Annotated in this window: 102 protein-coding genes and 1 pseudogene (1 of these 103 cut by a window edge); 37 read left to right on the forward strand and 66 right to left on the reverse strand. The window is 68.6% G+C overall.

Going from position 1 to position 113,816, the window contains the following annotated elements; genetic code table 11:
* Positions 1-301 precede the first annotated feature (301 nt).
* On the forward strand, positions 302-1,249 hold the full coding sequence (locus J3367_RS06770) for a D-alanyl-D-alanine carboxypeptidase family protein (RefSeq protein WP_035694612.1): 948 nt from the start codon (positions 302-304) through the stop codon (positions 1,247-1,249).
* Here J3367_RS06770 and J3367_RS06775 read toward each other — a convergent pair.
* Positions 1,246-2,508 (reverse strand): FAD-dependent oxidoreductase, encoded by a 1,263-nt coding sequence (locus J3367_RS06775; RefSeq protein ID WP_024349348.1) that lies wholly within the window; start codon positions 2,506-2,508, stop codon positions 1,246-1,248. The two genes, J3367_RS06770 and J3367_RS06775, sit on opposite strands and share 4 nt — an antisense overlap.
* Before the next feature lie 230 nt (positions 2,509-2,738).
* Between J3367_RS06775 and ltnD the strand changes: the two genes are divergently transcribed.
* On the forward strand, positions 2,739-3,632 hold the full coding sequence (ltnD, locus tag J3367_RS06780; RefSeq protein WP_024349349.1) for an L-threonate dehydrogenase: 894 nt from the start codon (positions 2,739-2,741) through the stop codon (positions 3,630-3,632).
* 49 nt (positions 3,633-3,681) lie between these two features.
* On the opposite strand, the gene J3367_RS06785 is transcribed toward ltnD, so the two are convergent.
* From J3367_RS06785 to J3367_RS06815, 7 genes are all read right to left on the reverse strand, one after another.
* On the reverse strand, positions 3,682-4,800 hold the full coding sequence (locus J3367_RS06785; RefSeq protein ID WP_024349350.1) for an ATP-binding protein: 1,119 nt from the start codon (positions 4,798-4,800) through the stop codon (positions 3,682-3,684).
* Complete coding sequence (locus tag J3367_RS06790) at positions 4,797-5,798, reverse strand: ATP-binding protein (protein ID WP_244495368.1); 1,002 nt, start codon at positions 5,796-5,798, stop codon at positions 4,797-4,799. The genes J3367_RS06785 and J3367_RS06790 overlap by 4 nt, the downstream gene beginning before the upstream one ends.
* Positions 5,795-6,199 (reverse strand): ATP-binding protein, encoded by a 405-nt coding sequence (locus J3367_RS06795; RefSeq protein WP_024349352.1) that lies wholly within the window; start codon positions 6,197-6,199, stop codon positions 5,795-5,797. The genes J3367_RS06790 and J3367_RS06795 overlap by 4 nt, the downstream gene beginning before the upstream one ends.
* Before the next feature lie 10 nt (positions 6,200-6,209).
* The gene (locus J3367_RS06800; RefSeq protein WP_029702749.1) at positions 6,210-6,578 is read right to left on the reverse strand and encodes an STAS domain-containing protein; all 369 of its coding nucleotides are present in this window, start codon (positions 6,576-6,578) and stop codon (positions 6,210-6,212) included.
* Positions 6,579-6,581: 3 nt separating this feature from the next.
* A complete protein-coding gene (locus tag J3367_RS06805; RefSeq protein ID WP_029702750.1) occupies positions 6,582-7,445 on the reverse strand; it encodes an STAS domain-containing protein in 864 nt (287 codons plus the stop codon).
* Between the two features lie 214 nt (positions 7,446-7,659).
* Positions 7,660-8,448 (reverse strand): SDR family oxidoreductase, encoded by a 789-nt coding sequence (locus tag J3367_RS06810; protein ID WP_024349353.1) that lies wholly within the window; start codon positions 8,446-8,448, stop codon positions 7,660-7,662.
* Positions 8,438-9,373, reverse strand: a complete 936-nt coding sequence (locus J3367_RS06815) for a dihydrodipicolinate synthase family protein (protein ID WP_421460819.1) — start codon at positions 9,371-9,373, stop codon at positions 8,438-8,440. The genes J3367_RS06810 and J3367_RS06815 overlap by 11 nt, the downstream gene beginning before the upstream one ends.
* A gap of 294 nt (positions 9,374-9,667) precedes the next feature.
* Here J3367_RS06815 and J3367_RS06820 point away from each other — a divergent pair, with 294 nt between their 5' ends.
* The gene (locus tag J3367_RS06820) at positions 9,668-11,260 is read left to right on the forward strand and encodes a gamma-glutamyltransferase family protein (RefSeq protein WP_024349355.1); all 1,593 of its coding nucleotides are present in this window, start codon (positions 9,668-9,670) and stop codon (positions 11,258-11,260) included.
* Positions 11,261-11,284: 24 nt separating this feature from the next.
* On the opposite strand, the gene J3367_RS06825 is transcribed toward J3367_RS06820, so the two are convergent.
* Entirely contained in the window at positions 11,285-11,755 is a 471-nt protein-coding gene (locus J3367_RS06825; RefSeq protein WP_421460553.1) for an Lrp/AsnC family transcriptional regulator, read from the reverse strand.
* A 166-nt stretch (positions 11,756-11,921) separates the two neighbouring features.
* Here J3367_RS06825 and J3367_RS06830 point away from each other — a divergent pair, with 166 nt between their 5' ends.
* Positions 11,922-14,306 (forward strand): transketolase, encoded by a 2,385-nt coding sequence (locus J3367_RS06830; RefSeq protein WP_024349356.1) that lies wholly within the window; start codon positions 11,922-11,924, stop codon positions 14,304-14,306.
* Positions 14,307-14,344: 38 nt separating this feature from the next.
* Here J3367_RS06830 and trhA read toward each other — a convergent pair whose 3' ends face one another.
* Positions 14,345-14,998 carry a PAQR family membrane homeostasis protein TrhA gene (trhA, locus tag J3367_RS06835; protein ID WP_024349357.1) on the reverse strand — a complete coding sequence of 218 codons (654 nt, stop codon included), beginning with the start codon at positions 14,996-14,998 and terminating at the stop codon, positions 14,345-14,347.
* Positions 14,999-15,226: 228 nt separating this feature from the next.
* Between trhA and J3367_RS06840 the strand changes: the two genes are divergently transcribed.
* Positions 15,227-17,068: an acyl-CoA thioesterase gene (locus tag J3367_RS06840; protein ID WP_024349358.1), complete on the forward strand. Its 1,842-nt coding sequence runs from the start codon at positions 15,227-15,229 to the stop codon at positions 17,066-17,068.
* 31 nt (positions 17,069-17,099) lie between these two features.
* Here J3367_RS06840 and J3367_RS06845 read toward each other — a convergent pair whose 3' ends face one another.
* The 4 genes from J3367_RS06845 to J3367_RS06860 form a co-directional block, all read right to left on the reverse strand.
* Complete coding sequence (locus J3367_RS06845; RefSeq protein WP_024349359.1) at positions 17,100-19,433, reverse strand: putative bifunctional diguanylate cyclase/phosphodiesterase; 2,334 nt, start codon at positions 19,431-19,433, stop codon at positions 17,100-17,102.
* A gap of 303 nt (positions 19,434-19,736) precedes the next feature.
* Positions 19,737-20,402, reverse strand: coding sequence for an OmpA family protein (locus J3367_RS06850; protein ID WP_024349360.1), 666 nt, complete (start codon positions 20,400-20,402; stop codon positions 19,737-19,739).
* A gap of 245 nt (positions 20,403-20,647) precedes the next feature.
* Positions 20,648-21,679, reverse strand: a complete 1,032-nt coding sequence (locus tag J3367_RS06855; protein ID WP_024349361.1) for an aspartate-semialdehyde dehydrogenase — start codon at positions 21,677-21,679, stop codon at positions 20,648-20,650.
* Between the two features lie 249 nt (positions 21,680-21,928).
* Positions 21,929-22,882, reverse strand: coding sequence for a mechanosensitive ion channel family protein (locus J3367_RS06860; RefSeq protein ID WP_029702753.1), 954 nt, complete (start codon positions 22,880-22,882; stop codon positions 21,929-21,931).
* A gap of 208 nt (positions 22,883-23,090) precedes the next feature.
* Between J3367_RS06860 and leuB the strand changes: the two genes are divergently transcribed.
* Positions 23,091-24,212, forward strand: coding sequence for a 3-isopropylmalate dehydrogenase (gene leuB, locus J3367_RS06865; protein WP_024349363.1), 1,122 nt, complete (start codon positions 23,091-23,093; stop codon positions 24,210-24,212).
* 311 nt (positions 24,213-24,523) lie between these two features.
* Here leuB and J3367_RS06870 read toward each other — a convergent pair whose 3' ends face one another.
* Together J3367_RS06870 and leuD are read right to left on the reverse strand one after the other, a co-directional pair.
* Positions 24,524-25,138, reverse strand: a complete 615-nt coding sequence (locus J3367_RS06870) for a hypothetical protein (RefSeq protein WP_024349364.1) — start codon at positions 25,136-25,138, stop codon at positions 24,524-24,526.
* A 181-nt stretch (positions 25,139-25,319) separates the two neighbouring features.
* Complete coding sequence (gene leuD / locus J3367_RS06875) at positions 25,320-25,925, reverse strand: 3-isopropylmalate dehydratase small subunit (RefSeq protein ID WP_024349365.1); 606 nt, start codon at positions 25,923-25,925, stop codon at positions 25,320-25,322.
* Positions 25,926-26,072: 147 nt separating this feature from the next.
* Here leuD and J3367_RS06880 point away from each other — a divergent pair, with 147 nt between their 5' ends.
* The 3 genes from J3367_RS06880 to J3367_RS06890 are packed head-to-tail and all read left to right on the forward strand — an operon-like array spanning position 26,073 to position 27,463.
* Entirely contained in the window at positions 26,073-26,957 is an 885-nt protein-coding gene (locus J3367_RS06880) for an HpcH/HpaI aldolase/citrate lyase family protein (protein WP_035694673.1), read from the forward strand.
* Positions 26,954-27,160, forward strand: a complete 207-nt coding sequence (locus tag J3367_RS06885) for a DUF1737 domain-containing protein (RefSeq protein WP_009211183.1) — start codon at positions 26,954-26,956, stop codon at positions 27,158-27,160. The genes J3367_RS06880 and J3367_RS06885 overlap by 4 nt, the downstream gene beginning before the upstream one ends.
* Positions 27,161-27,214: 54 nt before the next feature.
* Positions 27,215-27,463, forward strand: a complete 249-nt coding sequence (locus J3367_RS06890) for a phage holin family protein (protein ID WP_024349367.1) — start codon at positions 27,215-27,217, stop codon at positions 27,461-27,463.
* Here J3367_RS06890 and J3367_RS06895 read toward each other — a convergent pair.
* The 17 genes from J3367_RS06895 to J3367_RS06975 form a co-directional block, all read right to left on the reverse strand.
* Positions 27,409-27,828: a metallopeptidase family protein gene (locus tag J3367_RS06895; RefSeq protein ID WP_024349368.1), complete on the reverse strand. Its 420-nt coding sequence runs from the start codon at positions 27,826-27,828 to the stop codon at positions 27,409-27,411. The genes J3367_RS06890 and J3367_RS06895 overlap by 55 nt on opposite strands.
* Complete coding sequence (locus J3367_RS06900; RefSeq protein ID WP_024349369.1) at positions 27,825-29,117, reverse strand: c-type cytochrome; 1,293 nt, start codon at positions 29,115-29,117, stop codon at positions 27,825-27,827. The genes J3367_RS06895 and J3367_RS06900 overlap by 4 nt, the downstream gene beginning before the upstream one ends.
* Entirely contained in the window at positions 29,117-29,494 is a 378-nt protein-coding gene (locus tag J3367_RS06905; RefSeq protein WP_009211180.1) for a hypothetical protein, read from the reverse strand. The genes J3367_RS06900 and J3367_RS06905 overlap by 1 nt, the downstream gene beginning before the upstream one ends.
* A gap of 9 nt (positions 29,495-29,503) precedes the next feature.
* On the reverse strand, positions 29,504-32,065 hold the full coding sequence (ctaD, locus tag J3367_RS06910) for a cytochrome c oxidase subunit I (RefSeq protein WP_024349370.1): 2,562 nt from the start codon (positions 32,063-32,065) through the stop codon (positions 29,504-29,506).
* On the reverse strand, positions 32,062-33,075 hold the full coding sequence (gene coxB, locus J3367_RS06915; RefSeq protein ID WP_306302712.1) for a cytochrome c oxidase subunit II: 1,014 nt from the start codon (positions 33,073-33,075) through the stop codon (positions 32,062-32,064). Before coxB ends, ctaD begins: the two co-directional genes overlap by 4 nt.
* Positions 33,076-33,260: 185 nt before the next feature.
* Positions 33,261-36,776, reverse strand: a complete 3,516-nt coding sequence (locus J3367_RS06920) for an error-prone DNA polymerase (RefSeq protein WP_024349372.1) — start codon at positions 36,774-36,776, stop codon at positions 33,261-33,263.
* Positions 36,773-38,329, reverse strand: a complete 1,557-nt coding sequence (locus J3367_RS06925; RefSeq protein WP_024349373.1) for a Y-family DNA polymerase — start codon at positions 38,327-38,329, stop codon at positions 36,773-36,775. Before J3367_RS06925 ends, J3367_RS06920 begins: the two co-directional genes overlap by 4 nt.
* Positions 38,295-39,269 carry an ImuA family protein gene (locus J3367_RS06930; protein WP_024349374.1) on the reverse strand — a complete coding sequence of 325 codons (975 nt, stop codon included), beginning with the start codon at positions 39,267-39,269 and terminating at the stop codon, positions 38,295-38,297. Before J3367_RS06930 ends, J3367_RS06925 begins: the two co-directional genes overlap by 35 nt.
* Positions 39,270-39,511: 242 nt before the next feature.
* Positions 39,512-40,732, reverse strand: coding sequence for a YeeE/YedE family protein (locus tag J3367_RS06935; protein ID WP_024349375.1), 1,221 nt, complete (start codon positions 40,730-40,732; stop codon positions 39,512-39,514).
* Between the two features lie 170 nt (positions 40,733-40,902).
* Positions 40,903-41,715, reverse strand: coding sequence for a metallophosphoesterase family protein (locus J3367_RS06940; RefSeq protein WP_024349376.1), 813 nt, complete (start codon positions 41,713-41,715; stop codon positions 40,903-40,905).
* Positions 41,712-42,503 carry a 4'-phosphopantetheinyl transferase family protein gene (locus J3367_RS06945; protein ID WP_051141512.1) on the reverse strand — a complete coding sequence of 264 codons (792 nt, stop codon included), beginning with the start codon at positions 42,501-42,503 and terminating at the stop codon, positions 41,712-41,714. The genes J3367_RS06940 and J3367_RS06945 overlap by 4 nt, the downstream gene beginning before the upstream one ends.
* A 101-nt stretch (positions 42,504-42,604) precedes the next feature.
* Positions 42,605-43,192: an SH3 domain-containing protein gene (locus J3367_RS06950; protein ID WP_024349378.1), complete on the reverse strand. Its 588-nt coding sequence runs from the start codon at positions 43,190-43,192 to the stop codon at positions 42,605-42,607.
* Between the two features lie 122 nt (positions 43,193-43,314).
* Complete coding sequence (gshB, locus tag J3367_RS06955; protein WP_024349379.1) at positions 43,315-44,253, reverse strand: glutathione synthase; 939 nt, start codon at positions 44,251-44,253, stop codon at positions 43,315-43,317.
* 116 nt (positions 44,254-44,369) lie between these two features.
* Positions 44,370-45,395, reverse strand: a complete 1,026-nt coding sequence (locus tag J3367_RS06960) for a glucokinase (protein ID WP_024349380.1) — start codon at positions 45,393-45,395, stop codon at positions 44,370-44,372.
* A 141-nt stretch (positions 45,396-45,536) separates the two neighbouring features.
* Positions 45,537-46,535 (reverse strand): penicillin-insensitive murein endopeptidase, encoded by a 999-nt coding sequence (mepA, locus tag J3367_RS06965; protein WP_024349381.1) that lies wholly within the window; start codon positions 46,533-46,535, stop codon positions 45,537-45,539.
* A gap of 146 nt (positions 46,536-46,681) precedes the next feature.
* A complete protein-coding gene (locus J3367_RS06970; protein ID WP_024349382.1) occupies positions 46,682-47,674 on the reverse strand; it encodes a Gfo/Idh/MocA family protein in 993 nt (330 codons plus the stop codon).
* Between the two features lie 85 nt (positions 47,675-47,759).
* Complete coding sequence (locus J3367_RS06975; RefSeq protein ID WP_024349383.1) at positions 47,760-48,761, reverse strand: adenosine kinase; 1,002 nt, start codon at positions 48,759-48,761, stop codon at positions 47,760-47,762.
* Between the two features lie 130 nt (positions 48,762-48,891).
* Between J3367_RS06975 and J3367_RS06980 the strand changes: the two genes are divergently transcribed.
* Positions 48,892-49,671, forward strand: a complete 780-nt coding sequence (locus J3367_RS06980) for a sulfate transporter family protein (protein ID WP_024349384.1) — start codon at positions 48,892-48,894, stop codon at positions 49,669-49,671.
* On the opposite strand, the gene nth is transcribed toward J3367_RS06980, so the two are convergent.
* Complete coding sequence (gene nth / locus J3367_RS06985; RefSeq protein ID WP_024349385.1) at positions 49,628-50,428, reverse strand: endonuclease III; 801 nt, start codon at positions 50,426-50,428, stop codon at positions 49,628-49,630. The genes J3367_RS06980 and nth overlap by 44 nt on opposite strands.
* Before the next feature lie 25 nt (positions 50,429-50,453).
* Here nth and J3367_RS06990 point away from each other — a divergent pair, with 25 nt between their 5' ends.
* From J3367_RS06990 to J3367_RS07000, 3 genes are all read left to right on the forward strand, one after another.
* A complete protein-coding gene (locus tag J3367_RS06990) occupies positions 50,454-50,963 on the forward strand; it encodes a DUF2244 domain-containing protein (protein ID WP_024349386.1) in 510 nt (169 codons plus the stop codon).
* 91 nt (positions 50,964-51,054) lie between these two features.
* Positions 51,055-51,975 (forward strand): bifunctional helix-turn-helix domain-containing protein/methylated-DNA--[protein]-cysteine S-methyltransferase, encoded by a 921-nt coding sequence (locus tag J3367_RS06995; protein WP_024349387.1) that lies wholly within the window; start codon positions 51,055-51,057, stop codon positions 51,973-51,975.
* A 123-nt stretch (positions 51,976-52,098) separates the two neighbouring features.
* Positions 52,099-52,767, forward strand: a complete 669-nt coding sequence (locus J3367_RS07000) for an endonuclease III domain-containing protein (protein ID WP_029702759.1) — start codon at positions 52,099-52,101, stop codon at positions 52,765-52,767.
* A 21-nt stretch (positions 52,768-52,788) separates the two neighbouring features.
* Here J3367_RS07000 and J3367_RS07005 read toward each other — a convergent pair whose 3' ends face one another.
* The 11 genes from J3367_RS07005 to rph all read right to left on the reverse strand — a co-directional run bounded on the left by J3367_RS07005 (position 52,789) and on the right by rph (position 61,396).
* Positions 52,789-53,337 (reverse strand): formaldehyde-activating enzyme, encoded by a 549-nt coding sequence (locus J3367_RS07005; protein WP_024349389.1) that lies wholly within the window; start codon positions 53,335-53,337, stop codon positions 52,789-52,791.
* Between the two features lie 109 nt (positions 53,338-53,446).
* Positions 53,447-54,067, reverse strand: a complete 621-nt coding sequence (locus tag J3367_RS07010; protein WP_024349390.1) for a 2,3-bisphosphoglycerate-dependent phosphoglycerate mutase — start codon at positions 54,065-54,067, stop codon at positions 53,447-53,449.
* 58 nt (positions 54,068-54,125) lie between these two features.
* On the reverse strand, positions 54,126-54,935 hold the full coding sequence (gene dapB, locus J3367_RS07015; RefSeq protein ID WP_024349391.1) for a 4-hydroxy-tetrahydrodipicolinate reductase: 810 nt from the start codon (positions 54,933-54,935) through the stop codon (positions 54,126-54,128).
* A 32-nt stretch (positions 54,936-54,967) separates the two neighbouring features.
* On the reverse strand, positions 54,968-56,839 hold the full coding sequence (locus J3367_RS07020) for an ABC transporter ATP-binding protein (protein ID WP_155898395.1): 1,872 nt from the start codon (positions 56,837-56,839) through the stop codon (positions 54,968-54,970).
* A 111-nt stretch (positions 56,840-56,950) separates the two neighbouring features.
* Entirely contained in the window at positions 56,951-57,334 is a 384-nt protein-coding gene (locus tag J3367_RS07025) for a YraN family protein (protein WP_024349393.1), read from the reverse strand.
* Positions 57,331-58,251: a 16S rRNA (cytidine(1402)-2'-O)-methyltransferase gene (rsmI, locus tag J3367_RS07030; protein ID WP_024349394.1), complete on the reverse strand. Its 921-nt coding sequence runs from the start codon at positions 58,249-58,251 to the stop codon at positions 57,331-57,333. Before rsmI ends, J3367_RS07025 begins: the two co-directional genes overlap by 4 nt.
* Positions 58,251-58,523: a BrnA antitoxin family protein gene (locus J3367_RS07035; RefSeq protein WP_024349395.1), complete on the reverse strand. Its 273-nt coding sequence runs from the start codon at positions 58,521-58,523 to the stop codon at positions 58,251-58,253. Before J3367_RS07035 ends, rsmI begins: the two co-directional genes overlap by 1 nt.
* On the reverse strand, positions 58,510-58,764 hold the full coding sequence (locus J3367_RS07040) for a BrnT family toxin (protein WP_024349396.1): 255 nt from the start codon (positions 58,762-58,764) through the stop codon (positions 58,510-58,512). Before J3367_RS07040 ends, J3367_RS07035 begins: the two co-directional genes overlap by 14 nt.
* 72 nt (positions 58,765-58,836) lie before the next feature.
* Positions 58,837-60,033, reverse strand: a complete 1,197-nt coding sequence (hemW, locus tag J3367_RS07045; RefSeq protein ID WP_024349397.1) for a radical SAM family heme chaperone HemW — start codon at positions 60,031-60,033, stop codon at positions 58,837-58,839.
* A complete protein-coding gene (rdgB, locus tag J3367_RS07050) occupies positions 60,030-60,674 on the reverse strand; it encodes an RdgB/HAM1 family non-canonical purine NTP pyrophosphatase (RefSeq protein WP_024349398.1) in 645 nt (214 codons plus the stop codon). The genes hemW and rdgB overlap by 4 nt, the downstream gene beginning before the upstream one ends.
* Positions 60,671-61,396, reverse strand: coding sequence for a ribonuclease PH (rph, locus tag J3367_RS07055; protein WP_421460565.1), 726 nt, complete (start codon positions 61,394-61,396; stop codon positions 60,671-60,673). Before rph ends, rdgB begins: the two co-directional genes overlap by 4 nt.
* Before the next feature lie 238 nt (positions 61,397-61,634).
* On the opposite strand from rph, the gene hrcA reads away from it, so the two are divergent.
* The 3 genes from hrcA to J3367_RS07070 all read left to right on the forward strand — a co-directional run bounded on the left by hrcA (position 61,635) and on the right by J3367_RS07070 (position 64,133).
* Positions 61,635-62,744 carry a heat-inducible transcriptional repressor HrcA gene (gene hrcA, locus J3367_RS07060; RefSeq protein ID WP_024349400.1) on the forward strand — a complete coding sequence of 370 codons (1,110 nt, stop codon included), beginning with the start codon at positions 61,635-61,637 and terminating at the stop codon, positions 62,742-62,744.
* A 121-nt stretch (positions 62,745-62,865) separates the two neighbouring features.
* A complete protein-coding gene (grpE, locus tag J3367_RS07065) occupies positions 62,866-63,594 on the forward strand; it encodes a nucleotide exchange factor GrpE (RefSeq protein ID WP_024349401.1) in 729 nt (242 codons plus the stop codon).
* A gap of 80 nt (positions 63,595-63,674) precedes the next feature.
* Positions 63,675-64,133: a DUF411 domain-containing protein gene (locus J3367_RS07070; protein WP_024349402.1), complete on the forward strand. Its 459-nt coding sequence runs from the start codon at positions 63,675-63,677 to the stop codon at positions 64,131-64,133.
* Between the two features lie 55 nt (positions 64,134-64,188).
* Here J3367_RS07070 and folD read toward each other — a convergent pair whose 3' ends face one another.
* From folD to J3367_RS07095, 5 genes are all read right to left on the reverse strand, one after another.
* A complete protein-coding gene (gene folD, locus J3367_RS07075; RefSeq protein WP_024349403.1) occupies positions 64,189-65,109 on the reverse strand; it encodes a bifunctional methylenetetrahydrofolate dehydrogenase/methenyltetrahydrofolate cyclohydrolase FolD in 921 nt (306 codons plus the stop codon).
* 180 nt (positions 65,110-65,289) lie between these two features.
* On the reverse strand, positions 65,290-65,850 hold the full coding sequence (locus tag J3367_RS07080; RefSeq protein ID WP_024349404.1) for a winged helix DNA-binding protein: 561 nt from the start codon (positions 65,848-65,850) through the stop codon (positions 65,290-65,292).
* Between the two features lie 2 nt (positions 65,851-65,852).
* Complete coding sequence (locus J3367_RS07085; RefSeq protein ID WP_024349405.1) at positions 65,853-67,160, reverse strand: TRAP transporter large permease; 1,308 nt, start codon at positions 67,158-67,160, stop codon at positions 65,853-65,855.
* Positions 67,160-67,696 carry a TRAP transporter small permease gene (locus tag J3367_RS07090; protein ID WP_024349406.1) on the reverse strand — a complete coding sequence of 179 codons (537 nt, stop codon included), beginning with the start codon at positions 67,694-67,696 and terminating at the stop codon, positions 67,160-67,162. Before J3367_RS07090 ends, J3367_RS07085 begins: the two co-directional genes overlap by 1 nt.
* Positions 67,697-67,778: 82 nt before the next feature.
* Positions 67,779-68,759, reverse strand: coding sequence for a TRAP transporter substrate-binding protein (locus J3367_RS07095; protein ID WP_051141514.1), 981 nt, complete (start codon positions 68,757-68,759; stop codon positions 67,779-67,781).
* A gap of 108 nt (positions 68,760-68,867) precedes the next feature.
* Here J3367_RS07095 and J3367_RS07100 point away from each other — a divergent pair, with 108 nt between their 5' ends.
* From J3367_RS07100 to J3367_RS07140, 9 genes and pseudogenes are all read left to right on the forward strand, one after another.
* Entirely contained in the window at positions 68,868-72,527 is a 3,660-nt protein-coding gene (locus tag J3367_RS07100) for a hydantoinase B/oxoprolinase family protein (RefSeq protein ID WP_029702765.1), read from the forward strand.
* Positions 72,528-72,725: 198 nt separating this feature from the next.
* The gene (locus J3367_RS07105; protein WP_051141515.1) at positions 72,726-74,645 is read left to right on the forward strand and encodes a methyl-accepting chemotaxis protein; all 1,920 of its coding nucleotides are present in this window, start codon (positions 72,726-72,728) and stop codon (positions 74,643-74,645) included.
* Positions 74,646-75,106: 461 nt separating this feature from the next.
* On the forward strand, positions 75,107-76,978 hold the full coding sequence (locus tag J3367_RS07110) for a methyl-accepting chemotaxis protein (RefSeq protein WP_024349410.1): 1,872 nt from the start codon (positions 75,107-75,109) through the stop codon (positions 76,976-76,978).
* Positions 76,979-77,250: 272 nt separating this feature from the next.
* The gene (locus J3367_RS07115; RefSeq protein WP_155898396.1) at positions 77,251-77,571 is read left to right on the forward strand and encodes a hypothetical protein; all 321 of its coding nucleotides are present in this window, start codon (positions 77,251-77,253) and stop codon (positions 77,569-77,571) included.
* Between the two features lie 512 nt (positions 77,572-78,083).
* Positions 78,084-79,214 (forward strand): annotated as a pseudogene (locus J3367_RS07120) (methyl-accepting chemotaxis protein); the annotation flags it as partial.
* A gap of 196 nt (positions 79,215-79,410) precedes the next feature.
* Positions 79,411-80,190, forward strand: coding sequence for a 3-hydroxybutyrate dehydrogenase (locus J3367_RS07125; RefSeq protein WP_024349411.1), 780 nt, complete (start codon positions 79,411-79,413; stop codon positions 80,188-80,190).
* 56 nt (positions 80,191-80,246) lie between these two features.
* On the forward strand, positions 80,247-80,402 hold the full coding sequence (locus J3367_RS07130; protein ID WP_081651826.1) for a DUF3096 domain-containing protein: 156 nt from the start codon (positions 80,247-80,249) through the stop codon (positions 80,400-80,402).
* 1 nt (position 80,403) lies between these two features.
* The gene (locus J3367_RS07135) at positions 80,404-81,690 is read left to right on the forward strand and encodes an NAD(P)/FAD-dependent oxidoreductase (protein ID WP_024349412.1); all 1,287 of its coding nucleotides are present in this window, start codon (positions 80,404-80,406) and stop codon (positions 81,688-81,690) included.
* Positions 81,691-81,832: 142 nt separating this feature from the next.
* A complete protein-coding gene (locus tag J3367_RS07140; RefSeq protein ID WP_024349413.1) occupies positions 81,833-82,678 on the forward strand; it encodes an SDR family NAD(P)-dependent oxidoreductase in 846 nt (281 codons plus the stop codon).
* Between the two features lie 10 nt (positions 82,679-82,688).
* Here J3367_RS07140 and J3367_RS07145 read toward each other — a convergent pair whose 3' ends face one another.
* Positions 82,689-84,173: a cobyric acid synthase gene (locus J3367_RS07145; RefSeq protein WP_024349414.1), complete on the reverse strand. Its 1,485-nt coding sequence runs from the start codon at positions 84,171-84,173 to the stop codon at positions 82,689-82,691.
* 314 nt (positions 84,174-84,487) lie between these two features.
* On the opposite strand from J3367_RS07145, the gene J3367_RS07150 reads away from it, so the two are divergent.
* The 6 genes from J3367_RS07150 to cobM are packed head-to-tail and all read left to right on the forward strand — an operon-like array spanning position 84,488 to position 91,852.
* The gene (locus J3367_RS07150; protein WP_421460572.1) at positions 84,488-85,672 is read left to right on the forward strand and encodes a sirohydrochlorin chelatase; all 1,185 of its coding nucleotides are present in this window, start codon (positions 84,488-84,490) and stop codon (positions 85,670-85,672) included.
* 33 nt (positions 85,673-85,705) lie between these two features.
* On the forward strand, positions 85,706-87,268 hold the full coding sequence (locus J3367_RS07155; RefSeq protein WP_306302713.1) for a precorrin-8X methylmutase: 1,563 nt from the start codon (positions 85,706-85,708) through the stop codon (positions 87,266-87,268).
* Positions 87,269-87,271: 3 nt separating this feature from the next.
* A complete protein-coding gene (locus tag J3367_RS07160; protein WP_024349417.1) occupies positions 87,272-88,495 on the forward strand; it encodes a bifunctional cobalt-precorrin-7 (C(5))-methyltransferase/cobalt-precorrin-6B (C(15))-methyltransferase in 1,224 nt (407 codons plus the stop codon).
* Complete coding sequence (gene cobI, locus J3367_RS07165) at positions 88,492-89,235, forward strand: precorrin-2 C(20)-methyltransferase (RefSeq protein WP_024349418.1); 744 nt, start codon at positions 88,492-88,494, stop codon at positions 89,233-89,235. The genes J3367_RS07160 and cobI overlap by 4 nt, the downstream gene beginning before the upstream one ends.
* On the forward strand, positions 89,232-91,076 hold the full coding sequence (cobJ, locus tag J3367_RS07170; protein ID WP_024349419.1) for a precorrin-3B C(17)-methyltransferase: 1,845 nt from the start codon (positions 89,232-89,234) through the stop codon (positions 91,074-91,076). Before cobI ends, cobJ begins: the two co-directional genes overlap by 4 nt.
* The gene (cobM, locus tag J3367_RS07175; RefSeq protein ID WP_024349420.1) at positions 91,073-91,852 is read left to right on the forward strand and encodes a precorrin-4 C(11)-methyltransferase; all 780 of its coding nucleotides are present in this window, start codon (positions 91,073-91,075) and stop codon (positions 91,850-91,852) included. The genes cobJ and cobM overlap by 4 nt, the downstream gene beginning before the upstream one ends.
* Here the strand turns inward: cobM and J3367_RS07180 are convergent.
* Entirely contained in the window at positions 91,849-92,601 is a 753-nt protein-coding gene (locus tag J3367_RS07180; protein ID WP_024349421.1) for a cobalt-precorrin-6A reductase, read from the reverse strand. The genes cobM and J3367_RS07180 overlap by 4 nt on opposite strands.
* Positions 92,585-93,712, reverse strand: a complete 1,128-nt coding sequence (locus J3367_RS07185; protein ID WP_421460575.1) for a cobalt-precorrin-5B (C(1))-methyltransferase — start codon at positions 93,710-93,712, stop codon at positions 92,585-92,587. The genes J3367_RS07180 and J3367_RS07185 overlap by 17 nt, the downstream gene beginning before the upstream one ends.
* A gap of 71 nt (positions 93,713-93,783) precedes the next feature.
* Here J3367_RS07185 and J3367_RS07190 point away from each other — a divergent pair, with 71 nt between their 5' ends.
* From J3367_RS07190 to cbiB, 3 genes are read left to right on the forward strand one after another with little or no spacing between them, the layout of a single operon-like run.
* Positions 93,784-95,082 (forward strand): cobyrinate a,c-diamide synthase, encoded by a 1,299-nt coding sequence (locus tag J3367_RS07190; RefSeq protein ID WP_024349423.1) that lies wholly within the window; start codon positions 93,784-93,786, stop codon positions 95,080-95,082.
* Positions 95,082-96,116 carry a threonine-phosphate decarboxylase CobD gene (gene cobD, locus J3367_RS07195; protein WP_029702771.1) on the forward strand — a complete coding sequence of 345 codons (1,035 nt, stop codon included), beginning with the start codon at positions 95,082-95,084 and terminating at the stop codon, positions 96,114-96,116. Before J3367_RS07190 ends, cobD begins: the two co-directional genes overlap by 1 nt.
* A complete protein-coding gene (gene cbiB, locus J3367_RS07200) occupies positions 96,113-97,102 on the forward strand; it encodes an adenosylcobinamide-phosphate synthase CbiB (RefSeq protein ID WP_421460577.1) in 990 nt (329 codons plus the stop codon). The genes cobD and cbiB overlap by 4 nt, the downstream gene beginning before the upstream one ends.
* A 5-nt stretch (positions 97,103-97,107) precedes the next feature.
* On the opposite strand, the gene J3367_RS07205 is transcribed toward cbiB, so the two are convergent.
* Positions 97,108-97,884, reverse strand: coding sequence for an adenosylcobinamide-GDP ribazoletransferase (locus J3367_RS07205; protein WP_024349426.1), 777 nt, complete (start codon positions 97,882-97,884; stop codon positions 97,108-97,110).
* Positions 97,885-97,992: 108 nt separating this feature from the next.
* On the opposite strand from J3367_RS07205, the gene cobT reads away from it, so the two are divergent.
* Positions 97,993-99,009: a nicotinate-nucleotide--dimethylbenzimidazole phosphoribosyltransferase gene (gene cobT / locus J3367_RS07210; protein ID WP_024349427.1), complete on the forward strand. Its 1,017-nt coding sequence runs from the start codon at positions 97,993-97,995 to the stop codon at positions 99,007-99,009.
* Here the strand turns inward: cobT and J3367_RS07215 are convergent.
* The 3 genes from J3367_RS07215 to J3367_RS07225 all read right to left on the reverse strand — a co-directional run bounded on the left by J3367_RS07215 (position 99,006) and on the right by J3367_RS07225 (position 103,174).
* Positions 99,006-101,432: an EAL domain-containing protein gene (locus J3367_RS07215; protein WP_024349428.1), complete on the reverse strand. Its 2,427-nt coding sequence runs from the start codon at positions 101,430-101,432 to the stop codon at positions 99,006-99,008. The genes cobT and J3367_RS07215 overlap by 4 nt on opposite strands.
* Positions 101,433-101,696: 264 nt before the next feature.
* Complete coding sequence (locus tag J3367_RS07220; protein WP_024349429.1) at positions 101,697-102,110, reverse strand: universal stress protein; 414 nt, start codon at positions 102,108-102,110, stop codon at positions 101,697-101,699.
* A gap of 176 nt (positions 102,111-102,286) precedes the next feature.
* Complete coding sequence (locus J3367_RS07225) at positions 102,287-103,174, reverse strand: LysR family transcriptional regulator (protein ID WP_024349430.1); 888 nt, start codon at positions 103,172-103,174, stop codon at positions 102,287-102,289.
* A gap of 127 nt (positions 103,175-103,301) precedes the next feature.
* Here J3367_RS07225 and J3367_RS07230 point away from each other — a divergent pair, with 127 nt between their 5' ends.
* Positions 103,302-104,801 carry a CoA-acylating methylmalonate-semialdehyde dehydrogenase gene (locus tag J3367_RS07230; protein WP_024349431.1) on the forward strand — a complete coding sequence of 500 codons (1,500 nt, stop codon included), beginning with the start codon at positions 103,302-103,304 and terminating at the stop codon, positions 104,799-104,801.
* Positions 104,802-104,871: 70 nt separating this feature from the next.
* Here the strand turns inward: J3367_RS07230 and J3367_RS07235 are convergent, their stop codons facing one another.
* The 6 genes from J3367_RS07235 to J3367_RS07260 all read right to left on the reverse strand — a co-directional run bounded on the left by J3367_RS07235 (position 104,872) and on the right by J3367_RS07260 (position 111,558).
* On the reverse strand, positions 104,872-106,059 hold the full coding sequence (locus J3367_RS07235; RefSeq protein ID WP_230788957.1) for an OpgC family protein: 1,188 nt from the start codon (positions 106,057-106,059) through the stop codon (positions 104,872-104,874).
* Positions 106,060-106,099: 40 nt separating this feature from the next.
* On the reverse strand, positions 106,100-107,893 hold the full coding sequence (gene mdoH / locus J3367_RS07240; RefSeq protein ID WP_421460580.1) for a glucans biosynthesis glucosyltransferase MdoH: 1,794 nt from the start codon (positions 107,891-107,893) through the stop codon (positions 106,100-106,102).
* A 64-nt stretch (positions 107,894-107,957) separates the two neighbouring features.
* Positions 107,958-108,275, reverse strand: coding sequence for a hypothetical protein (locus J3367_RS07245; RefSeq protein ID WP_024349434.1), 318 nt, complete (start codon positions 108,273-108,275; stop codon positions 107,958-107,960).
* On the reverse strand, positions 108,272-109,834 hold the full coding sequence (locus J3367_RS07250; protein WP_024349435.1) for a glucan biosynthesis protein: 1,563 nt from the start codon (positions 109,832-109,834) through the stop codon (positions 108,272-108,274). The genes J3367_RS07245 and J3367_RS07250 overlap by 4 nt, the downstream gene beginning before the upstream one ends.
* A gap of 178 nt (positions 109,835-110,012) precedes the next feature.
* Positions 110,013-110,975, reverse strand: coding sequence for an aldose epimerase family protein (locus J3367_RS07255; protein WP_162142648.1), 963 nt, complete (start codon positions 110,973-110,975; stop codon positions 110,013-110,015).
* A 94-nt stretch (positions 110,976-111,069) separates the two neighbouring features.
* Positions 111,070-111,558 (reverse strand): MarR family winged helix-turn-helix transcriptional regulator, encoded by a 489-nt coding sequence (locus tag J3367_RS07260; RefSeq protein ID WP_029702777.1) that lies wholly within the window; start codon positions 111,556-111,558, stop codon positions 111,070-111,072.
* 280 nt (positions 111,559-111,838) lie between these two features.
* Between J3367_RS07260 and J3367_RS07265 the strand changes: the two genes are divergently transcribed.
* Entirely contained in the window at positions 111,839-112,249 is a 411-nt protein-coding gene (locus tag J3367_RS07265; protein ID WP_024349438.1) for a dihydrofolate reductase, read from the forward strand.
* Positions 112,250-112,264: 15 nt separating this feature from the next.
* Here J3367_RS07265 and J3367_RS07270 read toward each other — a convergent pair whose 3' ends face one another.
* The 3 genes in view from J3367_RS07270 to pabB are tightly spaced (each overlapping or abutting the next) and all read right to left on the reverse strand, a layout consistent with a single transcriptional unit that may run on beyond the window.
* Complete coding sequence (locus J3367_RS07270) at positions 112,265-113,125, reverse strand: aminotransferase class IV (protein ID WP_024349439.1); 861 nt, start codon at positions 113,123-113,125, stop codon at positions 112,265-112,267.
* Positions 113,106-113,702 carry an anthranilate synthase component II gene (locus J3367_RS07275; RefSeq protein ID WP_024349440.1) on the reverse strand — a complete coding sequence of 199 codons (597 nt, stop codon included), beginning with the start codon at positions 113,700-113,702 and terminating at the stop codon, positions 113,106-113,108. Before J3367_RS07275 ends, J3367_RS07270 begins: the two co-directional genes overlap by 20 nt.
* Positions 113,699-113,816 carry the 3' portion of an aminodeoxychorismate synthase component I gene (pabB, locus tag J3367_RS07280; protein WP_024349441.1) on the reverse strand. Its footprint extends 1,286 nt past the window's final position, so only the last 118 of its 1,404 coding nucleotides appear in the window; its start codon lies off the right edge, out of view; the stop codon is at positions 113,699-113,701. Before pabB ends, J3367_RS07275 begins: the two co-directional genes overlap by 4 nt.

A 113,816-nucleotide genomic window follows, 5' to 3' on the forward strand; every position in this document is an offset into this window, starting at 1 on the left:
CCGGGATGGATGGGCGGCGGGGAGACGTTCGGGCGGGGCACGGCGGGAATGACGGGCGAGGCGACCGGGCGCCGCCGTCGGTCTGCGTCCTGTCGGCCCTTCTAGACCGCCGCAACATGGGAACGCCACCGTCGCCTTCCACCCCCGGCGCGGCGCCGCGACACGGAGGCGTGTCTTCTGCCACCCCGGGAAGGTGTGGTCGCGAAAGCACAACCAGCGTTAAGCGATCATGAAGGCGGGACTGTTATTTGACAGGGCCGTGCCGGGACGACTTAGCTTTCGGCCATCCGATCCAGACGAGATGATCTTGACCCAGCGCCTGTCGTTCCGGCTTCGCCCGCTCGCATCCCTCAAGGCCGCGCTTGCCGCGCTCCTGGCGCTGACGCTCGTCGCCTGCCAGTCGACCGAGCTGACGACCGCCGGGCTCTTGCCCTATGCCCGGGTCGGCGCGGCCACGGCGTCGCCTGGCGTTGCGGAAGTGCGCGGGGAATCGACGCTGGTGCTCGACTTTGCCAGCGGGCGCACGCTCTACGAGGATGCGGCCGACGGCCTGCGTTATCCCGCCTCGCTCACCAAGATGATGACGCTGTATCTCCTGTTCGAGACGATCGAGGCCGGCCGGCTGTCGATGAGCAGCGAGTTGCGGGTCAGCGAGAACGCCGCGTCGCAGCCGCCCTCCAAGCTGGGCCTCAAGGCCGGCGAGACGATCCGGGTCGCCGACGCCGCCCAGGCGATCGCGGTGAAATCGGCCAATGACGTCGCCACGGTGATCGCGGAGAATCTCGGTGGCAGCGAGGCCAATTTCGCCAATGCCATGACCGCCAAGGCCCGCGCGCTCGGCATGAGCCGGACGCGCTTCGTCAATGCCTCCGGCCTGCCGGACGAGGGGCAGATCTCGACGGCCCGCGACATGGCGACCCTCGGCCGGGCCCTGCTGAACCGCTTTCCGGCCTATGCCTCGCTCTTCACCCGGACCGGCTTCGACTATAATGGCCGCCGCTACAACGCCACCAACAAGCTGCTCGGCAGCGTCGAGGGCGTCGATGGCCTGAAGACCGGCTATATCCGCGATGCCGGTTTCCACCTGGCCGCCACCGCCACCCGCCGCGGCCGGCGGATCATCGTCGTCGTAATGGGCGGCCGCACCGGGCGTGAGCGCAATGCCAAGGTCGAGGCGCTGATCGACCAGTATCTCGGCCCTGCATCCGGCACCATGGCCGGGCTGCCGGGTCTCTCCCTGACCCGCTAGCGGCGTCCGGCACTGTTGCGAACGGCGTCGACGGGCTTTTGGCCGGCGGATGCGGCGAGGGCGTTGTAGCCGTCGACGAAGCGGCGGTCGTTCCAGTTCTTCCAGCGCCAGACCCAGCGTCCTTCCAGCGACAGGCCCCATTTGTCGGCGACCGCCCGGCCGTCGGCAGTGGAGAGCAGCGTCAGCCAGTGTTTCTGGGGCCGGTAGGGTTGCAGCGCTTCGCCGTCGATCGCGCGGCGCAAATTCTCTGCCAGTACCGGGCCTTGCCTGACTGCGAAGACGCCGGCCTTGGGCCGCGGATCGGGCAGCGCGGCGATGTCGCCGGCCGCGAAGATCTCGGGATGCGAGAGCGATCGCAAGCAGGCATCCACCCGCACGAAGCCCTGTTCGTCCAAGGCAAGGCCCGTCTCCCGAAGCCAGGGCGCGGCGGCGCTGTTGGTGGCCCAGAGCAGCATGTCTGCCCCGACCGTACGGCCGTCGGCCGCCCGCACCGTGCCGTTCTCGAAGTCCGTGACGTCGAAGCCGGTCCGCAGGTCGATCCCCCGGCGCGCGAGCGTGGCGGCGATGCGGCGCTGGGTGCGCCGGCTGCGTTCGGGAAGAATTGTGTCGGCGCGACCGAGCAATCGGATCGCGACCTTCGCCGCGTTGCGTTCCCCGTTCTGCAGGCCGGCGCCCGACAGGCGCCGATGCAGCGCCAGGGCCAGTTCGACCCCGGCCGGTCCGGTGCCGATCACGGCGATGCGGACGGGGTCCGGGCTTGCGGCCAGCTCCGCCGACAGATTTTCCAGCCGTTCGACGAACCCGCCGATCGGCTTGACCGGAATGCCCGGCATTCCGGTGGGCCGGCTGGGCGCGGAACCGATGTCGATCGACAGGAGATCGTAGGCGAGCGGCGGCCGGCCGGCGATGCTCAGCGTCCGGGCGGCGGTGTCGAGGCCCGTCGCGTCGCCGGTCACCAGCGTCGCGCCGGCAAAGCGGGCGAGCCCGCCGGCGTCGATATGCAGGTCGGCATGGGTGTATTGCCCGGACACGAAGCCCGGCAGCATGCCGGAATAGGGCGTGGCGACGTCTCGCGTCACCAGCATCAGGTCGACATCGGGATGCGGCCGCTCGCCGAAGGCCTTCAGGACCGCGACATGGGAATGGCCGGCGCCCAGAAGCACCAGATGCTTGCGTCGGCCGCTGTGGGTCTCGGGCAGGGGCTTGGCTCCGTTCGCAAGGGCGGCAGCGCCGCCCGGTCCTGATCTGTCGCCAAGCATCCCCTTGGCCGCAGGGCAATCCCGCGACGATCACGAACACGCCAGCGCGCGGCCAATCCTGTGGTCCGGCGGCGCGCGATCGGGCGGGGCGGTAGACTGCCGGGGGCTCGCACGACTATGTCAGCATGACCGATGATGATGTCACGCGCCGCCGTGCGGGAATCGACCAAAAGGGGAAGACGACGATGGGTAACGAGGACAACACCGCCGCAGGCGCAACAGGCGGGTCGATGCGCGTCGCCGTGGTCGGCCTGGGATCGATGGGCATGGGCGCGGCGACCTCCTGCGTCGCGGCGGGCCTGACCACCTACGGCATCGACCCGCGCGACACCGCCTGCGAGGCCTTCGTCAAGGCTGGCGGAGCCGGTGCGGCCAGCGACGGGCGCGACTTCGCGGGCGACCTCGATGCCGTTATCCTGCTCACCGTCAACGCCGCCCAGTGCCGTGATGCGCTGTTCGGCGAGAAGGGCCTTGCCGCGCATCTGAAGGCGGGAACGCCGGTCATGGTCTCCGCCACGATCTCGGTCGCCGACGCCAAGGCCATCGCCGCCGAACTGGAGGCCGCCGGCCTGACCATGCTCGACGCGCCGGTCTCGGGCGGCGCCGCCAAGGCGGCGTCGGGCGAAATGACGGTCATGGCCGCCGGTCCGGCTGCCGTCTTCGACCAGCTCCAGCCGGTGCTCGATGCGGTGGCCGGCAAGGTTTACCGGATCTCCGAGAAGATCGGCGACGGCGCCACGGTGAAGATCATCCACCAGCTTCTGGCCGGCGTGCACATCGCCGCCGGCGCCGAGGCGATGGCCCTGGCCGCCAAGGCGAACATCCCGCTCGAGACGATGTACGACGTCGTCACCAACGCCGCCGGCAATTCCTGGATGTTCGAGAACCGGATGCGCCACGTGGTCGATGGCGACTACACGCCGACCTCGATGGTCGACATCTTCGTCAAGGATCTCGGCCTCGTCACCGAGACCGGCCTGGCGATGAAGTTCCCGCTGCCGCTGGCCACCACCGCCTATTCGATGTTCGCCACGGCTAGCAACGCCGGTTACGGCCAGTGGGACGACAGCGCGGTCATCAAGGTGTTCCCGGGCATCGACCTGCCGGATTCCGGCAAGCACTGACCGACGGGCAGGGCGGCACTCGGCGTGCCGCCCGTTCCCTGGCGCGGGGTCAGATCGGGAAGGTCAGGGAGATGGCGAGCCCGTCGCTGCCATCTACGTCGATCGTGCCGTTGAGCTTGCGCACGCAGCCCTCGACGATCCGCCAGCCGAGCGACTTGGAATTGCGCAGCACCGTCTCGGCATCGGCCAGACCCTCGCCGTCGTCGGCGATGCGCAGATGCAGCGTGCCGTCCGACTGATGCGCCTCGATGGTGACGCGCCCCTTGGTCTGGCCCGCCTGCATGGCGTGCTTGGTGACGTTGGTGACAAGCTCGTTGACGATGAGGGCGAGCTCGGTGGCCGTGTCGAAGGCGACCGGCACGGCATCGACCTTGCAGGTGATGGTGAGCTGGTGATCGCCCATCGCCGACGCCAGCCGGTCGGTCAGGCTTTCCAGATGCTGCTGCAGATCGACCTGGGTGACGTCTTCGGCCCGGTGCAGGAAATTGTGGGCGTTGGCGAAGGCCTGGATGCGGTTGGTCAGCACCGACAGCGCGTCCTGCGTCTCCTCGGTGGTGGCCTGTCGCGCCTGCATGATCGCCAGTGACTGGATGATGGCGAGGTTGTTCTTGGTGCGGTGATGCAGTTCGCGCAGCAGGAACTGCTGCTCGGCGAGCGAATCGCGCAGCGCACGGTTCTGCTCGGCCAGTTCCTCCATCGGCGAACCGTGGCTCGCCTCCACCAGCGCCGAGGCGGTGGCCACCGCCAGTTCCTCGGGCCGCTTGGTCGTTGCCAGCTGCAGGCCCAGCGTGATGACGGTGCCGCCCGACCCTGTCTTTAGGTCGAAATCGTCGACGAGCTTCTGCGAGCCGCTGAGGCCGAGGCCGAGGCCCGTATGGGACTGGTGGCGGCCGCGCAGCATGGTCTCGACCGCGGCGATGCCGCCGCCCTTGTCCTGCACCCGCGCCATCAGCCGCGTGATCTTGGCGCTGCGGTCGAAGGCGAATTCCGTCACGCCGCCCTTGGCATATTGCAGGGCGTTGCGGGAAATCTCGGACACGGCCGTGGCGAAGCGGATCTGGTCGCGGGCCGGCGCCCCGGCGACCTTGGCGATCAGCCGGGCGGTGCGGCGGGTATGCGAGACATCCGCATCCTGCTCGAGATTGATCGAGGTGACGACGGCTTTCATTGGCGGGCCCGCGCGATGACGACACCGCTGTCGTCGCTCCCGCGCCGGCGCCGCTTGTAGAGCGTTGCCGCGATGGTCAGGACGTCGCGGAAGAACAGGGCGGACGGTTCGGGGAAGCGCTCGCCGCCCTTCAGGCCGTCGGTGGTGAGGAGCAGCATGGCGCCCTTTCCCCATGCATGTTCGGTGACCCGGGGCCGGCGGGTCGAGGCGCCGACGATCCCGGGCGAGGAGGGGATACCGTGGCGGCTGCCATCGGCCGAGATGATCTCGCCCTTGACGTTGCCGAGGCCGAGGGCCCGCAGCCTGTCGCCGCCATGGGGCAGTTCGACGATCAGCGACGCCGCCCCGCGGCTGCCGGCCATGGCGTCGGCGACGAAGATCTCGGTGTCTTCCAGCGACTTGCCCTTGGCGGCGAGGAACGCGGCCAGGCCGGTCTCGGCGTCCTTGGCGGCGGTCGGCCCATGGCCGAGCACGTCCATCAGCATGATCATCGTGGCGCCGCCATCCTTGCGGATGCCGTAGATGTCGCCGCCGGCATCGAAGCCGGGCTTGGGCACGATCAGCCCGGCAGTTTCCATCGGCCCCCTGGCCGGGCGGCCGGTCTTGCCGATGCTGACCGTCAGGGTGGTGCCGCGGCTGTCGCTGTAGATGTCGAGGCCGTCCGACATGCGGGCGATGGCGCCCAGCCCGCTGCCGAGGCTGCGCTCGCCTTCCTCGGCCGTGGTGAAGCCGTCGGCCATGGCCGCCTCGACATTCGGCAGGCCCGGGCCGTCGTCGAGGGCGATGACATCCATGCCGGCCGTGGTCTTGCCCTGGTGCGGGCACAGGAGGATCTCGCCGCCGGTGGCATGGCGCAGGAGATTGGTGCCCGCTTCGGTGACCACCAGCGCCAGCCGGTCGCGATCGTCCTCGGCCAGGCCGATCGTCTCGGCTTCCTGCAGGGCTCGTCTGCGCGCGGCGCCGATCTGACTGGTTTCCAGGATCGGCAGTGAGATCATCGACACGCGCACTCCAATATGACGGTCGTGCCCGTATCGGGCGACGACGTGATCTTGAACCGGTCGACCAGGCGCCGCGCTCCGCTGAGGCCCAGGCCGAGGCCCTTGCCGGTGCTGAAGCCGTCTTTCAAAGCTTGATTGACGTCGGCGATGCCGGGCCCCCTGTCCGTGCACTCCGCAACGACGCGGCGCTGCGAGCCGTTCCCCACGATCTCGAAAGAGATTCTGCCGCCATGGCCGTAGACGATCGCATTGCGCGCGATCTCCGACACCGCGGTCACGAATTTCGTCCTCTTGATCGCGCTCGCGCCGATCGACGTCATCGCCTGCATCGCGGCCTGGCGCGCGTAGGCGACGTCGCTCGGGCGCGACAGCGTGACGGTCAGATCGCTCTCAGCCAAGAAACGGCGCCTAGTTCCGCTCGCCCAGGATCAGGTTGATCGCCCGATCGGCGTTCAGCGCCGTCTCGACGCCCTCGAGCGTCATGCCGAGCTCGACCAGCGTCATGGCGACCGCCGGGCGCATGCCGACGACGACGGTGCGGGCGTTCATCATCCGCGCCATCTGCGCCATGGCGCCCAGCATCCGGCCGGCAAAGGTGTCGACGATCTCCAGGCTGCCGATGTCGATGATCACGCCGACGGCGTTCTTGCGGGACACCTCCTCGACCAGCTGGTCCTGCAGGGCCAGGATGTCGTGATCGTCCAGGTCATCGCGGATCGCCACGATGACGCAGCCGGTGATCGTGACGATCGGGGTGGTTCCAACCGAGGCTTCCACCCGTCACTGCTCCTTGGGGGAGACGCCGATCCGCTCGAAGGCGTAGGCGAGTCCGCTCTGCAGATCGACCCGGGTGGTGATGTTCGGCAGTTCGACGCCGAGATTGACGACCGTCTGGGCGATCTTCGGGCGGATGCCGCAGATCACGCAATGGGCGCCCATCAGGCGGACGGCCGCGGCGGTCTTCAGCAGATGCTGGGCGACCAGCGTGTCGACGGTGGACACGCCCGTGATGTCGATGATCGCGACCTCGGCTTCCCACTGGACGATGGCGTCGAGGAGGTTTTCCATCACCGTCTGGGCGCGGAAGGAATCCAGCGTACCGATCAGTGGCACCGTGACGATGCGGTCCCAGATCTTGACCACCGGCGCCGAAACCTCGGTCATTTCCTCCCGCTGGCGCTCGATGACGGCTTCGCGCTTCGACACCAGCGACTCGATCGCCTGCAGCACGATCTGGTCGACCATGCGGGTGGTGTTCCACAGCTCCGCGCTCATCTGCTTCGGCTTCTCGGCCAGATCGGCGGCCAGATGGTCGAACAGCGGCTGCTTCAGGGAGGCAATGAACCAGCCCATCTCCGAGGGCGTCACGCCGCGCTGGGTGCGGCTCTCGGTGATCTCCTCGATCGCGTCGCGCACCGGGTCCCAGCCCGGATTGGCGAAGTCGAAGCTGGCGTCGGTGGCCGCCGTCTGGCTGGACCGGGCCAGCGCGGTCAGGAGGTCCCGGCTCTGACGCTCGGTCTCTTTCGCCGAGACCAGATCGGTCCGCTTGACGCCTTCCTTGGCCTGGGCCTTCATCCAGGCCGAGAGGATCTTCTCGAATTCGTCCTGCAGAAGAGACGCCGTCGTCGTCGTTTCGCTCGCCATTTCGTGCCTTGCCTGTCCTGATATGTCCCTGACCGTCTATGGCCCGTCGCGACGCCGCATGCAACGCGGCAGCCGGAAATGCAGCCGCAACAACCCTTTGGGCCGTCGGCGGACAGGTGGCAGGCAGGAGTTTTCGAGCTGTCGGGCAGGGATGCGACGGCGGTGCGCGGCGGGCGGGACCTGTCGGCCCCGCCCGCAATACACCCGATCGGCGTCAGACGGACTTGGTGGCGCCGCCGTCGCAGCGGATCACCGAGCCGGTGACGTAGCTGGCCTTGCCGGAAACGAGGAACGCCGCCACCGCGGCGAATTCCGACACGTCGCCATAGCGCTTGGCCGGAATGGCCAGCCGCGAGGCCTCACGCACGTCCTCCACGGCCTTGCCGGACTTGGAGGCATTGGCGTTGTCGAGTTCATCGACGCGCTCGGTGTGGATGCGGCCAGGCAGCAGCATGTTCACGCAGACGCCGTCGCCGGCAACCTCGTTCGACAGCGACTTCGACCAGCCCACCAGCGCCGAGCGTAGGGTGTTGGACAGGGCGAGGTTCGGGATCGGCTGGATGACGCCCGAGGAGGCGATGGTCAGGATCCGGCCCCAGCCTGCCTCGCGCATGCCCGGCAGCACGCGGTTGGTCAGGTCGATGACCCGCTGTACCATCATCTGGAACTGCTTCTCGAGCACGGCGACATCCATGCCGACGGCGCCGCCCGGAGGCGGGCCACCGGTGTTGTTGACCAGGATGTCGATGCCGCCGAGCTTGTCGAGCGCCGCCTGATGCAGCGTCTCGACGAAGCTCGCATCGGCGAGGTCGGCGGCGATGTAGTCGGCCTTGCCGGCGCCGCGGGCGTTGATCGCCTCGCAATTGGCCGCCAGCTTGTCGGCGCTGCGCCCGCACAGGAGGACGTTGGCGCCTTCGGCGGCCAGCGCCTCGGCGATGCCGAGGCCGAGGCCGCGCGAGGAGGCGAGGACGAGGGCGCGCTTGCCGTTGAGATCAAGATCCATGGCCGAGCCTTTCCAGTTTGATTTCGGTGCGTTTCATCAGCCGGTCGATATCGGTGTGATCGGCAGGTGAGAGTTTCGGTCCCGGCGCGCGCACGCGGGCCGAGGCGATGGCGCCGCGGCGACGCAGCACTTCCTTGCGGGCGGCGAGGCCGAAGACCAGCTGCTGCTCGTAGCGCAGGATCGGCAGATAGGCGTCGAACAGATCCTCGGCGCCGTCCACGTCGCCGGCATGGTGGCGACGCACCACCTCGACCAGCATTTCCGGATAGGCAAAGCCGGTCATCGCGCCGTCGGCGCCGCGCTGCAGCTCCTGCGGCAAATAGAGCCCGCCATTGCCGCACAGGATCGACATGCGCGGCGTGTCGGCGGTGCCGGACTTGGTGCGCACCGCGGTGATCTTGGCCAGACCCGGCGAATCCTCATGCTTGAGCATGACGATCTGCTTGTGGTTGCGGGTCAGGGTCAGGATCGTCGCCGAGGAGACCGGCACGCCGGTGGTCTGCGGGAAGTCCTGGAAGCAGATCGGCACGTCGGGGCCGAGCGCCTCGCAGACCTGTCCGAAATAATTGATGATCCGGTCCTCGACCGCCGGTCCCGGCGTCGGGGCGATCATCACGCCGGCCGCGCCCGCTTCCATGACGGAATCGACCGAGCGCTTCATGTTGTCGATGCCGGCACCCGAGGCGCCGACGATCACCGGGATGCGGCCGTCGATCCGGTCGAGCACGCGCTTGGCGAAGGTCCGGGATTCCTCGGGGGTGAGCTTGTTCGACTCACCCATGATCCCGAGGATCGTCATGCCGTTGACGCCGCTGTCGAGATAGACGTCGACCAGCGTGTCGGTGCTGGCGAGATCGAGCGCGCCGTCGTCGGTGAAGGGCGTTGCGGCGATGATGAAGACGCCGCGACTGTCGCGGTCGATCATTGTGGCTGGCACGGCGATGATTCTCCCTGAATGCTGTCTGCGGCCGGCAGTCGAGACCTCGAAACCGGCCGGCGCGCGATTTCCCCCGACACGGCGTAGCCCCCTGCATGATTGTATGCAACCTGCGACAACGTCTCTCCGGTGCCCGGGAGGCGGGCCGGTAAGATCGTTGGGCGGCTGTCCATCCCGTGGCGCTGGCATGCCGGTTGCCATCGGTGCCGGACGCGGCGCATTCTCGCCGCGCAGGACTCGGGAGGGGTCCGGCTCGCCGGTTCTCAGGAGGAATAGTCCCGCATGCGCTTTCGTCACGACACGCTCTACGCGTCCCGTCGCTCGCCCGTCTTTGCCCGCAATATCGTCTCCACCTCGCAGCCGCTGGCCTCGCAGGCCGGCCTGTCGATGATCGCCAAGGGCGGCAATGCCGTCGACGCGGCGATCGCGGCGGCGGCCGTCCTGGTGCTGGTCGAACCCACCGGCAACGGCCTCGGCAGCGACGCCTTCGCCATCGTCTGGGACGGCAGCGAGCTGCATGGCCTCAACGCCTCGGGCCGCGCGCCGATGGCCTGGAGCCCGGAGCGCTTTGCCGGCAAGGCCGCCATGCCCCAGCGCGGCTGGGACAGTGCGACAGTGCCCGGCGCCGTCTCCGCCTGGCGCGACCTGTCGGAGCGCTTCGGCAAGCTGCCCTTCGCCGACCTGCTGGCGCCCGCCATCGCCTATGCCGAGGACGGCTTTCTGGTGTCGCCGATCATCGCCGAATTGTGGGCGCGGGGGGCCGACATCCTCTCGGCGCAGCCCGGTTTCGCCGAGCATTTCATGCCGGGTGGCGCGACGCCCGCCGCCGGCACGCTCTATCGCAGTGCCGATCTCGCCCGCTCGCTCCGCCTGATCGCCGAGACCCGGGGCGAGGCCTTCTATCGCGGCGAACTGGCCGCGCGCATCGCCGCCTTCGCCAGCGAGACCGGCGGCGCCATGACCGAGGCGGACCTTGCCGCCCACGAGAACGAATGGTGCGGCACCATCAGCCAGGATTTCGGCGGGGTCGATCTGCACGAGATCCCGCCGAACGGGCAGGGCATCGCGGCGCTGATGGCGCTGGGCATCCTCAAGCATCTCGGCCTCGAACGCTACGCGCCGGACAGTGCCGAGGCGCTGCATCTGCAGATCGAGGCGATGAAGCTCGCCTTTCGCGACATGTGGACCTTCGTCGCCGATCGCGAGCACATGCGCGAGGTCGAGGAGACGCATCTGCTCGATCCGGCCTATCTGGAACGCCGCGCCAGGCTGGTCGATCCGCAAAAGGCGCAGGACTTCAAGGCCGGCGCGCCGAAGCAGGGCGGCACCGTGTATCTGTCGGCCGCCGATGCCGACGGCATGATGATCTCCTTCATCCAGTCGAACTATGCCGGCTTCGGCTCGGGCGTCGTCGTGCCGGGCACCGGCATCAGCCTGCAGAATCGCGGCGCCGGCTTCTCGCTGGAAAAGGGCCATCCCAACGAGGTTGCCGGCGGCAAGCGGCCCTTCCACACCATCATTCCCGGCTTCCTGATGAAGGACGGCCAGCCGTTGATGAGCTTCGGCGTCATGGGCGGCCCGATCCAGGCGCAGGGCCATGTGCAGATGGTGCTGCGGACCCAGCTCTGGGGCCAGGATCCGCAGACCGCCGTCGACGCGCCGCGCTGGCGCATCGTCGAGGGACTGGACGTCGCGGTGGAGGCGGCGGCCGGCGACGGCGTGATCGCGCAGCTCGAGGCGATGGGCCACCGCATCAGCCGCGAGATGCCCGACACCTCCTATGGCTTCGGCGGGGCGCAGCTCGTCCACCGGGTCGAGGGCGGCTATGTCGCCGGCTCCGATCCGCGCAAGGACGGGCAGGCCGTCGGTTTCTGACCGTCCTGCTGAGAAGCCGGAGCGTCAGGGCGTGCGCGAGATGCCCGACTTGATGCGCCGCAGCGGGATCGAGGATTCGATCGACGCAACGCCGTCGATCTTGACGAGACGCTCGATCATCAGCGTCTCGAACTCCTTCAGCCCGGTCACGGCGATGCGCAGCAGATAATCGCGATTGCCGGTCATCAGCCAGCAATCGACGACCTCGGGAAAGCGCAGGATTGCGGCCTCGAAGCTGCGCAGCGCCACGTCGACCTGGCGGTCGAGCTTGACCGAGACGAAGATCGACAGGGCAAAGCCCAGCGCCACCTCGTCGATCAGCGCCGCATAGCCGGTGATCACCCCGCTCTCCTCGAGCTGGCGCAGCCGGCGGATGACCGGCGTCGCGCTGAGGCCGACCCGCTGGCTGAGATCGGCCGCCGACATCCGCCCGGCTACTCGCAAGGCGCGCAGGATGCGCAGGTCGATCTCGTCGATCTTGGGGGTATTCACCACGATCAGCCTCTCGAGAAGTGGAAAGCTGCTGTATCGCTACCCTCATGCGCTGCTCTTCGCAAGAAAGCGCTTCGCGCCCGGTGATAGCGTTCGCAGGGTCTCCGGCAGTCGCGGCCTGCGCCGCTGCGCCCCGCCGGGGAGGGAGAGACTGCCGGGAGAGCTGCCGATGTCGAGCGAAATGGACCATCTGAAAACCGTCGAGCAGCGCCTCTTGTGGCTGTCGCACTGGATGATCCACCATGCCAACCACATCCGGCCGAAGGTCGATGGCATCAAGGTCGGCGGCCACCAGGCCTCTTCGGCCTCGCTCGTCTCGATCATGACGGCGCTCTATTTCTCGGCCCTGCGGCCGCAGGACCGGGTGGCGGTCAAGCCCCATGCCTCGCCGGTCTTCCACGCGATGCAATATTTGATGGGCCACCAGACCCGCGAGCGAATGGAGAATTTCCGCGGCTATGGCGGCGTCCAGTCCTATCCGTCGCGGACCAAGGACGTGGACGACGTCGACTTCTCCACCGGTTCGGTCGGTCTTGGCGTCGCCATCACCTCCTTTGCCTCGCTCGTCCAGGACTATGTCCAGGCCAAGTCCTGGGGCGCCGACATCCCGCTCGGCCGGATGATCGCCCTCGTCGGCGACGCCGAGCTCGACGAGGGCAATGTCTATGAATGCCTGCAGGAAGGCTGGAAGAACGACCTGCGCAACACCTGGTGGGTCATCGACTACAACCGCCAGTCCCTCGACGGCATCGTGCGCGAGGGGCTGTTCCAGCGGGTCGAGAAGATCTTCGACGCCTTTGGCTGGGACGTGGTGCGGATCAAGTATGGCCGGCTGCAGCGCGCCGCCTTCGAGGAGCCGGGCGGCCAGACGCTCAAGGCGTGGATCGATGCCTGCCCGAACCAGCTCTATGCGGCGCTGACCTTCATGGGCGGCGCGGTCTGGCGGGCCCGCCTGATGGACGCGCTCGGCGACCAGGGCGACGTCACCGCGCTGATCGACCGGCGCAGCGACGACGAACTGGCCGAGCTGATGGAAAATCTCGGCGGCAATTGCGTGCACACCATGGCCGAGACGTTCCGTGCGGTCGATCACGACCGGCCGGTCTGCTTCCTCGCCTATACGATCAAGGGCTGGGGCACGCCGATCGCCGGCCACAAGGACAATCACGGCGGCCTGATGAACAAGGCCCAGATGGTCGAATGGCAGGCCCATATGGGCGTCGCGGAGGGCGCCGAATGGGACCCCTGGGCCACTGTCGAGGACCCGGACGCCCTGCGCGCCTTTCTCGCCGACGTGCCGTTCTTCGCCGAGGGCACCCGCCGGCATGCCGATCGGCCGATTGCCGTTCCGGCGATCGCCACGCGGGCCGAGCGCGAGACCTCCACCCAGGCCGGCTTCGGCCGCATCCTCGACGACATCTCCAGAACCGACACCGAGCTCGCCGCGCGCATCGTCACCATGTCGCCGGACGTGACCGGCACGACCAGCCTCGGCCCCTGGGTGAACCGCCGCAAGCTGTTCGCCCGCAAGGTCCAGACCGACACCTTCATCTCCGAGAAGATCCCGTCCACGGCGAAATGGGAGTTCACGCCGGAGGGCCAGCATATCGAGCTCGGCATTGCCGAGATGAACCTCTTCCTGCTGCTCGGCGCGGCGGGCCTGTCCCATTCGCTGAACGGCCGGCGCCTGCTGCCGATCGGCACCGTCTACGATCCCTTCGTGGCGCGCGGCCTCGATGCCCTGAACTACGCCTGCTACCAGGATGCCCGCTTCATGGTGGTCGGCACGCCCTCCGGCGTGACCCTGGCGCCCGAGGGCGGCGCCCACCAGTCGATCGGTTCGCCGCTGATCGGCATGACGCAGGATGGTCTCGCCGCCTTCGAGCCGGGTTTCGTCGACGAGCTGGCGATCATCATGGGCTGGGGCTTCGCCCATATGCAGCGGGACGGGGACCCGACGCCCGATCCTCGCACGAGCCTCGCCGATGCGGCGGGCGGATCGGTCTATCTGCGGCTGACGACCAACCCGCTGGAACAGCCGGGCCGCCGTTCCAACGCCGATTTCGAGCAGGGCGTCGTCGACGGCGCCTACTGGATGCGCGAGCCGGGGCCGAACTGCGAACTGGTCATTGCCTATCAGGGCGCCGTGGCGAACGAGGCCATCGCCGCCACCGGAAGGCTCGGCCAGCGCCATCGCGACATCGGTGTTCTGGCGGTCACCTCGGCCGACCGGCTGCATGCCGGCTGGAGCGCCGCGCAGCGGGCCCGCCGGCAGGGAGATCGCCGGGCGACCAGCCATGCCGAGCGGCTGTTCGCACGCCTGCCGCCGCATTGCCGGATCGTGACCGTCATCGACGGCCATCCGACCACCCTGTCGTGGCTCGGCGGCGTCGGTGGCCACCGCACGATCCCCCTCGGCGTCGAACGCTTCGGCCAGACCGGCACGATCGGCGATCTCTACCGCCATTTCGGGCTCGATGCCGAGGCGATCGTCGCGGCGGCCAACGGCGCCCTGCAACTGCCCGCCGAGATCGCGGCCCTGCCGGGGCGCTAGCAGGGCGCGACCGGGACGACTGTGCGGACCGGGGCCGGCTAGACGGTGATCAGGGTGGAATCCCACACGGCGACGAAATGGATCGCCGCGGCGGCCACGACAAAGGCGTGCCAGATGGCGTTCTGGAATCGCAGCCGTTCCATCAGATGGAAGATGACGCCGATCGAATAGACCAGCCCGCCGGCGACGATCAGCCAGAGCACCTGAGGCGGCAGCTGCGTCGACAGGTGGTCGTAGGCGACGATCCCGCTCCAGCCCATGGCGAGATAGAGGAGGATCGACAGCCGGTCGAACTGTCCCGGCCGGGCGATCTTCAGCGTGATGCCCACCGCCGCGATGCTCCACACGCCGGTGAGCAGCCACCAGGTCTGGCTGCGCACCAGGAAGGGCGTGTAGGTGCCGGCGATCAGCAGGTAGATCGCCGAATGGTCGAGCCGGCGCAGCATCCACTTGATCCGCGACACCGGCCAGACATTGTAGGCGGCCGAAATGCCGATCGAGAACAGCAGCGTGGCGAGATAGATCGTCACCGCTGCAAAGACCCCCGCCGACACCTCGCCGACCATGGCGATCAGGAAGACGAGGCTGCCGCTCAGCGCCGCGAGGACGCCGACGGCGTGAACGGCCGCGTCGGCGCGCAGCTCACTGACGGAATAGCTCCAGCGGACGGCGCCGGGATGTGCGTCTGGCATTCGGCTCCATCATCCTTCTTCCTGCGATCCCGCGACAAAATGCCATGGATCTGTCGTTTCGCCGACTGTGACGGCGTCGTCTTCGCTTGGGGATGCGACATGCCGTAGCGCCGTCGCCCCTCGTGGACTTGTGTCCGTAGTCTTTGATTGCAGTGTGGGTTTTGTTAATCGAAGGTTAACATCCGGGCGCCGTCGCGCCAGCCGCGATTCTCAGGAACATGGTGCGCAATGACCCAGTTTTCGATTCTCAGATCCGTTCTCTGGGCGCCGACCATCGCGATGTCCTGGCTGTGGGGCCTCGGCTTCTTCTACGCGATCCACGTCACCCTGACCCATGGCTGGCTGGCCTTTGCCGCCTTCGCCACCGCCAACATCACCGGACTGTTCCTGTTCGGCTGGGTCCTCGGCGCTCCGAACAGGGACCCCGCCGCCATCTTCCGGCAGGTCCAGAGCGCCTATGGCGGTATTTTCCTCCTGTGCCAGCTCGGCGCCGTGGCGCTGACCATCTTCGGCTTCGTCGCCTATGTGTGGCAGCCGCTCTTCGGCGGCGATGCGGCGATCATGGTGGGGCTGCTCGTCCTGATGGGCTGCGCCATCGGCCACGCCCTGCCGCTCGTCCGGCTGAAGCTCCTGCATGTGGCGATGCTCCTGGTCGGCATAACCGCGGCCGGCGTCGCCCTGACCGGCCTGCCGGTGAACGCCAACCTGCCCGACGTGCCGCTGGCCTCGCTCGATGCCACCTTCTACGGCCTCGTCATCCCGACCCTTGTCGGCTTCCTGCTCGGGCCGTGGATGGACGTGCAGCAATGGCAGCGGGTTCTGGAAATCCACCGTGAGGGCGGCTCGGTCCGCGTCGCCTATGGTGCGGGATCGCTCCTGTTCCTCGGGCTGTTGTGCCTCAACGCGGTTCTCGCCGGGGCCGCGGGGCTGATCACCTTCACCTCGGCCGATGGCGTCGCCCAGGCGCAGCCCGCCGTGGCGCTGGCGCTGGCCGGTAGCGGCTCGGGTCTGGCGATCCTCGCCTATCTGGTCTGGTCGGTGGTCGCGGCCTTGACCACCATCGACAGTTTCTATGTGGCAACGCGCTGGCATCTGGGAGCGCTGACGGAGCGCAGCCTCAGCCCGCTGCTTGCCTTCGTTCCGGCCGGGCTGGTGTCGTCGCCGCTGTGGCTTCTGGCGGCCGCTGCCGGCGTCGCCGGTCTTGCCCTGTCGGCGCAGCTCTCCCAGATCGCCCTGATGCTGCCCTTCGCCACGCTGCTGGTGGGCGGCGCGGCCTGCCTCGTCGGCGAGGTGCTGGGCGCGACACGGCGTTACGATCCGGTGCTGTGCTATCTGATCGGGCTGGCCGCCATGCTGATCTTCCTGATCGGCCATGTGGCCCCGATCCCGGCCTTCGTCGCCGGGGCGCCGCTGCTGGCGCTGATCGGCGCCTTCCCGATGCTGGGGCAATTGCTCTTCGGCGCGCCGCCGGAAGTGGCCACCGGGCTCGCGCCGATGCCGTCCGGGCCGATCCCGACGCGGGTCGAGCTCGTCCCGCGCAACGAGAACGTGCCGAGCCCGTCGACAAATACGAGCCTGTCCCACGGCTTCGACGGCCAGACCTTCGTGATGAAGCTGATGCCGACCTATGACGACACCAATTCGGTCGGCAACGTCTATTTCGCCAATTACGTGCGCTGGGTCGGCAAGGCGCGCGAGCTGTTCTTCAACATCTGCATGCCGGATTTCGACCTGAAGACGACGAGCTATTACGTGCTGACCAAGTCGTTCAACCACGACTTCCGCCGCGAGGCGAGCGAGTTCGATCCGGTGACGGTGCGCATCAGGATCGCCCGCCACAACCGCAAGTTCGTCACGCTCGCCCATGAGATCCACAGCGAAAGCCAGGGTCTGCTCGGACGCGGCGAGCAATCGCTGATGTTCGTCGATACCGAGCAATACCGGCCGCTGGACATTCCGCGCGACATCATCAGCGGCTTCCTGCCCTATTGGCCGAAGGAATCGCCGCATCTGGGCGAGACGCCGGATGTCGCCGGCCTGCCGACGCGGGCGGCCCAGAACAGCATCTGAACGGCGACCGAGAGGCGCAGGCGCGCGGCGCTCATGCCGCGTGCGGGTTTACGAGGTTCAGCCGCGGCTTGCGGATCAGGGCCTCGGCCTCTTCGGCCGGGACCGGGCGGCTGTAGAGATAGCCCTGGAACTGGTGGCAGCCCTGTTCGGCGAGGCAGGTCTGCTGGGCGAGGGTCTCGACCCCTTCGGCCGTCACCGTCATGCCGAGGCTGGTGCCCAGTTGCACCACCGCCCGGACGATGGCGACGTCGGTCTTGGCGTCGGGCAGGTCACGGACGAAATTGCGGTCGATCTTGATCTTGGTGAAGGGCGCGCGGCGCAGATAGCTGAGGCTCGAATAGCCGGTGCCGAAATCGTCGAGCGACAGGCTGACGCCCATGCCGCGCAGGGTCCGCAGGATGTCGAGGATTTCCTGCGTGGCCTCCAGGAACACCGATTCGGTGATCTCCAGCTCCAGCCGTTCGGCGGCGAGCCCGCTCTCCTGCAGCGCGTCGCGGACGATGGCGACGACATCGCTGTGGCGGAACTGGATGGGCGACAGGTTGACGGCGACCGTCAGCTTCGACGGCCAGGCGGCGGCGATGCGGCAGGCTTCGCGGATCACCCACTGGCCCAGCGGGATGATCGCGCCGCTCTGCTCGGCCAGCGGAATGAATTCGTCCGGCGGCACCAGCCCGCGGGTCGGGTGCTGCCAGCGAAGAAGCACTTCGAAGCCCTCGATGGTCGCGGCCCGCGCCGAGACCAGCGGCTGGAAGTGGAGGATGAATTCGCGCCGCTCAAGGGCGCCGCGCAGCTCCCCGGTCAGGGCGCGGCATTCCTCGATCTGCTCGTCCATCTGCGCTTCGTAGAAGCGGAAGCTGCGACCGCCCTCCTGCTTCATGCGGTAGAGCGCGACGTCGGCGCGGCGCATCACCTCTTCCGAGCCGTTCTCCGGGGCGGTGGCGATGCCGATGCTGACGCCGACGGAGATCCTCAGGTCGCCGATCCGGTAGGGCGCGCTGATCCGGTCCACGAGGTGACCGGCAAGCTCGGCCGCCGCCTCGCGGTCGTGGCCGTTGGCGACGATGGCGAATTCGTCGCCGGCCAGCCGCGCGATGGTCCGGGCCGGGTCGGCGAAGCTCAGGAGGCGTCCGGCGACATTGCGCAGCAGCGCGTCGCCGATGCCGTGGCCGAAGGTGTCGTTGACGCTCTTGAACGCATCGAGGTCGAGCCGCAGCACGGCAAAGCGGACTTGGTCCGGATCGCCGTTGCGCGCCTCGGCGAGCTTTTCCTGGAAGAGCGAGCGGTTGGGCAGCTCCGTCAGGGCATCGTGGCTGGCCAGATAGGCGAGGCGGTCGTCGGTGGTCTTCTTCTGCGTCACGTCGGAGCCGACGCCGCGATAGCCCGAGAACCGGCCGGCGGTGTCGATGATCGGCTTGCCGCTCAGCGCCCACCAGCGGTCGCTGCCCGAGACATCCACCGGCAGGACGATCTTGTGGAAGGGCAGGCGCGCGCCGATCGACGACCACAGCATGGCCGCCGCATGGGCCTCGCCGGTGCGGACCGGCGGCGGCAGCAATTCGCCGAGCGGGCGGTCCTGCAGATCCTCGATGCGGGTATTGGCGACCTCGCCGAAGCGGGCCGAGACATGGCGCAGCCGCAGATCGCCGTCGGTCTCCCACAGCCAGTCGCTGGCATTCTCCTCGAAATCGTTGAGGAGGAGATTGGTCAGTTCCTGCTGGCGTTCGAGCTCGACCTGCGAGGCGGCCCGCATGGTCACGAGCCGACTGAGATGCACGATCGTGGCGAAGATGAAGCCCGAATAAATGGCCAGGAGCACGGCCACGAAGATGTAGAAGGCTTCACCGGTGGTCGCCAGCGCCACGAAGCTCCCCGCCACGATCGGACCGGTGAAGCTGATCGCCGCACGCGGCACGACGGCGAGGCCGATGCCGGTGGCGATCAGGCCGGCGCAGGTCGATGCGATGAGCAGCCGCCCGTCGGCGCCGGCCTGCGCGAACAGCACCAGCGGAATGGATCCCAGAAGCGTGCCGGCGAACAGCGCCAGCCGGGCGAACCATTCGACATAGCTGCTGTCGACCCGCTGCGGCTTGGCCGAGCTGCGCCAGCGCCAGCAGCGCTCCAGTGCGATGACCGTCGCGGGGATCGCAAGGCACTGCAGGAGCACAAGATAGCCGGCCAGCTCGGACCGCCAGAACAGGTAGGAGACGACCTGGACGACGCTGATACTGGTGATGACGGTGAAGGGTGCGAGGCGGAGGGCAAAGTCCAGCTGCTCGACGCGGACCCGCTCCTGAAGTTGCAGCTCCAGCCGGCGGGGCTTGCGATCCATGTCGATCAGATAGGAGGCCAGGGCCCTGAACAAATCGATCCATCCTACCGCCCGCAGCGGGCTGGTTTCAGGCACACCGGCGAAGTGTTAGGGGCCGGCTCTTAATTTATGCTGAACAGCGGCCGCAACCGGAGCGAGAAAGCCTGATCCCGCATGGGGTTAAGGCGACCGGAGATTGATCTCCCGCAACGCTTTGTACGCCATGTTCGCGGCAATTCCGGGCGGCCTGACATCGGTCCACCGCAGGCGCCGAAGAGACGGAAAGGCCGCCCGGGATATCCCGGACGGCCTTGCATGTTCGTCGATGATGGGTCGCGCCGGATGGGCGCGCGGCATTCAGCCCGCGGTGAGCGGCGAGATCGCGATCTCGACGCGGCGGTTCTGGGCGCGGCCGGACTCGGTGTCGTTGGAGGCGACCGGCTGGCTCTCGCCGAAGCCCTGGGTGTTCAGGCGGCGCGGATCGACGCCCTGCGACGCCAGAAGCTGGCTGACCGAGGAGGCGCGCTGCTGCGACAGGGTGAAATTGTAGCCGTCGGAGCCCTGGCTGTCGGTGTGGCCGTACACGTTGACGATCGACTTGTCGTATTCCTTCAGGACCAGCGCGACCGAGTTCAGGGTCGGGTAGAAGGCCGGCAGGATCGACGACTGGTCGGTCGGGAAGGTGATGTTGGACGGCATGTTCAGGATGATGCGGTCGCCGACGCGGGTGACCGAAACGCCGGTGCCGCGCAGTTGGTCGCGCAGCTTGGCTTCCTGGTTGTCCATATAGGCGCCGACGGCGCCGCCGCCGAGCGTGCCGATGCCGGCACCGATCAGTGCGGCGCGGCCGGAATCTACGCCGGCGGCGCGGCCGACCAGATAGCCGCCGAGCGCGCCGACGCCGGCGCCGATGCCGGCACCGCCCACGGTGTTGGAGAGCTTCTGCTCGCCGGTATAGGGGTCGGTCGTGCAGCCGGCGAAGGCCACGGTGAGGGCGAGAACGAAAGCGAGCTTCTTCATCAGCGAAAGTCCAGATGTGTGAGGCGGGGCGAAGCCCGCACGAAATGTCCCGGTCCGATGGCCGTTAGACAGCACAGATGTCTGGAATGTGGCTGGAACGTTGCGGCACGGCCACAGATGCGGCGGCGTTGCCGACACGGGTGCCGGGGCCGGCCGCAGACCGGTAGAGAAGGGGGGCGAAACGGGCGCGGCACGAGGGCCGCGCGTCAGCGATCGCCCGGTGGACCGGGCGATCGCGGAACGGGGCCTCAGGCGGCGTCGCGCTGCTTCAGGAGACCGCGATTGACCAGCAATTCGGCGATCTGAACCGTGTTCAGGGCCGCACCCTTGCGCAGATTGTCGGCGACGACCCAGATGTTCAGGCCGTTGTCGAGTGTCTGGTCCTCGCGGATGCGCGAGATGTAGGTCGCGTCCTCGCCGGCCGACTCGTAGGGGGTGATGTAGCCACCGTCCTCATGCTTGTCGATGACGAGGCAACCCGGTGCCTCGCGCAGGATGTCGCGCGCCTCGTCGGCGGTGATCGGCTTCTCGAACTCGATGTTCACCGCTTCGGCATGGCCGATGAAGACCGGCACGCGAACGGCGGTGCAGGTGACCTTGATCTTCGGGTCGAGCATCTTCTTGGTCTCGGCCATCACCTTCCACTCTTCCTTGGTGGAACCGTCTTCCATGAAGACGTCGATATGGGGGATGACGTTGAAGGCTATGCGCTTGGTGAACTTCTTGCGCTCGATCTCGTCGGCGACGAAGACCGCGCGGCTCTGCTTGAACAGCTCGTCCATGCCCTCCTTGCCGGCGCCGGACACCGACTGGTAGGTCGACACCACGATCCGCTTGATCGTCGCGACGTCGTGCAGGGGCTTCAGCGCCACGACGAGCTGCGCCGTCGAGCAATTCGGATTGGCGATGATGTTCTTCTTGCGGAAGCCCTCGACGGCATCGGCGTTCACTTCCGGCACGACCAGCGGCACGTCCGGATCGTAGCGATAGGCCGAGGAATTATCGATGACGACGCAGCCGGTGGCGGCGATCTTCGGCGACCATTCCTTGGAGATGTCGCCGCCCGCCGACATCAGGCAGATGTCGGTGCCGTTGAAATCATACTGGTCCAGCGCGACGATCTTCAGCGTCTTGTCGCCGAACGAGACCTCGGTTCCCTGGCTGCGGCGCGAGGCCAGCGCCACGACCTCGTCGGCGGGAAATCCGCGCTCGGCCAGGATTTCCAGCATTTCGCGCCCGACATTGCCGGTAGCGCCGACGACGGCGACCTTGTAACCCATGGGATGCAATCCTTCGCTCTCCCCGCTCACTCTTCGCACGCTCGCGTCTCTGCCCCGGGGGAGACCAGCGGGGCAGGCGGCGTCACAGAGTCGACGGTTTGACGGTGCAGCGTACGGACATGAGGCGCGATATGCGCGGATGCACGGGGCTTGTCAATTGCGCGGGCCGGGTTCGGCCCACCCGACGCGCCCCGATATCAAGCCCGCGGATCCCGCTCCGGCCCCTGCGTGGCAGGGCTTCGTCGCCGCTCAGGCGGCGGCCTCGCGCGGTCGCGCCGCTTCCCTGAGCTGCCGGGCGATCTCGTCCCAGGCCCGCTGCTCGCCGGGCTTGACCGTGCGGGCGGCGCCGAGGCCCTCGAGCGCCTCCAGCGTGATCGCCTGCTGCAGGGCGCCCGCATCCTGGACGAGGCAATAGAGCATGACGTGGAACTGCAACTTGCCGATGTCGGAGGTGCCGACCGTCACCTCGTAGCCCGGCCCGGCGATCTCGGCGCCAGCCTTGCCGGCCGCCAGCCGGTGGAAGCGCGTTGCCCGGTCGAGATCGTCGGCGAGCGCAGCTTCGGCGGCGGCCTCGATCCGCGCCTTGGTCTCGCGCACCGGCACCGGGCCTTCCAGCGTCAGGGTGAAGCGGTGCGGGAAGAAGTGCCGGGGCTGGGCGCCGACGCGCACCGGCCCGGTCAAAAGGATCGCGTTCGGCAGCATCACCACGCGGCCGGTACCCGAATGGCCGAGATGATGGGGCGGCAGCTCCATGATCGTCGTGGAGAACAGGCCGTGATCGATTACCTCGCCATGGATGCCGTTGATGTCGATGCGGTCGCCGACCTTGAAGAGATGACCGCCGAAGCGCAGCACCGAACCGGCGATGCACATGATCAGCTCCTTGGTCGCTACGACCAGCGCCACCATGACGGCGGCCAGCGAGAACAGGAGGTTCTGGATCTCGCTCAGCCAGATACCGAGCAGCGCCACGGCAACGACGGCATTGGTGATGGCGCGGATGGTGAAGCGGCGCTGGCGGGCCTCGATCGGATCCGTGTTGCGGGTGGCGAACCATTCCCCGGCCCAGCGCAGGCCGAATGTCGCCACGAGGATCGCGAGGCTCCACATCAGATTGTCGGCGATCGGGGTCGGGATGAAGAACGGCACGCAACTCTCCATGGCGTTGCCGGGCCGGACCCTTGCGGGCCGGCTGCCAGACATGCGCCGACGCTTCCTTCGTATCGCCCGCTTATGGTCCCGCGCGGTTAACGGCGCCTTGACGGAACAAGGCCATTTGGCGGCATTTGTCGGGGCGCCCCTGCCGGCTCGGCCACAATCTGAGGACCGGGCGCCGGATCGGCAGGGTGTCCAGCGGCGTCCTTTGGTGTAAAGCCGGCACGATGACTGGCACCATGGAGGATACGCCAAGATGACGACCCGCAAGCTCCTGCTTTTGCCCGGCGACGGGATCGGCCCCGAGACGACGGCACAGGTGGAGAAGCTCACCGCCCTGATGAACGAGATGGTCGGCGCCGGCTTCGAGACCGAGACCGCGCTTGTCGGCGGCTGCGCCTATGACGCGGAAGGCGCGCCGATTTCCGACGCGACCATGGAGCTTGCCATGGCCAGCGACGCGGTGCTGTTCGGGGCCGTCGGTGGGCCGAAATGGGATGGCGTCGATTACGACAAGCGCCCCGAGGCCGGGCTTCTGCGACTGCGCAAGGACATGGAGCTCTTCGCCAATCTGCGCCCGGCGATCTGCTACCCGGCGCTGGCCGGCTCGTCCTCGCTGAAGCGCGAGGTGATCGAAGGTCTCGACATCCTGATCCTGCGCGAGCTGACCGGCGGCGTCTATTTCGGCGAGCCCAAGGAGATCATCGATCTGGGCAACGGCCAGAAGCGCGCCATCGACACGCAGGTCTACGATACCTACGAGATCGAGCGCATCGCCCGGGCCGCCTTCGACCTCGCCCGCACCCGTCGCGGCAAGGTGACGTCGATGGAAAAGCGCAACGTCATGAAGTCGGGCCTCTACTGGAACGAGGTCGTCACGCGCATCCATCGCGACGAATATGCCGATCTGGAGCTGGAGCACATGCTGGCCGATGCCGGCGGCATGCAGCTGGTGCGCGCGCCCAAGCAGTTCGACGTTATCGTCACCGACAATCTGTTCGGCGACATGCTATCCGACATCGCGGCGATGCTGACCGGCTCGCTCGGCATGCTGCCCTCGGCCTCGCTGGGTGCGGCCGACGAGAAGACCGGCACGCGCCGGGCGCTCTACGAGCCGGTGCACGGCTCGGCGCCGGACATCGCCGGCAAGGGCGTCGCCAACCCTCTGGCGATGATCGCCTCCTTCGCCATGTGCCTGCGCTATTCCTTCCAGATGGTCGCCGAGGCCGATGCACTGGAGGGCGCGGTCGCCGACGTCCTGGAATCGGGCGTGCGCACCAGCGACATCATGGGCGAGGGCTGCCGCCAGGTCGGCACCGAGGAGATGGGCGACGCGGTGGCCGCGCGCTTCCGCGAGACGCTCGCCAAGGCCGCCTGAACGGGGCCAGCAACGGCAAGAACGATCATCCTCGCGTGACTGGGACGCAACCGCTCGGGGACATCTGCGTTGTTTGCGCAAGATAACTTCGACAGGAGCGCAGGATGATCAAGAGCATTCTCAAGGCAGTCATCGTCGGCTGGGTGGCCAAGAAGTTCCTCGGCCGCGGCGAAGAGCCCCGCCGGGCACCGCGCCGGGCCTGACCTGACCCCGTCGGTCGAACAGATGGGCGACGACATGAAGACGGCCGGCCTCGCGAGAGGGCGGCCGTTTCTCGTTCAGGATGTTGAAAAGCGCCGTGGCGGCGAAGCCTACATGTGCTTCATCAGCTTGTTGCGCAGCGTCTTGCGATCGCGGCGGCCGCGCATCTGCCGCGTCTCCACCGAATGCGGCACGATCTGCCGGTTGCCGTCGCCGTCCTTCTTGATGGCGAAACTGCGCGTCGCACCGACCGGCATCCGCTCGGTGCCGTAGAGCGCCACCACGGTCAGCACGAAGGTGTCGATCGTGGCGTTGCGGGTGAAATCCGGATCGGTGCTGGTGATCTCCTTCAGCAACTCGTCGAAATGCCCCAGATCCATGTAGCGCCCGGTGCCGAGGCTGCCCTGGCGCATGGCGGAGTGCGGATCCTCGCCCAGGTCTTCCGGCAGGTCTCGCAGATCGGTGAGGGTGTATTCGCGCGTCTCGTCGCCCGCGGTGACCGTGGCCAGCAGGCTCGTCACATAGACCTGTTCGGCGCCCATGTTTGTGATCAGGCAGCGCGAGCGGATGCCGTGGCCGGCGCCGCGGGTGATCAGGATGGAAGACCGGCGCTGGCGCCGGTAGCTGGTCACCATGATCTGCAGATAGACACCCCAGACGCCGAGCATGGCGGCGTTCAGGACGACGTTGAGCGCGCCGCTGTTCTCGGACATCCAGGTGAGCATGCCGACCGATCCTTCCGGTTCTGCGCTGCGACCCCCGAGGGGCGACCCAAACGGCGGTCGCAGCGGCGATGCTCCGCCTAACTGAAGCGGCCGGAGCGCGCGGCAACTGGCCGATTGATCCGCCGTCTATCGACCGCTGGCCGTCGAGCGCCTCATCGACGGCTGGGGATCAGGCTCAGGCTCAGGCCCAGGGACGGCGCTCGGCCAGATCCTGTTCGTAGGAGCCGATGGTCTCGGCCTTCTCCATGGTCAGGCCGATGTCGTCGAGACCGTTGAGCAGGCAGTGCTTGCGGAACGGGTCGATCTCGAAGGTGATCTCGCCGCCGTCGGGGCCGGAGATGGTCTGGGCTTCCAGATCGATGGTCAGGCGGGCATTGGCGCCGCGCTCGGCGTCGTCCATCAAGAGTTCGAGCTGCTCGGGCGTCACCTTGATGGGCAGAATGCCGTTCTTGAAGCAGTTGTTGTAGAAGATGTCGGCGAAGGACGTGGAGATCACGCAGCGGATGCCGAAGTCGAGCAGCGCCCAGGGCGCATGCTCGCGCGACGAACCGCAGCCGAAATTGTCGCCCGCCACGAGGATCTCTGCATTGCGGTAAGCCGGCTTGTTGAGGACGAAGTCCGGGTTCTCCGAGCCGTCCCGGTTGAAGCGCGACTCGGCGAACAGGCCGGCGCCGAGGCCGGTGCGCTTGATCGTCTTCAGATAGTCCTTGGGGATGATCATGTCGGTGTCGATGTTGATGATCGGCAGTGGCGCCGCGATCCCGGTCAGGCGGTCGAATTTCTGCATGGCTCCATCCCCTTGGCTCGCCGATGGTGTCGGCGGATGTTCCTCGCCCGGGGAGATAGCATGGCACCGCCGAGGCGCAAACCGAGGCGTCGTGCGCTGCCGGCCGGGCGATTGCCTCGCGCGGCTGAATCGGCCATGACATCGGCCATGACCACGCCATTTCGCCCCCGCCGCTCGTTGCTCTTCGTTCCCGGCGCCAATGCCCGCGCGCTGGAGAAATCCGACGGTCTCGCCGCCGACGGCCTGATCTACGACCTTGAGGATTCCGCCGCCCCGCACGAGAAGGACGCGGCGCGCGAGCGCCTGCGCACGCATCTGCAGGACACCTCCTTCAAGGGCGAGCGGATCGTGCGGATCAACACGCTCGACACGCAATGGGGCACCGAAGACCTGCTGATGGCGCGCGGCGCCGGGGTCGATGCGATCCTGCTGCCCAAGGTCGAGAGCATTGCGATGCTGGAGGAGGCCGCCGTCGCGCTGGCCGAAACCGACGCGCCGGACAGGCTGAAGCTCTGGGCGATGATCGAGACGCCGCTCGGCATTCTCGATGTCGGCACGATCGCCCGCGAGGGCAGCCGGAACCGGCTCGGCGCGCTCATCGTCGGACCCAACGACATCGCCCTGTCGACGGGTATCGAACCGGGACCGGACCGGGCCGAACTGATGCCCTGGATGATGCAGATCGTCGTCGCGGCGAAAGCCTACGACCTTGCCGTTCTCGACGGCGTCTATGCCGATTTCCGCAATGCGGAGGGCTTTGCCGCCGAATGCGCGGCCGGCCGGCGCATGGGCTTCGACGGCAAGACGCTGATCCATCCGAGCCAGATCGCGGCGGCCAATCAGGCCTTCTCGCCCGATCCGGAGGCGGTCGCCTGGGCCGAGCGGATCGTCGCCGCCTTCGCAGAGCCGGAAAACCGGGACAAGGGCGTCCTGCAGATCGATGGCCGCATGGTCGAGCGGCTGCATCTGACCCAAGCGCAGGCACTTCTCCAGATGCGCGACAAGATCGCCGAACGCGGGACGACGGCATGAAACTCTACCGCTTCCTCTCCGGGCCGGACGATTCCAGCTTCTGCCACAAGGTCTCGCTGGCCCTTTCCAAGGGCTGGGAATTGCACGGCTCGCCGACCTACGCCTTCGACGCGGCGGCTGGCGCGATGCGCTGCGGCCAGGCGGTGACCAAGATCGTCGAGGGCCGCGACTACGACCCGGCGATGAAGCTCGGCGAGCAATAACCGACATTCTGCAAGGAAGCGGTTCGGCGTGTACGCCCGGATCGCGGGACCGCCATGCCGGACGCAACGAAACGCCATCTGGAATCGGCTGTCGGCTACGGCATCGGCTGTGCCGTCCTCGGCCTGTTCGGCGCCGCCTGCCTGACGGTCTTCGCGCTGCTGGCGCTGGCCATGCCGATGACCGTCTCGATCGTCACCGGCGCGCTGGGCGTGCTGGCGTTTCTGGGCTGGCGCAAGCGGCGCCGGCGTCAGGCGACCGAATCCTCCAGTGCCTCCATGTCCTCGTCCGACAGGCCGAAATGATGGCCGATCTCGTGGATCAGGACATGTGAGACGAGGCTGCCGAGCGTCCCCTCGTGCTCGGCCCAGTAATCGAGGATCGGCCGGCGATAGAGCAGGATCCGGTTCGGCAGTTCGCCGGTGACCGGGCTGCCAAGATCGCCGATGCCGCGGCCCTCGAACAGGCCGAGAATGTCGAAGGGGCTGTCGAGCGCCATCTCCTTGACGACGTCGTCGTCGGGAAACTCGGCGATGAGGAAGCGGATCTCGCCCGACAGGGCCCGGAACTCGGCCGGCAGCTCGTCATAGGCCTTGATGGCGATGGCCTCGATCACGTCGAGGCCCGGCGCCATCCGCCCCTCCCAATCCGCGGGCGTCGCGCCGTTCATGGGCGGATTTCCTGATGCTGGCCGTCGCCGGGCGCGGTCTGGCCGTACCAGGCCGCGGCGGCCTCGATCTGCTCCTCGGTGAGGTGCTTGGCGATGTTGGTCATGACATGGGCATAGGCGGTGCCGCCGCGCTCCCCCTCCTTCCACAGATGCAACTGGGTCTTCAGATACCATTCGGGCTGGCCGGCCAGCCGCGGATAGACGGCGTTGCGAGCCGGCTCGCGATTGGCGCCATCGGCGCCGTGGCAGCTTTCGCAGGCCGGCAGCTTGCGCTCCGGCAGGCCGTCTTCGGCAAGCCGTCGGCCCAGCCCCAGGAGCCCCTCTCGCGTATTCGGCGGGCCCGATGCCGCTTCCTCCGGCACGGCGCGTTCGGTCTCGGTCTTCGGCGCTTCGGCAGGTGGCGTCGCGGCGGCTGCGTCTGTTCCGACCCCACCGGTCGCCGCCGGGCTGCCGGGTCCTTCGACGGCGGCGAAATGCTCGGCGAGCCGCGCCAGCATCTCGGCATCGTAGCGCCGGGCCGGCGGCTGCATGAACCCGCTGGCGCGGTCGCCGTTGGAATAGGCTTGCAGGCTGGCCAGAAGATAATCGGCCGGCTGTCCGGCCAGAACCGGAAAGGCACCGTCAGGTCCGCGGCCATAGCCGTCGCGGCCGTGGCAGCGGGCGCAATCGGCCAGCGCGTCCTCGAAGGCGAGTTCGGCGCCGTTGGACAGGACGGCGTTCTGCGCGCCATTGCCGCCGTCGAGCCGGCCATCGGCGCCGCTCGCCAGCGCCAGATCGTCATAGGCGGCCGGCGACATGCCGGGCAGGGCGCGCAGGAAGGCCACCTGCGCCCAGACCTCGTCGGCGCGGGCCTGCGTCGGCCAGGCCGGCATGCCGGTATATTTGATGCCGTGCTGGACGATCCAGAACAGCTCGCGGTCCGACCATTCCGGCACACGTCCCTCGAGGCGTGGCGGGTGCGGCGTCATCGACAGGACGACCGGCGACTGGGCCTCGGTCGGGCTGCCATGGCAGACGGCGCAGCCGGTGGCGAAATGCCCGGCGCCGCGCTTGACCAGCGCCGGGTCGGACAGGTCGAGATCGTCGGGAATGCTGACCGCCAGCGACTGCTTCTCGGCGGCGTTGCCCATGACCCAGTGGAGGAACCAGCCGAAGGGCGGGAAATGCCCGGAGGAGGCGGAGATCGGCACCATGCCGGACCAGCCGAGGGCGAAGGCGGCAACGACGACGGCGGCCGCGGCGGCGCCGATCCGCTTCCAGGTCAGGATGAAATCGATCCGCTTGCGCATTACCGGCAGTCCGCGATCATGATGACGGGCAGGACGTCGAAGATGACGCCGACGAAGGACAGGGCGGCGAGCAGCAGCGTCGAGAATTCCAGAAACCGCTCGCGATCCTCCGGCGTGTCGCGATCGTGGCGATGGCCGCCGCCCCCGGCCGACCAGTCCCGCCAGGCGCGGCGAAAACCATAAGCGATGGCCAGCAGCGACAGGAGGGTGACGACGCCGATGGCGATCCGCGCCGTCGCCAGATCCTTGAACAGCCAGCTCTGGGGCGCGCAGGCATAGGCCGCCACCGTGTAGCTGAACAGGAAGTGCAGCGCCCAGACCAGCGGTGCCGCGATCAGCGTCCACAGATCGTCATAGGTGCGTTTGTCGACCGACATGTTCGCCTCCTAGACCAAGAGCGGGAAGAGCGAGATCGTCACCACGGTTGCCAACGCGGTTGCGGCCATGAAATGCCAGTAGAGCGCGACATTGTGGATATCGATGTCGAAGACCGGCGTCAGCCTGCCGGCCAGCGAACGGGCAAGGCAGTAGGCCAGCATCAGCGCGCCGACCGCACCATGGGCGGCGGTCCAGATGACCAGGGTCCAGACGATCGCCGGATGGACATGGACTGTCGGGTCCATGTTGGTGGCGTAGGGCGCCCAGACCAGGGCCGCCGCGGCCGCCAGGCTGATCGCCGCCGCACCGCCCATCAGGAGCCGCGACAGGCCGACATGCGCGCGGCTGTTGGCGACGAGCGCCGCTTGCGCGCCGATCCAGGCCGCCGCGAACAGCCCCAGCGACACCAGCGGCCAGAGCAATCCCGGCCCTTCCGAGACCGGCGGCGGGAAGTCGGCATGGATGGTGAAGAAGAAGTAATAGCCGAAGGCGAGCCCGGCAAAGGCGGTGCCGTCGCCGATCATGGTGATGAACATCGCCCACCAGCCGACCGAATGCGGGCCCGACGTATAGAGCGGCAGCGACAGGCCGCGTCCGACGTCCTTCTCCATCTTCTCCGGGACGACGGCGGTGCCGCGCCACAGCCAGAGGATGATCGCCGCCGTCGCCAGCACCATCGCGGCGATGGTGGCGTACCAGTAGTGGAAGGTGGCGAGGATGAAGACCGCGCCGAGGAAGACCGCCGCCCAGAAGGTCATGAAGGTCGGCCCCGGCACCCGCAGGCACTGGATCGGCCGGCCGTCGAGGACGCTGGTGACGATGGTCTCGCGCTTCATCTCGACGGCGTCGGGCAGATAGAACCGGCCCTTATCGACGTCGTCGATGAAGTTCGGCTGGTCCCAGATCGGATAGCGGGTGCGCACCAGCGGGATCGAGCGCACGCCCCAGGCTTCGCCGGGCATCTCGCCGAGCCATTCCAGCGTGCCGGCGTTCCAGGGATTGCGCTTGGCATAGGGCTCCTTGCCGCGCGGCCGCAGGACGTCGGCCACGACCACCAGGAAACCGGCGGCGAAGACGAAGGCGCCGATGGTCGAGATCAGGTTGGGGATCCCGAGCCCCAGCGCTTCCGGATAGGTCCAGACCCGCCGCGGCATGCCCATCAGGCCGGACCAGTGCATCGGCATGAAGGCGACGTTGAAGCCGACGAACATCAGCCAGAAGGCGATCTTGCCGAAGCGGTCGGACATTTTCCGCCCACCGATCAGCGGCCAGTAATAATAGACGCCGGCCATCAGCGGAAACAGCATGCCGCCGATCAAGACGTAATGGAGGTGGGCGACGATGAAATAGGTGTCGTGGGCCTGCCAGTCGAAGGGCGCCAGCGCGATCATCACGCCGGTCAGCCCGCCGATGACGAAGATCGCCAGGAAGCCGGAAACGAACAGCATCGGCACCGAATAGATCACCCGGCCGGTCAGAAGCGTCGCCAGGAAGACGAAGATCTGCACGCCGGTGGGGATCGCCACGGCTTCCGAGGCCGCCGAGAAGAAGCCGAGCGAGATCGACGGCAAGCCCGTGGCGTACATGTGGTGGACCCACAGGCCGAAGGACAAGAAGCCGGTGCCGACGGCCGCCAGCACGATCCAGGAATAGCCGAGGATCGGGCGCTGGGCGAAGGTCGGCACGATCATCGCCAGCAGCGCGATGGCCGGCAGGAAGACGATGTAGACCTCCGGATGGCCGAAGATCCAGAACAGATGCTGCCACAGCATCGGGTCGCCGCCCCGCGTCGGGTCGAAGAACGGCCAGTTGAACAGCCGTTCCAGCTCGAACAGGATGTCGCCGGCAATCAGCGGCGGGAAGGCGAAGAGGATCATCCCGGCGACGACCAGCACGTACCAGCCATAGAGCGGCATCAGGTTGAGCCGCATGCCGGGCGGCCGGCATTTGAGCGTGCCGACGATCAGCTCCACCGCCGCGGCGATCGAGGCGACCTCGATGAAGGACAGGCCCAAGAGCCAGATGTCCGGGCCGTAGCCGGGCGAGAACCGCTCCTGCGTCGTCATCGGCGGATACATGAACCAGCCGCCCTCGGGGGCCGAATCGAAGAAGATCGAGCCGCAGACGAAGACGCCGCCGATCAGGAAGCACCAGTAGCCGAAGGCCGACAGGCGCGGGAACGGCAGGTCGCGCGCCCCCAGCATCTGCGGCAACAGGATGATCGCCACGGCCTCGAAGATCGGTACCGCGAACAGGAACATCATCACGGTGCCGTGCAGCGTGTAGACCTGGTTGTAGAAGGACGCGGTCAAAAAGTCGTTGTCTGGCACCGCCAGCTGGCTGCGGATCATCAGGCCGAGAACGCCGGCAAACAGCATGAAGGCGAAGGAGGTCGCGGTGTACCAGATGCCGACTTCGGTGTTGTTGACCGCCGACCAGTAGCGCCAGCCCTTGGGGGCGGCCCAGACCGTGCGCAGCCGGTCCTCCTGCTCGCGGCGGACGGCCGGGTCCTCCTGGTCGCGATCGCTCGCGCCGGTGATCGCCGGGTTGTCGAAGGGTATCTCGCTCATTCGAGGCGTCCGAGCCATTGGGCGATCGCGTCGATCTCGGCGTCCGGCAGGACGCCGAAGGACGGCATCTCGACGCCCGGCTTGACGTGATCGGTGGAGTGGATGAAGCGGGCGATATTGGCGACATTCGTCGGCAGCAGGCCGGCGGCGATGGTCTGGCGCGAGGCGATGTGGGTCAGGTCCGGGCCGACGCGGCCGTCGGCCTCGGTGCCGCGGACCGTATGGCAGGCGCCGCAGCCATTCTTGAGGAACAGCGCCGCGCCGGGATCGTCGGTGACGGCTGCCGGCTGGGCCAGGGCCGCGACGCGCGCGTCGTACTCGGCCTGCGGCACCACCACGACGCGCAGCCCCATCTGGGTATGGGCGTCGCCGCAGAATTCGGCGCAGACGCCGTTATAGATGCCTTCGCGGGTCGGCTCGAGCACCAGCCGGTTGACCCGGCCGGGAATGGCGTCGGTCTTGCCGGCAATGGCGGGAACCCAGAAGGAATGGATCACGTCGGGACTGCCGAGCAGGATCTCCGTGCGTCGGCCAAGCGGCAGCCAGAGCTCGTTGGCGCTTTCGACGCCGCCGGCGGGCAGGCTGCGCACCGCGCCCGGCTCGCCCTCGACATCATAGGAGATGCGCCACCAGAAGCGCTCGCCCGAAACCGCGATGGTCGGCCCGTTTGCGGGGCGGCGCAGCTCCGGCATCATGGCGAGCCCCCAGATCAGGAGGCCGGCGAGGACGACGACCGGAAAGACACCGCCGCCCCAGATGATCAGGTAGAGGCCGGTGCGTTCGCTGTGGGCACGGGGCCGGGTCTTGGTGGCGTAGATGCCGAGCCCGATGACGAACAGCCAGATCGCGACCGATCCGACCAGCATGACCCAGAACAGGAAGGCGACGTCGGTGGCCTCGGCGCCGGCGCCCTCGAAGACCGATTGCGGTCCGGCGCAGCCGGCCAGGAGTGCCAGTCCGGCCGGGGCGGCGAGACGCGCGACCCGGCCCGGCCGCAAGGCGGCGGGCAATCTGCGACGGCTGGAGGTCCCGGTCGTGAGCGGCCGCGATGCCGGCATCGTCATCCTTTCGATATGGCGCGGTCGCCGGATTTCCGGACGCCCCTCGTGGCGCCCTTATCGGCAGATAGGCGCCGTCCAGGCTTCGGCCAGAACGAAAGTGACGACCGCGCCCACATCGCTCTCAGCGAGCCGGATCATTGGAAATTGCGGCCCTTGGGCAGCACCTCCCGGCTCTGGCGTTCGGCCATGCTGCGCTGGATCGGGCCGTCGCTCGCCGCCACCATGCGCAGGTGCCGGTGGGCCAGCCGCTTCTCGTCGATCGGTCGGCGCACCTCGTCGGCGCGGGCAAGGGCGGCGCCGAGCGAGACGGCGAGCTCCGCCGCGTCCACGTCGCCGGCCTTCGCCGCGTCGTGCGAAAGGCCGGGCGGACGGCTGGAGGGGCGCCGCAGCGGGCTCTTCACGTGGTCGGCAGGGGCCAGGGCGTAGTCCGTCGTCGCGCCGCCATCGGCAACGCACATCAGGAGCGGCGTCAGGTCCTCGATGGTCTGGGCGACGACATGGATGACGCCGTGGTCGGACTGCATCCGGCCGGTCACCTTGACGAAACGGGCCCCCAGGACGAGGGCGCGGTGGCTTTCGAAAACCTTCGGCCAGACGATGATATTGGCGGTGCCGGTCTCGTCCTCGATGGTCATGAAGATGACGCCCTTGGCCGAGCCGGGCCGCTGGCGGATCAGGACGAGGCCGGCGACCGTGACCCAGCTACCCGAGCGCAGGCGCTCCAGCCGTTCGTCGGGGATGACCCGCAGGGCCTCGAGGTCGCGGCGCACGAAGCTCACCGGATGCGCCTTCAAGGACAGCGACAGGAAGCGATAATCGTTGATCACCTCCTCGCCGACCGGCATCGGCGGCAGCGTCGCATCGGGCTCGGCCTGCAGGTCGCGGGTCGCCGCCTGCTCGAACAGCGGCAGCCGCTCCGACGAGCCCTTGGCGTCGAGCGCCCGGCAGGCCCACAGCGCGTCGCGGCGGCTGTAGCCCAGCGAGGCGAAGGCGTCGGCATCGGCCAGCCGCTCGATGGTCGCGCGCTTCAGCCCCGAGCGCAGCCACAGGTCGCGCACGGAATCGTAGCCCGCGCCCCGCGCCGCCACCAGCGTGCGCATGTCGGCCTCGCCGAGGCCCTTCACCTGCCGGAAGCCGAGACGGACCGCGTGGCGCGTGCGGATATGGTCGCGCATGCCGGCATTGCGCGCCTTCATCCGCCCGGGGTCGAAGTCGGCCGCCTCCAGCGTCTGGTCCCAGTCGGAGCGATTGATGTCGACCGGCCGCATCTCGACGCCGTGCTCGCGGGCGTCGCGCACGATCTGCGCCGGGGCGTAGAAGCCCATCGGCTGGGCGTTCAGGAGGGCGGCGGCGAAGACGTCCGGATAATGGCATTTCAGCCAGCAGGAGGCATAGACCAGCAGCGCGAAGGAGGCGGCGTGGCTTTCGGGAAAGCCGTATTCGCCGAAGCCCTCGATCTGCTTGAAGCAGCGCTCGGCGAAGTCGCGTTCGTAGCCGCGCGCCACCATGCCCTCGACCATCTTCTTCTGGAAGGTGTGGATGGTGCCGACCCGCCGGAAGGTCGCCATGGCGCGGCGCAGCCGGTCGGCCTCGTTGGGCGTGAAGCCGGCCGCGACGATGGCGATCTTCATCGCCTGTTCCTGGAACAGCGGCACGCCGAGGGTGCGGCCGAGCACCTCGCGCAGTTCCTCCTTGGGGAAGGTGACCGGCTCCAGCCCCATCTTGCGGCGCAGATAGGGGTGGACCATGTCGCCCTGGATCGGCCCGGGCCGCACGATCGCCACCTCGATGACCAGATCGTAGAAACAGTCGGGCCGCAGCTTGGGCAGCATGGTCATCTGCGCCCGGCTCTCGATCTGGAAGACGCCGAGCGTGTCGGCGCGCTGGATCATCGCATAGGTGGGCTGGTCGTCCTGGGCCTTCGACAGATCGGCCAGCGTCAGCGGCAGGTCGTAATGCTGCTGCAGGAGATCGAAGGCCCGGCGCAGGCAGGACAGCATGCCCAGCGCCAGGATGTCGATCTTCAGGATGCCGAGCTCGTCGAGATCGTCCTTGTCCCACTCGACGATGGTGCGCCCCTCCATGCCGGTGTTGAGGATCGGGACCACCTCGTCGATGCGGCCCTTGGTGATGACGAAGCCGCCGACATGCTGGGACAGATGCCGCGGAAAGCCGGCGAGCTCGGCGGAGAAGGACAGGACGTTGGCGGTGGTGGCGTCCTTGGCCGACAGGCCCGCGGCCGCGGCTTCGCGCTCGCCGAGATCGGCGGAGGAATAGCCCCAGACCGAGCCGGACAGGGCCGAGACCGCATCTTCCGACAGGCCGAACGCCTTGCCGACCTCGCGGGCGGCCGAACGCGCCCGGTAGGTGATGACGGTGGCGGCGATGGCGGCGTTGTCGCGGCCGTAATGCTCGTAGATGTACTGGATCACCTCCTCGCGGCGCTCGTGCTCGAAGTCGATGTCGATGTCCGGCGGCTCGCGCCGGTCCGAGGAGATGAAGCGCTCGAACAGCAGGCCGGCCCGCTCCGGCGAGACCTCGGTGACGCCGATGCAGAAGCAGACGACGGAATTGGCCGCCGAGCCGCGGCCCTGGCACAGGATGCCCTTCTCGCGGGCGCCCTTGACGATGTGGTGGACGGTGAGAAAATACGGCTCGTACTGCAACTCGCCGATGATCTTCAGCTCGTAGTCGATCCGCGTCGTCACGCTGGCCGGCACACCCTCCGGATAGCGCCAGCGGGCGCCCTCATGGGCGAGATGGCGCAACTCCTCGGCCGGCGAGCGCGACAGCTTCAGCGCCTCGTCGGGATATTCGTAGGCGAGGCTCTTCAGGTCGAATTGCAGCTCGGCGAAGAACCGGCCGGTCTCGGCGATCGCCTCGGGATAATGGCGGAACAGCCGCTCCATCTCGTGCGGCGCCTTCAGATGCCGCTCGGCATTGCGCGCCAGAAGGAAGCCGGCCTCGGCCAGCGGTACATGCTCGCGGATCGCGGTCATCACGTCCTGCAGCCGCCGCCGGCCGGGCGCGTGGTGGAAGGCGTCGTTGGTGGCCAGCATCGGCGTGCGGCACCGCGCGGCCAGGTGCGCCGCCCGCGCCATGCGGCGTTGGTCGAGCCCGTCATGGGCCGGCGCGACGGCCAGGCGGACGGCGCCGCCGAAGGCCTCGCGCAGCCGGTGCAGCGGGTCGGCGAGGCCGGCCTCCATTGCCGCGGCGTCGCCGTCCTGGCCGCAGCCGAGCGCCTGCGGCGCGATCATCGCGAGGTTCAGCCCCTCGCCCCATTCCAGAAGGTCGGCAAGGGTTAGGATGCAGCTGCCCTTGGTCGCCCGCAGATTGCCGCGGCTCAGAAGCCGGCAGAGCCTGCCCCAGCCGGCGCGGTCGCGCGGATAGGCGAAGATGTCGGGCGTCGCGTCGGAAAACACCAGCCGGGCGCCGGGTGCATAGGGCAGTTCCGCCTCGCGGGCGGCCTGATGGGCGCGCACGACGCCGGCCACGGTGTTGCGGTCGGCAATGCCGAGGCCGGCGAGCCCCAGCCGATGGGCGGTGACCACCAGCTCCTCCGGCTGCGACGCGCCGGCAAGGAAGGAAAAGCAGCTGGCGACGCCGATCTCGGGAAAGGCCCGGGGCTCGCGATAAGGCTCGATCCTCATGCGAAGATGCCGTGCAGGAACCAGGCCGGGCGCCCGTCCGGCACCTGCAGTTCGGGGTCGACGGCCGGATCGGCGCAGCCCTCACGAAACAGCCAGAAGCGGCGGCCGGCCTCGTCCTCGACGCGGTAATAGTCGCGGGCCGCCGCGTCGGGCTGGCGCCACCATTCGCCGGCGATGCGCTCCGGCCCCTCGGCGCGGCGCACCACGTGCAGCGCCCGGCGCCAGCGAAATTTCAGCGGCGCGCCGTCCGGCACCTCGAAGCTCGCCTCGATCGCTTCCGGCATGGCGAGCAGCCGCAGCGGCCGCGGCGCCGTCTGCGGCGCGGCGACCGGTGCCGGCCTTGCCAGCGCGGCCGAGCCCGCCACCATCGGCCGCCAGCGCTCGGCCCGCTCGGGCCAGTGGCTGGCGACGGCGTCGAGCCGCAGGACGCTGGCCTCGCCGAGCCGCGCCCCGAGCCTGTCGACGAGGCTGCCGAAGGCGTCGCTGCCGACGGTCTCGCCGGACAGGTCGGTCTGCAGGTCTGGCATCGGCTCGGTGGCGTAGATGGCGAGCTTGACGAGATCGTAGCCGAAGCCGGCGTCGAACTCCTCGCCGAGCCCCTTCATGCGCTCGCGGAACAGGCGCTGGATGGCGGCGGGCTCGCGCACCGGCCGCGAGGCGCCGACCACCAGCCGGTTGACCGCGCCGTCGACGCGAAACAGCGACAGTTCGAGCTGCCGCGCCCCGACGCCGCGCCGCTCCAGATCGCCCTTCATCCGCGCCGCCAGCAACAGGAGGATGCGCTCGACGTCGTCGGTCAGGCTGATCGGCTCGAACAATCGCCGCTCGGCGGTCAGGTCCGGTACCGGCCGGCGCGGGCTGATCGGCCGGGAGGCGCGGCCGAGCGCGGTGTCGAGGCGGGCGAGGAGATCTTCGCCGAAGCGCCGCGCCAGCCCGGCGCGGGGCAGCGCCAGCAGCGCGTCGATGGTCTTCAGGCCGAGACGGCGAAACATCGCCGCGACCGGCGGCTCCAGCCGCAGCGCGGCGACGGGCAGCGGCGAAACGGCGGCCAGCTCGTCATTCTCGGCGACGATGGCGCCGCCGCGCCCCTTGCCGCCGCCGACCAGCGCCAGGGCCGTGCCGGCATGGCTGGCGATCGCTGCAAGCGCGGCGAGGCCCTGATGGAACAGCCGCACCAGGAGATCGTCCATCAGCGCCTTCTCGCCGCCGAAGAGATGGGCGCAGCCGGAAATGTCGAGGACGAGACCGTGCGGCGCGTCGAGGGCGACGAGCGGCGTGTAGCGGTCGCACCAGTCGGCGACCGCCTCCAGAAGCCGCCGGTCGGCCGCCGGGTCGGCAAGCATGACCTCCATGTCCGGAAACCGCGCCTTCGCCTCGGCCAGGCCGCTGCCCGCCGCAAGCCCCATGGCCTCGGCTGCCTCGCAGGTCGCCACGATGCGGTTGGCGTTGCCGACGGTCTCGTAGAGCGCCAGCGGCGCCGGGCGGCCGCTTTCGCCATCGCCGTCGTCGGCCGCTCCCTTACGAGGCGCGTCGGAGCGCCACGACCGTCCCATCCGCTCGCGCCGGATCCGGTCCGTCGACAGCCGTGGAAACGACAGGGCGAGATAGCGGTTCGGAACGGGCCGGGGGGCCGAAACGTCGCTCATGGGAATTCCACTCCAGGACTACATGCTGCGGGCGACCGTCGCGGGATTTCTCCACCGTGACGTCGAAGACCGGGTGGCCGATGAGCTTGTCGCGATCGGCCAGGTCGGCGACGTGGCTCGCCGGCCCCGGCCGGATCCGCAGTCGCAGCGGCGCGGCGGTGGCCTCGGGACAGGCGCTCTGGCGCAGCAACAGCAGAGGCAGGCCGGCGTCGCGGGCGCGCAGATGCAGCCTCCGGGTGCCGTCGAGGCCGAGCCGGGCGGGATTGCCGCGCACTTCCAGGATCGCCATGGCCAGCGCCCGCGAGGTGGCGGCCTCCTCGCCGGCCCAGGCCGCCTCGTCGAGCTTGCGGGTCTTGACGAGGCAGAGCGCGGCGGGGTCGAGGCCGAAGCTCGCAAGCCCCGGCAGATAGGGAAGCCCGGCCTCGGAAAACGCCATCATGTCGCCGATCCACAGGAGCGGCCGGTCCGGGCGGGCGCCGAAGCGGATCGCCAGCGCCAGCGCGAAGCCGGCGAGCGAGCCGCCGTCGCGGGTCTCGTCGAGATGGATTTCGGCCAGTCCCGCCGCCGGAAAGCCGCCGCCGAGCGCCGCATCGGCCGCTGCGTCGCCGAGCGACAGGAGCTTCGGCATCGCGCGCCGCACGGCTGCCGCATCGCCCTGGTGGCGGGTGTCCGCAGCGGTGTTTTCCATCCGGCAGACCGGCTCGCCCTCGATCTGCGCGATGCGCTCGCGTAGCTCCGACAGGGCACGATTCCTAGCAAAATCCCGGTCCGTGCCATACAGGCGAACGGGCGCGGGCGGGGCCGCGCGCCGGGAGGCGGTCAGCGCGGCGGGATCGGTTGAGGCCATAGGATTCTCCTTCGATCACAAGGGATTCGCGATCGCTCCGCCTCACCAAGAGGTTTGTTCCTGATATGTTCCTATGGATTCCAGAGCGGCCCTGGAGAGTCAAGCCGAGTCTGCTCAGGGCCCGAGCGCCGTTTCCGGAAAGGGCAGGATTCCTAATCCCCTGTCTTGCGACAACCACGCAAAAAGGCCGTCGCGAGGGTGTCGCGACGGCCTTTCGAAAGGTCTGTGGATGATGGGTGCAGTCAGGTGTCCTTGGTGACGTGCGGCCGTTCGCCGACGAAGAAGAACGGCCGCAGGCGTACGCCGAGAACCGAGCCGGCATAGGCGGCGACCAGCCACAGCCAGCCATGCAGGCTGCCCGAGGCGATGCCGCCGAAATAGGCGCCGATATTGCAGCCGAAGGCGATTCGCGCGCCATAGCCCAGCAGCAGTCCGCCGATCGCCGCGGCCAGGATGGAGCGCAGCGGAATGGCGAAGTTCGGCGCCAGCCGGCCGGCGAGGGCCGCGGCGAGGAGGGCACCGAGGATGATGCCGAAATTCATCACCGAGGTGATGTCGGCGAAGATGCTGGAGGACAGCGCCGTCGCATTGCCCGGCTTCTGCCAGTAGGACCAGGCGGAGGGATCGACGCCGCCGAGTTCCGACAGCTTGGCGCCCCACAGGGCGAAGGCCGAGGTGATGCCCCAGGGGCGCCCGGCCAGCGCCAGCGTGACGAAGTTGAGCAGCGCCAGCGCGATGGCGCCGGCGACCAGCGGCCACGGCCCGCGGGCAAAGCGTGCCAGACCGTGGCGCTTCGGTGCGTCGGCCTGCTCCAGCCCGCCATGGCGGCGCTTTTCAACGAGGATCGTCACGGCCGCGATGGCCGCGAAGAGGGCGAAGGACAGGACGATGCCCAGCGGCGCGCCGACACTGTCGACGACCGAGACCGGCTCGAAGGCCGGCAGCGCCATCCACCAGTCGAAATGGATCGTCGCCAGCAGCGAGCCGATGATGAAGAAGGCCAGCGTGATCAGCATGCGGGCATTGCCGCCGCCGGCGGTGTAGAGCGTGCCGGAGGCGCAGCCGCCTCCCAGCTGCATGCCGATGCCGAAGATGAACGCCCCGACCAGCACCGAGGTGCCGACCGGCGAGACGAATCCCGAGACTTCCTGGCCGAACAGGCTGCCGGCGGCCAGCGCCGGGAAGAACAGCGCGACGGCGATGGCGAGCATCACCATCTGGGCGCGCAGGCCCCGGCCGCGACCGTCGCGGATGAAGTTGCGCCAGGCCGAGGTGAAGCCGAAGGCGGCATGGTAGAGGACGAGGCCGAAGGCGCCGCCGACGACGAAGAGCGCGGCGATGCGCGGGCTCTGGCCGAAGGCGAGACCCAGCGCGCCGATGAGGGCGAGGCCGAGCGCGACCCAGGCGGCCGGGCTCACGGCGCCGCTGCCGGGGGCGCGGCCCGCCATGGTGATCTGCGACATGGATGTCTCCGTGGAAATGCAGGCTGTTGCGACGACAGATAGGGTCGGGCTGCGGGGCCGACGACGCACAGCATGCTCCGCCCGGCAGCGGGAGGCGAAGATTGTTCCCCGCAAAGGCCGATCCGCGCCAAGCGCATCATCTCGGGCGCCGCGAGGCTTTCGTGAGCCGGCTACATCCGGATGCGGCGCAGCGCGTCGGCCGGTTCGCGGCGACCGCGCCATTGCTTGGGATAGCCGAAGGAGACCTCCTCGAAGGCGACGCCGTCGATGGTCCTGGACGAGGGCATGTGCAGATGGCCGGAGATCACGGCCCGAGCGTTGTAGCGGGTGTGCCAGTCCTCGGTGCGGGTGGTGCCGCACCAGATCGAGAAGCGCGGAATGCGCGGCAGGCGGGCCAGATCGCGGCGCAGCGGCCAGTGATTGACGAGGATGTTGGGCACGCCGTCGTCGAGCCCGTCGAGGCGGGCCGCGGTCGCCGACACGCGCGCCGCGCACCAGGCGCTGCGACTGGCATGGGGATCGGCCGGCAGGAACTGCTCGTCGGAGCAGACCGGCCCGCCCTCGCGGGCCCAGGCGACGGCGTCCTCATGGGCGACATCGGAGGGCCGGAAGGAATAGTCGTAGAGCAGGAACATCGGCACGATGCGCACGTCCTGCCCGTCGATGGCGACGACCGGATAGGCGTCCTCGGGCGTCAGCACGCCGCGGGCCCGGCAGCGCTCGACGAAGTGGCGGTAGCGCGCCTCGCCGCGCAGCGGCACGCCTTCGCTGGCCACGGCCCAGAGTTCGTGATTGCCCGGTACCCAGACCACCTGCCGGTATTTCGGCTGCAGGACGTCGAGGGCCAGATCCAGATGGCGCTCGGTCTCGCCGACGTCGCCGGCGAGGATCAGCCAGTCGTCCGGATGCGCGGCAATCTCGTGGATCGCCTCGCGATTGGCCGGGTGGCCGAGATGCAGGTCGGCGACGGCGAAGAGCTTCACGACGCGACGTCCGTGGCATCGATATCGGTAACGGAGCCCGACAGCGGAACGGTGCGCAGGAATCGCACGGTGTCAATCCGGTCCGGCGGCGAGGCCGCGAAGGCCAGGCGATGGTCGTTCGACACGCGCCGGCGCAGGAAGGCCCAGCGGGCCGGATCGTCGGGGCAGCCTTCATCGAAGGCGATGGTCGGCCGCTCGGTGGCGTCGTCGAGGGCGAAGGAGAAGCCGTCCAGCGGCAGGGCCAGCCCCATGCCGCGGGCCTTGATATAGGCTTCCTTCAGGGTCCAGACCGCAAAGAACCGCTCGGCCAGAGCCGGACCGGTCGCCGCGCGCACCCACTCGGCTTCAGACGGCGAGAAATAGCGCCCGGCCAGATCGAAGGTGGCGCTTTCCCGGCCGACTGCCTCCACGTCGACGCCGATCTCGCAGCCCCTGGAGACGGCCAGGGCGACGAGGCCGCGCGTATGGGAAAGGTTGAACACGAGGCCGCCCGCCGCCTCGCCGACGATCGAGGGCCGGCCATGGCGGTTGGTCTCGAAGCGCCAGTCGGCGGGCGCGGTGTCGCGGTAGCGCGACAGGGTGGTGCGGACCAGCGCCCGCCCGACCAGGAACTCGTCGCGGGCGCCCGCCACCTTGTAGCGGTCGTGGCGCTCGACCTCGTGCGGGTCGAGGAGCTTGCGATAGGCCGCGCGCTCGCTGTCGCCGATATCGGCCAGGAAGGTCAGCCAGATGGCGACGCCGTTCTCCGGCAGGACAGGGGCGCTGGTGGCGGGATCGATCGGTGGCAAGGCGGTCCTCGGCGGCACGGCGGCCAGGGTTCAATGGCCGCAAAAGCATCGAGGCGCGGGGGGGCGCCCGCGCCTCGATCATCGTTCAATGTGGGGAGGCCTCAGTCCACCCGGTAGAGGGGCACCGGCCGTTCGTCGCGGCGCTCCTCGCGATAGTTGCGACGATCGTCCCGCCGGTCCTCGCGGAATTCGCGCCGGTCGTCACGCCGGTCTTCGCGGAAGTCCCGGCGGGCATCGCGACGGGCATCGCGCCGGTCGTCGCGGCGATCGAAGTCGCGGCGGTCGCGGCCCCGGCGATCGTCGTAGCGGTCCCGGTCGCGATAGAAATTGCGGCTGCGATAATGGTCATCCCAGTAGCGGCCGATGGAGAAGGAGATGACCGGCGCGTCCATCCGGTCGACATAGCGCGGGCCGGTATAGCGGCGCTCGCGGGCGTCGGCGAGATAGTTGGACGACATCCAGCCGCGCTGGCCGTCATAGCCGACATCGCACCAGGCGCGGGTGTCGAGGCAGCCGAAGACGCGGACCCGGTCGCCGGCGCCGACGACGTTGACGGCAGGATAGGAGGTCGACGGGCCGGCGCGCAGATTGACGTCGGTGGTGGCGATCGCACGCGACTGCGCCTGTGCGCTCGCCGGCAGCGTGATGGCGCTCGCGACCGCGAGCGCTGCAAAGAGCATCTTGTTCATGGCGTTCCCTCGGACTGAGCCGGAACCTCTCCGGTTCTCTTGCTGCAGTAAGCCACAGTCAGTCCGAACGGTTCCCGAACGCACCTGTTATCCGGCGTTCATCTTCCGCGACGGCAGGAGGGTCAGCGCTTCGCCTCGATCGCGTCCCACAGGACCGCGGCGATATCGGCGCCGCCGAAGCGCTTCACCTCGCGGATGCCGGTCGGGGAGGTGACGTTGATTTCGGTCAGGAGATCGCCGATCACGTCGATGCCGACGAAGATCAGGCCGCGCTCGCGCAGCGCCGGTCCGATGCGCTCGCAGATCTCGCGTTCGCGGGGTGTCAGCTCGGTCGGGGTCGCCTGGCCGCCGACATGCATGTTGGAGCGGGTGTCGGTCTCGGCGGGCACGCGGTTGATCGCACCGGCGAACTCGCCGTCGACCAGGATGATCCGCTTGTCGCCCTTGCGCACGTCCTTCAGGTAGCGCTGCACGATGAACGGCTCGCGGAAAAGCAGGCCGAAGGTCTCCAGGAAGGAGGTCAGGTTGCGGTCGTCCGGGGTGATGTGGAAGACGCCGGCGCCGCCATTGCCGTAGAGCGGCTTCATGACGATGTCGCCGAATTCGGCGCGAAAGGCCATGACCTCTTCCGGGTCCTTGGTGATCAGCGTCTCCGGCATCAGATCGGCGAATTCGGTGACGAAGATCTTTTCCGGCGCGTTGCGCACCGAGGTCGGGTCGTTGACGACCAGCGTCTTCGGGTGGATGCGGTCGAGAATGTGGGTCGAGGTGATGTAGGCCATGTCGAAGGGCGGGTCCTGGCGCAGGAGGACGACGTCCATCTCGGCCAGATCGACCTTTTCCTGGGGCCCGAGGCTGAAATGGTTGCCCTCTTCCTCGCGCAGTTCCAGCACCTCGCCGCGGGCCGTGGCGCGGCCGTCGCGCAGCGACAGCCGGTCGGGCGTGTAGTGGAACAGGCTGTGGCCGCGGTTCTGCGCTTCCAGGCAGAGGGCGAAGGTGGAATCGCCCTTGATCGAGATCGAGGAGACATGGTCCATCTGGACCGCGACTTTGAGCGCCATGGGGTTTCCTTCGCCTGGGAACGGGTACGACCGCGCTGCGACGTAGCGCCGAGCGGCGGCATGCGCAATGGCAATGGACGGATCGTCGCCGGCAAGGCCCCGGGGCGGGGCCCTGGTCAGGCGACCCAGCGGCGTCCGGTGGTCTCCAGCCCGAAGAAGCGCGGCGTGCGGGCAAAGGCGGCGAGGCCGGCCAGCGCGGCCAGCGGCTCGGTCACCACGAAGAGCGGGATCTCGCGCATCAGCGCGCTGTGCGGCGCCTTGTCCTCGAAGGCGGCGCGGACCTGGTCGGCCTTCAGGATCGGGATGATGCGCTGGAAGATGCCGCCGGCGATGTAGACGCCGCCGCGGGCCATGAAGAGAAGCGCGATGTCGCCGGCGACACGGCCGAGATAGGTGGCGAAGAGGTCGACGGCTTCGCTCGACGGCGCATCCTTGCGGTTGACGGCCGCCTCGGTGATCTCGGCGGGCGAGCTGTGGACCGGGTCGACGCCGTCGGCGGCGCAGATCGCCTCGTAGAGATTGACGAGGCCGCGGCCGCACAGGACCTGCTCGCCCGACACCCGTCCCTCGATGGTCTTCAGATGCGGCCAGATCGCGTAGTCGCGGGGCGTACGCGGGCCGAGATCGATATGACCACCTTCGCCGGCGACCGGGATCCACATGCTGCGGGCGCGCACCAGCCCGGCGACGCCGAGGCCGGTGCCGGGGCCGAGCACGGCGCGGCTGGCGCCTTCATGGACGGTGCCGCCGCCGATCTGCGAGCGCGAGGCGTCGCCCAGCGCGGAGATCGCCAGCGCCTGCGCCTCGAAGTCGTTCAGGACGATGACCTCCTCGATCCCCAGCTCGGCCAGCATCTTGCGCGGCCGCACCACCCAGGGGCAGTTGGTCAGGTCGATCTCGTCGCCGTCCACCGGGCCGGCGACCGCCAGGACCGCCGATTTCGGCTGGATGGAAGTCTTGTCCAGAACCGTCGCCTGGATCGCATCGTCGATCGTCTCGAAATCCGCGGTCTGGATCACCGGGAACGGCTTGGGATCGGCGAAGGCGTCGACCAGCAGGGAAAAGCGCGCATTGGTGCCGCCGATATCGCCGATCAGGACCGGAAACTTCAACGCGTCGTTTTCGTCGCGCTTGCCTGCCATGGGAATGCCCGCTTCAATCGATTCGTATGACTGCCACATAGGCCATTGCCGTGACGAAGGCAAAACGCCGATCCGCCGCGCGCGCCGGCTCCGCCCCCACCCGCGGGGCCGGCAGCGGCCCGCAGGACGGACCGATGCGGTTCAGCGGATCGGGCGGTTGGTCGGGATCGGAACCCGCACTTCGGGCGCATAGCCCAGCGCCCCGGCCGGGGCGGCCATGCTGGCGGCCACCACGCCGCCGCCGCCGTCGAAGCGGGCCGGCGCGTTGGCGACCTGACGGCAGGCGTCAGGCATGTCGGCCAGCATCATCGGCGGCTTTGGCTTGGCCGGCTTGCCGCCGGGCTTGGGCGGCTGCAGCGCCACGTCGAACCACCAGTCGAGATCGCCGCAGCCGTCGCCGCTGCCGGTGGAGCGCTGGGCCGTGCAGCCGGGCGAGCCGGGCTGGCAGAACAGCCGCACGTGAAAATGTTCGTGATGGCCGTAGTAAGGGCGGACCTTGTTCAGCCAGGCGCGTTCGCGCCCTGTGGTCTCGCACAGCTTCTTCTTGATGCCCGGATGGACGAAGATGCGCTGCACCTTGGGGTCCTCGGCGGCCATGCGGATAAGGTCGCGATAGTTCGAGGTCCAGACCCGGTCGTCGACCTGGAAGGTGCCGGGCTTCAGCACCGAGCGGAACGGAAAATCCTCGCGGGCCTCCGGCGTCAGCCGGGCGGCCGGCATCGGCTGCAGCCAGATGTCGGCGTCGAGGCCGATCTGGTGCGAGGCATGGCCGGACGGCATCGGGCCGCCGCGGGCCTGCGAGATGTCGCCGACGAGAAGGCCGGGCCAGACGCCGCGCGCCGCCGCCTCACGGGAGAGGCGCTCGAGGAAGGAAATGGTGTTGGGGTGGCCGTAGCGGCGATCGCGCGACAGGCGCATCGCCTGCCATGCCGGGCCGTCGGCGGGCAGTTGCGCCGCGCCGGCAAGGCAGCCCTTGGAGTAGAAGCCGTGGCTGGCCGAGGGCAGGGCCGCCGCCGCATGCTGGCTGCCGAAGATCTGCTTGGCGGTCGGCTCGGCCGCGACGGCCGTGCATGCCATCATCGCCGCGACCAGAAGCGCGCCCGCCGCCGTGCGTGTCCGCGTCTTGCCCGTTGCCGTCATCAGCCTCGTCGTCCCCCGTCGTCGCGTCCGCGAGCCTATCGGGCGCAGTTGGGCCGAGGCTTGCGGGAAGGCGCCCGGGCGCGGCGAGACGCCGGCCCGGATCGTCATGCGAAGACTGCCGCAGGCTTATGCCGTTTTCGTGGCCGTCAGCCGGAAACCTCGACCCAGTCGCCGGTCCGGCCGGCCTCGAACAGGGCGTCGATCGCCGCCTGGTTGCGGCGGCTGGATTCCAGCGAGAACAGTTCGGTGTCCTTGCCGGCGATCGCGTCGGCGAAGCTCTCCACCTGCAGCCGGTACTGGTCGATGCCGGGGAAGCGGAAGGTCTCGGTGTGGCGGTGCGTGCGGTCGTGCAGGAACACCTTGTCGCCGTCATAGAGGCTGGCGTTGAACGGCGCGGCGATCTCGATGAAGCCGTCCTGGCCGTGGAAGACGATGCCCTGCCGGTTGGCCATGCGGGTGCCCAGATACAGGCTCATCTCGAAGTCGCCGAAATCCACCGTGCCGGTGACGAAGGAATCGGTGCCGAATTCGGCATCGGTGACCACCTTGGCGCGCACCCGCACCGGCTCCATGCCGGTCGCGAAGCGGCTGGTGACCATGGGATAGACGCCGATGTCGCGCAGCGCGCCGCCGCCCAGTTCGGGCCGGTTGCGCATGTTGGCGGCGTCGACATTGTAGTAGCTGAAGGCCGCCTCGATATGCATCAGCCGGCCGATGGCGCCGTCGGCAATGAGCTGCTGCACCTTGGCCCATTGCGGGTGATAGGTGACCATGAAGGCCTCGGACACCGTGACGCCGGCCGCCTTCGCCGCATCGGCGATCGTCGCGATCTCCGCGGCGGTCATGCCCATCGGCTTTTCGCACAGGACGTGCTTGCCGGCCTCGATCGCCTTCAGCGTCCATTCGGCGTGCTGGGACGTCGGCAGCGGGACGTAGATCACGTCGACCTCGTCGGAGGCCAGGAGCTCGTTGTAGCTGCCATAGGCGCGCGGGATGCTGAACATCTCGGCGACTTCGCGCGCCCGCTCCCCGTCACGGCTGGCGATCGCCGCCAGCCGGCCGTTGGTCGCCTTGGCGATCGCGGGCATCACATGTTCCCGCCCAATCTTGGCGGTGGACAGAATTCCCCATCTGAGCATGCCGGTTCCCCCCTTGTGGTCGTTCGTCGTCATTGTCCTTGCCGCGACCGGCCGCCCCTCGCCAGGCGGCCGGTCGCAGATCCCGTCAGCCGTTCAGGACGGCCTTCACGGTGTCCAGCTCGGTCAGCGGCAGCTGCGGCCGCGGGCCGATCTGGCCGATGATGTGGCCGGCCGACGCGACACCGAGCCGGGCCGATTTCTCGTGGTCGAGGCCCATCGTATAGCCGCGCAGGAAACCGGCGGCGAAGAGGTCGCCCGCACCGGTCGCGTCGACCACCTTGTCGACCGCCGTCGCAGGCACCGTGATCCGCTGCTCGCCTTCGGCCACGATGCAGCCCTTCTCGCTGCGGGTAACCGCGGTGAAGCGCTTGACGTCCTTGGCCAGCGCGTCGATCGCCGCGTCCATGTCCTCGGTCTCGTAGAGCGCCTTGGCCTCGGCCTCGTTGGCAAAGACGATGTCGACCGTGCCCGAGCGGATCAGGTCGAGGAACTCGGCGCGGTAGCGATGCACGCAGAAGGAATCCGACAGGGTCATGGCGACCTCGCGGCCGTTCTCATGGGCGATCTTCGCGGCGGCGACGATGGCTTCCTTGGCGCGGGGCGGATCCCACAGATAGCCTTCGAAATAGGTGACCTTGGCAGCGGCCACGAGCGAAGCGTCGATGTCCTGCGGTCCGAGCTCGGTGCAGGCGCCGAGGAAGGTGCTCATCGAACGCTCGCCGTCCGGCGTGACCAGCACCATGCAGCGCGCCGTCGGCGGCGTGGTGTCCAGCGGCGTGGTGTCGAACTTGACGCCAAGCGCGCGGATGTCGTGGGTGAAGATCCGGCCGAGCTGGTCGTTGGCGACCTTGCCGATATAGGCACCCGTGCCGCCGAGGCTGACCAGCCCGGCGATGGTGTTGCCGGCGCTGCCGCCCGAGGTCTCGGTGCCCGGACCCATGGCGTCGTAGAGATGCTCGGCGCGTTCGGCGTCGATCAGCGTCATGCCGGCCTTCTGCACGCCTTCGCGTTCCAGAAAGGCGTCGTCGGCCCGCGCGATGATGTCGACGATCGCATTGCCGATCGTCAGAACGTCGTATTCTGCCATGGTCCATCCTGTCGTTGAAGCGTGCCGTCTGGTTAACCCGCGGCGGCCGAAATGGCCAGCGGGGCAAGCACGGCCCGCGTTGCGGGGGCGCGGCGGCATGCCTATCTCGGCTGGACGGAAAGGACGCCCGATGATCTTCACCGCCGCCCGGCTTGCGCTCGCCGACATCTTCTCGCCGCCCTTCCGGGCCGCCCTCTGGAAGACCCTGGGGCTGACGGCCGTGGTGCTCGTGGCGCTCTGGTTCGGCATCGGCGCCATCGCCGAGATATTCGCCGTCCCGTTCCTGTCCAACCTCTTCCCGGACGATCTGAGCTGGCTCGATCAGGCCGGCACGCTGGCCGGCTGGGCCGCCGGCCTGCTTCTGGCGGTGCTCCTGGCCTTCCTGATCGGCCCGATCAGCGCGGTCATCGCCAGCCTGTTCCTCGACGACGTGGCGGTGGTGGTCGAGCGCGAGAGCTACCCGGATGCCCCGACCGGCACGGCAATGGCCTTCCTGCCGGGGCTCGTCCTGTCGGTGAAGTTCTTCGGCGTCGTCATTTTGGGCAATCTGCTGGCGCTGGTGCTGCTGCTCGTGCCCGGCGTCAACATCGCCGCCTTCTTCCTGGTCAACGGCTATCTGCTCGGCCGCGAATATTTCGAGTTCGCGGCCATGCGCTACCGGTCGGAGGACGAGGCCAAGGCGATCCGCTCGCGCCATGGCGGCACGGTGTTCATGGCGGGCCTCCTGATCGCTGGCTTCCTGGCGATCCCGATCGTCAATCTGCTGACGCCGCTCTTTGCGGCGGCGCTGATGGTGCATCTGCACCAGCGCATCGCGGCAAAGACCGGCGGCCTGCCGGTCCAGGCGGACCGGACCGCGCGCCGCGTCAGGGGATCGGATGCAGCGGCGCCGGAACGTCGTTCGTCTTGATCTCGGCCTTGCAGAGATCGGCGATGACGCAGGCCTCGCAGTCCGGCTTGCGGGCCTTGCAGACATAGCGGCCGTGCAGGATCAGCCAGTGATGGGCATGGCGGCGATAGGGCTGCGGAATGATCCGCAAGAGGCCCTGCTCCACCGCCTCGGGCGTTGCGCCGGGCGCCAGCTTCAGCCGGTTGCCGATCCGGAAGATGTGGGTGTCGACGGCCAGCGTCTCCTCGCCGAAGGCAACGTTGAGAACGACGCTGGCGGTCTTGCGGCCGACCCCGGGCAGGGCCTCCAGCGCGGCGCGCTCGCCGGGCACTTCGCCGCCATGCTGCGCCACCAGCGTCTCGGCGAGGGCGGCGACGTTCTTGGCTTTGTTGCGATAGAGCCCGATGGTGCGGATATGCTCGCGGATCGCATCCTCGCCCAGCGCCGCCATGGCGGCAGCATCGTCGGCGACGCGAAACAGTTCGCGCGTCGCCTTGTTGACGCCGGCATCGGTCGCCTGCGCCGACAGGACGACGGCGACGAGCAGGGTGAACGGATTGGTGTAGGCGAGTTCCGACACGGGCTCGGGCCGCTGCACCGAGAAGCGCCGGAAGATCTCGGTGATCTCCTCGTCCGAATAGGGGATCTTCACGCGGCGCGGCCGGGCCGGGCGCCGCGTCGCCGCCTTGGCCGGACGCTTGGCACTGGTCGCGCGAGGCGATGCGTCGCTTTTGCTGCGCTTGACCCCTTGGCCGGATGGTCCAATCTTGTCGCTCATCGTTGCCCTATAGCGAGACGACGCCGTGACTGACAATCGCGATGGCACAGGTCAGGCCGACGCCGCGTCGGAACGGCCGATCTTCGAGGCCTTGCTGACGCCCTACCGCTCGCTTGGCCGGCGCGGCTTCAACATCCTCATGGCCTTTGTCGGCGGGGTCAGCCTCGTCACCGGCATCGCCTTCGTCGCCAAGGGCGCCTGGCCGGTCTTCGGCTTCTTCGGCGTCGACGTGCTGCTGATCTGGTGGGCCTTTCGCGCCAGCTACCGCTCGGCCAGGGCACGCGAACTGGTCACCGTGTCCCGGACCGACCTGGCCATCCGCAAGATCTCGCCGCGCGGCGAGGTCCGCGAGACCCATCACAACCCGTTCTGGGCACGGTTCAAGGTGGACCGGCATGACGAGATCGGCATCACCCGGATGAGCGTCGATTCCAAGGCCGCCTCCACCGAGATCGGCGAGTTTCTCAATCCCGACGACCGTGAGAGCTTTGCCCGCGAATTCAACCGCGCGCTGCTGACCGCCAAGGGCCGCTGACCGGCTGGCGTCTCGCTCTGGCCGATTGTCGGAAAACGGGTGGCGGACGCCGCCCGCGGAGGCGATGATCGGCCAGCAAGGGAGAATTGCCATGTTGTCGATCGCACCCGACACGGTTCGAACCGACCCCGCCGTGATCACGCCATCCGCCAGCCAGGAGAGCCTCGGCGATTACGAGACGGTCCGCCGCGCCATCGAGTTCATCTCGACCCATTACAGCGAGCAGCCGAGCCTCGGCGAGATTGCCGCCGCGCTCGGCCGCTCGGAAGAGGCGTTGACCGCCGTGTTCCGCCGCTGGGCCGGGCTGACGCCGAAGGCGTTCCTGCAGGCCGTCACCATGGATCATGCCCGCCGCCTGCTCGACGGCGGGGCGTCGCTGCTGGATGCCGCCTTCGAGGTTGGGCTCTCCGGGCCATCGCGGCTGCACGATCTCTTCGTCAAGCACGAGGCCCAGTCGCCGGGCGCTTACAAGGCCAAGGGCGCGGGCATCGCCTTCGACTACGGCTTTCACGCGACGCCCTTCGGCCTGGCGCTGGTCGTGGCCACCGAACGGGGCCTCGCCGGCATCGGCTTTGCGGAACCCGGCGATGGCGGCGAGGCGGCGGCGCTGGACGACATGCGCCGGCGCTGGCCGAAGGCGAGCTTCCGGCCGGCGCCCGACCGGACCGCCCCGCTCGCCCGGCGCATTTTCGAGCCCGGCCACTGGCAGAGCGAGCGGCCGTTGCGGGTGGTGTTGATTGGCACGGATTTCGAGATCCGGGTCTGGGAGACTTTGCTGACGATCCCGGTGGGACAGGCGACCACCTATGCCAGCGTCGCCGGGCGCATCGGCGCGCCGAAGGCGGCCCGGGCCGTCGGCGCGGCGGTCGGGCGCAACCCGATCTCCTTCGTGGTGCCCTGCCACCGAGTGGTCGGCAAGTCCGGCGCGCTCACCGGCTATCACTGGGGCATCACCCGCAAGCGGGCGATGCTCGGCTGGGAAAGCGGACTTCTGGCCCGCGACAACGGATGAGGTGCGCTGTCCTGGCGATAACCCGTGCCGGGGCAAGCGGTCGCATTCGCAGGATCGCACACGGCCCTATCTGAACTTCCCGATCAGGGGAGGACGAGGCCGGTGCCCGGACGGATGAGCGACATGGCGGTTTTGCCGGAGGCGTCGGTGGAGACGGTGTTCCGACGCCTTGCCGCCGAGATGCCGGGGCGCACGGCGACGGCCAAGGGGCCGAAGGATCAGCCCGACCCGTTCCGCTCGCTGGTCTCCTGCGTCCTCTCGGCCCAGAGCCTCGACCGCAACACGGCCGCGGCGGCCGAGGCGCTATTTGCGCTGGCCACGACCCCGCCGGCGATGCTGATGCTGGGTGAGGAGGCGATTGCCCGGGCGATCAAACCCTGCGGCCTCTACAACATGAAGGCGCGCAATCTGACGCGGCTCTGCCAGACGCTGCTCGAGACCCATGGCGGGGTCGTCCCGCAGGATCGGGCCGGGCTGATGGCGCTGCCGGGCGTCGGGCGCAAATGTGCCGACATCGTTCTCAGCTTCACCTTCGGAGAGGACGTCATCGCCGTCGACACTCATGTCCACCGGGTTGCCAACCGCATCGGCCTGACAGCGGCGCGTGGGGCCGACGCCACCGCCGACCAGCTCGCCGCCCGCGCCCCGGACTGGGCGCAGGGCGACGGGCATTTCTGGCTGATCCAGTTCGGCAAGGCGGTCTGCGTGGCGCGCAGGCCCCGCTGCGAGGCCTGCATGCTCACCGATCTCTGCCTCTGGTTCGCCGCCAACCGGGACGCCGCCGCCCCCTGAGCGGCGGTCGCCGTGACGGCCTCAGATCTTACCGTCGAGGCCCATCTGGTAGTATTTGTGGACGATCTTGTCCTGGTTCTCCAGGAGCCAGTCGATCGAGGGCTCGTTCGCCATCGCCTTGCGGATCGCCTGGGTCATGCCCTTGCGATGGATGTCGAACAGCACCTTGTGGTCGAGATCCGGCACGTCGACGATGGTCGGGGCGAGCCAGACCGAGCAGATGATGCCGAGGTCGTTGACCCGGTCCTTCGGCAGGATGCCCTCGCGCACGGCGTCGAGCACGCCATTGGCGATGGCGAACTGCACCGTGCCCATCAGGATGTTGGTGTATTTGGGATCGTCGACGGTGACCTTCGACACGCAGAGCGTGACCGGGCGGACCATGATGTCGGTGTTGAGCAGGGCGAAGACGCGGCTATGGCCCTTCACCTGGTCGCCGGTGAGGGTGGCGAGCGCGGTGCCGACCGGCCCGTCGAGCTCGCCGATGACGACTTCCGGTTCGGCGGCTGTGCCCGGAGGGCCGCCGGCGACAAGGGCTTCGCCGCTGCGCAGGACGATACGGTCGGTCATGATGGCATTCTCTCGCTGGTTTCCGGCGCCCGCTGCGGCCTAGCAGCTTCCGCCGGCGCACTCAAACCCGCGCCAAGGCGGCGCGGGTTTGTGCGAAACCGGAGCGCCGTCAGCCTTCGAGGATGGTCTTTTCGGCGACGCTGGTATCGGCGTTGAGCCGGTAGACGATCGGCACGCCGGTGGCGATCTCCTGGCCGACGATCTCCTCGCCGGTCAGCCCGTCCAGCGCCATCACCATGGCGCGCAGCGAATTGCCGTGGGCGGCGACCAGCACCGTGCCGTCGTTCATCACCTTCGGCAGGATGTCGTGGATGTAATAGGGCCAGACGCGGGCGCCGGTGTCCTTCAGGCTCTCGCCGCCCGGCGGCGGCACGTCGTAGGAGCGGCGCCAGATATGCACCTGCTCCTCGCCCCATTTGGCGCGGGCGTCGTCCTTGTTGAGGCCGGACAGGTCGCCGTAGTCGCGCTCGTTGAGGGCGACGTTGCGGATCGTCTGAAGGTCCGGCTGGCCGAGTTCGTCGAGCGCCAGCGTCAGCGTGCGCTGGGCGCGGGAGAGCTCGCTGGTGAAGGCGATGTGGAAGGTCAGGCCGGCGGCCTTCAGGCGGCGCCCGGCATCCTTGGCTTCCTCGACACCCTTCTCGGTGAGGTCGGGGTCCTTCCAGCCGGTGAAGAGGTTCTTGAGGTTCCAGTCGCTCTGGCCGTGGCGGACGAGGACGAGGGTTCTGGACATCGCGGCGGACCTTTCATGTGGGTCGGATGAAGCATCGGGGCGGGCGGGGCGCCAGCCGTCAGAGGCCGAGGACGTCGGCCATGGTGTAGAGGCCGGGCGCCCGGTCCTTCGCCCAGAGGGCGGCGCGGACGGCGCCGCGGGCAAAGATCGCCCGGTCGGTCGCCAGATGCGAGATCTCGATGCGCTCGCCTTCGCCGGCCAGGATCACCGAATGCTCGCCGGTGACCGAGCCGCCGCGCAGCGTGGCGAAGCCGATCGTGCCCTCGGGGCGCGGTCCGGTATGGCCGTCGCGCACCCGCACGCTGTTGTCGGCAAGCGAAATGCCGCGACCCTTCGCGGCGGCCTCGCCGAGAAGCAGGGCGGTGCCGGACGGCGCATCCACCTTGTGCTTGTGGTGCATTTCCAGGATCTCGATGTCGAAGGCGTCGGGGCCGAGCGCCCGGGCGGCCTTCTCGACGAGGCCGGCGAGAAGATTGACGCCCAGGCTCATATTGCCGGACTTGACGATCGGGGTGCGCTCGGCGCTGGCTGCGATCGCCGCGTCCTGATCGGGCGAGCAGCCGGTGGTGCCGACGACATGGACCAGCGAGCCGTTGGCGGCGCGCTCGGCCATGGCGACGGAGGCCGCCGGCGCGGTGAAGTCGATGATGCCGTCGGCGCCGGCGAGCGCCGCGTCGATATCGTCGGTGATGAGGACGCCCGACGTTCCGATGCCGGCGAGGAGGCCCGCATCCTGGCCGATCGCCTCCGAGCCCTCGCGTTCGACCGCGCCGGACAGGACGGCGCCTTCGGTCTCGGCGATCACGGTGACCAGCGTTCGGCCCATGCGACCGGCGGCGCCCAGGACGACCAGCTTCATCGGTGCCATCGCGTCTCTCCCTCGTTGCGCGGCCTGGCGCGTCAGCTCCGCACGGATGCGGCGATTTCCTCGGGCCGCGTTGCCGTGCCGCTGCGGCGATCGCTCGACTGCAGGCCGTGGAACCGGGCATAGAGGCCGTCGCGGCGTCCGACAAGTTCCTCGTGGCTGCCGCGCTCGACGATCTCGCCGCCATCGACGACGAGAATCTGGTCGGCGCCGACGATGGTCGACAGGCGATGCGCGACGACGAGGACGGTGCGGTTCTTCATCGCCTCGTCCAGCGCCGCCTGCACCAGGGTCTCGGAGCGCGTGTCGAGGGCCGATGTGGCCTCGTCGAGAAGCAGGATCGGCGCGTTGCGCACCAGCGCCCGGGCGATCGACAGCCGCTGGCGCTGGCCGCCCGACAGCGAGATGCCGTTTTCGCCGAGCGGCGTGTCGTAGCCCTGGGGCTGGGCGAGGATGAACTCCTCGGCCTGTGCCTGCCGCGCAGCCTCGGCGATCTCCTCATCGGTCGCATCGGGCCGGCCGAGGCGGATGTTCTCGCGGATCGTGCCCTCGAAGAGATACGGCGTCTGCGGAACGTAGGCGATCTGGGCGCGCAGCGAGGCGGTCGCCACGTCGCGGATGTCCTGGCCGTCGATGCGGATGGCACCCTCGGAGACGTCGTAGAAGCGTTGCAGCAGCGAGATCACGGTGGACTTGCCGCCGCCGGACGCGCCGATCAGGGCGGTGGTGCGGCCGGGCCGGGCGGTGAAGCTCATGCCCTTCAGGACGGGTTCGCCCGGATGATAGCCGAAGCCGACATTCTCGAAGACGATCTCGGCCCGGTCGACCTTCAGCGCCGGCGCGCCCGGCTTGTCGGCCTGGCCCGGCTCAAGATCGAGGATCTCGTAGATCATCTGGGCGTTGACGAGCGCCCGCTCGAGTTGCACCTGCAGCTTGGCGAGACGGCGGGCCGGATCATAGGCGAGCAGCAGCGCCGTGATGAAGGCGAACATGGCGCCCGGCGAATAGCCGTAGACGATGGCGCGGTAGCCCGAATAGGCGATCACCCCGGCGATCGCGAGGCCGGCGACGATCTCGGTGACCGGCGTGGTGCGCTCGGTGATGACGGCGATGCGGTTGGAGCGTTCCTCGGCACCGAGGATCAGCGTCTCGATGCGTGCGCGTAGCGGCTTTTCCATGGTGAAGGCCTTCACCACGGTAATGCCCTGCGCCGCCTCCTGGATCGAGCCGAGCACCCGCGCATTGAGGTCGATCGACTGGCGGGTGACCACCCGCAGCTTGCGGGCCAGGATGCCGATCATCAGCGCGATCGGCGGCCCGGCGATCAGCGCGATCATCGACAGGAGCGGGTCCTGGTAGATCATCACGAAGACCAGGAAGATCAGCGTCAGGAGATCGCGGGCGATCGAGGTGACCGTCAGGTTCAGCGTGTCGCGGATGCCGGCGACATTCTGGTTGATCCGGGCCGCCAGATGCGCCGAGCGGTTCTCGCCGAAGAAGTCCACCGACAGGGCCATCAGATGGGCGAACAGCCGTCGCTGGTAGCGCGCGACGATGTGGTTGCCGATGCGGGCGAGGATCACGCCCTGGCCGTAGGTGGCAAGGCCGCGCGTGGCGAAGGCCAGGAAGACGACGATCGGAAGCGTGACGATGGCGGCGCGGTTCTGGTTGACGAAGATGTCGTCGATCACGCTGCGCATGATCCAGGCGAGAAACGCCGTCGAGGCCGCGACCAGCACGAGGCAGACGATCGCCATCACGTACTGGCGCAGGAACTGCCGGCCGTTCTCCTGGATGATCCGCTTCAGGAGCCGCAGCACGAGACCGCGCTCGCCCGGCTCCTTCAGGGAGATCCGCTTCTTCGTCGTCGCGCCGGCGGCCTGCCCGGCTGTCGTTTTCTTGCTCATCGCGACGTCCTATAGAGGCTCATGCGTCCGGTGCCTATCGGGGCCGGGCGGGCGCCGCGTCGGAAATCCGCCGGCACTGGCCGATCGGCAACGGTCGGGATGCCTCGGAGCCTAGCCGCGACCCTGCCACGCGCCGGTGACATGGACCGGCCAGCGCCATGGCAGCACGGCGACGATGTCGAAGCGGCGCGAGAGCCGGGCGAAATCGGCCCGGCGCCCGATCCACAGATCGGCCGCGGCCTCGATCCGGCGCTGGGTCTGCGGGCCGACCGCATCCATCGCCTCGGCGAGCGTCGCGCGGCCCTTGACCTCGACGAAAGCGACGAGATCGCCGCGGCGGGCGATCAGGTCGATTTCGCCGGCTTTCGTGCGGTGCCGGACGGCGAGGATGCGGTAGCCCTTCAGCCGCAGCGCCATGGCCGCCAGCCACTCGCCGCGATGGCCCTTGCGAAAGCCCTGCCGCCGCCGGGCGCGGGCCGCGTCCGCAGAGGTCACTGTCGGTCCTTGAGGGCAAGGGCGCGCTGATAGAGGTCGCGTCGCCCGAGGCCGGTCAGCCGGGCCGCTTCCTGCGCCGCTTTGGTGGGCTTCATCTCCGCCAGCAGACCCGACAGGATCGCGTCGGCGTCGGCCTCGCTCGCGACCGGCGGCGCATCGGGCGGCGCGATGCAGACGACGATCTCGCCGCGCACCCGTTCCATGGCGGCGAACTGGGCGGCAAGATCGCCAAGCGTGCCGCGATAGATCGTCTCGTACGCCTTGGTCAGTTCGCGGCAGACGGCCGCCTGACGCGCGCCGAGAGCCTGGTCCATGGCCGCGAGACTGTCGGCGATCCGGTGCGGCGCCTCGAAGAAGACCAGCGTGCCGGGAATGCGGGCGAGTTCCTCCAGCCGCTGCGCGCGCGCCTGCTCCTTCTGCGGCAGGAAGCCGGCAAAGAAGAAGGCGTCCGACGGCAGGCCCGAGGCGAGCAGCGCGGCGAGGGCCGCCGAGGCGCCGGGGATCGGCACCACTGGAATCCCGGCCGCGATCGCCTCCTGCACGATCCGGTAGCCGGGGTCCGACACCAGCGGAGTCCCGGCGTCCGAGACCAGCGCCACCGACAGGCCGGCCTTGAGATCGGCGAGGAGCGCAGCGCCGGCATTTTCGGCATTGTGCTCGTGATAGGCGAACATTCGCCGCTCGATGCCGAAGCGATGCAGCAGCTTGGCGGTGACGCGCGTATCCTCGCAGGCGAGGCGATCGGCCCCGGCGATGAGCTCCAGCCCGCGCAGGGTCACGTCGCCGAGATTGCCGATGGGCGTCGCCACCAGATAGAGGCCCGGCTCCGGCTTCGGCGCCGTGTGCGCCACATCCCGAATGCGATAGCGGCGGGCGGTGGCCTGCTCGTCTTTCTGCGCCTGCAACTCTTCGGGCATCACTTGGCGATCGACCGCTTCAGCGCTTCGTCGATCCGTTCCTGCCAGCCGGGCCCTGTTGCCTTGAAATGGGAAAGGACCTCGGGGCTGAGCTCGAGCGCGACCGGAATCTTTCCGGACGGCGAGGTTCGGGACTGGCGGCCACTTTGGCCGAACTGCGCAAGAATTTCGGGCGGAAGCGTCGCGTCCGCCGCCCGGGCCTCGCGAAAATCTGCCTGCGTCCATTCGGGATTGTCGCTGTCGATGACAGGGTCTTGGCTATTGTCCGACATAGCGTTCGAACTCCTTTCGATGGGCGCGGCGGAGACTGATCGGACGCACTGAGCCGGCGCGGACGGTGAAGGCAACACAGAAAGGCTGGCCGTCGATGAAGCCGAAACCACGAAACCGCGCCTCACCATAGTCGTGGCGGTCATCCCTGATGACCAGCCGCAGATCCATATCCGCCGCTCTTGCCAAAGAGACGCCGTGCTTGGCGATATTCGCGGCATCCTTGGCGGGGTCGAAATCCAATGCGCGACGGCTCCGGCACGTGACGGTCGCCATCCACTATATAGGGCGCCGGGGGCGTCGACGAAATCCGTCTCAGGCGAGGTCGGCGACCACCGCGTCGAGGACGAGCATGCCGGCGGGCGTCGCCCGCAGCCGGTCGGGCCCGAGGCGTTCCACCATGCCGTGAGCCATCAGGTCGGCCTCGCTGACCGGATCGAGATCGCGGCCGGTCAGCTTGCGCCAGCGCTTCAGGTCGATGCCCTCGGTCAGGCGCAGGCCCATCAGCAGCAATTCGTCCGCCTGCTCGGTCGGGCTCAGCAATTCATCGACCACCGCCCCGCTGTCCCAGGATTCGACCATCTTCAGCCAGGTTTCCGGCAGCGGCTCGTTGGAGATGGCGTGGCGGCCGCCCGGCCCCATCAGCCGGCCATGGGCGCCGGGGCCGACACCGGCATAAAGCCCGTAGCGCCAGTAGGTCAGGTTGTGACGGGATTCGGCGCCAGGGACGGCGTGGTTGGAGATCTCGTAGGCCGGCAGGCCGCGTTCGGCGGTGATCCGCTGGGTGGATTCGTAGAGATCGGCAGACAGGTCGCCATCCGGCACGATCAGCTTGCCCGCCTTGTGCAGCGCGTAGAAGGGCGTGCCTTCCTCGATGGTCAGCTGGTAGAGCGACAGATGGTCGGCGGCCAGATCGATCGCCTGGTTCAGTTCGCTCTCCCAGGCGGCGACGGTCTGGTCGGGCCGGGCATAGATCAGGTCGAAGGACAGGCGCGGGAAGATTTCGCGGGCAAGGCCGATGGCGTGCAGCGCCTGGTCGACGCTGTGCAGCCGGCCGAGAAGCCGAAGGTCGCGGTCGTTCAAGGCCTGAACGCCGAGCGACACGCGGTTGACGCCGGCCTCGCGATAGCCGCGGAACCGCTCCGCCTCGACGCTTGAGGGATTGGCCTCCAGCGTGATCTCGGCGCCGTCGGCGATCGTCCAGTTGGCGGCCACGGCATCGAGGATCCGGCCGACAGTCGCTGGCTCCATCAGCGACGGCGTACCACCGCCCAAGAAGACCGAGGTGACCGTTTCACCCGCCGAGCGGCGGGCCATCTCGGCCAGTTCCCGCTCGAAGGCCGCCGCATAGCGCTCCTGGTCCACCGGCTTGTGGCGGACATGGCTGTTGAAGTCGCAATACGGGCATTTGGCCGCGCAGAACGGCCAATGCACATAGACGCCGAACCCCGGCGCGCGCGATTGCGGCTCGAAGGCGAGGACGTCGCGGCCTGGGCGGGAATGGATCGTCATTCGACTCCGAGTGCGTCGCGCGCGAATTTCTGGAAGGCCCGCGCCCGATGCGACATGGCGGTCGGCTGGCCGGGCTTCCAGGCGTGTTTTTCCGCCGACATCATCTCGCCGAAGGTCCGGTCGCTGCCGTCGGGCAGGAAGATCGGATCGTAGCCGAAGCCGAGTTCGCCGCGCGGCGGCCAGACGATGGTCCCCTCGACCTCGCCCCGGAAGAGATGCGTGCCGCCGGCCGGATCCGCAAGGCACAGAACCGCGACGAATTTCGCCCGGCGCTGCTCCGGCGTCGTGGCGCCGGCCGCCTGCAGCTTTTCCTCGACATTGCGCATCGCCATGGCGAAATCGCGATCCGGACCGCCCCAGCGCGCCGAATAGATGCCGGGATCGCCGTTCAGCGCGTCGATGGCGATGCCGGAATCGTCCGACAGCGACACGAGGCCGGTGGCGCGCATGGCGGCCAGCGCCTTGAGCTCGGCATTGGCCTCGAAGGTCGTGCCGGTCTCCTCGGGATCCTCGAGGCCCTTGTCCTTCGCCGAGGTCACCTCGAAGCCGAAGGGCTCCATCAGCTCGCGGATTTCCCAGATCTTTCCGATGTTGTGGCTGGCGACCAGAAGCGGGCCGTCCTTCGGGTCGAGACGTTTCATGGCGCGGCCTCGATGGCTTGGCGCTGCATGCCGACGAGATCGTTGATCCCCTTGCGGGCGAGATCAAGGAGCTTGAGGAACTCGTCCTGCGAGAACGGCGTGCCCTCGGCGGTGCTCTGGATCTCGACGATGCCGCCGGAGCCTGTCATGACGAAATTGGCGTCGGTCTCGGCGGCGGAATCCTCCGGGTAGTCGAGGTCGAGCACCGGCTCGCCCTTGTAGATGCCGCAGGAGATCGCCGCGACATGGTCCTTCAGCACCTTGGCCGGGTCGACCATGGCGCGCTGGCCCATCCAGGCGAGGCAGTCGGCCAGTGCCACGTAGCCGCCGGTGATCGCCGCCGTGCGGGTGCCGCCATCGGCCTGGATGACGTCGCAATCCACGGTGATCTGGCGCTCGCCCAGCGCCTGCAGGTCGACAACGGCGCGCAGGCTGCGACCGACGAGGCGCTGGATTTCCTGGGTGCGGCCCGACTGCTTGCCGGACGCCGCCTCGCGGCGCATCCGGTCGCCCGTGGCGCGCGGCAGCATGCCGTATTCGGCCGTCACCCAGCCCTTGCCGGAATTTTTCAGCCAGCCCGGCACGCGCTCTTCAAGGCTCGCCGTGCACAGGACATGGGTGTCGCCGAACCGGACGAGGCACGAGCCTTCGGCGTGACGGGAGTAGTTCCGCTCGAGGCTGACGGGCCGCAATTCGTCGAAGGCGCGTTTGGATGGCCGCATGATGAGGTCCTGACAATCGGTCCTGGAGAAGGGAATAGATGCTTCGGGTTGCGCCGGGCTTGTATCGGCGATGACCCGACGGATCAAAGATTTTCGCGTCGCCGTCATGGCGGGGCGCCGCGCGATGGCAGAAGATCGGCCGGAAAGGTGCTTGCGGCGAGGGCTATCGCGGCCGGACGGCTTGGCGAGGGCCCGAGCATTCCCTATAGTCCGGTCATGCGGGAAACGATGCGACGCCATGACTGAATTCCGTTTGCCTGTCAGCGATTTGGCTTCCGGAGCACTGCCGCTGGACGAGCGCTCGCGGGAGATCTTCCGGCTGATCGTCGAAAGCTATCTCGACATCGGCGAGCCGGTGGGCTCGCGCATGCTGTCGCGGCTCCTGACCAACGCGCTTTCGCCGGCCTCGATCCGCAATGTGATGAGCGATCTGGAAGCGCTCGGCCTGATCTATGCGCCGCATGTCAGCGCCGGACGCATGCCGACTGAACTGGGCCTGCGCTTCTTCGTCGACGCCTTTCTGGAAGTCGGCGATCTCGGCTCCTCCGAGCGCGAGGAGATTGAGGAAAAGGTGCGCGTGTCGGGCGACGGCCGCCCGTTCGAATCGCTTCTGACCGAGGCGAGCCAGCTCCTGTCCGGCCTCTCTCGCGGCGCCGGCATCGTGCTCACCTCCAAGGCCGATCTGCGCCTCAAGCATATCGAGTTCATCCGTCTGGAGCCGACGCGGGCGCTGGCGGTGCTGGTCGGCGCCAATGGCGAGGTGGAGAATCGCATTCTCGACCTGCCGGCCGGTGTCACCGCCTCGCAGCTCGTCGAGGCCGGAAACTTCCTCAACGCCCATATCGTCGGCCGTACGCTGGGCGAGGCGAGCGAGGAGATCGCCCGGCTGAAGGACGACACCTCCAGCGCCCTCGATCTCCTGTCGCGCCAGCTCGTCGAAAAGGGGCTCGCGGTCTGGTCCGGCGCCTCGGCCGACCAGCCGGCGCGGCTGATCGTGCGCGGCCGGGCCAACCTCCTGGAAAATGTCACCGCCTCCGAGGACATCGAGCGGCTGCGCCTGCTTTTCGACGACCTCGAAACCAAGAGCGGCATCATCGAGCTTCTGGGCCTTGCCGAGAAGGGCAATGGCGTGCGGATCTTCATCGGATCGGAGAACAAGCTTTTCTCGCTGTCCGGATCCTCGCTGGTGGTCGCCCCCTATCAGGGCGGCGGCGAGAGCGTCATCGGCGCGGTGGGCGTGATCGGTCCGACCCGGCTCAACTACAAGCGGATCGTGCCGATGGTGGACTATACCGCGCGCATCGTATCGCGGCTTCTGACCTCGGGCGCGGCTGCCCGCGAGGCTTGATTTTCCGTCCCGTCAATTCGATATGCGGCGCGACAACGATTTTCCGCCGCGCTGCGCGGTTCGCGTGGGAACTCCCACCGCCGGACTTGCGCAGCCAGGCCCCGACACGAGGTGATGACGCATGAGCGATACCGGCAAGCGCGAACACGACGAAGCCCGCAACCGGGCGGCTGACCCGGCCGCCCGCGATCGCGCCGACCCGGCGAGCGAGGCCGAGGCGCGGCGCGCGGCGGCCAATGCCAATGCCGAGGGCAGCGGCTATGCGGACGCCGCCAGCGGCTTTGCCGACGCCGATGCGGCCGCCAGCGCCGATGCCGAACGCATCGCCGCGCTGGAAGCCGAGAACGCCGACGTCAAGGATCGCCTGCTGCGGCTGGCCGCCGACATGGAAAACCTGCGCCGGCGGACCGAGCGCGAGGTCAAGGATGCGCGCACCTATGCGGTGACCGGCTTTGCCCGCGAGATCCTGTCGGTCGCCGACAATCTGCGCCGCGCGCTGGAAGCCGTGCCGGCCGAAGCCAAGGCCGATGGCGAGGGTGGTCTGGCCGGTCTCATCGACGGCGTCGAGGTGACCGAGCGGTCGCTGCTCAGCACGCTGGAGAAGCACGGCGTCAAGAAGCTCGACCCGGAAGGCCAGCGCTTCGACCCGAATTTCCATCAGGCGATGTTCGAGATTCCGAACACCGAAGTGCCGAACGGCACCGTCCTGCAGGTCGTGCAGGCGGGCTATGCCATTGGCGAGCGCGTGCTGCGCCCGGCCATGGTCGGCGTCTCCAAGGGCGGGCCGAAGGCCTCTGCCGCCAAGGCCGAGGCGGACGCCGCCCCGCAGGACGCCGGCGACACCATCTGATCGCCACAAAGCCCGCCGACGCTTTTCCGTATCGCGGGGACCAGTTCGCGATACGGATGCCAGGCAAGAACAGGCGACTTATGACGAAGACGATCCTCCCGCTCGCGGTTTCGGCCGGACTGCTCGTGCTCGGCACGCTGGCGGCCAAGGCCGATCACGCCGATCGGCATATGTCGGTCTGGAAGTCGCCGAGCTGCGGCTGCTGCGAGGCCTGGACGGACATTGCCCGCGCCCATGGCTTCGACGTTACCGTCACGAACACCGACGAACTGACCCCGATCAAGCGTGCGGCGAAGGTACCGGCGGCGATGGAAGGGTGCCACACGGCCAGGATCGACGGCTATGTCATCGAGGGCCATGTGCCGATGGATGCGATCGACCGGCTCCTCGCCGAGCGTCCCGCCCTGGCCGGCCTGTCGGCGCCGGGCATGCCGATGGGCTCGCCCGGCATGGGCGACGATCCGGATGCCCGCTACGACGTCTACGGCTTCGGCGGCGAAGGCGGTCCGACCGTCTATCAGGCTGTCGGCGCCCGCTGACCGGCCGCCAATTTCTGACAGGACAGGGCGTCGCGCCTGATCCTGGTGGCCCGGCTCAGAAGCGCGGCGGCGTGCGACCGGCGGCGCGGCAGGCCGCCACCAGCGTGTTGGCCATCAGCATGGCGATGGTCATCGGCCCGACGCCGCCCGGCACCGGCGTGATCGCCGCGGCCTTCTGCGAGGCGGCCTCGAACGCCACATCGCCCACCAGCCGGGTCTTCGCCGAGCCGTCCGGATTGTTGCCCTTCTCGGGGGCATCAATCCGGTTGATGCCGACATCGATGACCACGGCACCCTCCTTCACATAGTCCGCGCCGATCATCTCGGGCCGGCCGACGGCTGCGACCAGGATATCCGCGTTCCGGCAAAGGGCGGGCAGGTCCTTCGTGCGCGAATGGGCGATGGTCACGGTGGCGTTGGCGGCGAGGAGAAGCTGCGCCATCGGCTTGCCGACGATGTTGGAGCGGCCGACGATCACCACGTTGAGGCCCGACAGATCGTCGCCGAGAACGTCGCGGATCAGGATCATCGAGCCGGCCGGCGTGCAGGGCACGAAGGCCTCGTCGATCGCGCCGGTGGACAGCCGCCCGACATTGACGAGGTGGAAACCGTCGACGTCCTTGTCGGCGTCGATGGCCTGGATCACCTTGCCCTCGTCGATCTGCTGCGGCAGCGGCAGCTGGACGAGAATGCCGTGGATCTCGGGATCGGCGTTGAGCTCGGCGATCAGCTCGAGCAGCGCCGCTTCGGACGTGTCGGTATCGAGCACGTGCTTGACCGACTTGAAGCCGCATTCGACCGCGCGCTTGGCCTTGGAGCCGACATAGACCTGGCTGGCCGGGTCCTCGCCGACGATCACCACGGCCAGTCCGGGCTGAAGGCCCGTCTCGGCGGTCAGGGACGTCGTTGCCGCCGTGACCTCCTCGATGATCCGCGCCGCGCGCGCCTTGCCGTCGATCCGCCGTGCTTCGGCCATGGTGCCGTATCCTTCCTGTCCGCGGTGCCGTCAGGGTCTCTTATGGCAGAAGGCAGCGATGGGAAAAGGCCCGCATCGCTGCACGCGTCCCGCGGTGCGGCGCGAGCAGTCCAGTCCGGCGGCGATGTCTATCGCATTGGCAAGCGGTGAACGCCGAGCCGAGACCGGTCTTCGGTCCTTCTACAAACTCGCCGCGGTGCGGGCCGCCTGGTCGTAATGGCCCGACAGGACGCGCAGGAGGCGGGCGACGTTGGTCATGGCCTCAGGCGATATGCCGAGTTCCTCGGCGCCGGAGACGAGGATGCGTTCGCGCAGGTCCTTGTAGAGGCGACAGGCGGTCTCGCCCTCGGAGGTGATCGCGATCAGCCGTTCCTTGCCGGATTTCTCACGCGCCACCAGCCCCTTCGCCTCCAGCTTGCGGATCGCATAGGTCGCCAGATGCGTGTCCTCGATGCCCAGCACGAGGCAGATGTCGGCGAGGCGCTTGGGCTTGCCGCGATGGGTCACCGTATGGAGGACGAGGATCTCCGTCGCCGTCAGGCCGGGCTGTCCGGCCGCCGTCATGCAGCGGATCATCCAGCGCTCGAAGGCATGGTTGGCGAGGATCATCCCGAACTCGACCTCCGACAGCGCCGGCATGGCGCCGTCGGCCAGATGCGCCGAGGAGACGATGGGGCCGAAGCCTCCCGGTCCTGCGGGCGGTCGGGCTTCGGGGTTGGTGTCGTCGGTCCCGCCGGCCATGCTCAGCCTCCGGAGAACATCGTGCGGGGCAGGTAGAGCGCAAGATCGGGGAACACCGCCAGCAGCACCACCATCAGCGCCAGAAGGCCGAAGAAGGGCGCCGTGGCGGCGGCGATCCTGAAGATGTTCTGTCCCGTCAGGCCCTGGATGACGAAGAGGTTGAAGCCGACCGGCGGCGTGATCTGCGCCATCTCCACGACGATGACGAGATAAATGCCGAACCATACGAGGTCGAAGCCGGCCTGGGTCACCAGCGGCATGATCACCGAAGTGGTCAGCACCACCATGGAGATGCCGTCGAGGAAGCAGCCGAGCACCATGAAGAACACCGTCAGCGCCGCCAGCAGCGCGAAGGGGGACAGGTCGAGCGAGCCGATCCAGGTGGCGAGTTCCCGCGGCAGGCCGGTGAAGCCCATGGCGGTGGTGACCACCGCCGCGCCGGCGAGGATGAAGGCGATCATTGCCGACACCCGCGTCGCCGCCATCAGGCCCTCGCGGAAGCTCTGCCAGTTCAGTGCATTCTGGGCCCTTGCGATGACCAGCGCCAGGATGACGCCGATCACCGCCGCCTCGGTCGGCGAGGCGATGCCGCCATAGATCGAGCCGATGACGCCGGCGATCAGCAGGATGGTCGGCAGGATGCGGCCGAGCGAGCGGAAGGCGCTTTCCTCGACGATGACGTCGGCCGCGGCCGGGATCAGCGAGGGCTTCAGCGTGGTGATGAGCGCCACATAGCCCATGAACAACAGCGCCAGCACGATGCCCGGCACGACGCCGGCGATGAACAGTCGGGCGATCGATTCCTCCACCGCCGCGCCATAGACGATGAGGATGATCGAGGGCGGGATCAGCAGGCCGAGCGTGCCCGAGCCGGCCAGAGAGCCCATGGCGATGCGCTCGTCATAGCCCCGCTCCTTCAGTTCCGGCAGCGAGATCTTGCCGATGGTCTGGGTGGTGGCGGCCGAGGAGCCGGAGATCGCCGCGAAGATGGCGCAGCCGACGATGTTGACGTGGATCAGCCGGCCCGGCAGCCGACGCATCAGCGGCGCAAGCCCGGCAAAGAGGTCCTCCGACAGTTTCGAGCGGAACAGGATCTCGCCCATCCAGATGAACATCGGCAGGGCGGTGAGGTCCCAGGACGTCGAGGCCGACCAGAAGGAGGTGGCGAGGATCTGCGCGTCGGGCAGTGCCGGCCGGGTGAGCAGCGCCGCGAGTGCCGTCAGCGTCAGCGCAAGTGCGACCCACAGGCCCGAGGCCAGCGCGCCGAAGAGGACGACGACGAGCAGCAGCGAGACTTCGAACACGCCCATCAGACGCTGCCTCCGCTGCCGGCGATGCGATCCATGCCGCGAAAGGCCAGCACGGCTTCGTCGACGAGGGCGATGGCGAGGATGAACAGGCCCAGCGCCAGCGTCGCCTGCGGCAAAGCGAGCGGCACGGCGATCATGCCGTAGGAGACGTCGCCGTAGCTGAAGCTCTTCAGCGCCAGTCCGCCGGTGGCATAGGCGCCGAACAGGGCGATCCCGGCGCCGAGCAGCGCGACGATGCCGTCGACATTCTGGCGTGCCCGCTCGGGCAGGCGCTGGGTGACGAGGTCGACGCGGATGTGGACGTTCCTGGCCAGCGTGTCGGCCAGCGCCAGGAAGGTGGCGCCCGCCAGGAGGAAGCCGGCGATCTCGGCGAGCGAGGGCACGGCGAAGCGGGTCGGCGTCGCCCCGAGGCTGATCAGCAGGAAATCGAGGAGCCGGGCGCCCACCTGCAGCGCGACGAGGACGAGAATGGCGACGAGGCAGAGGGCGGCGATGCCGCCGGCCACGCTGTAGATCGTATCGAGAACGCGACGCATCGGTGCTCCGGGCGGGTTGACGGGCAGGCTCGGGGCAGACGACGGGCGGCGATGGCCGCCGCCCGTCTCATGGGAGCGATGATCAGTTGCGATAGGCCTCGATCAGGGCCGCGCCGGCCTCGCCCGCCGACTGCTTCCAGGATTCGGTCAGCGTCTCGCCGATCTTCTGGAAGTCCGCCTTCATCTGCTCGGACGGCTCTTCGACCGTGATGCCGTTCTCCGACAGCGTCTTGGTGGCGCTTTCGGTCTCGGCCACCGAGGCCTCCCAGCCGCGGGTCTCGGCGGCCGCCGCCGCCTCGGTGATGGCGGTCTGGGCCTCCGGCGGCAGGGCGTCGAAGGCGGCCTGGTTGACGATCACCATGTTGCGCGGCAGCCAGGCGTTGAGGACGTAGTAGTTCGACAGGAAGTCCCAGGCCTTGGTGTCGACACCGGTGGAGGGCGAGGTCATCATCGCCTCGACGCGGCCGGTCGAGAATGCCGTCGGCACGTCCGAGGCCTCGATCTGGGTCGGCACCATGCCGGCCTCGTTGGCGATCGCCTCGGTCGAGGTGTTGTAGGCACGGAACGACTTGCCGCCGAGCTCGGCGACGGAATCCACCGCCTGCTTGGTGTAGAGGCCCTGCGGCGGCCAAGGCACCGAGAACAGAAGCTTCAGGCCGTCCTTGGCCAGCGCCTCTTCCATCATCGGCTTCTGGGCGTCGTAGAGTTTCTTCGCCTCGTCGTAGCTGGTGGCCAGGAACGGCACGGAATCGGCGCCGTAGATCGGGTTCTCGTTCTCGAGCCGCGAGACCAGCAGCTCGCCGATCGGCACGATGCCGTCACGGACCGAGTTCTTGATGTCAGGATGCTTGATCAGCGACTGGTTCGGGTGCTGGGTGATCTGGACCGCATCGCCGGCGGCGCCGTTCACCTCCTCGATGAAGGTGGCGATGTTTTTTTCGTGGAAATTGCCTTCCGCATAGGGGGTCGGCATGTCCCAGGCCGTCTGGGCAAGGGCCGCGCCCGGCAGAACCAGAGTGGCGGCAAGCGTAATCGTCGACAGATGCTTCATCGCAGTCTCCATGGCTGTTTCCGGAAGAAAGACTTCCACGAAAATTGCCCTCCGTCAAACACACTGATAATCTGTCGATAAATCGCCGATAAAGATGAAATCTTGAGCGGAGTGCCGAAGATGAGTGCAGTCAACAGCGGCAAGTGGGACTTCTGGATCGACCGGGGCGGCACCTTCACCGACATCATCGGCCGCGATCCCGACGGGGGCCTGCATCCGCGCAAGCTGCTCTCCGAAAATCCCGGCGTTTACGAGGACGCCGCCCTCGAAGGCATCCGCGACCTCCTGGGCCTCGCCAGCGACGCGCCGATCGTCTCGGACCGCGTTGGCACGGTGCGCATGGGCACGACGGTGGCGACCAATGCGCTGCTCGAGCGCAAGGGCGACCGCACGCTGCTGCTCATTACCCGAGGTTTCCGCGACGCGCTGAAGATCGCCTACCAGGCCCGGCCCGACATCTTCGCCAAGGAGATCATCCTGCCCGAGCAGCTCTACGAGCGGGTGGCGGAAGTCGGCGAGCGGGTGCTGGCCGACGGCACGCTGGAGCGCGAACTGGACGAGGCCGGCACCCGCGACGCGCTGGCGACCGCCAGGGCCGACGGCATCGACGCCGTCGCCATCGTCTTCATGCATTCCTGGCGCTATCCGGCCCACGAGCAGCGCGCGCGCGCTTTGGCAGAGGAAGCCGGTTTCTCGCAGATCTCGGTCAGCCACGAGGTCTCACCGCTGGTCAAGATCGTCGGGCGCGGCGACACCACGGTGGTCGACGCCTATCTGACGCCGATCCTGTCGCGCTATGTCAGCCGCGTCGCCGGCGCGCTCGGCGCCAGTACGCAGGATGCCGCCGCGCCGTCCCTGCAGTTCATGATGTCGTCGGGTGGGCTCACCGCCGCCGATCTCTTCCAGGGCAAGGATGCGATCCTGTCGGGCCCCGCCGGCGGCGTCGTCGGCATGGCCGAAACCGCTCGGCTGGCCGGCGAGGAAAAGGTCATCGGCTTCGACATGGGCGGCACCTCGACCGACGTGACCCACTATGCCGGCTCCTACGAGCGGGCGCTGGATTCGGAAGTCGCGGGCGTGCGCATTCGCGCGCCAATGATGCGCATCCACACGGTGGCTGCCGGCGGCGGCTCGATCCTGCATCTCGACCAGGGCCGCTTCCAGGTCGGCCCGGATTCGGCCGGCGCGCATCCGGGGCCGGCGGCCTACGGCAAGGGTGGGCCGCTGACGGTGACCGACGCCAACGTCATGCTCGGCAAGCTGAAGCCGGAGCTGTTCCCGGCCGTGTTCGGGCCGGGCCGCGACCAGCCGCTGGACGCCGGCATCGTCGCCGAGAAGTTCAAGGCCATGGCGGCGACGCTCGGCGAGGATCGCGATCCGCGGCAGATGGCCGAGGGCTTCCTGACCATCGCCGTCGAGAACATGGCCAATGCCATCAAGAAGATCTCGGTGCAGCGCGGCTACGACGTCTCGCGCTACCTTCTGAATTCCTTCGGCGGTGCCGGCGGCCAGCATGCCTGCCTCGTCGCCGATGCCCTGTCCATGGAGCGGGTGCTGATCCACCCCATGTCCGGCCTCCTGTCGGCCTACGGCATCGGCCTGTCCTCGCTGTTCTCCTCGCGCAGCCAGGCGCTGGTCGCGCCGTTGGAAGAGGCGTCCCGCGATGCCATCGACGCGCTGGCGGCGGAGCTCGGAAAGGCCGTGGCCGGCGAACTCGCGGCCCAGGGCGTCGCCGACGAGAGCGTTGACACGACGCTGCTGCTGCAGCTGCGCTACGACGGCACCGACACGACGCTGCCGGTCGTCCATACCGGCGATTTCGCGGCCGCGCGCACGGCCTTCGAGGACGCCCACCGGGCGCAGTTCGGCTTCGTCTACGAGGATCGCCCGATCGTTGTCGAGAACGTCTCGGTCGAGGGCGCCGAGCGCCGCGAGACGGTCGTCGACGCGAGCGAGGGCAATGTCGCGGCTTATGACGCCGAAGCCTCCGAGACCGGCCGCATCTACACCGGCGGGGCCGAGCGCGAGGCCGGTATCTTCCGCCGCGAGGCGCTGGAACTGGGCGCCCGCATCGCCGGACCGGCGCTGATCGTCGAGCCGAACCAGACCATCGTCGTCGAGCCGGGCTGGTCGGCGGGGATCACCGTCCACAACGACGTCCTCCTGACCCGCACCGAGAAGAAGGCCCGCCATGCCGCGCTCGGCACGGCGAGGGCCGGCTCCGGCGAGGCCGGCGCCGATCCGGTGCTGCTGGAGGTGTTCAACAACCTGTTCATGTCGATCGCCGAACAGATGGGCGTGACGCTGCAGAACACCGCCTCCTCGGTGAACATCAAGGAGCGGCTGGACTTCTCCTGCGCAGTCTTCGACGCCACCGGCGCGCTCGTCGCCAACGCGCCGCACATGCCGGTGCATCTGGGCTCCATGGACCGCTCGGTCGAGACGATCATCGCGCTGAACAAGGACGCGATCCGGCCGGGCGACGTCTTCGCCCTGAACGCCCCCTATAATGGCGGCACCCATCTGCCGGACATCACCGTCGTCACCCCGGTCTTCGACGACGCGAAGCGGACGATCCTCTTCTACGTCGCCTCGCGCGGCCACCATGCCGATGTCGGCGGCATCGCCCCGGGCTCGATGACCCCGCGCGCCACCAGGGTCGACGAGGAGGGCGTCCTCATCGACAATCTGCGCCTCGTCGATGGCGGAATCTTCCAGGAGGAGGAGCTGCGCCGGGTGCTGACCGACCATCCCTATCCGGCCCGCAATCCCGACCAGAACGTCGCCGATCTGAAGGCGCAGATCGCGGCCAACGAGAAGGGCGTCGCCGAATTGCGCAAGATGGTCGAGACCTTCGGCCTCGACACCGCCCGCGCCTATATGGGCTTCGTCCAGGACAACGCCGCCGAGGCGGTGCGCCAGCTCATCGACGGGCTGGAGGATTGTTCCTACGAATATCCAACCGATTCCGGCCAGATCATCAAGGTGGCGATCACCATCGACCGGGAGGCCCGCGAGGCGACCGTCGACTTCACCGGCACCTCGCCGTCCATGGCCAACAATTTCAATGCGCCCGAGCCGGTGACGCGGGCCGCGGTCCTCTACGTCTTCCGCGTGATGGTGGAAAAGCCGATCCCGATGAATGCCGGGTGCCTGCGCCCGATCCGCATCGTCGTGCCGGACGGTTCGATGCTCAAGCCGGTCTATCCGGCCGCCGTCGTCGCCGGCAATGTCGAGACCTCGCAGCATGTCACCAATGCGCTGTTCGGCGCCTTCGGCGCGCTGTCGAACTCGGAGGGCACGATGAACAATCTGACCTTCGGGGATGCGCGCTACCAGTATTACGAGACCATCTGCTCGGGCTCGCCGGCCGGCCGCATGAATGACGGCACCAGCTTTGCCGGCACGTCGGGCGTCCATGTCCACATGACCAATTCGCGCCTCACCGATCCGGAAATCCTGGAGATGCGCTATCCGGTCGTGCTGGAGGATTTCCATATCCGTGCCGGTTCCGGCGGCGGCGGCGAGAAGGCCGGCGGCGACGGCACCGAACGCACCATCCGCTTCCTGCAGGAGATGGACTGCGCCATCCTGTCCTCGCACCGGACCCTGCCGCCACGGGGCATCGCCGGCGGCGACGACGGCCAGATGGGGAAGACCGAGATCCGCCGCGCGGATGGCAGCGTCGAACGGCTCGAAGGTTGCGACCAGACCGTGCTGCAGGCCGGCGAGGCGGTGATCGTCACGACGCCGACGCCGGGCGGCTACGGCCGGCCCTAAGCCGCGGTAGTTACGCAGCAATCGCCATCGCCGTCGGCCCGGTCCTTGCGATCACCGGGCCGGCGGCGGGAACTCTGGCAGGGGAATGGAAGTATATCGGTCGCGTATGTCGCGAAATCGCGAACGTGCGGCACACGGATAGGTTCCGTTAAAGGATTTCGTGTCAATTCGAACGATCACGTTTTTGGGATCGTTCACATGCCTCTGACCATATCGAAGAAACTGGCCGCGCTGATCGCGCTGTCGATCGTCATCTGCCTCGTCGTTACCGGCGCGCAGCTCCTGTCGCTGCGCAACGTCGTGGAAGCCCAACGCGGCGAACTCATCAAGACGCAGGTGGAATCGGCCGTCGCGATCGTCGAGCGCTACCAGACGATGGTCGCCGATGGCGTCCTCACCGAGGATGCGGCACGCGCCCAGGCGGCGGCAGTGGTCGAGTCCATGCGTTACGGCAAGGACGACTATTTCTTCGTCACCGATACCAAGGCCAACATGCTGGTTCACCCGAACACGGCGCTGGTCGGCAAGAACTTCTGGGACAGCCGCGACCCGAGCGGCTTCCCGCTGTTCCAGGAAATCATCGCCAGGGCCGCCCAGGGCGGCGGCATCACCCCCTATCTGTGGCCGCGCACCAAGGGCGAGGAGCCGATCGCCAAGCTGAGCTATTCGGCCTCCGTGCCGCAGTGGGGCTGGGTGATCGGTACCGGCGTCTATGTCGACGATCTCAACGCGATCTTCATGAGCGAAGTCGCCAAGTCGCTGGCCTGGTCGCTGCCGCTGCTCGGCCTGCTGATCGCCTGCGCCTGGCCGCTGGCCCGCAGCATCTCCCGTCCGCTGACCCAGATGACCGCAGCCATGCGTTCGCTCGCCGCCGGCGACAAGACCGTGGCGATCCCCGGCGCCGGGCGCCAGGACGAGATCGGCGAGATGGCCGGGGCCGTCGAGGCCTTCAAGAAGGCCGCGATCGAGCGCGATGAGCTGGCTCAGGAAGCCGAAGCCACCCGTATCAGCCAGGACGAGGCCAAGAAGCGCCAGGCCGCCCTCGACAATGCCAAGGCCGAGGACCTGCGCGCCTTTGTCGGTGTCGTCGAGGTGGGCTTCGAGCGTCTGTCGGCCGGTGACCTGACCGTGCGCATGCAGGACAAGGTTGCCGAGGAGTTCGAGCCGATCCGCGCCAAGTTCAACGCCAGCGTCGCCTCGCTGGAAGAGGCGATCGGCCATGTGGTGACCTCGATCGCGTCGATCCGCACCGGTCTCGGCGAGATCAACACGGCGTCGAACGATCTGGCCCACCGCACCGAGCAGCAGGCGGCGAGCCTCGAGGAAACCGTCGCGGCTTTGGGCGAAGTCACCCAGGCGGTCAACGAGACCGCCGAGGGTGCCGGCAAGGCGCAGCAGGTCGCGTCCGGTGCCCGTGAGAAGGCCCAGAAGGGCGGAGAGGTCGTCGGCAAGGCGGTCGCGGCGATGGGCCAGATCGAGCAGTCCTCCGAGAAGATCAATTCGATCATCTCGGTCATCGACGAGATCGCCTTCCAGACCAATCTCCTCGCCCTGAATGCCGGTGTCGAGGCGGCACGGGCCGGCGAAGCGGGCAAGGGCTTCGCCGTCGTCGCCCAGGAAGTGCGCGGGCTGGCCCAGCGCTCGGCGGAAGCGGCCAAGGAGATCAAGACGCTGATCGCGACGTCCCGCGAACAGGTCGGCACCGGCGTCGAGCTGGTCACGGCCTCCGGCAAGTCGCTGGAGGAGATCGTCACCGAAGTCAGCGCCATGGCAGAGGTCATCTCAACCATTGCCTCGAGCGCTCGCGAACAGGCGACGAGCCTGCGGGAAGTCTCGGGCGCCGCCGACCAGATGGACAAGGTGACCCAGCAGAACGCCGCCATGGTGGAAGAGGCGACGGCGGCCAGCCAGACGCTGGCCAACGAGACCGATGAACTGGCCCATGCCATGGCCAAGTTCAGCACCAGTGCCGGCAATGCCGGTGCCCGGCGCAGCGAAGGCCGGGCGCAGCCGCAGCGCCATGCTCCGCCCCGCGGCGTGACGCAGATGCGCACGACCGGTTCGGGCGGCGCCGCCCGCGCGCCGCAGGCACAGGAAGATGGTTGGGAAGAATTCTGACCGGCCCCGCCGGCGCCCTCACGGCAATCGGCGAAGCAGCATGATCAGAACGGCCCGGGGCGGGATGCCGCCCCGGGCCGTTCTGCGTCGGTCTGGACGACATTGGCAGGTATCGCGCGGCATCCCGTGCGGACGGCGATACTGGCCGGAATACCGCTGTACATGCGTGAGAAGTAATAAGCCTGCCATGCAGAAGTGCTGATCCGGCGTCGCGCAAGCTTTGGCGTGGACTATCCGGCGCGAGGGACTTCGCGGTAACGGAAATTTCAGCAGCCGCGGCTAGAAATTTCTGACGGCCCGATTGGCCCTTCCGGAAACCGTTCCGCGACAAGGCCCTCTGTCCGTCACGAAACCCCGCCGATTGCGCGGATACTGGCGTTCGCCCGGCGGTGGCGACGCATCCCAGCTAAGGTTCGATGCCGATGTTGTCGCGAATGTCCCTTCCAGCAAAAGTCTCTCTGATGGTGGTCGCCTGCCTGGCGATCCTGACCGCCATGTTCGGCATCGCCGGTGTCGTTCTCCTGCAGGAAGAAGGACGTCAGCGCGCGGTCGAGCGTCAGGAAAGCAACATGCGGGTCGCATGGGAGGTTCTGCGCAATTATGGCGGCGAGTTCCGTCTCGAGGGTGACACGCTTTACGCCGGCAACCAGCCGCTGAACGATTTCTTCGAGCCGGTGGACAAGGTCAAGGCGCTGGTCGGCGGCACCGCCACCGTGTTCATGAACGACACCCGCGTCTCCACCAACGTCATGAAGCCCGATGGTGGCCGCGCCGTTGGCACGGTTCTCGCCCGTGGCCCGGTGCATGATGCGCTGTTCATCGAGGGTCGGCCGTTCCGCGGGCAGGCGGACATTCTGGGCACCTCCTTCTTCACCGCCTACGACCCGATCAAGAATGCCGCCGGCAAGACCATCGGCGTCCTCTATGTCGGCGTGCCCGAGGCCGAGTTCTTCACCGCCGTCAAGGCGCTGGAAATCCGGCTTGGCGTCATCTCCGTCATCGGCGCCGTGCTGATCGGCCTGGCGGTCCTGTGGATCTCCAAGCGCATGTTCGCACCGCTGCAGAAGCTGACCGAAACCGTCGCCGAAGTGGCCGACGGCAAGACCGACGTCGAGGTCGTCGGGCTCGATCGCTCCGACGAGATCGGCCGGATGGCCAATTCGGTGGAGCATCTGCGACACGCGGTCATCGAGCAGCATCAGTTGAAGCAGCAGGCCGCCACCGCTGCCGCCGACGAGGAGGCCGAGCGGATCCGCCAGGCCGAGCTGGGCGAGGGCTACGTCAAGGCGCATGCATTCTTCATGGCCGAGATGACCGAAGGCTTCGAGCGACTGGCCAGCGGCGACCTGACCGCGCGTCTCGACCAGGAATTCACCAAGGATTACGAGGGCGTCCGCGGCCTCTTCAACGATGCCATCGCCAAGCTCGAGACCGCCTTCTCCGGCGTCGTGACCTCGATCGCCTCGATCCGTACCGGTCTCGGCGAGATCAACACGGCGTCGAACGATCTCGCTCACCGCACCGAGCAGCAGGCGGCGAGCCTCGAGGAAACCGTCGCGGCTTTGGGCGAAGTGACCCAGGCCGTCAACGAGACCGCCGAGGGCGCCGGCAAGGCGCAGCAGGTGGCGTCCGGGGCCCGTGAGAAGGCCCAGAAGGGCGGCGAGGTCGTCGGCAAGGCGGTCGCGGCCATGGGCCAGATCGAGCAGTCCTCAGAGAAGATCAACTCGATCATCTCGGTCATCGACGAGATCGCCTTCCAGACCAACCTGCTGGCGCTGAATGCCGGTGTCGAGGCGGCACGGGCCGGCGAGGCAGGCAAGGGCTTTGCGGTCGTCGCCCAGGAAGTGCGGGGCCTCGCCCAGCGTTCGGCGGAAGCGGCGAAGGAGATCAAGACGCTGATCGCCACCTCCCGCGAACAGGTCGGCACCGGCGTCGAGCTGGTCACGGCGTCCGGCAAGTCGCTGGAAGAGATCGTCACCGAGGTCAGCGCCATGGCCGAGGTCATCTCGACCATTGCCTCCTCGGCCCGCGAACAGGCGACCAGCCTGCGCGAAGTGTCCGGCGCCGCCGACCAGATGGACAAGATCACCCAGCAGAACGCCGCGATGGTGGAAGAGGCGACGGCGGCCAGCCAGACGCTGGCCAACGAGACCGACGAGCTGGCCCATGCCATGGCGCAGTTCCGCACCAGTGCCGGCGACCTGAATCGCAGCCCGGCCCGCCCTGCGCAGGCGCCGCGTCGCAGTGCCGCAGTGACCCAGCTTCGCCCGACCGGTGCGGGCGGTGCGGCCCGCGCCCCGCGCGCCCAGGAGGAGAGCTGGGAAGAGTTCTGATCCCGGCTTCCACCGCTGAAATGCTTCATGCCGGCCTTCGGGCCGGCATGTCTGTTTGAGGGGGGCGTTCGTCCGCTCGCGATCGGGGCCGGATCGAGACATTGCGGGAGCGCGCCGGGGCCCGAACCGGTCGCGGGAAGCGACCGTCTCACGCCCCTGTGAACCCTATGGTTCACGTAGTTTAACCGTCTCGTAAACGACCACCACCATAGTCCCGGCAACGGTCATCGGCGAACGCGCCACGGCCCTCGCGCACCTGATCGGGCATTGTCGTGGTCCTCAACTCTCAGCTCACTGTCTGGATCGGGGCGATGGTCATCGCGCTGGCCGGCATCGTGGCGAGCCTGCCGGAGCCGAGCTTCGCCGGCTCACGGAGCGTTGCGGCCTTCTTCCCGCCCTGGTGGTCGCAGGCCCGCGTGATCCGTACAGCCGCCTCCGCCGGCAGCCTGCTCGACGTCGGCGGATGGTCGTCCGTCGCCGTGTTCGCCTTTTCCGACCCCGATCTTGCGCGCCGCCTGCGAAATGCCGGCGCGATCCTTCTCGTCGACGCCGCCACGATCGGCTGCGCGCCACCGCCCAACAGGAGTTTTTGATGGATGCCCTCGTCGATCTCGACCGTCATCGTAGCCGTCTCGTCCGTCTCCTGGCGCTGGTGCAGCTGGCCGTTGCGCCGCTGCTGCTGCTGATTTCGCTGGCCTCGGGCAGCGGTGTGGCCTTCATTCCGGCGCTGACGTCGGCGGGTCTCGGCATCGTCTGCCTCGTCCTGTCGGCCCGGCCGGAATTTGCGGCAGCGGCCCGCATGGCGGTCGCGGTGGCGCTGGTCGCCAACATCTCCATCGTCGTAGCGACCATGTCGGGCAGCTATCTGCAGGTCGACATGCACATGGCCTATTTCGCCGGCCTGGCGGTGATCGGCGCCCTGTTCGACTGGCGGGTGATCGCCGGTGCGACCGTGGCCACCGCGCTGCATCACATCCTTCTGAACTTCCTTCTTCCAGCGGCGATCTATCCCGGCGGCACCGATCTCGGCCGGGTCAGCCTGCATGCGGTGATCCTCCTGGTCGAGGCCGGCATCCTCACCTGGCTGGCGATCAAGGTGAGCGGCATGTTCGCCGCGGTCTCCGCCGCAAGCATCGCGGCCCGCGAGGAGCAGGAACGGGCCGAGCGGCTGAACCGGCAGGCGGCCGAACTGCGCGACGCCGACGCCCAGAAGGAAGCCCGGCGCGCCGCACTCGACAATGCCAAGGCCGAGGACCTGCGCGCCTTTGTCGGCGTCGTCGAAGTGGGCTTCGAGCGCCTGTCGGCCGGTGACCTCACCGTGCGCATGCAGGACAGGGTGGCCGAGGAATTCGAGCCGATCCGCGCCAAGTTCAATGCCAGCGTCGCCTCGCTGGAAGAGGCCATCGGCCACGTCGTGACCTCCATCGCCTCGATCCGCACCGGTCTCGGCGAGATCAACACCGCCTCCAACGATCTCGCCCACCGCACCGAGCAGCAGGCGGCCAGCCTCGAGGAAACCGTTGCGGCTTTGGGTGAAGTGACCCAGGCCGTCAACGAGACCGCCGAGGGCGCCGGCAGGGCCCAGCAGGTCGCGTCCGGTGCCCGCGAGAAGGCCCAGAAGGGCGGCGAGGTCGTCGGCAAGGCGGTCGCGGCCATGGGCCAGATCGAGCAGTCCTCGGAGAAGATCAACTCGATCATCTCGGTCATCGACGAGATCGCCTTCCAGACCAACCTCCTGGCGCTGAATGCCGGCGTTGAGGCGGCACGGGCCGGCGAAGCGGGCAAGGGCTTTGCGGTCGTCGCCCAGGAAGTGCGCGGCCTCGCCCAGCGCTCGGCGGAAGCCGCCAAGGAGATCAAGACCCTGATCGCGACCTCCCGCGAACAGGTCGGCACCGGCGTCGAGCTGGTCACGGCCTCCGGCAAGTCGCTGGAAGAGATCGTCACCGAAGTCAGCGCCATGGCGGAGGTCATCTCGACCATTGCCTCCTCGGCCCGCGAACAGGCGACGAGCCTGCGGGAAGTCTCGGGCGCCGCCGACCAGATGGACAAGGTCACCCAGCAGAACGCCGCGATGGTGGAAGAGGCCACCGCGGCCAGCCAGACGCTGGCCAACGAGACCGACGAGCTGGCCCATGCCATGGCGAAGTTCAGCACCGGTGCAGGCAATGCCGGCGCCCGGTGGGACGACCGCATGCATCATGCAGGTCGTCCGGCTTCGCCCCGCCGCGCAGCCTGACCCGAGGGGACGCCATTCGGAGCCGCGCCACAGCGGATCCGAAAATAATGAACGCGCAGACGGAGCCCGGGGCAGGAGACTGCTTCGGGCTCTGGCGTTCAGGCGTCGGAAACGGTTCCCGAAGCCGGATCGATCGTTTGTGTTGCACTGCACGCGTTGCCTCTCTTAACTGCCGCGACAACGGTGGAGAGATCACATGCAGATGCAGGGCAATGTCGCGGTCGTCACAGGCGCCGGATCGGGGATCGGCAGGCAGATCGCATTGAGTTTCGCCCGCGAGGGCGCGCGTCTGGCGATCTGCGACATCGACACGGTGGCTGCCGGTCGCGTCGTCGGCGAACTGGAAGAGGCCGGCGCCGAGGCGATGGCGGTGGAGATGGACGTGACCAGCGAGGAGGCGGTGAACAGCGGAGTCGATGCGGTGGCGCGCCGCTTCGGCCGGATCGACACCATGGTCTCCAATGCCGGCATCCAGATCGTGCATCCGATCGAGGACTTTCCCTATGCCGATTTTCGCAGGGTGCTGGCCATCCATCTCGACGGCTCGTTCCTGCTGACAAAGGCCTGCGTGAAGCACATGTATCCGCAGAAATCCGGCTCGCTGATCTATATGGGCTCGGTGCACAGCCATGAGGCCTCGGCGCTGAAATCGGCCTATGTCGCCGCCAAGCACGGCATTCTCGGCCTGTCCCGGGTAATGGCCAAGGAGGGCGCGAAGCACGGCGTGCGCGCCAACACGATCTGCCCCGGCTTCGTGAAGACGCCGCTGGTCGAGAAGCAGATCCCCGAACAGGCGGCCAGGCTGAGCATTTCCGAGAAGGAGGTGGTCGACCGGGTCATGCTGGGCGGCACCGTCGACCAGGAATTCACCACCCTGGAGGACGTCGCCGAGATCGCGGTGTTCCTCGCCGGTTTCCGCTCCAATGCGCTGACCGGCCAGTCGATTGTCCCCAGCCACGGCTGGTACATGGCCTGACGCGATGCCGGTCCTATCTCCCGTCGCGGATCATCCGCCATGGAAGGGACAGCATCATGGAAATCATCAGTATCCAGCCGATCGTCGCACTGATCGCGGGGGTTCTCATCCTCGTCATCCCGCGGCTTCTGAACATCATCGTGGCGCTCTATCTGATCTTCATCGGTCTGACGGGGCTGTTCCCGGATGTGCTGGCCCGGCTGGCCGGCTGACATGCAGGCGCAACGCAAACGCGTCCTGATCCTCGGCGGCGGTGCCGGCGGGCTGGAACTGGCGGCGGAACTCGCCGCCGACAAGAGCTGTGCCGTGACGCTGGTCGACGCGGTCAGCACCCATCTGTGGAAGCCGCGGCTGCATGAATTCGCCGCCGGCACGGTGAATTCGACGCTTGCCGAGATCAGCTTCTACATGCTCGCCAAGATGCGCGGCTTCCGCTTCGAGCAGGGCCGGGTGGAGGCGATCGACCGGGCGGCGAAGACGGTGCGGCTCGGCGACATGCACGACCAGGACGGCCGGCTCCTGACCCCGGCGCGCCACCTCTCCTACGATGTCTGCGTCGTCGCGCTGGGCGGCGTCACCACCGATTTCGGCACCGAGGGTGTCGCCGAACACGCCATCCGGCTCGACACCAAGACCGATGCCGACGAATTCCGCGAATTGTTCATCGCAGCGATGATCGCCGCGCGGGCGGGCGCCGATCCGGCGCGGATCGTCATCATCGGCTCCGGCGCGACCGGCACCGAGCTGGCCGCCCATCTGCGCCTGTCCGAACAGGCCTTCTTCGAACCCGAGGACGAGCACGCGCGCCGCAAGCTGCTCGACCTGACGATCTTGGAGGCGGCGCCCGAACTGATGCCGGGGGCGAATGGCGAACTGCGGACCGGGGTCGCCGACCGGCTGAAGGCGCTCGACGTCTCGGTCGAGACCGGCGCCAGGGTCGCGGCGGTCATGGCTAGCGAGGTCCGCTCCGCCGACGGCAAGAGCTGGCCCGCCGACATCGCCGTCTGGGCGGCCGGGCTGGTCGGCCATCCCTGCCTGAAGGGGCTCGCCGACTTCGAGATGGACCGCAAGGGCCGCATCGTCGTCGACGACCGGCTGCGCACCACCGTCGATCCGGCGATCTACGTCTTGGGTGACGCGGCCAGCCATACGCCGGCCGGTGCCGCGATGCCGCTGCCGCCGACGGCGCAATGCGCCAGCCAGCAGGCCGATTATCTCGCCTCGGCGATTCCGAAGGCACTGGCCGGCGAAACGCCGGGCCCCTTCGTCTTCCGCGACAAGGGAAAGCTGGTGTCGCTGGGCCGGGCCGGTTCGGTGGGCCTGATCGGCTTTGCCCGCAAGGACGATTTCTACGTCGCCGGCCAGTTCGCTACCGCCGCCTATCACGCCCTGCAGCGCCAGCATCAATGGGCGGTGCTGGGGCCGCTCAGGGGCACGGTGGCGATCGTCGCCGACGTGATCAGCCCGGCGCGCGGGCCCGCATTGAAGCTGCACGGCTGAACCCGCCGCCCGTCGCTCTCCCTTGGCGGCGAGCGGTGCGCCGACCCCTTGCGGATCGACGTGAAATGCCGATGTTAGTCCGTCGCACGCCCCCGGCGTCGGATCATTTCCACAAGCCATGCCCCGTGAGAAGGAACCAACAATGACCCATCCCGTCATTGCGGACGGCAATGTCGCCGTCGTCACCGGTGGCGCGTCCGGCATCGGCCTTGCCGCCGCCAAGCGCTTTGCCGCCGCCGGCATGACCGTCTGCCTGGTCGACCGGCTCGAGGAGCGGCTCGCCGCCGCCAAGGAGGCCGTGGCCGCCGAAAGCCCGTCGGGCACGGTTCTGACGTCGAACACCGATGTCGGCGACCGCGCCGCGGTCGAGGCGCTGGCCAAGAACCTCTTCGGCCGCTTCGGCACGATCCATCTTCTGTTCGACAATGCCGGCATCCAGCCGGGCAGCAGCATCTTCGGGCCGCAGGCCAACTGGGACGCGGTGCTGCGGGTCAATCTGCACGGCGCCATCCAAGTCGCCCAGATCTTCGGCGAGCGCATGGTCGCCGGCGGCGAGCCTGGCCTGATCGTCGTCAGCGGCTCCAAGCAGGGCATCACCACGCCCCCGGGAGACCCGGCCTACAACGTCTCCAAGGCCGGGCTGAAGGCCTTCACCGAGGCGCTGCAGCACGATCTGCGCAACCGCGAGGGCTGCCGGGTCGAGGCGCGGCTGATGATCCCGGGCTTCGTCTTCACCCCGCTGACGCGGGGCGAGCGGGTCGAGAAGCCCGACGGCGCCTGGACGCCGGAACAGACCGCCGACTTCATGCTGGAGAAGCTTGGCGCCGAGGATTTCTACATCCTCTGCCCGGATGGCGAGGTGACCCGCGAGATGGACGAGAAGCGCATCGCCTGGGCGGCGGGCGACATCGTCGAGAACCGGCCGCCGCTGTCGCGCTGGCACAGCGACTGGGCCGAGAAGTTCAAGGCCTGGGCCGCGGGCCGCTAAGGCGCCGGGTTCATTCGCGGTTGCGGGCGAGGGCGAGCAGGCGATCGACGGCGATCAACTGCTCCAGCTCGTCCGCGATCGCATCCAGCGCCGCTTCGACCCCGGCCCGGTAGCCGGTTTCGGCGGCCTCGAGGCCGAAGCGGGCGAGGAAGCTGCGGCGCCAGCCATCGGCGCCGAACAGCCCGTGCAGATAGGTGCCGAAGACCCGGCCGTCGAGCGATGTCGCTCCGTCCGGCGATCCGTCGATGAGGCAGACCGGCCGGGCGCAGTCGGGACCGGCGGTGCGGCCGAGATGGATCTCGTAGCCGTCGAGCGGCGCCCCGTCGGGGGCGGTGACCCGCGCCTCGCGTACGGTCTTTTCCGGCTCCATGACCGTTTCGACATCCAGCAGCCCCAGCCCCTCGGCCTCGCGCACCGGTCCCTCGATGCCATGCGGATCGCGCACCGTGCGGCCAAGCATCTGGTAGCCGCCGCACAGGCCCACGACATGGCCGCCGCGCGCGTGATGGGCGGCAATATCCTGATCCCAGCCATTCGCCCGGAAGGCGGCCAGATCGCCGATGGTGGATTTCGAGCCGGGGATCAGCACCAGCGCGGCATGCTCCGGCAGCCGGTCGCCGGGCCGCACGAAGACGACTTCGACATCCGGCTCGGCTTTCAGCGGGTCCAGATCGTCGAAATTGGCGATCCGGCCGAGCAGCGGCACGGCGACGGTGAGCTTCCGTCCGGCGCCTGGCGCCGACAACCGTTCCAGCGCCACCGAATCCTCGGCCGGGAGCTTCGTCGCGGCCGCCAGATGCGGCACCACGCCGAGGCTTGGCCAGCCGGTGAAATCGGTGATGGCGGCGAGCCCGTCGTCGAACAACGAAACGTCGCCGCGAAACTTGTTGATCAGATAGCCGGCGATCTGCCGCCGGTCGGCCTCGGGCAGGATGGCGTGGGTGCCGGCCAGCGAGGCGATGACGCCGCCGCGGTCGATGTCGCCGACGAGGATCACCGGCACGTCGGCGGCGGTGGCAAATCCCATATTCGCGATGTCGTTGGCGCGCAGATTGATCTCGGCCGGCGACCCGGCCCCTTCCACGATGACGAGATCGGCATCGGCGGAAAGCCGTGCGAAGCTGTCGAGCACCGTGTCGAGAAAGCCGGCCTTCAGCCGCTGGTAGTCGCGGCCCTTCGCCTCGCCGGCGACCCGGCCCCGCAGGACGATCTGGCTGCCGGTCTCCGATTGTGGCTTCAGGAGCACCGGGTTCATGTCGACCGTCGGCGGCGTGCCGCAGGCGAGGGCCTGCAGCCATTGCCCGCGGCCGATCTCGCCGAAGCCGCCGCTCTCCGGAATCAGCGCCACGGCGGCATTGTTCGACATGTTCTGCGGCTTGAACGGCCGCACCTTCAGGCCGCGCCGGGCAAACAGCCGGCAGAGGCCGGCGACCAGCACGGTCTTGCCAACATCGGATCCGGTGCCCTGGAGCATGATGGCGGGGGTCCGGGGCATGCGGCAGATCCTTGGCAGGGCGGGCAGGCGGCAGGAACGAAAGCTGTGTCTCTGCCCCGCAATAGCATTGCTGCGACCGCCGACCCAAGCACCGTTGCCGGGCCCTTCGCCCGGGCTCGCGAACACTTCGTTTGACGGCGGGGCGGCTTGCGGTCTAGGCCATGGCTTGAACTGACGGTGCCCGCGTGACGGGCTGAAATCATTCCGGTGCGGCCGACCCAAGCAGGGGGCCAAGACGGAGCTGTCGGACCGAACCGCAGACCGGCTCCGGCCGCCGCGGCTCCTCCGGCTTCGAGATGAGAGGAACGGGGGCGATGAAGGCTTTGATGCTGTGCGGCCATGGCAGCCGCGACCAGGGCGCCATGATCGAGTTCGGCGGCCTCGCCGAGAAGCTGCGCACAAGGCTGCCCGACTGGTCGGTCGAGCATGGCTATCTGGAATTTGCCAAGCCGGTCATCCGCGACGGCCTCGACAAGCTGAAGGCATCGGGCGCCGAGACGGTGCTGGCGCTGCCGGGCATGCTGTTTGCCGCCGGCCACGCCAAGAACGACATTCCCTCCGTCCTCAACACCTATGCCGCGGCCAATGGCCTGCGCATCGAATATGGCCGCGAGCTCGGCGTCGACCTGAAGATGATCCGCGCCGCCGGCGAGCGCATCAAGGAATGCCTGCGCGCCGATGGCTGGCAGGACGGCGAGCCGCTGCACGACACCATGCTGGTGGTGGTCGGCCGCGGCGCCTCGGACCCCGACGCCAATTCCAACGTCGCCAAGGTCATGCGGATGCTGTGGGAGGGCCTCGGCTTCGGCTGGGGCGAGACGGTCTATTCGGGCGTCACCTTCCCGCTGGTTGAGCCGGGCCTCGAACATGCGAGCCGCCTCGGCTACAGCCGCATCGTCGTCTTCCCGTATTTCCTGTTCACCGGTGTCCTGGTGCGGCGGATCTACGACCAGACCGACATCGTCGCCGCCGCCCATCCCGAGATCAGCTTCCTCAAGGCGCCCTATCTCGGCGCCCATGATCTGGTGGTGGAGACCTTCGTCGACCGCCTCGGCGAGATCCTCGAGGGCACCAACAACATGAACTGCCAGATGTGCAAGTACCGCGAGCAGGTGCTGGGCTTCGAGGCGGAAGTGGGCCTGGCGCAGGAGAGCCATCACCATCACGTCGAGGGCGTCGGCTCGTCGGCCGACTGCACGCTCTGCGACACGGTCTGCACCGGCGCCTGCCGCACCGCCGCCGCCGCGGCTTCGGGGGCGGGGCATGCCCACGGCCACGATCATGGCCACGACCACGCGCATGACCATAAAACAGCCGCCGATCACGGGCACGGCCATGGGCATGACCATTCCCACGGCCACCATCACCACGCGGCGCACGATCATGCTCACGGGCACGGTCACGGCCATTCGCATGGTCATGGCGGTGCCGACCACCATCACCACCCCTATCCCCATGCCGACCACCCGCTCGGCCCGCGCTCCATGCGCAAGGGCTGACGGAGTGCCGCACTCCAGCTTCACGAGGATCGGATGACGCCGCTGTTCGACCGCTACGCGATCGTCGACTGGTCCGCATCGAACACGCCGACCACCGGCAAGGATTCCATCTGGATCGCCTTTGCCGAGCGCGAGGGTGCCGAGACGCGTCTCCTGGAAACGGCCAACCCGTCGACCCGCTCGGCGGCGATGGCGATGCTGCGGCAGTTCTTCCGGGACTCCTTGGCCGAGAACAAGCGCGTCTTCGCCGGCTTCGACTTCCCCTTCGGCTATCCCGCCGGCGCGGCCGCGGCGATCGCCGGCACGCCGGACTGGCGCGCTCTGTGGCATTTCCTCGCTGAGGCGATGCAGGACCGCGACGACAATTTCTCCAACCGCTTCGAGGTCACCGGCCGGCTGAACCGCGAGGCGCTGGCCTTCGCGCCGATGTACTGGGGCCGTCCCATGCACCAGGAGGTGCCGGGCCTGCCGGTCGCGCGACCCGAGCCCTATCCGACGGCGCTGCCCGAAAAGCGCCTCGCCGAACAGCGGACCGTCAAGGCGCAGCCGGTCTGGAAGCTGGCCTTCGCCGGCAGCGTCGGCAGCCAGGCGATCACCGGCATTGCCCGGCTCGAGCATCTGCGCCGCGATCCCGAATTTGCCGAGCACGTGTCGGTCTGGCCCTTCGAGACGCGCTTTGCCGACGATCTCGGCGCGCCGATCGTGCTCGCCGAGATCTATCCGAGCCTCGCCGCGATCGAGAAGGGCGAGAAGTCCTGTCTCGACGAGGCGCAGGTGGAAGGGCTGGCGGACATCTTCGCCCGCTTCGACGCCGAGGGCCGCTTCGGCGAGCTCCTGGCGGCGCCGACCGACCTCTCCGAGGCCGAGCGCGGCAGCGTCCTGACCGAGGAAGGCTGGATCGCCGGGCTTGGCCACCGGCTGGCCGAGACGGCGGCCGAGGAGCCGGACGCCTATGTTGCGCCGGGCTCGCGGCTGAACTATCTGCGCGATCCCGCCGCGATCTATGCCGAGAGCTTCCGGCAGATCCGCGCCGAGACCGACCTGTCGAACCTGCCGGAAAACGCTCACGACCTGGCCATCCGGCTGATCCATGCCTGCGGCATGCCCGATATCGTTTCCGACCTCGTCCTGTCGGAGGACGCGATCGAGGCCGGACGCGCGGCGCTCGACCGGGGCGCGCCGATCCTCTGCGACGCCGAGATGGTGTCCCACGGCATCATCTCGTCGCGGCTGCGCCAGCAGAACAAGATCGTTTGCCGGCTCAACGATCCGCGCACGCGCCGCATCGCCGAGCGCGAGAGCACGACCCGGTCGGCGGCGCAGGTCGATCTGTGGAACGACGTCATGGACGGCGCCATCGTCGCCATCGGCAACGCGCCGACGGCGCTGTTCCGCCTGCTGGAGCGCATCGACGAGGGCGCGGCACGGCCGGCGCTGATCGTCGGCCTGCCAGTCGGCTTCGTCGGCGCGGCCGAATCCAAGGCCGAGCTGGTGCGCGATCCGCGCGGCATTCCCTTCGTGACACTGACCGGCCGGCGCGGCGGCAGCGCCATGGCGGCCGCGGCGGTCAACGCGCTGGCACAGGGGCTCGAATAGGCCATGACCGACGCGGCCCAGCCCTGGCTGACGGTGGTGGGGATCGGCGATGGCGGGCTCGACTCGCTGTCCTCGGAAGCGCTGGACGCGCTGCGCGCCGCCCGGACGATCTTCGGCGGCGAGCGCCATCTGGCGATGCTGGACGATTTCAGCGCCCAGCAGATCGCCTGGGAAAAGCCCTTCGGCGATTCCATGATCGCGCTGCAGGCCTGTGCCGGCTCGCCGACCGTGGTGCTGGCAACCGGCGATCCGATGTGGTTCGGCGTCGGCGCGACGCTGACGCGCCATGTCGACCCGGCCGAAATGCGGGTGCTGCCGTCGCCCTCGGCCTTCCAGCTGACCGCCGCTGCCCTCTGCTGGCCGCTGGCCGACTGCCAGTGCCTGACGGTGCACGGACGCCCGCTTGAGACCGTCTCGCGGCATCTGGCGCCGGACGCCCGGCTGCTGATCTATTCGGCGGACGGGAGCTCGCCGCAGGCTCTTGCGCGGCTCCTCACCGGGCGCGGCTACGGGCCCAGCCGGATCGTCGTCTGCGAGCATCTGGGCGGCACCCGCGAGCGCATTCGCGCGACGGTCGCGGCCGATTTCGACCTGACGGGCATCGCCGACCTCAACACCGTCGCGGTGGAATGCGTCGCCGGCCGGGCCGCCGAACCGCGGCCGCTGGTGCCGGGGCTTGCCGACGACGCTTTCGTCAATGACGGCAAGATGACCAAGCGGGTCCTGCGCGGCCTCGCCATCTCGGCATTGCAGCCGCTGCCGGGCCATCTCCTGTGGGATGTCGGCGCCGGCTCGGGCTCGATTTCGGTGGAATGGCTGCGCACGGCGCCCGGCATGGCGGCAATCGCCATCGAACCGGTCGAGGACCGTCTCGCCATGATCCGCGAGAATGCCGACGCGCTGGGCGTGCCCGAACTCCGCATCGTCGAGGGAACCGCTCCGGACGCCTACGCCGATCTGCCGGCCCCGGACGCGATCTTCATCGGTGGCGGTCTGACCGACGGCGTGTTCGACGCTGCCTGGGAGGCGCTGAAGCTCGGTGGGCGGATGGTCGCCCACGCTGTCACTCTCGAATCCGAAGCGATCCTTCTCGACCTGCATGCGCGGCTTGGCGGCGAGCTGATGCGCATCCAGGTCGACCGGGCCGAGAAGGTCGGCCCCTATCGCGGCTTCCGACCGGCCATGCCGGTCATCCACTGGCATGTGACCAAGAGCGACCGCCCGTGAGCGCGCCCGGTACCCTCTACGGGCTCGGCGTCGGGCCGGGCGATCCCGAACTCCTGACGCTGAAGGCGCTGCGCATCCTGAAGGCCGCGCCGGTGATCGCCTATCCCGCGCCCGATCACGGCACGAGCTTTGCCCGCGCCATCGTCGAAGGCTATCTGACCGGCGCGCAGGAAGAGATCGCCATCGTCGTGCCAATGCGCACCGAGCGCTTTCCCGCCGCCGCCATCTACGACGAGGCCGCGGCACGGATCGGCGACCGGCTGGCCGGTGGCCAGGACGTGGCGGTGTTCTGCGAGGGCGATCCGTTCTTCTACGGCTCCTTCATGTATCTCTTCGAGCGCCTGTCGGGCCGCTTTCCGGTCGAGATCGTACCCGGTGTTTCCTCGGTGATGGCCGCCACCGCCGCGTCGCGCCGCCCGCTGGCCGCCCGCAACGACATACTGACGGTGATCCCCGGGCCCCTCGACGACGACGCCCTGCGCCAGCGGATCGAGGCGTCCGACGCCTTCGCCATCATGAAGCTCGGGCGGCATTTCGGCCGCGTGAAGGCGCTGCTCGGCGCGATGAAGCTGACCGACGGCTGCGCCTATTGCGAGCGCGTGACCCTGCCCGAGGAGCGCATCATGCCGCTGGCCGACGTGACGGGCGACACCCCCTATTTCTCGATGATCCTCGGCTATCGCGGTGCCGAGCCCGGCATTCGGGACGCGGTCATCCAGCGCCGGGAGACCGCGCAATGACGAACCCGGCCATCATCATCCTGTCCGATGCCGCCCGGCCGCTCGCGGATCGCTTGGCGACGCATCTTGGCGGTGAGATTCACGCCGCTGCCGGTCGCTGCCTTGACGCGCCCGTTCGCTTCGAGGCCGCCGGTCCGCATCTGCAGGCGCTGTTCCGGGAGGGGCGGCCGATCGTTGCCGTGATGGCGGCGGGCGCGCTGATCCGCATCCTCGCGCCGCTGCTGTCGGACAAATCCGCCGAGCCGCCCGTCGTCGCCGTCGCCGAGGACGGCTCGGCCGCCGTGCCGCTGCTCGGTGGTCATCACGGCGCCAATGATCTCGCCCGGGCGATCGCGGCCGAACTCGGCGGCGTCGCCGCCGTCACCACCGCCGGCGACCTGCGCTTCGGCGTTGCGCTCGATGCGCCGCCGGCCGGCTGGCGGCTTGACAACCCGCAGGATGCCAAGCCCGCCATGGCGGCGCTCGTGGCCGGTGCCCATGCCAGGCTGGACGGCGAAGCCGCGCCTGCTGCCGGTTGGCTGACCGCCTCGCGGATTCCCTTTGCCGCGGACGGCGCGGTGCGCCTGCGCGCCAGCATGGAAGCAGGGGGACCGAACGCCGGCGAACTGCTCTATCGGCCGCAGAGCCTCGTTCTCGGCATCGGCAGCGAGCGCCATGCGCCCGCCGAGGAGGCCATCGCGCTGGCCGAGGCGACCCTTGCCGAAGCCGGCGTCAGCCCGCTGGCGTTGGCCGCCATCGCCTCCATCGACCTGAAGGCTGACGAACCGGCGGTTCATGCGGTGGCCGCGCATTTCGGCGTGCCCGCGCGGTTCTTCACGGCCGCCGCACTAGAGGCCGAGGCGCCGCGCCTCGCCACGCCCTCCGACATCGTCTTCGCCGAGACCGGCTGCCACGGCGTCGCCGAAGGGGCGGCGCTGGCATCCGTCGGCGCCAACGGGCGCCTGCGGCTCGCCAAGCGCAAGAGCCGCCGGGTCACCGCCGCACTCGCTGAGGCGCCACGGCCGCTGGACGCAGGCCGCATCGGCCGGGCGCGGGGCAGGCTCTCGGTGGTCGGCATCGGCCCGGGCGGCGCCGAATGGCGCTCGCCGGAGGTCAGCGACATGGTCGCCGCGGCCAGCGATCTCGTCGGCTATTCGCTCTATCTCGACCTGCTCGGTCCGCTGGCCGGCGGCAAGACGCGTCACGATTTCGACCTTGGCGAGGAGGAGGCGCGGGTGCGTCACGCCATGGAACTGGCCGGCGAGGGCCGCGACGTGGCGCTGGTCTGCTCGGGCGATGCCGGCATCTACGCCATGGCGACGCTGGTCTTCGAGCTCCTCGACAAGGACGGCGTGTCCGCTGACGCCAAACGCATCGCCATCGAATGCTCGCCGGGCATCTCGGCGCTGCAGGGCGCAGCGGCGCGTGCCGGGGCGCCGCTCGGCCACGATTTCTGCACTATCTCCCTCTCCGACCTGCTGACGCCCTGGGACGACATCCAGCGCCGGGTGCGCGCCGCGGGGGAGGGCGACTTCGTCATCGCCTTCTACAATCCCGTCTCGCGCAAGCGCCGCACCCAGCTCGCCTTCGCCCGCGACGAACTCTTGAAGCATCGCCCCGCCGACACCCCCGTGATCCTCGCCACCAATCTCGGCCGCACGGGCGAACGCCTGAGTGTCGTGCCGCTGAGCGCCCTCGACGTCGATGATGTCGACATGCTGACCGTGGTGATCGTCGGCTCGTCCGACACGCGCACCGTCACCACCGGCGACGGGCGGGAGTGGGTCTACACGCCCCGCGGCTATGCCGGGAAGGCCGGTACCGGCATGGCGGAAAGCCCTCGAAAGGACAACGCGGCATGACCGTCCATTTCATCGGAGCCGGACCCGGCGCGCCCGACCTGATCACCGTGCGCGGCCTGCGCCTGATCGAATCCTGCCCGGTCTGCCTCTATGCCGGCTCGCTGGTGCCCGAGGCGGTGGTCAAGGCCGCACCCGAGGGGGCGAAGGTGCTCGACACGGCGCCGATGACGCTGGACGAGATCGTCGACGAGATGGCGGCGGCGCATGAACGCGGCGAGGACGTGGCCCGGGTGCATTCCGGCGACCCGTCGCTCTACGGCGCCATTGCCGAACAGATCCGCCGCCTGAAGGCGCTCGATATTCCCTTCGACATCACCCCCGGCGTGCCGGCCTTCGCCGCCGCCGCGGCAGCGCTGCAGACGGAGCTCACGGTTCCGGAAATCTGCCAGACGGTGATCCTGACGCGCACGGCGATGAAATCGTCGAAGATGCCGGAAGGCGAGGAGCTGTCGACGCTGGGCCAGAGCGGCGCGACGCTGGCGATCCACCTGTCGGTGCGCAATATCCCCCATATCCAGCGCGAGCTCCTGCCGCTGCCGGCCTATGGCGAGGATTGCCCGGCGGTGATCGCCTATCGCGTCGGCTGGCCCGACGAGGCGTTCATCCACGGCACGCTGGGCGACATTCACCGCAAGGCGCGCGAGGCCAAGCTGACCCGCACCGCGCTGATCTTCGTGGGCCGGGCACTGGGCGCCGAGGACTTCATCGATTCCAAGCTCTACGACGCCGGCCATGTCCATGTGCTGCGGCCGAGGCGCAAGCAGGCCGCGGTCTAGGCGGCGATGCCGAGGAGCGCGAGAACCGCGCCGAGCGAGCCGGCCAGCGGCGGCGGTGGGGCCGGGGGCCGCGCGATCATCACCACCGGCAGACCCAACCGGCGGGCCGCCTCGATCTTGGCGTATGACGTCGCGCCACCGGAATTGCGGCAGACGAGATGGGTGACGCCGAGCCGGCGCAGCAGCGCGGCTTCGGTCTCTGCGTCGGAGGATGGCCGGCCGAGGACGATCTCGGCGGCAAACGCCAGTGGCGGATCCGGCGGATCGATCATCCGCACGACGGGCGTCAGGTCCGGGCGATGGGCGAAGGGCGCGAGATGCTGTCGCCCCAGCGCAAGGAACGGCCTTGCGCCCATGGGCAGGGCGTCCCGCGCAGAGCCAAGGCAATCGACGTCGATCCAGGTGTCGTCCGCCTGCTTGTCCCAGGCTGGGCGGACGAACGCGATCCGCTGGACGCCGGCAAGCGCGGCGGCCCTGGCGGCGTTGCGCGAGATGCCGGCGGCGAAGGGATGGGTGGCATCCACCAGCCAGCTCACGCCAGACTCACGCAGGAAGGCTGCAAGCCCGTCTGCGCCGCCGAAGCCGCCGATGCGGATCTCGCAGCCCGCAGGAAGGATCGGCCGGGCCGTGCGGCCGGCGAGCGACAGCAGGATCCGCAGCGCGGGCTCGCTCGCGCAGAGCCGGCTTACCAGCGCGTTCGCCTCTGCGGTGCCGCCGAGGATCAGGATCGTCTCAGCCGGTGCGGGCAACCACGCCTCCGGCCCGGTCGAAGACGATGATGTGCGGCGTGACGGGGGCGCCGCGCAGGATCGCGGCGGCGTTGCCCTGCGCTCGCACGGCGATCGCGTCCGCAAGATCGATGTTCTCGGCTGCGCACAGGTCCAGCACGGCCTTGGCGGTGTTGGCGCCGAGGATCGTCTCGCGCAGCGCGGCACCGCGCCCGGGCGCGATCGTCTCGGCCAGGCCGGCGAGGAAAGCGAAGTCCACCTGGCTGCGGCCCGAATGCAAATCCATCGCGCCCTGGGCCAGCTTGGTCAGCTTGGCGAAGCCGCCGGCGATGGTGACGCGGGGCACCGGATGGGCGCGCAGATATTTGAGCAGACCGCCGGCGAAATCGCCCATGTCGAGATAGGCAATCTCGGGCAGCTCCGGATACAGCGCCCGCGCGGCATCCTCGCTGGCCGAGCCGGTGGCGCCCACGACATGGTCGAGCCCGGCCGCCCGCGCCACGTCGATGCCGCGGTGGATGGAGTGAATCCAGGCCGAGCAGGAGAAGGGGTGGACGATCCCGGTCGTGCCGAGGATCGACAGGCCGCCGAGAATACCGAGGCGCGGGTTCCAGGTTTTCGCCGCCAGCGCCTCGCCATCGGTGACCGACAGGGTGATCTCGACATCCGCCGATCGGCCGTGTTCGCCGCAGAGCGCTGCAACGACGTCGCGCATCATCTGCCGCGGCACCGGATTGATCGCCGCTTCGCCGACCGCGATGGGCAGGCCCTCGCGGGTCACCGTGCCGACGCCGGGCCCGGCGCGAAAGACGATGCCGGAGCCGGGGGCGCCGAAGCGGAGCGTCGCGACGATCTCGGCGAGATGGGTGACGTCGGGATCGTCGCCGGCATCCTTGATGATCGCCGCCACGGCGCGATCGTCGGTCAGTTCGGTACGGTTCAGCGCGAAGGCCGGCGTCTCGCCCTTGGGCAGGGTGATCGTCACCGGATCGGGGAAGTCGCCGGTCAGAAGCGCCGTGAGGGCCGCCTTGGTGGCTGCGGTGGCGCAGGCGCCAGTGGTCCAGCCGCGGCGCAGGCTTTCGCCCTTGTCGCGGGACCCGTCCGTCCTGTCGTCGCCGAGATTGAAGCCCATCGGCGCCTTATAGGCGGGGCGGGGGCCGGCGGAAAGCGTCCGGTTGCCGATGCGGGGCCGGGGGCCGGGCGATGAGCGGACTGATGATCGCCGCGCCCCATTCGGGCGCCGGCAAGACCAGCGTGACCCTCGGGCTCCTGCGAGCACTGCGGCGCCGCGCCATCTCGGTCGGATCGGCCAAGGCCGGGCCGGACTATATCGACCCCGCCTTCCATGCCGCCGCCAGCGGCGCGCCCTGCGTCAATCTCGACCCCTGGGCGATGCGGCCGGCGCTGCTCGCCGGACTGGCAGCAGAGGCCCGCGCGACGGGCGGTCTTGTCGTCGAGGCGATGATGGGCCTCTTCGATGGCGCGGCCGACGGCAGTGGTTCGGCCGCCGATCTCGCCGCAGGGCTCGACCTGAAGATCGTGCTGGTCGTCGATTGCGCCCGCCAGTCCCATTCGGTGGCGGCGCTGGTGCGGGGCTTCGCCAGCCATCGCGGGGATATCCGGATCGCGGGCCTGATCCTCAACCGTGTCGGCTCGCCGCGTCATGCCGCGCTGCTGACCGAGGCGCTGGCACCGCTTCGCATTCCGGTGCTGGGCGTGCTGCCGCGACAGGACGATCTTGCCCTGCCCGAGCGCCATCTGGGGCTGGTGCAGGCGGGCGAGCACGCCGATCTCGACGCGTTTCTCGACCGGGCCTCCGACTGGATCGAAGCCGGTTGCGACGTGCCGGCCCTTGCCGCTCTGGCCGGCGGCGACGATCCGGAGCGCAGCCTTGTTGCGGCGACACCGCTCGCCCCGCTCGGCCGCCATATGGCGATCGCCCGCGACGCGGCCTTCGCCTTTGCCTATCCGCATCTCTTGGATAGCTGGCGCCGGGCCGGGGCCGCGCTGTCCTTCTTCTCGCCGCTGGCCGACGAGGCGCCCGACGACCGGGCCGACGCGATCTATCTGCCGGGCGGTTATCCGGAGCTCCATGCCGGACAGATCGCCGGGGCCGGCCGCTTCAAGGCGGCCCTGCTGGCGGCGGCGGCGGCAAGGGGCGTTGCGATCTATGGCGAGTGCGGCGGCTACATGGTGCTGGGCGAGGCGCTGACCGATGCGGAGGGCGACACCCATCCGATGCTCGGCCTCCTGCCGCTGCGCACGAGCTTTCGCGAGCGCCGGCTGCATCTCGGCTATCGGCGCCTGACGCCGTGCGGCCCGGGTCCCTGGGCCGGACCGCTGCGGGCGCATGAGTTTCACTACACGGCCATCGTCTCGGAAGGGCCGGGCGACCCGCTGTTCACCGCCGAGGATGCGCGCGGCGAGGCACTGGGCGATTACGGCCTGCGGCGGGGAAGCGTCTTCGGCTCCTTCCTTCATCTCATCGACGGGGAGGCGTGATGGCGTCGCCTGATCCGAAGGCGCTCCAGCATGGCGGGGCACTGGATGCAGCGATCGCACGCCATGGCGGCGCGCGGGCCGACTGGCTCGACCTGTCGACCGGCATCAATCCGACGCCGCCCCGCCTGCCGGAACTCGATCCGGAGCTCTGGCAGCGGCTCCCCGAGGCCGGGCTCGAGCGCGCCGCGTTGGCGGCGGCGCGACGCTGCTACGGCGCGCCCGACATGGCCGGCGTCGTCGCCGCCCCAGGGACGCAGGCGCTGATTGCGGCGCTTCCGCATCTCTTCGCGCCGACGGATGTCGCGATCCTCGCGCCGACCTATTCCGAGCACGCCCTGACCTTCGCCGCCGCTGGCCACCGGGTCACCCGCTTCGCGGGGCTGGAGGCGGTGTCGGTCGAGGCGCGGATCGTGGTGGTCGTGAACCCGAACAATCCCGATGGCCGTGTCTTCGAGCCGGCGGAGCTACTTGTCCTCGCCGATCGGCTGGCGGCGCGGGACGGCCTTCTGATCGTCGACGAAGCCTTTGCCGATGTCGATGGGGCCCGCTCGCTCGCGCCCTGCACGGGTCGCGACGGGCTGCTTGTCTATCGCTCCTTTGGCAAGTTCTTCGGTCTGGCGGGGCTGCGCCTCGGTTTCGCCCTGACGACGCCGACCCTGGAAGCGCAGCTCGGGGAGAGGCTCGGCACCTGGGCCGTCTCCGGACCGGCGCTTGCCATCGGCGCGGCGCTGCTGGGCGATGACGCACTGGTGGCAGAGACGCGGGCCGGCATCCTGCGGCAGCAAGGGCTCCTGAGGGCCACGCTCGGCGCCGTCGGCCTGCCCCTGGTGGGCGGCACCGGCCTGTTCGCCACCGTCGCGCATCCGCGCGCCCACGATCTCTTTGCTGCACTCTGTCGGCGCCGCATTCTCACCCGTCCGTTCCAGACGCCCGGCGACTGGCTACGCTTCGGCAATCCGGCGGATGGAGCAGAGGCCGCGCGTCTCGAAACGGCGTTGCGCGCGGCGCTCGCCGAAATCGACGGCGCGCCATGAGCCTGCATTTCGCCCTGCTTCTTGCCGGGACGGGGCTGGACCGGCTGGTGGGCGACCCGGATTGGCTCTGGCGCCGTCTGCCGCATCCGGTGGTGCTGTTCGGCAAGGCCGTCGATGCGCTGGATGCGAGGCTCAACCGCGAGGGCTATTCCCAGGCCCGCCGGCGACGGAACGGCTTTGTCGCCGCTGCGATCCTCGTCGTCGGAGCGGCCGCGATCGGCTTCGCTCTGTCACGCGTCTTCGCCATGGCGGGTCCGCTCGGCTGGGTGCTGGAAATCCTCGTTCTGGCGGTGTTTCTCGCCCAGAAGAGCCTTGTCGACCATGTGCGCGCCGTCGCCGACGCGCTGGAGGGGGAGGGGCTCGCCGGAGGTCGGCGGGCGGTGGCGATGATCGTCGGCCGCGATCCCGATGCGCTCGACGAGGCCGGCGTCTGCCGGGCGGCCATCGAAAGTCTTGCCGAAAACGCCTCGGACGGGGTGGTGGCGCCGTTCCTCTGGTATCTGGTCTTCGGCCTGCCGGGGCTGCTGGCCTACAAGGCGGTCAACAGTGCCGATTCGATGATCGGCCACATGAATGCCCGCTACCGCGCCTTCGGTTTCGCCTCGGCGAAGCTCGACGACGCCATGAACTGGCCGGCGGCGCGGCTCACGGCGCTGCTCTTCGCCCTTGTCGCCGCATTTCATGCCCGCAGCCTGTCTCTCGTCGGATCGGTCATGGCGATTGCCCGGCGCGACGCGCCGCGGCATCGCTCGCCCAATGCCGGCTGGCCCGAGGCGGCGGTCGCGGCTTCCCTCGATCTGTCGCTGGGCGGCCCGCGAAGCTACGGCGAACTCGTGGTCGATGCGCCGATGCTCAATCCGGCGGGACGGCGCGCCGCAAATGTGACGGACATCGCGGCGGCGATCGGCCTGTTCGGCGGGATGGCCAATCTTCTCCTGTCGATCGCAGCGATCCTCGCGCTCGCAGCCTGGACCCTTGGCCTGTGAGCCTGTCAGCCGATGGAGATCGCAAGGCCCGTCAGCGCCGAAAGCTCGACGAGCTGCTGCGCGGCGCCGAGGCAATCGCCGGTCTGGCCGCCGAGCCGGCGTGTGATGAAACGACGGAAGCCGAAAAGGGTCAACGCCCCGAAGACGTAGCCGGCCAGTGTCGTCCCGATGCCACAGGCGATGAGACCGCCGCCCAGATAGAGGATCGTGCCAATCACGAGCGACAGCCGGCCGGTGCGGGTGTCGGGGCGGCCGACGCGGTCGGCGAGGCCGCCGGGATCGGCCGAGACGAGCGACGACCACAGCCAGGCCATGGCGCCGCGACTGACCGCCGCGACGGCGACGAGCGCCAGCGCCGCGCTGGGGGCTCCGTAGGTGCCGGCGAGTTCGGCGAAGAGGGCGATGCGCAGGACAACCGACAGGACGAGAGCCAGCGCGCCATAGCTGCCGACCCGGCTGTCCTTCATGATCGCCAGTGCGCGTTCGCGCTCGTGATGGCCGCCGAGCCCGTCGGCCACGTCGCCCAGCCCGTCCTCGTGCAGGGCGCCGGTGGTGAACACCAGCGCGGCGACGGCGAGCGTTGCGGCGACCAGCGGCGACAGGCCGAGCGCGGCGGCAAGCATCAGAACCACAGCCGCCGGCAGCGCGGCGATGACGCCCGCCACGGGAAAGGCGTGGGTGTCGTCGCCGAGGGGATGATGGCCGGTGAAGGCCCATGGGACCGGCGGCATGCGGGTGAGGAAAGCGAGGCTGCGCAGCGTCGCGGCGACATATCGCTCCATGGCGGCCCTTGCTCCCCGCGCGCGGCTGCGCCATTGCGGCGGCAACGCTTTCCATTCCCGAGCGGCGCCGCGCGCCGTCAACGTTCCGGAACCTAGAGGATTCGCTCCATGTCCACCACCGGACTGCCCTTCGACGACATTCGCGATCTGGTGCGCCGTATGCCCGGCCCCGACGTGGCTGCGGTGAACGCCAAGCGCGAGCGCGAGGCGCAATTGACCAAGCCGGCCGGCGCGCTCGGCCGCATGGAGGAGCTGTCGGAGTGGCTGGCCGCCTGGCAGGGGCGCCAGCCGGCGGTGCGGCGCCCGCTGGTCGCGGTCTTTGCCGGCAATCACGGCGTCACCCGGCAGGGCGTGTCGCCCTTCCCGCCCGAGGTGACGGCCCAGATGGTGTCGAACTTCGCGGCCGGCGGCGCGGCGATCAACCAGATCTGCGCGGCCTACGATCTCGGCCTGAAGGTCTTCGACCTGGCGCTGGAAGTGCCGACGAAGGACATCACCGAAGAGGCGGCGATGGACGAGCGCACCTGCGCCGCCACCATGGCCTTCGGCATGGAGGTGCTGGCCGGCGAGCCCGACCTCCTGTGCATCGGCGAGATGGGCATCGGCAACACCACCGTCGCGGCGGCGATCTTCACGGCGCTGTTCGGCGGCGAACCGCGCGATTGGGTCGGCCCCGGCGCGGGACAGGATTCGGCCGGGGTGGAAAAGAAGGCCGAGGTCGTGGCCCGGGCCCTGGCATGCCACGCGGGGCATCTGTCGGATCCGCTGGAGGTGCTGCGGCGCCTCGGCGGACGCGAGATCGCTGCGATGGCCGGTGCGATCCTCGCCGCGCGCATGCAGAAGGTGCCGGTGATCGTCGACGGTTTCGTCTCGACGGCGGCGGCGGCGGTGCTCCACGCCATGGACCCGCAGGCCCTCGATCATTGCCTGTTCGGCCATGTCTCGGCCGAGCCGGGACATATCCGGGCGCTGGAGACCATGAACAAGGTGCCGCTGCTCGCCCTCGGCATGCGGCTCGGAGAGGGCACCGGGGCGGCGCTGGCCGCCGGCATCGTCAAGGCGGCGGCGGAATGCCATTCCGGCATGGCGACCTTCGAGCAGGCGGCGGTCTCGAACCGGGTCTAGGCGCGCGCCAGCTCGCCGGGGCCGATCCCGGCGACGGCCTGTTGTATGGCGTCGCTGGTTTGCATGAGAGCCCGGGCGGCCTCGGCCGTCATGGGGCGGCCGAGGAGATAGCCCTGGGCCGTTCCGCAGCCGAGGTCGAGCAGGCGGGCCAGCTGCTCCTCGCTTTCCACGCCTTCGCCGGTGGTGGCGATCGACAGGTCTTTCGCCATCATGGTGACGGCCCGCAGCACCGCCAGCGAACTGACATCGTCGGGCGCGGAATCGATGAAGCTGCGGTCGATCTTGATCCGGTCGAGATCGAATTCGCGCAGATGCGCCAGCGACGAATAGCCGGTGCCGAAATCGTCCATCGCGATGCGCACGCCGAGGCTGCGCAGGGCGGTCAGGGTCGCATTGATCCGGCGGCCGTCGTCGACCATGGCCGTCTCGGTCAGCTCCAGCTCCAGGCGCTGCGCCGTCAGGCCGTGCTCGGCCAGCGCCCTCGTCACCTGCCGCAGCATGTCGGTCTTGTGCAGCTGGACCGGGGAGACGTTGACGGACACGTAGAGTTCGCCGGGCCAGCGACTGGCCTCGCGGCAGGCTTCGTTCAGCACCCATTCGCCGATCTCGGTGATCAGCCCGGTCTCCTCGGCCAAGGGGATGAAGTCGACGGGCGAGATCAGGCCGAGGGTCGGATGGGTCCAGCGGATCAGCGCTTCGAAGCCGACGAGTTCGCGCGTCGGCAGGTTGAACAGCGGCTGATAATTCAGCGAGAACTGGCCCTCCTTCAGCGCCCGGACCATGTCCATTTCCAGGTCCCGGCGCTTGACCGCATCCTCCATCATGCCGCTTTCGTAGCGCTCGATGCGGTTGCGGCCGTTCTTCTTGGCCTTGTAGAGGGCAAGATCCGCCTGACGGACGACCAGGTCCGGGTCGTCCACGTCGTCGGCCGTGGCGAGGCCGACGCTGCAGCCGATGCTGATGCGGTGCTTGTCGGCCGTGAAGGGGCGCTCGAAGCCCTCGACCACGCGGCGCGCCAGCGTATCGCTGTGTTCGTCGTCGCCCGGCAGGATCGCCAGCTCGTCGCCACCGAGGCGGAAGATCAGATCGTTCGGATCGCAGCAGGCCCGCAGCCGGTCCGCGACCTGGATGAGCAGCGCGTCGCCGACCGGATGGCCGAGCGTGTCGTTGACCGCCTTGAAGCGATCGAGGTCGATCATCACGATGGTGGTCGGCTTGGCCGAATCGAAGCGCGCCTTCAGCTCGTCCTGGAAGCTGCGGCGGTTCGGCAGTCCGGTCAGCGCATCGTGATAGGCCATGTGCGTGATCGTGGCCTGGACCTGCCGGGCCTCTGTCATGTCGTCATAGGTCAGGATCGCGCCGCCGTCGGCCATCGGGCAGCAGGCCACCCCGATGACCCGGCCGTCGGCGAGGTGGTGTTCGACCCGGGTGATGGTGGAGCGGCGCATCCAGACGGTGTGGTTGTCGATCACTCGGTCGATCCGCGCGGCGTCCCAGCCCGCCTTGTGGCCGAAATTGTCGAGGAAGGACGACAGGGCCAGCCCTGAGCGCAATTCGTTCGGGCCGATGCCGAGCAGCTCGTAGGCGCGCTCGTTGTGCAACGTGATGATCCCGTCCGGCCCGACCATGACGAGGCCGTTCGACATGTTCTGGAGCGCCGCCGACAGGACGCGCAGATGCTCCGCCGCGTCAGCTGCCGCCGCCCGCGAGGAGGCGTCCAGCTTCTCGCCGTTCACGGCCAGGATGAAGGCGGTGATGAAGATCATCAGCGCAGCGAGCGCGACGAAGGCCGACAGCGTCACCGGTTCGACGATCCAGACCTCGGCGGCCGGGGCGGCGCTGAGGGTCAGGCCCGCAATCGCGATGAAATGCAGGAAGCAGACGCCCAGCACCATCAGCGTGGCGACGGCGAGGCGCTGCTTGCCACGGGGCGGCATCGACATCGCCGCGGCAAAGAACCCGGCGCCGGCGAAGAGCGAGATCAGCGTGACCAGTGGATCGTAGGCGGCGAGGCACCCCTGCAACGCGCTCATGCCGGTGAAGTGCATGGCACCGACCCCGAGGCCGGCGATTGCGCCGAGCGCCATCCGGGCGGCCCGCGAATGCACGAGGACGGTCGCCGCCAGGGGCAGGCCGACGAACAGGATGCCGACGAACACCGACACGATCGTGACCATGGGATCGTAGCCGAGAATGACGTCGGGCCGGAAGCCGAGCATCGCCACGAAATGGGTCGTCCAGACGCCGAGGCCGGCGACCGCGGCGCTCACCGCCATCCATTTGTAGCGCCGGCCGCCTTCGACCGAACTGGCGCGGTCGAGAATGGTCAGGACGATCGCGGCCATGATGGCGCAGACGACGAGTGCCGTCGCGACGAAACCAAGGGAATGGTCGACGAGAAAGTTCTGCCCAAATGCGGCCAAGGAAACACCTGTCGCCGATATCCGGCCGTTTGGATCGGCAAACCGATCACGACGCTGAAACTAAGACGGCCGGACTTTGCCCTCCCTTCCGTGAAGGAAATGTAAAATTGACAGTAATGACAGGTGGTCAGGCGCGATGGCCGTCGTGCCGGCCGGCGCCCGGAACTCTTCCCTGAACGTGTCGGCATCGGCGGTGCGACGCGCGGCCACTGCACAAAACTGCGGCGGCGGCTTGCAGCGGATGCGGCGCCCAGGTCGCCCCGGTCAGCGCACCACGAAGACGGATGCGGAGGTGTGCGTGGCCAGATGGCCCGCATGGGATGTGAAGAGATGGTCCGGCAGCCCCGGAACATGCGAGGCCATGACCACGAGATCCGCGCCGCATTCGTCGATCGCGTCCAGAAGGGTGCGGCCCAGCTCGACGCTCGGATCGTGGCGGACATAGGCCTTCGACGTCTGCTCGACGCCGTGGTCGCGGGCCTGGCCCGCCGCGAAGGCCTCCAGCTTGCCGGCATATTCCTCCGGCGTATGGGCGACGCCGGACGGCGCGTTGGAGGTCACGCCGACATAGTGCACGGGGATATTGTAGAGGCTGGCGAGACCGGCGGCCGTCTTCAGCGCCTTGTCGAGCTTGTCGACATGGGTGAGGTCCACGGGGATCATGATCCTGGCATACATGGCGGTCTCCTTCGCGTTCGGGCTCCGACCGATATGCGCATGGCGCGGCGGCCGAAGGATTGACGGCGATCAAGTGTCCGTCCGGGTGCTCGCGATGACCCGGACGTGCGTCCGCTGGTCCAAGGTCACATAAGACCCTCGGCCGTCGCGTCGAACCCTCGGGGACGATGGCTCTGTCAGCCGGCGGCGAAGGCGGCCCGCTCGGCGCTGACACAGTCGCGGATGAAGTCGGCGACGGCGGCGATCCGCCGGATGTCGCGGACGCTCTCGTGATAGACCAGCCAGTAGCTGCGATGGATCGTCTCCTCCGGCAGGATGCGCGTGAGCTGGGGGCGGTCGGCGGCCATGAAGCCGTGCAGGATGCCGATCCCGGCGCCGGCCGCCACGGCCTCGGTCTGGCCGATCGCGCTCGACACCTCGTAATGCGCCGGCCAGTGGGCGACGATGTCGGTGTGGTAGGCGAGCCGTGGGCTGTAGAGGAGGTCCTCCACCGCGCCGACGAGACGGTGCCGGCCGAGCTCGGCCAGCGAGGCCGGGGCGCCATGGGCAGCGATGTAGCCGCGTGAGGCATAGAGACCGAGCGCATAGTCGGTGAGCTTGCCGGCGACGAGCCGCCCGGCCTCGGGGCGGGCGACGGTGATCGCGATGTCGGCTTCGCGGCGCGAGATCGAGAAGGCGCGCGGCACCGGCACGAGCTGGACGGTGAGGTCGGGATGGCGTTCGGTCAGCCGCCAGAGGCGGGGGGCGAGGAACGCCGTGCCGAAACCGTCGGGCGTTCCCACCCGCACGGTGCCGGAAAGCGCCAGTTCGGTGGCGCCGATATCGGCACGCGCCGCCAGCATGACCGCTTCCATGCGCTCGGCCTGTTCGAGGAAGTCGCGGCCGGTGGGCGTCAGCTCGCAGCCATTCGGACGCCGGTCGAGAAGCCGGGCGCCGAGGGCCGTTTCGAGCGCCGTCAGCCGCCGGCCAACGGTCGCGTGATTGAGTTCCAGCCGCCGCGCGGCTGCCAGGATCTGGCCGGCCCGCGCCACCGCGAGAAACAGCCTGACATCGTCCCAGTTCACGTCCGTTCCTCTCCAATCCGCGCCCAGGACTTCAATCTACGCACAACGGATGCGCAAAGCGAAGGATTGGCTTTCACTGCCGCCTGCGCGAAGACTGAGGGCAATACCCGCAACAGGAGGAAACCGGATGGAACAGATCGGACATTTCATCGGCGGCAAGCGCGTCGCCGGCACGAGCGGCCGCACGGCCGACGTCTTCAATCCGGCTACCGGCGAGGTCCAGGCCCAGGTCGCGCTGGCAAGCGCCGACGAGCTGACCGCGGCGGTCGCGAATGCCAAGGCGGCGCAGCCGGCCTGGGCGGCGACCAACCCGCAGCGCCGCGCCCGCGTGATGATGAAGTTCGTCGAGCTTCTGAACCGCGACATGGACAAGCTGGCCGAGGTGCTGTCGCGCGAGCACGGCAAGACCATTCCCGACGCCAAGGGCGACGTGCAGCGCGGCCTGGAGGTCGCCGAGTTCTGCATCGGCGCGCCGCATCTCCTGAAGGGCGAGTTCAGCGAGGGTGCCGGCCCCGGCATCGACCTCTATTCGATCCGCCAGGCGCTGGGCGTCGTGGCCGGCATCACGCCGTTCAACTTCCCGGCGATGATCCCGATGTGGAAGTTCGCCCCGGCGATCGCCGCCGGCAACGCCTTCATCCTGAAGCCGTCCGAGCGTGACCCGTCGGTGCCGATCATGCTGGCCGAGCTGATGATTGAGGCCGGCCTGCCGGAAGGCATCCTCAACGTTGTCAACGGCGACAAGGGCGCGGTGGACGCGATCCTCGACGATCCGGACATCCAGGCCATCGGCTTCGTCGGCTCGACGCCGATCGCCCAGTACATCTATTCGCGCGGTTGCGCGAACGGCAAGCGCGTCCAGTGTTTCGGCGGCGCCAAGAACCACATGATCATCATGCCGGACGCCGACATCGACAAGGCGGCCGACGCCCTGATCGGTGCCGGCTACGGCGCGGCCGGCGAGCGCTGCATGGCCGTGTCCGTGGCCGTTCCGGTCGGCAAGGAGACCGCCGACCGCCTGATGGAGAAGCTGATCCCGCGGGTCGAGGCGCTGAAGATCGCGCCCTATACGGCCGGCGACGACGTCGACATGGGACCGCTGGTCACCCGCGAGGCGCAGCAGCGCGTGCTGGGACTCATCGACCGGGGTGTCGAGGAGGGCGCCAAGCTTGCCGTCGACGGCCGCGGCTTCAAGATGCAGGGCTACGAGAACGGCTTCTTCGTCGGCGCCTGCCTGTTCGACGACGTCACCAAGGACATGGACATCTACAAGACCGAGATCTTCGGCCCGGTCCTGTCGGTGGTGCGCGCCAAGGACTATGAGGAAGCGATCGACCTGCCGATGAGCCACGAATACGGCAATGGCGTCTCGATCTACACCCGTGACGGCGACGCCGCCCGCGACTTCGCCAGCCGCATCAATATCGGCATGGTTGGCGTCAACGTGCCGATCCCGGTGCCGCTGGCCTACTACACCTTCGGCGGCTGGAAGGCCTCGGGCTTCGGCGACCTCAACCAGCACGGCCCGGACGCCTTCCGCTTCTACACCCGCACCAAGACGGTCACGAGCCGCTGGCCGTCGGGCATCAAGGACGGTGCCGAGTTCGCCATGCCGGTCATGCGGTAAGGACCGATCCAGACGACAGAATGCAGAACGGGCGCCATCGGCGCCCGTTTTCGCATGTCGGGAAAGACTGTCAGACCGGGCGGCGTGTCTTGAGGATCGGCGTCAGCGGCTCGTCCGGCGTGGCCATGGCGCCGCGTGCGCTCTCGGCGGCCGCCTCGCTGCTGCGCACCGTGACCTTCTGGGCAACGCGCCACCAGTCGAGATAGCGCGCGAGGCCGAAGAGGATCGCGAGACCGGCCAGCACCATGGGCGTGTCGAACCAGATCGACGGTTCCGAACCATGCTTCAGCACCTGGCCGCACAGTGACAGAACGGTGCCGACGGCGAAGACCGGCAGCGAATGGCGCCCCAGCATGGTGAAGATGTTGTCGCGCGAGATGTTGGCGAAGGGCGAGGTCGCCGCGGCATTGGCGAAGAGGTAGCAGATCGCCATCACGTGCAGGAGCCGGGTCAGGCTGACATAGGTCTTGTCGAAGCCGGTGATCAGCACCGGCAGCGGGCTCTGGCCCCAGATCCACCACAGGCCGAAGCGGATGGTCAGGAAGGCCAGCAGCGCATAGGCGAGCGCCAGCGCGTAGAGCCACGGCCGGTACGGCACGGCGACACCGGTCTCGCGGCGGTTCAGGCCGCAATAAAGGCCGACGGCGAAGATCAGCTGCCAGGAGAACGGATTGAAGAACCAGCCGCCGGGCAGCGGGAAGGCCGGCACGTCAATCGCCCAGACATAGGCCACGATCCACATCAGGACGGCGCCGGCGAGCATCGCGCCGCGGCTGATCTGCGCCAGCGCCAGATGCAGCGGCAGCATCAGCAGGAGCACGCAATACATCGGCAGGATGTTCACATAGCCGAGCTGGTGGCCGAGGCCGGCAACGCCGATCATCGTCTCCATCGGCATGGTGATGAAGGAGCGCAGCCCGATCGTGCGCATCATGTCGCCATAGCCGAGCGCCAGCGCCGCCCAGGAGAAGATGCCGATGGCAGCCACGGTCAGGGTGATGTGGACGAGGTAGAGCACGCCCGCCCGGCGCCACGCCTTCAGCGTCGCCGCGACCCGTTCGCCCGCCAGGAACAGCGGGGCATAGGCATAGGCCGAGGCGAAGCCCGCCAGAAAGACGAACAGTTCGGCCGCGTCGGAGAAGCCGAAATTGCGGGAGGTGAAGTTCTCCCAGACATTGCCCGGGATGTGGTTGACGAAGATCATCGCGAGCGCGATGCCGCGCCAGAAGTCCACCCGGTAATCGCGGGGTGACTTCAAGGCAGTACGGGTGACAGCGGTCATCGTCTCGGGGGCAGCCTCATGCGGGATCGGGCAGCACCGGTGCCACCGACACTGTGGCTTTCTCAAGGTCGCCGCCGGCCGAAAGACGGGCCAGCCGCTCCTGCCAGAGGGCATAGCTGCGGATCACCGGCTCGGGATCGGACTCGAAGGGGGTCTCGAACAGGCGCTGGCGACGCACCCAGTCGCCCAGCGCCGGATTGCCGGTGGCGCTGATCAGGACCGGGGCCGCGACGAGCGGCAGCGCGATCGGCAGGGTCCACAGGACGAGGTTCGGGGCGTAGTTGATCGTGGCGAAGAGCACGAGGCCGCCGGCCAGCACCATCCACCAGCTCGCCTTGAAGGCGGCGTCGAGCGGCAGGCTGCCGTCAGCGCGCTCGGTCGAGGGCCAGCCGGCATCGGCGCCGATCAGGATCTCGGCCACGGCCTTCGACTGGAACATCATCATCACCGGGGCGAGGATGCTGGTCATCACCAGCTCCGCCGTCGCGCCGGCCAGCACAGCGAGCGTCCCGCCGAACCGCCGGCGCCGGGCGGTGAAGGCGCTGCCGACCGCGATCAGCGTCTTGGGCAGAAGCAGCAGCACGAAGATGCCGAAGAGCAGGAGCAGCGCCTTGCCGGTCTCGGGCCGCGGGAACACCGGGAACAGGGAATCGGCCGGGAAATAGTTCGGCTCCGGCGCCAGGATCGGGTCGAGCAGGCTGACGATCAGGAACATCAGCCAGATCGGCGAGGCGGCATAGGCCATGATCCCGCTGGCGAGGGAGACACGGCTCCACAGCTTCAGCCCCGGCGCGGCGAGGAGCTTGCCGTGCTGCAGATTGCCCTGGCACCAGCGGCGGTCGCGCTTGGCATATTCGATGATGTTGGCCGGGGCTTCCTCGTAGGAGCCTTCGAGGTCCGGATCGACCTGCACCTTGTAGCCGGCCCGCGCCAAGAGCGCCGCCTCGACGGAATCATGGCTAAGGATATGGCCGCCGAAGGGCGGACGGCCGTGCAGGTCGGGCAGGCCGCATGACGCCGCGAAGGCACGCACGCGCAGGATGGCGTTGTGGCCCCAGAACGGCCCCTCGCGGCCCTGCAGCACCGCGATGCCGCGCGAGAAGACCGGCGAGAACAGGGCTGCGGAAAACTGTAGCGCACGGCCGAACAGGGTGCGCCGGCCGATGATCAGCGGCTGGGTCTGCAACAGGCCGAGTTCGGGGTCGCCATCCATCCGGGCGGCCATCTCCACCATGGTCTCCGGCCGCATCAGGCTGTCGGCGTCGAGCACCAGCATGTAGTCGTAGGCGCCGCCGCTGGTGGTGACGAAGTCGGCGATGTTGCCGGCCTTGCGGCCGACATTCTTCTCGCGGTTGCGGTAGTAGAGGCGGCCGGCCGCGCCGAGTTCGGATAGCAGCATATCGACGCCGCGCCGTTCGGCGGCGACGTTCTCGGCCCGGGTGGAATCGCTGAGGATGTAGAAGTCGAAGGCATCGAGCCCGCCGATGCTGCGCAGGCCCTCATACATGGCACCGACGCGCGCCAGCACAGCCTCCGCGTCCTCGTTGTAGACGGGAACAAGGATGGCGGTGCGGCTGACATGGCCGGGCAGCGCCCGGCGGCGCGGCGGCGCGCCGGACGACATGATGCCGGCCAGCGCCATGTTGAAGCCCCAGGCGAGCCAGAGGCAGCACAGCACGAGCAGGCTGATCTGCACGATGTGCAGATAGGTCACCCCGTTCACCGTCACGACGATGAAGAACAGCGAAGCTGCGATCGCCGCCAGCACGACGGAGGCCAGGGCGAAGAGAAGACGCTGAGCCGTGATCAACGCGGTGTCCGTCGGTGAGATGGTGCCACGGCCCGGATCACACCGGGCCGTTCAGGCATGGTGATCAATTGCGGTCGGCGGAAAGGCGGCCGAGCGAGATCGTCGGGAAGCGCAGCGGCCGGCCAGTCAGCGGCTGGATCGGCATTGTCAGCCGCGCCACGGGCGGCGGGACGGCGACCGTGCGCACGAAGGCCAGCGACGCCGCATCGCCCTGCATGGCAGCGGCCAGCACGCGTTCGGCATCGTCGGCGCGTCCGCTCGCGGCAAGGCGCGTGCGCACGGCGTCCAGTACGACATCGTCGTCCAGATCGGCCCGGCCGATCAGCCGGCCGGCATTGGTCTCCTGCATGGAGCGGCGGTCTTCCGTTGCAAAAACGGTCATGTCCTGTTCGTCCATTGATAGAGCCACGTCTCACTGACAATGCGCTGCAGCATCGAAAGTTTCACGCGAAGTTCAGCAGGCTGTGAATCGGTCTTCTCGAGTTCCAGGGCGACGCGCCAGCCGCCATTGGGCAGCCGCGCGATTCCCGAATGGATCAGCCGGGTGTTGTCCGGCACGTCGATCAGGGGCTCGATCTGGGCATCAGCGGGCAGCTTGGCAATGCTGCCGCCCTCGAAATTGATGGCGATGCGATGGGTCGACAGGTCGGCATCCGCCGCGTTGCCGCCGACGCCGATGAAGGTGCCGGTGACCTTGGCCTGGTTGTCCTCGGGCTCGACGTCGAGGCCCCAGTGCATCCGGTAGCTGAACTCCATCGCGCCGCCGGCTTCGGCCTTGGCCTCGGGCACCCAGAAGGCGACGATGTTGTCGTTGGCTTCCGAATCCGTCGGGATCTCGACGAGCTCGACGGTACCCTTGCCCCAGTCGCCCAGCGGCTCGATCATCAGCGACGGCCGCAGTTCGTACCGGGCCTCGATGTCCTCGTAATGGGAGAAGTCGCGATCGCGCTGCAGGAGGCCGAAGCCGCGCGGACTGGTCTCCTGGAAATAGGACATCGCCAGGTTTTCGGGGTTCTTCAGCGGCCGCCACAGCTTCTCGCCATCGGCCCGGCGAATGCACAGGCCGTCGCTGTCATGGACCTCGGGGCGGAAGTCGTCGCGACCGAAGCGGTCGTTCTCGCCGAAAGTGTACATGGATGTCAGCGGCGCGATGCCGACGCGGTTGACGTCGGTGCGGAAGAACAGCCGGGTGGTCACGTCGATGGTGGTCTGCGGGCCCGGCGTGATCAGGAAGGAATAGGCGCCGGTGAGGCTCGGGCTGTCGAGCTCCGCCATCAGCCGGATGCGCGAATCGCCCGGCTTCGGCGCGTCGATGTAGAAGGCGCTGAAACGCGGGAATTCCTCGGTCTCGCTGGTCGCCGTGTTGATGGCGAGGCCGCGCGCCGACAGCCCGTAGCGGGTGCCGGTGCCCAGCGCGCGGAAATAGCTCGCGCCCAGGAAGGTCACCAGCTCGTCGAAATAGTCCGGCCGTTCGATCGGCGCATGGATCCGGAACCCGGCGACGCCGTCCAGCGGCAGGTCCTGGAATTTCGAGGGATCCAGCGGCGGCCGGTATTCGAAGTCCGACGGCGCGAAATCGTGGCGATTGTAGACGCCATTCTGCCCGACGAAGACCTTGGTTGTCTCCTTGAACACCCAGCCTGGATAGAAGGCCTGCAGGTGGAACTCCACCGGCTCGGCGCGCCACAGGGCGTGGTCCGGCCGGAAGCGGATCGCCCGGTGCTCGTCGTAATTGAGGTCGAGGATTTCCTGCGGCAGCTCGTTGGCCGGCGCGCTGTAGGATTCCCCGGCGCGCTGCTGCATGCGCGCGGCCAGCTCATCGAAGGTGAACGGCGCATCGGGCGCGCCGACGGTTGCCGGCTGGCGGGCCGGCGGCGTGGGAGCCTCCGTCTCCTGGGCAAAGCCCGGACGGGGCAGAAGCGCTGCGAGGGTGAGGGCCACACCTGTCTTCAGCGCGGTACGGCGGGACGCAAAACTCTTGTGATTCACGGGCTGCTTGTGAGTTTGAGAACAGACACGAAGGCGTGAGCATAGGCACAATTGCGGCGATTACATAGCCGCCGCGCACAGGCTTGTAGGCCCGGATGATGAACGCTTCCTGACGAGGGCAGGGCGTGTGTCAGCCGGCGGAAAAACGGTAGAGGCTGTGATGGCGATAGGTCTCGCTCGGCCGCAGGATCGTCTGGGGAAACTCGGGCCGATTGGGCGAATCCGGCCAGCCCTGCGGCTCCAGCGCCAGGGCCGAGCGGCTGCCGATCGGCACCCCGCCATGGCCCATGATCGAGCCATCCAGCTTGGCGCCGTCATAGACCTGCAGGCCGGGCTCGGTGGTAGAGAGCGCCAGGGTGATGCCGCTCGCCGCGCCCGCGAGCCGGGCGGCAAGGCGCGGCGCGGCCTCCGGCGCATCGGCCAGGCAGAAATTGTGGTCGAGCGGATCGGGGGCCTCGCCCACCAGCCGGCCCGCGCCGAAGTCGAACGGTGTGTCCGCCACCGGTGCAATCGCCCCGGTTGGAAGCGCCGCGGCGTCGATCGGCAGATAGCGATCCGCCGTCAGCGTCAGCCGGTGGCCGCGAATGTCGTCGCTGCCGTCGAGATTGAAGTAGAAATGCGTCGTCAGATTCACCGGGGTCGGGCGATCGCTGGTCGCCTCGTAGCTCACCGACAGCGTCTGGTCCGGCAGGATCGCGAAGCGGGCGGTGATGTCGACGGTCCCGGGATAGCCCTCGTCGCCATCGGCCGACACGAGGCTCAGGGTCAGCGCGTCCGGGGCGCGCTCGACGATGGTCCAGATGCGCGTCGAGAAGCCCTTCGGACCGCCATGCAGATGATTGGGCGGGTCGTTGCGGGCAAGCTGGGAGCCCCGGCCGTCAATGGTGAAGCGACCTTCGCCGATCCGATTGGCGAAGCGGCCGATGGTGGCGCCGAGATATTCGCGGTTGCCGGCGGTGTAATGCTCGGGGTCGGCGGCGCCGACGACCAGCGAATGGGCAAATCCGTCGAGGTGAACGGCCCGGACCGCTGCGCCGGCTGTCGCGATCTCGGCGCTGAGGCCGCCGCCGGCAATCGTCACGAACTCGCTCATCGGCATTGTCCCCTCCGCTGCCGCAAGCCGGCGATCGCGGAATAGGCAGTGCCGGGGCGCGCGTCAATCGAGCGCCCGCGTGGCAGCCGCGCGCCTAGCGCAGGCGTCGCAGCTTCTGGGTGAGGATATCGCCGGTGCGCGTCAAGGAACTCTGCAGCACCTGCAACTCGTCCTGCGTCAGGGACTGGGCGAGGTCGATCTCGAGCCGCTGCCAGACGTTCCGTACGGTCGCCTGCACCCGCTCGCCATCCGGGGTCAGCTGCACCATCGTGCGGCGCGCATCGGCACTGTTGGCCGAGCGGGCGACGAGCCCCTTCTCGATCAACCGGTCCAGCATCTTGGACACCGTCGAGGGTCGCACCGAAAGCTGTTCGGCCAGCGCCGACACGCTGACCGGGGCAAGGGGATCGAGACGGTCGAGGAGCTGGTCCTGGCCGGGGTGCAGTCCGATATCGGCAAGAAGCAGGGCGAGAAAGGCCCGGGTGGACTTGGCGATCGACAGGAGCGACGGCACGATCACCGGCGTCATCATCGTCGAAGGATCGGTGTGGACCGATGCTGTTGTCTGTGTGTTCGTATCCATGATCCCGGTTAACCGTTAGCCGAGGGCCGGTCCTTAAACTGCTATATTCTTCGCACGAAAAAGACAGCCATACATAGTATCCGCAAGGCTGGCAGTTCGTGGCGCGCGACGGGCGGCCGGCACGGCCCGAACGTTGCTGACGCGGGGTCCGCGGTGTTTCTCGAACGAGAAATTCCGCGATCGGTTCCCGGTGAACAATGGTCTCGCCACGCCGAATCGGGCATCAGTCCACAACCGGAGCGCGTCGTCGGTCGACGTGCGGCACAGAGGAGCGGGACGCATGCCCGACGTCAGGGTCATCTGCGCGATCGGCCGGAGCGGACAACTCGGCCTCGATGGCGGCATGCCGTGGGAGGGGCGTCCCGAGCGCGTCTACACCGAGGATGTCGAGCGCTTTTTCGAGATCACCCGCGGTCATGTGCTGATCGCCGGGCCGAAGACCGTTGCCTCCTTCCCGGACTTCGCCCGCAAGGACCGCACCATCGTGGAAATCCGCTCGGCCGACGATCCCCAGACGGTACTGGAGAGCTTCGGCGAGCGGGTGGTCTATATCGGCGGCGGCCCGGCGGTCTGGGACGTCTATGCGCGCTATGTGCGCCACTGGGACATCAACACGCTGCCCTATGACGGCGAGGCCGATACCTGGTTCGATCCGGCCTGGCTCCTGGCCGGCGGTACCACGCAGCGCTGAGGCGGGCGGCTCGGTTCAGCCGGGCAGCACCGCTCCGCGCTCGCGCGGATCGACGCCGCATTCCTCCGCGATGGCAGCGCAGAGCCCTTCCATCAGCGCGCGCAATATCGGGGCCGGCATGGCCGGCGCCGGCCCATCGAGGCTGGCCGGCGCGACGAGGCGCAGGCTGTTGGTGAGGACGATCTGACCCGCCGCGAGATCGGGGAGCGTCAGGGGCCTTTCGACCGCCGACATGCCGAACGCGCCGGCATTGTCGAGGATCCAGCCCCGCACGATGCCGTCGAGGACGCCGTCGTCGCGTGGCGGCGTGACGATCTCGGTCCCCGCCAGGACGAAGACATTCGCCAGCGCCGAACAGGCGACACGGGCCGCCCCGTTGAGGAACAGCGCCTCGTCGGCGCCGGCCTGCCTTGCGGCATGGTTGGCAAGGACGCTGTCGAGATAGGCCAGCGATTTGACCCGCGCCGTCGGCGAGGTCTCGTTGCGGCGGATATCAGAGACCTGAAGCCGCAGCGGCGCGAACATCATCGCGGCGGCGAGCGGCGCCGTGGTGCCGATCAGCGTCGGCTGCGGATCGGCGGGAAAGGCGAGGCCGCGTGCGCCGGGGCCGCGGGTCAGCGTCAGGCGGATCGCCCCGTCGCCGCGTCGCTCGGCCAGCGCCGTCATCGCCAGTTCAAGCGCCGCGCGGTCCGCCGGAATGGCGAGGCTGGCCGCTGCGGCCATCAGCCGGTCGAGATGGGCCTGTTGGCGAAACACCCTGCCGCCGAGAACCAGCGACGTGTCGAACACCCCGTCGGCAAGGGTCAGGCCGCGGTCGTTCGCGGCAACGGCACCGGGGGCCGGCGCAAAGCCGCCGTCAATCCAGATCTCGTCCACGCCAACGCTCCGCCAGGGACAGGAAATTCTCGAAGATCCGCTCGCCGCGATCGGTCAAAACGGATTCGGGGTGGAACTGGATGCCCCAGGTCGGGTGCGTGTGGTGCGACAGGGCCATGATCTCGCCCTCGTCCGAACGGGCGTCGATGGCGAGGTGATCGCGCATCGCCGGCGTTTCCTCGACGATCAGCGAATGATAGCGCCCGACCATGGTCGGTTGTGGCAATCCGTCGAAGAGGTTCGCCGCGTCATGGGCGATCCGCGAGGCGCGGCCGTGCATGGGCTTGAGGGCCCGGGTCACGGTGCCGCCAAAGGCCTCGCCGATGACCTGATGGCCGAGGCAGACGCCGAGGATCGGCACGCGGCCGGACAATTGCCGCACCAGGTCGAGCGAGATGCCGGCCTCGCGCGGCGAACAGGGCCCTGGCGAGATGATCACCGCCGATGGCGCGAGCGCGTCGATCTCCGGCAGTGTGACGGCATCGTTGCGCACGACCTCGATGGCGCCGCCCAGCCGTTCGAGATAGCGGGCGACGTTGAAGACGAAGCTGTCGTAATTGTCGACGACGAGGATCATCGCGGATTGTCCTTCGCACCGTTCCCGTCGTCCGCGTCGAAGGCCGCGAAGACGCGGGTCGCCTTGGTGAAGGTCTCCTCGTATTCGGCCGCAGGGTCCGACAGGACGGTGATG

Origin of the sequence: Aurantimonas sp. NFXS3 (genome assembly GCF_049132005.1) — a bacterium.
Classification (GTDB): Bacteria; Pseudomonadota; Alphaproteobacteria; order Rhizobiales; family Rhizobiaceae; genus Aurantimonas; species Aurantimonas coralicida.

Bases quoted from the DNA above. Each gene is read 5' to 3' on its own strand.
- J3367_RS06905 (WP_009211180.1), bottom strand. From the start codon at position 29,494: ATGTCGGTCGACAAACGCACCTATGACGATCTGTGGACGCTGATCGCG.
- leuB (WP_024349363.1), top strand. From the start codon at position 23,091: ATGACGACCCGCAAGCTCCTGCTTTTGCCCGGCGACGGGATCGGCCCC.
- J3367_RS07070 (WP_024349402.1), top strand. From the start codon at position 63,675: ATGACGAAGACGATCCTCCCGCTCGCGGTTTCGGCCGGACTGCTCGTG.
- J3367_RS06815 (WP_421460819.1), bottom strand. From the start codon at position 9,373: ATGATCGACCGCGACAGTCGCGGCGTCTTCATCATCGCCGCAACGCCC.
- cobT (WP_024349427.1), top strand. From the start codon at position 97,993: ATGTCCACCACCGGACTGCCCTTCGACGACATTCGCGATCTGGTGCGC.
- J3367_RS06770 (WP_035694612.1), top strand. From the start codon at position 302: ATGATCTTGACCCAGCGCCTGTCGTTCCGGCTTCGCCCGCTCGCATCC.
- dapB (WP_024349391.1), bottom strand. From the start codon at position 54,935: ATGGCACCGATGAAGCTGGTCGTCCTGGGCGCCGCCGGTCGCATGGGC.
- J3367_RS06930 (WP_024349374.1), bottom strand. From the start codon at position 39,269: ATGGCCTCAACCGATCCCGCCGCGCTGACCGCCTCCCGGCGCGCGGCC.
- J3367_RS06810 (WP_024349353.1), bottom strand. From the start codon at position 8,448: ATGGATCTTGATCTCAACGGCAAGCGCGCCCTCGTCCTCGCCTCCTCG.
- J3367_RS07100 (WP_029702765.1), top strand. From the start codon at position 68,868: ATGAGTGCAGTCAACAGCGGCAAGTGGGACTTCTGGATCGACCGGGGC.
- nth (WP_024349385.1), bottom strand. From the start codon at position 50,428: ATGAGCGACAAGATTGGACCATCCGGCCAAGGGGTCAAGCGCAGCAAA.
- J3367_RS06785 (WP_024349350.1), bottom strand. From the start codon at position 4,800: ATGAAAGCCGTCGTCACCTCGATCAATCTCGAGCAGGATGCGGATGTC.
- J3367_RS07130 (WP_081651826.1), top strand. From the start codon at position 80,247: ATGGAAATCATCAGTATCCAGCCGATCGTCGCACTGATCGCGGGGGTT.
- J3367_RS06935 (WP_024349375.1), bottom strand. From the start codon at position 40,732: ATGTCGCAGATCACCATGGCGGGCCGCGCCCCCGGCAGCGGCGCCGTG.
- J3367_RS07000 (WP_029702759.1), top strand. From the start codon at position 52,099: ATGGCGGTTTTGCCGGAGGCGTCGGTGGAGACGGTGTTCCGACGCCTT.
- J3367_RS07275 (WP_024349440.1), bottom strand. From the start codon at position 113,702: ATGATCCTCGTCGTCGACAATTACGACAGCTTCGTCTTCAACGTCGCC.
- J3367_RS06975 (WP_024349383.1), bottom strand. From the start codon at position 48,761: ATGGCAGAATACGACGTTCTGACGATCGGCAATGCGATCGTCGACATC.
- grpE (WP_024349401.1), top strand. From the start codon at position 62,866: ATGAGCGATACCGGCAAGCGCGAACACGACGAAGCCCGCAACCGGGCG.
- leuD (WP_024349365.1), bottom strand. From the start codon at position 25,925: ATGCAGAAATTCGACCGCCTGACCGGGATCGCGGCGCCACTGCCGATC.
- J3367_RS07090 (WP_024349406.1), bottom strand. From the start codon at position 67,696: ATGCGTCGCGTTCTCGATACGATCTACAGCGTGGCCGGCGGCATCGCC.
- J3367_RS07135 (WP_024349412.1), top strand. From the start codon at position 80,404: ATGCAGGCGCAACGCAAACGCGTCCTGATCCTCGGCGGCGGTGCCGGC.
- rsmI (WP_024349394.1), bottom strand. From the start codon at position 58,251: ATGCCCGAAGAGTTGCAGGCGCAGAAAGACGAGCAGGCCACCGCCCGC.
- J3367_RS07255 (WP_162142648.1), bottom strand. From the start codon at position 110,975: ATGAGCGAGTTCGTGACGATTGCCGGCGGCGGCCTCAGCGCCGAGATC.
- J3367_RS06980 (WP_024349384.1), top strand. From the start codon at position 48,892: ATGATCTTCACCGCCGCCCGGCTTGCGCTCGCCGACATCTTCTCGCCG.
- J3367_RS06820 (WP_024349355.1), top strand. From the start codon at position 9,668: ATGCGCTTTCGTCACGACACGCTCTACGCGTCCCGTCGCTCGCCCGTC.
- J3367_RS07260 (WP_029702777.1), bottom strand. From the start codon at position 111,558: ATGGATACGAACACACAGACAACAGCATCGGTCCACACCGATCCTTCG.
- cbiB (WP_421460577.1), top strand. From the start codon at position 96,113: ATGAGCCTGCATTTCGCCCTGCTTCTTGCCGGGACGGGGCTGGACCGG.
- J3367_RS06885 (WP_009211183.1), top strand. From the start codon at position 26,954: ATGAAACTCTACCGCTTCCTCTCCGGGCCGGACGATTCCAGCTTCTGC.
- J3367_RS07005 (WP_024349389.1), bottom strand. From the start codon at position 53,337: ATGACCGACCGTATCGTCCTGCGCAGCGGCGAAGCCCTTGTCGCCGGC.
- J3367_RS07010 (WP_024349390.1), bottom strand. From the start codon at position 54,067: ATGTCCAGAACCCTCGTCCTCGTCCGCCACGGCCAGAGCGACTGGAAC.
- J3367_RS06900 (WP_024349369.1), bottom strand. From the start codon at position 29,117: ATGCGCAAGCGGATCGATTTCATCCTGACCTGGAAGCGGATCGGCGCC.
- J3367_RS06970 (WP_024349382.1), bottom strand. From the start codon at position 47,674: ATGCTCAGATGGGGAATTCTGTCCACCGCCAAGATTGGGCGGGAACAT.
- J3367_RS07205 (WP_024349426.1), bottom strand. From the start codon at position 97,884: ATGGAGCGATATGTCGCCGCGACGCTGCGCAGCCTCGCTTTCCTCACC.
- rph (WP_421460565.1), bottom strand. From the start codon at position 61,396: ATGCGGCCATCCAAACGCGCCTTCGACGAATTGCGGCCCGTCAGCCTC.
- J3367_RS06880 (WP_035694673.1), top strand. From the start codon at position 26,073: ATGACCACGCCATTTCGCCCCCGCCGCTCGTTGCTCTTCGTTCCCGGC.
- J3367_RS06775 (WP_024349348.1), bottom strand. From the start codon at position 2,508: ATGCTTGGCGACAGATCAGGACCGGGCGGCGCTGCCGCCCTTGCGAAC.
- J3367_RS07185 (WP_421460575.1), bottom strand. From the start codon at position 93,712: ATGGGCTTCAATCTCGGCGACGACAGGACGGACGGGTCCCGCGACAAG.
- J3367_RS07085 (WP_024349405.1), bottom strand. From the start codon at position 67,160: ATGGGCGTGTTCGAAGTCTCGCTGCTGCTCGTCGTCGTCCTCTTCGGC.
- J3367_RS07190 (WP_024349423.1), top strand. From the start codon at position 93,784: ATGAGCGGACTGATGATCGCCGCGCCCCATTCGGGCGCCGGCAAGACC.
- hrcA (WP_024349400.1), top strand. From the start codon at position 61,635: ATGACTGAATTCCGTTTGCCTGTCAGCGATTTGGCTTCCGGAGCACTG.
- rdgB (WP_024349398.1), bottom strand. From the start codon at position 60,674: ATGAAACGTCTCGACCCGAAGGACGGCCCGCTTCTGGTCGCCAGCCAC.
- J3367_RS07230 (WP_024349431.1), top strand. From the start codon at position 103,302: ATGGAACAGATCGGACATTTCATCGGCGGCAAGCGCGTCGCCGGCACG.
- J3367_RS07105 (WP_051141515.1), top strand. From the start codon at position 72,726: ATGCCTCTGACCATATCGAAGAAACTGGCCGCGCTGATCGCGCTGTCG.
- J3367_RS06805 (WP_029702750.1), bottom strand. From the start codon at position 7,445: ATGGCGAGCGAAACGACGACGACGGCGTCTCTTCTGCAGGACGAATTC.
- J3367_RS06950 (WP_024349378.1), bottom strand. From the start codon at position 43,192: ATGAACAAGATGCTCTTTGCAGCGCTCGCGGTCGCGAGCGCCATCACG.
- J3367_RS07145 (WP_024349414.1), bottom strand. From the start codon at position 84,173: ATGCCCCGGACCCCCGCCATCATGCTCCAGGGCACCGGATCCGATGTT.
- hemW (WP_024349397.1), bottom strand. From the start codon at position 60,033: ATGACGATCCATTCCCGCCCAGGCCGCGACGTCCTCGCCTTCGAGCCG.
- J3367_RS07095 (WP_051141514.1), bottom strand. From the start codon at position 68,759: ATGGAGACTGCGATGAAGCATCTGTCGACGATTACGCTTGCCGCCACT.
- J3367_RS07160 (WP_024349417.1), top strand. From the start codon at position 87,272: ATGACCGACGCGGCCCAGCCCTGGCTGACGGTGGTGGGGATCGGCGAT.
- J3367_RS07035 (WP_024349395.1), bottom strand. From the start codon at position 58,523: ATGTCGGACAATAGCCAAGACCCTGTCATCGACAGCGACAATCCCGAA.
- J3367_RS07265 (WP_024349438.1), top strand. From the start codon at position 111,839: ATGCCCGACGTCAGGGTCATCTGCGCGATCGGCCGGAGCGGACAACTC.
- J3367_RS07080 (WP_024349404.1), bottom strand. From the start codon at position 65,850: ATGGCCGGCGGGACCGACGACACCAACCCCGAAGCCCGACCGCCCGCA.
- J3367_RS06840 (WP_024349358.1), top strand. From the start codon at position 15,227: ATGACCCAGTTTTCGATTCTCAGATCCGTTCTCTGGGCGCCGACCATC.
- J3367_RS07020 (WP_155898395.1), bottom strand. From the start codon at position 56,839: ATGAGCAAGAAAACGACAGCCGGGCAGGCCGCCGGCGCGACGACGAAG.
- J3367_RS06925 (WP_024349373.1), bottom strand. From the start codon at position 38,329: ATGGGACGGTCGTGGCGCTCCGACGCGCCTCGTAAGGGAGCGGCCGAC.
- J3367_RS07150 (WP_421460572.1), top strand. From the start codon at position 84,488: ATGAAGGCTTTGATGCTGTGCGGCCATGGCAGCCGCGACCAGGGCGCC.
- J3367_RS06890 (WP_024349367.1), top strand. From the start codon at position 27,215: ATGCCGGACGCAACGAAACGCCATCTGGAATCGGCTGTCGGCTACGGC.
- cobJ (WP_024349419.1), top strand. From the start codon at position 89,232: ATGACGAACCCGGCCATCATCATCCTGTCCGATGCCGCCCGGCCGCTC.
- folD (WP_024349403.1), bottom strand. From the start codon at position 65,109: ATGGCCGAAGCACGGCGGATCGACGGCAAGGCGCGCGCGGCGCGGATC.
- J3367_RS07110 (WP_024349410.1), top strand. From the start codon at position 75,107: ATGGTGGTCGCCTGCCTGGCGATCCTGACCGCCATGTTCGGCATCGCC.
- mepA (WP_024349381.1), bottom strand. From the start codon at position 46,535: ATGACGGCAACGGGCAAGACGCGGACACGCACGGCGGCGGGCGCGCTT.
- J3367_RS06870 (WP_024349364.1), bottom strand. From the start codon at position 25,138: ATGCTCACCTGGATGTCCGAGAACAGCGGCGCGCTCAACGTCGTCCTG.
- J3367_RS06995 (WP_024349387.1), top strand. From the start codon at position 51,055: ATGTTGTCGATCGCACCCGACACGGTTCGAACCGACCCCGCCGTGATC.
- J3367_RS06895 (WP_024349368.1), bottom strand. From the start codon at position 27,828: ATGAACGGCGCGACGCCCGCGGATTGGGAGGGGCGGATGGCGCCGGGC.
- gshB (WP_024349379.1), bottom strand. From the start codon at position 44,253: ATGGCGCTCAAAGTCGCGGTCCAGATGGACCATGTCTCCTCGATCTCG.
- J3367_RS07155 (WP_306302713.1), top strand. From the start codon at position 85,706: ATGACGCCGCTGTTCGACCGCTACGCGATCGTCGACTGGTCCGCATCG.
- J3367_RS06790 (WP_244495368.1), bottom strand. From the start codon at position 5,798: ATGATCTCACTGCCGATCCTGGAAACCAGTCAGATCGGCGCCGCGCGC.
- J3367_RS06855 (WP_024349361.1), bottom strand. From the start codon at position 21,679: ATGGGTTACAAGGTCGCCGTCGTCGGCGCTACCGGCAATGTCGGGCGC.
- J3367_RS07140 (WP_024349413.1), top strand. From the start codon at position 81,833: ATGACCCATCCCGTCATTGCGGACGGCAATGTCGCCGTCGTCACCGGT.
- J3367_RS07220 (WP_024349429.1), bottom strand. From the start codon at position 102,110: ATGTATGCCAGGATCATGATCCCCGTGGACCTCACCCATGTCGACAAG.
- J3367_RS07245 (WP_024349434.1), bottom strand. From the start codon at position 108,275: ATGACCGTTTTTGCAACGGAAGACCGCCGCTCCATGCAGGAGACCAAT.
- J3367_RS06920 (WP_024349372.1), bottom strand. From the start codon at position 36,776: ATGAGGATCGAGCCTTATCGCGAGCCCCGGGCCTTTCCCGAGATCGGC.
- trhA (WP_024349357.1), bottom strand. From the start codon at position 14,998: ATGCCAGACGCACATCCCGGCGCCGTCCGCTGGAGCTATTCCGTCAGT.
- ctaD (WP_024349370.1), bottom strand. From the start codon at position 32,065: ATGAGCGAGATACCCTTCGACAACCCGGCGATCACCGGCGCGAGCGAT.
- ltnD (WP_024349349.1), top strand. From the start codon at position 2,739: ATGCGCGTCGCCGTGGTCGGCCTGGGATCGATGGGCATGGGCGCGGCG.
- J3367_RS06960 (WP_024349380.1), bottom strand. From the start codon at position 45,395: ATGGCAGGCAAGCGCGACGAAAACGACGCGTTGAAGTTTCCGGTCCTG.
- J3367_RS07125 (WP_024349411.1), top strand. From the start codon at position 79,411: ATGCAGATGCAGGGCAATGTCGCGGTCGTCACAGGCGCCGGATCGGGG.
- J3367_RS06830 (WP_024349356.1), top strand. From the start codon at position 11,922: ATGTCGAGCGAAATGGACCATCTGAAAACCGTCGAGCAGCGCCTCTTG.
- J3367_RS06860 (WP_029702753.1), bottom strand. From the start codon at position 22,882: ATGTCTGGCAGCCGGCCCGCAAGGGTCCGGCCCGGCAACGCCATGGAG.
- cobD (WP_029702771.1), top strand. From the start codon at position 95,082: ATGGCGTCGCCTGATCCGAAGGCGCTCCAGCATGGCGGGGCACTGGAT.
- cobM (WP_024349420.1), top strand. From the start codon at position 91,073: ATGACCGTCCATTTCATCGGAGCCGGACCCGGCGCGCCCGACCTGATC.